Origin of the sequence: Pseudomonas sessilinigenes (assembly GCF_003850565.1) — a bacterium.
Classification (GTDB): Bacteria; Pseudomonadota; Gammaproteobacteria; order Pseudomonadales; family Pseudomonadaceae; genus Aquipseudomonas; species Aquipseudomonas sessilinigenes.
The window spans coordinates 6,642,292-6,754,198 of record NZ_CP027706.1 but is presented as its reverse complement, the minus strand read 5'-3'; the positions used below and the strand labels follow the sequence as shown (position 1 = coordinate 6,754,198).

105 protein-coding genes and 2 pseudogenes (2 of these 107 running past the window's edge) are annotated in these 111,907 nt (G+C 61.0%); 53 read left to right on the top strand and 54 right to left on the bottom strand.

The features are described from left to right. From C4K39_RS30755 to C4K39_RS30745, 3 genes are all read left to right on the top strand, one after another. Positions 1-989 carry the 3' portion of a ketoacyl-ACP synthase III gene (locus C4K39_RS30755; protein WP_124348247.1) on the top strand. It extends 25 nt beyond the left edge of the window, so 989 of the gene's 1,014 nt are visible here — the last part of the coding sequence; its start codon lies off the left edge, out of view; its stop codon occupies positions 987-989. Between the two features lie 47 nt (positions 990-1,036). After that, positions 1,037-2,212: a DegT/DnrJ/EryC1/StrS family aminotransferase gene (locus C4K39_RS30750; protein ID WP_124348246.1), complete on the top strand. Its 1,176-nt coding sequence runs from the start codon at positions 1,037-1,039 to the stop codon at positions 2,210-2,212. 93 nt (positions 2,213-2,305) lie between these two features. Beyond that, a complete protein-coding gene (locus C4K39_RS30745) occupies positions 2,306-4,300 on the top strand; it encodes a polysaccharide biosynthesis protein (RefSeq protein WP_124348245.1) in 1,995 nt (664 codons plus the stop codon). Between the two features lie 55 nt (positions 4,301-4,355). On the opposite strand, the pseudogene C4K39_RS30740 reads toward C4K39_RS30745, so the two are convergent. Together C4K39_RS30740 and tnpB are read right to left on the bottom strand one after the other, a co-directional pair. Continuing rightward, positions 4,356-5,115, bottom strand: a pseudogene (locus C4K39_RS30740) (IS66 family transposase); the annotation flags it as partial. Then, on the bottom strand, positions 5,102-5,212 hold the full coding sequence (gene tnpB / locus C4K39_RS31930) for an IS66 family insertion sequence element accessory protein TnpB (protein ID WP_244935463.1): 111 nt from the start codon (positions 5,210-5,212) through the stop codon (positions 5,102-5,104). The gene tnpB and the pseudogene C4K39_RS30740, both read right to left, overlap by 14 nt. Positions 5,213-6,074: 862 nt before the next feature. Between tnpB and C4K39_RS30730 the strand changes: the two genes are divergently transcribed. Further along, positions 6,075-6,404, top strand: coding sequence for a ComEA family DNA-binding protein (locus C4K39_RS30730; RefSeq protein ID WP_124348244.1), 330 nt, complete (start codon positions 6,075-6,077; stop codon positions 6,402-6,404). A 24-nt stretch (positions 6,405-6,428) separates the two neighbouring features. Here C4K39_RS30730 and C4K39_RS30725 read toward each other — a convergent pair whose 3' ends face one another. After that, complete coding sequence (locus C4K39_RS30725) at positions 6,429-7,007, bottom strand: TetR/AcrR family transcriptional regulator (RefSeq protein ID WP_124348243.1); 579 nt, start codon at positions 7,005-7,007, stop codon at positions 6,429-6,431. A gap of 189 nt (positions 7,008-7,196) precedes the next feature. On the opposite strand from C4K39_RS30725, the gene C4K39_RS30720 reads away from it, so the two are divergent. Both C4K39_RS30720 and C4K39_RS30715 read left to right on the top strand, forming a co-directional pair. Continuing rightward, positions 7,197-7,835: a GntR family transcriptional regulator gene (locus C4K39_RS30720; RefSeq protein ID WP_068581787.1), complete on the top strand. Its 639-nt coding sequence runs from the start codon at positions 7,197-7,199 to the stop codon at positions 7,833-7,835. 30 nt (positions 7,836-7,865) lie between these two features. Beyond that, the gene (locus C4K39_RS30715) at positions 7,866-8,717 is read left to right on the top strand and encodes an urea carboxylase-associated family protein (protein ID WP_068581784.1); all 852 of its coding nucleotides are present in this window, start codon (positions 7,866-7,868) and stop codon (positions 8,715-8,717) included. 43 nt (positions 8,718-8,760) lie between these two features. Here the strand turns inward: C4K39_RS30715 and C4K39_RS30710 are convergent, their stop codons facing one another. After that, positions 8,761-8,928, bottom strand: a complete 168-nt coding sequence (locus tag C4K39_RS30710; RefSeq protein WP_068581781.1) for a DUF2897 family protein — start codon at positions 8,926-8,928, stop codon at positions 8,761-8,763. Positions 8,929-9,409: 481 nt separating this feature from the next. Here C4K39_RS30710 and kdpF point away from each other — a divergent pair, with 481 nt between their 5' ends. From kdpF to C4K39_RS30680, 6 genes are all read left to right on the top strand, one after another. Then, positions 9,410-9,499: a K(+)-transporting ATPase subunit F gene (gene kdpF, locus C4K39_RS30705; protein ID WP_058435663.1), complete on the top strand. Its 90-nt coding sequence runs from the start codon at positions 9,410-9,412 to the stop codon at positions 9,497-9,499. Positions 9,500-9,510: 11 nt separating this feature from the next. Then, the gene (gene kdpA, locus C4K39_RS30700) at positions 9,511-11,205 is read left to right on the top strand and encodes a potassium-transporting ATPase subunit KdpA (RefSeq protein WP_124348242.1); all 1,695 of its coding nucleotides are present in this window, start codon (positions 9,511-9,513) and stop codon (positions 11,203-11,205) included. 10 nt (positions 11,206-11,215) lie between these two features. Further along, positions 11,216-13,300: a potassium-transporting ATPase subunit KdpB gene (gene kdpB, locus C4K39_RS30695; RefSeq protein ID WP_124348241.1), complete on the top strand. Its 2,085-nt coding sequence runs from the start codon at positions 11,216-11,218 to the stop codon at positions 13,298-13,300. A gap of 32 nt (positions 13,301-13,332) precedes the next feature. Continuing rightward, a complete protein-coding gene (gene kdpC / locus C4K39_RS30690; protein ID WP_124348240.1) occupies positions 13,333-13,878 on the top strand; it encodes a potassium-transporting ATPase subunit KdpC in 546 nt (181 codons plus the stop codon). A gap of 100 nt (positions 13,879-13,978) precedes the next feature. Continuing rightward, positions 13,979-16,630 (top strand): DUF4118 domain-containing protein, encoded by a 2,652-nt coding sequence (locus C4K39_RS30685; protein WP_124348239.1) that lies wholly within the window; start codon positions 13,979-13,981, stop codon positions 16,628-16,630. Between the two features lie 98 nt (positions 16,631-16,728). Then, a complete protein-coding gene (locus C4K39_RS30680) occupies positions 16,729-17,424 on the top strand; it encodes a response regulator (RefSeq protein WP_068581766.1) in 696 nt (231 codons plus the stop codon). 1 nt (position 17,425) lies between these two features. Here the strand turns inward: C4K39_RS30680 and C4K39_RS30675 are convergent, their stop codons facing one another. After that, positions 17,426-18,463: a patatin-like phospholipase family protein gene (locus C4K39_RS30675; protein WP_068581764.1), complete on the bottom strand. Its 1,038-nt coding sequence runs from the start codon at positions 18,461-18,463 to the stop codon at positions 17,426-17,428. Positions 18,464-18,682: 219 nt separating this feature from the next. Between C4K39_RS30675 and C4K39_RS30670 the strand changes: the two genes are divergently transcribed. The 3 genes from C4K39_RS30670 to C4K39_RS30660 all read left to right on the top strand — a co-directional run bounded on the left by C4K39_RS30670 (position 18,683) and on the right by C4K39_RS30660 (position 20,776). Beyond that, on the top strand, positions 18,683-18,961 hold the full coding sequence (locus tag C4K39_RS30670) for a hypothetical protein (RefSeq protein ID WP_068581760.1): 279 nt from the start codon (positions 18,683-18,685) through the stop codon (positions 18,959-18,961). Between the two features lie 142 nt (positions 18,962-19,103). Beyond that, on the top strand, positions 19,104-19,871 hold the full coding sequence (locus tag C4K39_RS30665; RefSeq protein ID WP_124348238.1) for a CHAD domain-containing protein: 768 nt from the start codon (positions 19,104-19,106) through the stop codon (positions 19,869-19,871). A gap of 107 nt (positions 19,872-19,978) precedes the next feature. Then, a complete protein-coding gene (locus tag C4K39_RS30660) occupies positions 19,979-20,776 on the top strand; it encodes an acyl-CoA thioesterase (protein WP_124348237.1) in 798 nt (265 codons plus the stop codon). Positions 20,777-20,778: 2 nt separating this feature from the next. Here the strand turns inward: C4K39_RS30660 and C4K39_RS30655 are convergent, their stop codons facing one another. The 3 genes from C4K39_RS30655 to C4K39_RS30645 all read right to left on the bottom strand — a co-directional run bounded on the left by C4K39_RS30655 (position 20,779) and on the right by C4K39_RS30645 (position 23,671). Then, positions 20,779-21,141, bottom strand: a complete 363-nt coding sequence (locus C4K39_RS30655) for a DUF962 domain-containing protein (protein WP_068581797.1) — start codon at positions 21,139-21,141, stop codon at positions 20,779-20,781. A gap of 156 nt (positions 21,142-21,297) precedes the next feature. Further along, positions 21,298-22,779, bottom strand: coding sequence for a methyl-accepting chemotaxis protein (locus C4K39_RS30650; RefSeq protein WP_124348236.1), 1,482 nt, complete (start codon positions 22,777-22,779; stop codon positions 21,298-21,300). A gap of 85 nt (positions 22,780-22,864) precedes the next feature. Beyond that, the gene (locus C4K39_RS30645) at positions 22,865-23,671 is read right to left on the bottom strand and encodes a TatD family hydrolase (RefSeq protein ID WP_068581748.1); all 807 of its coding nucleotides are present in this window, start codon (positions 23,669-23,671) and stop codon (positions 22,865-22,867) included. Positions 23,672-23,907: 236 nt separating this feature from the next. On the opposite strand from C4K39_RS30645, the gene C4K39_RS30640 reads away from it, so the two are divergent. From C4K39_RS30640 to C4K39_RS30630, 3 genes are all read left to right on the top strand, one after another. Next, positions 23,908-25,329 carry an MltF family protein gene (locus C4K39_RS30640; protein WP_068581746.1) on the top strand — a complete coding sequence of 474 codons (1,422 nt, stop codon included), beginning with the start codon at positions 23,908-23,910 and terminating at the stop codon, positions 25,327-25,329. A 102-nt stretch (positions 25,330-25,431) separates the two neighbouring features. Beyond that, the gene (locus tag C4K39_RS30635; protein ID WP_068581745.1) at positions 25,432-25,866 is read left to right on the top strand and encodes a DoxX family protein; all 435 of its coding nucleotides are present in this window, start codon (positions 25,432-25,434) and stop codon (positions 25,864-25,866) included. Between the two features lie 294 nt (positions 25,867-26,160). After that, positions 26,161-26,469 carry a hypothetical protein gene (locus C4K39_RS30630; RefSeq protein WP_083235922.1) on the top strand — a complete coding sequence of 103 codons (309 nt, stop codon included), beginning with the start codon at positions 26,161-26,163 and terminating at the stop codon, positions 26,467-26,469. A 13-nt stretch (positions 26,470-26,482) separates the two neighbouring features. On the opposite strand, the gene C4K39_RS30625 is transcribed toward C4K39_RS30630, so the two are convergent. Further along, positions 26,483-27,112, bottom strand: a complete 630-nt coding sequence (locus C4K39_RS30625) for a response regulator transcription factor (protein WP_068581739.1) — start codon at positions 27,110-27,112, stop codon at positions 26,483-26,485. Positions 27,113-27,355: 243 nt separating this feature from the next. On the opposite strand from C4K39_RS30625, the gene greB reads away from it, so the two are divergent. Next, entirely contained in the window at positions 27,356-27,829 is a 474-nt protein-coding gene (gene greB / locus C4K39_RS30620) for a transcription elongation factor GreB (RefSeq protein WP_068581794.1), read from the top strand. Positions 27,830-27,849: 20 nt separating this feature from the next. On the opposite strand, the gene C4K39_RS30615 is transcribed toward greB, so the two are convergent. After that, positions 27,850-30,354, bottom strand: coding sequence for an ABC transporter permease (locus C4K39_RS30615; RefSeq protein WP_124348235.1), 2,505 nt, complete (start codon positions 30,352-30,354; stop codon positions 27,850-27,852). After that, positions 30,354-31,036 (bottom strand): annotated as a pseudogene (locus C4K39_RS30610) (ABC transporter ATP-binding protein). The gene C4K39_RS30615 and the pseudogene C4K39_RS30610 overlap by 1 nt, the downstream one beginning before the upstream one ends. 10 nt (positions 31,037-31,046) lie before the next feature. Here C4K39_RS30610 and C4K39_RS30605 point away from each other — a divergent pair. The 3 genes from C4K39_RS30605 (at position 31,047) to C4K39_RS30595 (ending at position 33,109) form a co-directional block, all read left to right on the top strand. After that, positions 31,047-31,652, top strand: a complete 606-nt coding sequence (locus C4K39_RS30605) for an arylesterase (protein ID WP_124348234.1) — start codon at positions 31,047-31,049, stop codon at positions 31,650-31,652. Positions 31,653-31,708: 56 nt separating this feature from the next. Further along, positions 31,709-32,002, top strand: coding sequence for a hypothetical protein (locus C4K39_RS30600; protein WP_007931378.1), 294 nt, complete (start codon positions 31,709-31,711; stop codon positions 32,000-32,002). A gap of 132 nt (positions 32,003-32,134) precedes the next feature. Beyond that, positions 32,135-33,109, top strand: a complete 975-nt coding sequence (locus C4K39_RS30595) for a L,D-transpeptidase family protein (protein WP_068605704.1) — start codon at positions 32,135-32,137, stop codon at positions 33,107-33,109. A gap of 123 nt (positions 33,110-33,232) precedes the next feature. On the opposite strand, the gene oprI is transcribed toward C4K39_RS30595, so the two are convergent. After that, positions 33,233-33,484 carry an outer membrane lipoprotei OprI gene (gene oprI / locus C4K39_RS30590; protein ID WP_003448337.1) on the bottom strand — a complete coding sequence of 84 codons (252 nt, stop codon included), beginning with the start codon at positions 33,482-33,484 and terminating at the stop codon, positions 33,233-33,235. Positions 33,485-34,118: 634 nt separating this feature from the next. On the opposite strand from oprI, the gene C4K39_RS30585 reads away from it, so the two are divergent. Further along, positions 34,119-34,400, top strand: coding sequence for a GNAT family N-acetyltransferase (locus tag C4K39_RS30585; protein ID WP_068581723.1), 282 nt, complete (start codon positions 34,119-34,121; stop codon positions 34,398-34,400). A gap of 59 nt (positions 34,401-34,459) precedes the next feature. On the opposite strand, the gene C4K39_RS30580 is transcribed toward C4K39_RS30585, so the two are convergent. Together C4K39_RS30580 and C4K39_RS30575 are read right to left on the bottom strand one after the other, a co-directional pair. After that, positions 34,460-35,536 carry a 3-deoxy-7-phosphoheptulonate synthase gene (locus C4K39_RS30580; protein ID WP_068581720.1) on the bottom strand — a complete coding sequence of 359 codons (1,077 nt, stop codon included), beginning with the start codon at positions 35,534-35,536 and terminating at the stop codon, positions 34,460-34,462. 140 nt (positions 35,537-35,676) lie between these two features. Further along, entirely contained in the window at positions 35,677-36,111 is a 435-nt protein-coding gene (locus C4K39_RS30575; RefSeq protein ID WP_068581718.1) for a PilZ domain-containing protein, read from the bottom strand. On the opposite strand from C4K39_RS30575, the gene C4K39_RS30570 reads away from it, so the two are divergent. From C4K39_RS30570 to cysB, 5 genes are all read left to right on the top strand, one after another. Next, complete coding sequence (locus tag C4K39_RS30570; protein WP_124348233.1) at positions 36,110-36,496, top strand: YbbN family protein; 387 nt, start codon at positions 36,110-36,112, stop codon at positions 36,494-36,496. The genes C4K39_RS30575 and C4K39_RS30570 overlap by 2 nt on opposite strands. Then, positions 36,496-37,452 (top strand): putative 2-dehydropantoate 2-reductase, encoded by a 957-nt coding sequence (locus C4K39_RS30565; RefSeq protein WP_068581711.1) that lies wholly within the window; start codon positions 36,496-36,498, stop codon positions 37,450-37,452. Before C4K39_RS30570 ends, C4K39_RS30565 begins: the two co-directional genes overlap by 1 nt. A 31-nt stretch (positions 37,453-37,483) precedes the next feature. Beyond that, positions 37,484-38,389, top strand: a complete 906-nt coding sequence (locus C4K39_RS30560) for a 5'-nucleotidase (RefSeq protein ID WP_068581708.1) — start codon at positions 37,484-37,486, stop codon at positions 38,387-38,389. Positions 38,390-38,483: 94 nt separating this feature from the next. After that, positions 38,484-38,984 (top strand): universal stress protein, encoded by a 501-nt coding sequence (locus C4K39_RS30555; protein ID WP_068581706.1) that lies wholly within the window; start codon positions 38,484-38,486, stop codon positions 38,982-38,984. 111 nt (positions 38,985-39,095) lie between these two features. Beyond that, positions 39,096-40,070, top strand: coding sequence for an HTH-type transcriptional regulator CysB (cysB, locus tag C4K39_RS30550; RefSeq protein WP_007931387.1), 975 nt, complete (start codon positions 39,096-39,098; stop codon positions 40,068-40,070). 10 nt (positions 40,071-40,080) lie between these two features. On the opposite strand, the gene C4K39_RS30545 is transcribed toward cysB, so the two are convergent. Both C4K39_RS30545 and C4K39_RS30540 read right to left on the bottom strand, forming a co-directional pair. Next, positions 40,081-40,563, bottom strand: a complete 483-nt coding sequence (locus C4K39_RS30545) for a GreA/GreB family elongation factor (protein ID WP_124348232.1) — start codon at positions 40,561-40,563, stop codon at positions 40,081-40,083. A gap of 2 nt (positions 40,564-40,565) precedes the next feature. Continuing rightward, positions 40,566-40,961, bottom strand: coding sequence for a hypothetical protein (locus C4K39_RS30540; protein WP_124348231.1), 396 nt, complete (start codon positions 40,959-40,961; stop codon positions 40,566-40,568). A 127-nt stretch (positions 40,962-41,088) separates the two neighbouring features. Here C4K39_RS30540 and earP point away from each other — a divergent pair, with 127 nt between their 5' ends. Next, positions 41,089-42,222 (top strand): elongation factor P maturation arginine rhamnosyltransferase EarP, encoded by a 1,134-nt coding sequence (earP, locus tag C4K39_RS30535; RefSeq protein WP_124348230.1) that lies wholly within the window; start codon positions 41,089-41,091, stop codon positions 42,220-42,222. A 48-nt stretch (positions 42,223-42,270) separates the two neighbouring features. After that, entirely contained in the window at positions 42,271-42,843 is a 573-nt protein-coding gene (locus C4K39_RS30530; RefSeq protein WP_068581695.1) for an elongation factor P, read from the top strand. A 70-nt stretch (positions 42,844-42,913) separates the two neighbouring features. Here C4K39_RS30530 and C4K39_RS30525 read toward each other — a convergent pair whose 3' ends face one another. From C4K39_RS30525 to C4K39_RS30515, 3 genes are all read right to left on the bottom strand, one after another. Continuing rightward, on the bottom strand, positions 42,914-43,333 hold the full coding sequence (locus C4K39_RS30525; RefSeq protein WP_068581692.1) for an organic hydroperoxide resistance protein: 420 nt from the start codon (positions 43,331-43,333) through the stop codon (positions 42,914-42,916). A gap of 188 nt (positions 43,334-43,521) precedes the next feature. Then, positions 43,522-43,983: a MarR family winged helix-turn-helix transcriptional regulator gene (locus tag C4K39_RS30520; protein ID WP_124348229.1), complete on the bottom strand. Its 462-nt coding sequence runs from the start codon at positions 43,981-43,983 to the stop codon at positions 43,522-43,524. Positions 43,984-44,057: 74 nt separating this feature from the next. Further along, a complete protein-coding gene (locus C4K39_RS30515) occupies positions 44,058-45,008 on the bottom strand; it encodes a LysR family transcriptional regulator (protein WP_124348228.1) in 951 nt (316 codons plus the stop codon). A gap of 106 nt (positions 45,009-45,114) precedes the next feature. Between C4K39_RS30515 and C4K39_RS30510 the strand changes: the two genes are divergently transcribed. Continuing rightward, positions 45,115-45,864, top strand: coding sequence for a sulfite exporter TauE/SafE family protein (locus C4K39_RS30510; RefSeq protein WP_068581681.1), 750 nt, complete (start codon positions 45,115-45,117; stop codon positions 45,862-45,864). Here the strand turns inward: C4K39_RS30510 and C4K39_RS30505 are convergent. Then, positions 45,854-46,708 (bottom strand): LysR substrate-binding domain-containing protein, encoded by an 855-nt coding sequence (locus C4K39_RS30505; protein ID WP_124348227.1) that lies wholly within the window; start codon positions 46,706-46,708, stop codon positions 45,854-45,856. The two genes, C4K39_RS30510 and C4K39_RS30505, sit on opposite strands and share 11 nt — an antisense overlap. A 96-nt stretch (positions 46,709-46,804) precedes the next feature. Between C4K39_RS30505 and C4K39_RS30500 the strand changes: the two genes are divergently transcribed. Both C4K39_RS30500 and C4K39_RS30495 read left to right on the top strand, forming a co-directional pair. Further along, entirely contained in the window at positions 46,805-47,026 is a 222-nt protein-coding gene (locus C4K39_RS30500; protein WP_068581726.1) for a DUF1127 domain-containing protein, read from the top strand. A gap of 65 nt (positions 47,027-47,091) precedes the next feature. Then, complete coding sequence (locus tag C4K39_RS30495; protein ID WP_124348226.1) at positions 47,092-48,306, top strand: winged helix-turn-helix domain-containing protein; 1,215 nt, start codon at positions 47,092-47,094, stop codon at positions 48,304-48,306. A 49-nt stretch (positions 48,307-48,355) separates the two neighbouring features. On the opposite strand, the gene C4K39_RS30490 is transcribed toward C4K39_RS30495, so the two are convergent. Continuing rightward, positions 48,356-49,702, bottom strand: a complete 1,347-nt coding sequence (locus tag C4K39_RS30490) for a class II 3-deoxy-7-phosphoheptulonate synthase (RefSeq protein ID WP_068581671.1) — start codon at positions 49,700-49,702, stop codon at positions 48,356-48,358. Between the two features lie 158 nt (positions 49,703-49,860). Here C4K39_RS30490 and C4K39_RS30485 point away from each other — a divergent pair, with 158 nt between their 5' ends. Next, positions 49,861-50,616 carry a spermidine synthase gene (locus C4K39_RS30485; RefSeq protein ID WP_068581667.1) on the top strand — a complete coding sequence of 252 codons (756 nt, stop codon included), beginning with the start codon at positions 49,861-49,863 and terminating at the stop codon, positions 50,614-50,616. 19 nt (positions 50,617-50,635) lie between these two features. Here C4K39_RS30485 and C4K39_RS30480 read toward each other — a convergent pair whose 3' ends face one another. Continuing rightward, positions 50,636-51,427: a crotonase/enoyl-CoA hydratase family protein gene (locus C4K39_RS30480; protein ID WP_124348225.1), complete on the bottom strand. Its 792-nt coding sequence runs from the start codon at positions 51,425-51,427 to the stop codon at positions 50,636-50,638. A 421-nt stretch (positions 51,428-51,848) separates the two neighbouring features. Between C4K39_RS30480 and C4K39_RS30470 the strand changes: the two genes are divergently transcribed. Next, entirely contained in the window at positions 51,849-53,522 is a 1,674-nt protein-coding gene (locus tag C4K39_RS30470) for a DEAD/DEAH box helicase (protein WP_068581661.1), read from the top strand. A 78-nt stretch (positions 53,523-53,600) separates the two neighbouring features. On the opposite strand, the gene C4K39_RS30465 is transcribed toward C4K39_RS30470, so the two are convergent. Then, a complete protein-coding gene (locus tag C4K39_RS30465; RefSeq protein ID WP_068581658.1) occupies positions 53,601-54,368 on the bottom strand; it encodes a DODA-type extradiol aromatic ring-opening family dioxygenase in 768 nt (255 codons plus the stop codon). 102 nt (positions 54,369-54,470) lie between these two features. Here C4K39_RS30465 and C4K39_RS30460 point away from each other — a divergent pair, with 102 nt between their 5' ends. Further along, positions 54,471-55,136, top strand: coding sequence for a thiopurine S-methyltransferase (locus tag C4K39_RS30460; protein WP_124348224.1), 666 nt, complete (start codon positions 54,471-54,473; stop codon positions 55,134-55,136). A 64-nt stretch (positions 55,137-55,200) separates the two neighbouring features. Here C4K39_RS30460 and htpX read toward each other — a convergent pair whose 3' ends face one another. Beyond that, positions 55,201-56,088, bottom strand: coding sequence for a protease HtpX (gene htpX / locus C4K39_RS30455; protein ID WP_068581651.1), 888 nt, complete (start codon positions 56,086-56,088; stop codon positions 55,201-55,203). Between the two features lie 303 nt (positions 56,089-56,391). Continuing rightward, complete coding sequence (locus C4K39_RS30450; protein ID WP_068581647.1) at positions 56,392-57,603, bottom strand: pyridoxal phosphate-dependent aminotransferase; 1,212 nt, start codon at positions 57,601-57,603, stop codon at positions 56,392-56,394. Positions 57,604-57,826: 223 nt separating this feature from the next. Between C4K39_RS30450 and msrB the strand changes: the two genes are divergently transcribed. From msrB to C4K39_RS30435, 3 genes are all read left to right on the top strand, one after another. Next, a complete protein-coding gene (msrB, locus tag C4K39_RS30445; protein WP_068581644.1) occupies positions 57,827-58,219 on the top strand; it encodes a peptide-methionine (R)-S-oxide reductase MsrB in 393 nt (130 codons plus the stop codon). A gap of 272 nt (positions 58,220-58,491) precedes the next feature. Then, on the top strand, positions 58,492-58,977 hold the full coding sequence (locus tag C4K39_RS30440) for a glutathione peroxidase (RefSeq protein ID WP_124348223.1): 486 nt from the start codon (positions 58,492-58,494) through the stop codon (positions 58,975-58,977). Beyond that, complete coding sequence (locus tag C4K39_RS30435; protein ID WP_124348222.1) at positions 58,974-59,435, top strand: MarR family winged helix-turn-helix transcriptional regulator; 462 nt, start codon at positions 58,974-58,976, stop codon at positions 59,433-59,435. Before C4K39_RS30440 ends, C4K39_RS30435 begins: the two co-directional genes overlap by 4 nt. On the opposite strand, the gene C4K39_RS30430 is transcribed toward C4K39_RS30435, so the two are convergent. Then, the gene (locus tag C4K39_RS30430; RefSeq protein ID WP_068581633.1) at positions 59,419-61,740 is read right to left on the bottom strand and encodes a hybrid sensor histidine kinase/response regulator; all 2,322 of its coding nucleotides are present in this window, start codon (positions 61,738-61,740) and stop codon (positions 59,419-59,421) included. The two genes, C4K39_RS30435 and C4K39_RS30430, sit on opposite strands and share 17 nt — an antisense overlap. 165 nt (positions 61,741-61,905) lie before the next feature. Between C4K39_RS30430 and C4K39_RS30425 the strand changes: the two genes are divergently transcribed. Beyond that, positions 61,906-62,796: an ATP-binding protein gene (locus C4K39_RS30425; RefSeq protein WP_124348221.1), complete on the top strand. Its 891-nt coding sequence runs from the start codon at positions 61,906-61,908 to the stop codon at positions 62,794-62,796. Continuing rightward, positions 62,793-63,275, top strand: a complete 483-nt coding sequence (locus C4K39_RS30420) for a GAF domain-containing protein (protein WP_068581628.1) — start codon at positions 62,793-62,795, stop codon at positions 63,273-63,275. Before C4K39_RS30425 ends, C4K39_RS30420 begins: the two co-directional genes overlap by 4 nt. 4 nt (positions 63,276-63,279) lie before the next feature. Here the strand turns inward: C4K39_RS30420 and C4K39_RS30415 are convergent, their stop codons facing one another. From C4K39_RS30415 to C4K39_RS30370, 10 genes are all read right to left on the bottom strand, one after another. Then, a complete protein-coding gene (locus C4K39_RS30415) occupies positions 63,280-66,228 on the bottom strand; it encodes an HD domain-containing phosphohydrolase (RefSeq protein WP_124348220.1) in 2,949 nt (982 codons plus the stop codon). 227 nt (positions 66,229-66,455) lie between these two features. Continuing rightward, positions 66,456-68,135 carry a response regulator gene (locus C4K39_RS30410; protein WP_124348219.1) on the bottom strand — a complete coding sequence of 560 codons (1,680 nt, stop codon included), beginning with the start codon at positions 68,133-68,135 and terminating at the stop codon, positions 66,456-66,458. A gap of 43 nt (positions 68,136-68,178) precedes the next feature. Then, positions 68,179-68,805 carry a response regulator transcription factor gene (locus C4K39_RS30405; RefSeq protein WP_124348218.1) on the bottom strand — a complete coding sequence of 209 codons (627 nt, stop codon included), beginning with the start codon at positions 68,803-68,805 and terminating at the stop codon, positions 68,179-68,181. A 203-nt stretch (positions 68,806-69,008) separates the two neighbouring features. Beyond that, the gene (locus tag C4K39_RS30400; RefSeq protein WP_124348217.1) at positions 69,009-73,970 is read right to left on the bottom strand and encodes a hemagglutinin repeat-containing protein; all 4,962 of its coding nucleotides are present in this window, start codon (positions 73,968-73,970) and stop codon (positions 69,009-69,011) included. A 101-nt stretch (positions 73,971-74,071) separates the two neighbouring features. Then, positions 74,072-75,796, bottom strand: a complete 1,725-nt coding sequence (locus C4K39_RS30395; protein WP_124348216.1) for a ShlB/FhaC/HecB family hemolysin secretion/activation protein — start codon at positions 75,794-75,796, stop codon at positions 74,072-74,074. A gap of 764 nt (positions 75,797-76,560) precedes the next feature. Further along, positions 76,561-77,892, bottom strand: a complete 1,332-nt coding sequence (locus tag C4K39_RS30390; RefSeq protein WP_068581612.1) for a deoxyguanosinetriphosphate triphosphohydrolase — start codon at positions 77,890-77,892, stop codon at positions 76,561-76,563. 128 nt (positions 77,893-78,020) lie between these two features. Beyond that, a complete protein-coding gene (locus C4K39_RS30385) occupies positions 78,021-79,184 on the bottom strand; it encodes an EAL domain-containing protein (RefSeq protein ID WP_124348215.1) in 1,164 nt (387 codons plus the stop codon). 95 nt (positions 79,185-79,279) lie between these two features. Beyond that, positions 79,280-79,621, bottom strand: a complete 342-nt coding sequence (locus C4K39_RS30380; RefSeq protein WP_068581607.1) for a hypothetical protein — start codon at positions 79,619-79,621, stop codon at positions 79,280-79,282. Next, a complete protein-coding gene (locus tag C4K39_RS30375; protein ID WP_068581605.1) occupies positions 79,618-80,007 on the bottom strand; it encodes a phage holin family protein in 390 nt (129 codons plus the stop codon). The genes C4K39_RS30380 and C4K39_RS30375 overlap by 4 nt, the downstream gene beginning before the upstream one ends. 1 nt (position 80,008) lies before the next feature. Continuing rightward, a complete protein-coding gene (locus C4K39_RS30370) occupies positions 80,009-80,323 on the bottom strand; it encodes an ElaB/YgaM/YqjD family protein (protein WP_068581604.1) in 315 nt (104 codons plus the stop codon). 336 nt (positions 80,324-80,659) lie between these two features. Here C4K39_RS30370 and C4K39_RS30365 point away from each other — a divergent pair, with 336 nt between their 5' ends. Beyond that, positions 80,660-81,868 carry an ammonium transporter gene (locus C4K39_RS30365; RefSeq protein ID WP_068581600.1) on the top strand — a complete coding sequence of 403 codons (1,209 nt, stop codon included), beginning with the start codon at positions 80,660-80,662 and terminating at the stop codon, positions 81,866-81,868. A gap of 59 nt (positions 81,869-81,927) precedes the next feature. Here C4K39_RS30365 and C4K39_RS30360 read toward each other — a convergent pair whose 3' ends face one another. Then, a complete protein-coding gene (locus C4K39_RS30360) occupies positions 81,928-83,883 on the bottom strand; it encodes a monovalent cation:proton antiporter family protein (protein ID WP_124348214.1) in 1,956 nt (651 codons plus the stop codon). A 243-nt stretch (positions 83,884-84,126) separates the two neighbouring features. Between C4K39_RS30360 and C4K39_RS30355 the strand changes: the two genes are divergently transcribed. The 6 genes from C4K39_RS30355 (at position 84,127) to C4K39_RS30330 (ending at position 88,428) form a co-directional block, all read left to right on the top strand. Further along, entirely contained in the window at positions 84,127-85,221 is a 1,095-nt protein-coding gene (locus C4K39_RS30355) for an acyltransferase family protein (protein ID WP_068581595.1), read from the top strand. A gap of 36 nt (positions 85,222-85,257) precedes the next feature. Further along, a complete protein-coding gene (locus C4K39_RS30350) occupies positions 85,258-86,229 on the top strand; it encodes an acyltransferase family protein (protein ID WP_124348213.1) in 972 nt (323 codons plus the stop codon). Between the two features lie 75 nt (positions 86,230-86,304). Next, positions 86,305-86,541, top strand: a complete 237-nt coding sequence (locus tag C4K39_RS30345) for a glutaredoxin family protein (RefSeq protein WP_124348212.1) — start codon at positions 86,305-86,307, stop codon at positions 86,539-86,541. 111 nt (positions 86,542-86,652) lie between these two features. After that, complete coding sequence (locus C4K39_RS30340) at positions 86,653-87,099, top strand: S24 family peptidase (RefSeq protein WP_068581588.1); 447 nt, start codon at positions 86,653-86,655, stop codon at positions 87,097-87,099. A gap of 40 nt (positions 87,100-87,139) precedes the next feature. Then, positions 87,140-87,460 (top strand): transcriptional regulator, encoded by a 321-nt coding sequence (locus tag C4K39_RS30335; protein WP_068581585.1) that lies wholly within the window; start codon positions 87,140-87,142, stop codon positions 87,458-87,460. A gap of 77 nt (positions 87,461-87,537) precedes the next feature. Beyond that, entirely contained in the window at positions 87,538-88,428 is an 891-nt protein-coding gene (locus C4K39_RS30330) for a pseudouridine synthase (RefSeq protein ID WP_068581580.1), read from the top strand. Positions 88,429-88,503: 75 nt separating this feature from the next. Here C4K39_RS30330 and C4K39_RS30325 read toward each other — a convergent pair whose 3' ends face one another. Further along, positions 88,504-88,725 (bottom strand): YgdI/YgdR family lipoprotein, encoded by a 222-nt coding sequence (locus C4K39_RS30325; protein ID WP_068581576.1) that lies wholly within the window; start codon positions 88,723-88,725, stop codon positions 88,504-88,506. 245 nt (positions 88,726-88,970) lie between these two features. Between C4K39_RS30325 and moaB the strand changes: the two genes are divergently transcribed. Next, the gene (gene moaB, locus C4K39_RS30320; protein ID WP_068581573.1) at positions 88,971-89,510 is read left to right on the top strand and encodes a molybdenum cofactor biosynthesis protein B; all 540 of its coding nucleotides are present in this window, start codon (positions 88,971-88,973) and stop codon (positions 89,508-89,510) included. 22 nt (positions 89,511-89,532) lie between these two features. Further along, a complete protein-coding gene (locus C4K39_RS30315) occupies positions 89,533-90,720 on the top strand; it encodes a molybdopterin molybdotransferase MoeA (RefSeq protein ID WP_164487375.1) in 1,188 nt (395 codons plus the stop codon). 46 nt (positions 90,721-90,766) lie between these two features. On the opposite strand, the gene C4K39_RS31925 is transcribed toward C4K39_RS30315, so the two are convergent. The 13 genes from C4K39_RS31925 to C4K39_RS30250 form a co-directional block, all read right to left on the bottom strand. After that, positions 90,767-91,141 carry a hypothetical protein gene (locus C4K39_RS31925; protein WP_225926505.1) on the bottom strand — a complete coding sequence of 125 codons (375 nt, stop codon included), beginning with the start codon at positions 91,139-91,141 and terminating at the stop codon, positions 90,767-90,769. After that, the gene (locus C4K39_RS30305; RefSeq protein ID WP_068581566.1) at positions 91,110-92,060 is read right to left on the bottom strand and encodes a glycosyltransferase family 2 protein; all 951 of its coding nucleotides are present in this window, start codon (positions 92,058-92,060) and stop codon (positions 91,110-91,112) included. The genes C4K39_RS31925 and C4K39_RS30305 overlap by 32 nt, the downstream gene beginning before the upstream one ends. A gap of 16 nt (positions 92,061-92,076) precedes the next feature. Then, positions 92,077-93,492, bottom strand: coding sequence for a lipid II flippase MurJ (locus tag C4K39_RS30300; protein WP_124348211.1), 1,416 nt, complete (start codon positions 93,490-93,492; stop codon positions 92,077-92,079). 10 nt (positions 93,493-93,502) lie between these two features. Then, positions 93,503-94,324, bottom strand: a complete 822-nt coding sequence (locus C4K39_RS30295) for an acyltransferase (RefSeq protein ID WP_068581560.1) — start codon at positions 94,322-94,324, stop codon at positions 93,503-93,505. Next, a complete protein-coding gene (locus tag C4K39_RS30290) occupies positions 94,321-95,739 on the bottom strand; it encodes an O-antigen ligase family protein (RefSeq protein ID WP_124348210.1) in 1,419 nt (472 codons plus the stop codon). Before C4K39_RS30290 ends, C4K39_RS30295 begins: the two co-directional genes overlap by 4 nt. Next, positions 95,739-96,839: a glycosyltransferase family 4 protein gene (locus C4K39_RS30285; protein WP_124348209.1), complete on the bottom strand. Its 1,101-nt coding sequence runs from the start codon at positions 96,837-96,839 to the stop codon at positions 95,739-95,741. Before C4K39_RS30285 ends, C4K39_RS30290 begins: the two co-directional genes overlap by 1 nt. Then, on the bottom strand, positions 96,830-98,050 hold the full coding sequence (locus C4K39_RS30280; protein ID WP_124348208.1) for a glycosyltransferase family 4 protein: 1,221 nt from the start codon (positions 98,048-98,050) through the stop codon (positions 96,830-96,832). Before C4K39_RS30280 ends, C4K39_RS30285 begins: the two co-directional genes overlap by 10 nt. A 2-nt stretch (positions 98,051-98,052) precedes the next feature. Next, positions 98,053-99,354 (bottom strand): cellulase family glycosylhydrolase, encoded by a 1,302-nt coding sequence (locus tag C4K39_RS30275; protein ID WP_124348434.1) that lies wholly within the window; start codon positions 99,352-99,354, stop codon positions 98,053-98,055. Continuing rightward, positions 99,344-100,540 carry a glycosyltransferase gene (locus C4K39_RS30270; RefSeq protein WP_068581547.1) on the bottom strand — a complete coding sequence of 399 codons (1,197 nt, stop codon included), beginning with the start codon at positions 100,538-100,540 and terminating at the stop codon, positions 99,344-99,346. The genes C4K39_RS30275 and C4K39_RS30270 overlap by 11 nt, the downstream gene beginning before the upstream one ends. Next, on the bottom strand, positions 100,540-102,534 hold the full coding sequence (locus C4K39_RS30265) for a GumC family protein (RefSeq protein ID WP_124348207.1): 1,995 nt from the start codon (positions 102,532-102,534) through the stop codon (positions 100,540-100,542). Before C4K39_RS30265 ends, C4K39_RS30270 begins: the two co-directional genes overlap by 1 nt. 18 nt (positions 102,535-102,552) lie before the next feature. Further along, positions 102,553-103,329: a polysaccharide biosynthesis/export family protein gene (locus tag C4K39_RS30260; RefSeq protein WP_124348206.1), complete on the bottom strand. Its 777-nt coding sequence runs from the start codon at positions 103,327-103,329 to the stop codon at positions 102,553-102,555. A 67-nt stretch (positions 103,330-103,396) separates the two neighbouring features. Further along, positions 103,397-104,854 (bottom strand): mannose-1-phosphate guanylyltransferase/mannose-6-phosphate isomerase, encoded by a 1,458-nt coding sequence (locus tag C4K39_RS30255; protein WP_124348205.1) that lies wholly within the window; start codon positions 104,852-104,854, stop codon positions 103,397-103,399. Beyond that, the gene (locus C4K39_RS30250; RefSeq protein WP_068581536.1) at positions 104,855-106,288 is read right to left on the bottom strand and encodes an undecaprenyl-phosphate glucose phosphotransferase; all 1,434 of its coding nucleotides are present in this window, start codon (positions 106,286-106,288) and stop codon (positions 104,855-104,857) included. Positions 106,289-106,711: 423 nt separating this feature from the next. Between C4K39_RS30250 and yegS the strand changes: the two genes are divergently transcribed. Beyond that, complete coding sequence (yegS, locus tag C4K39_RS30245) at positions 106,712-107,611, top strand: lipid kinase YegS (RefSeq protein WP_068581533.1); 900 nt, start codon at positions 106,712-106,714, stop codon at positions 107,609-107,611. Position 107,612: 1 nt separating this feature from the next. Here the strand turns inward: yegS and C4K39_RS30240 are convergent, their stop codons facing one another. The 3 genes from C4K39_RS30240 to C4K39_RS30230 form a co-directional block, all read right to left on the bottom strand. Beyond that, positions 107,613-108,272 (bottom strand): response regulator, encoded by a 660-nt coding sequence (locus C4K39_RS30240; protein ID WP_068581530.1) that lies wholly within the window; start codon positions 108,270-108,272, stop codon positions 107,613-107,615. Next, positions 108,269-109,162 (bottom strand): sensor histidine kinase, encoded by an 894-nt coding sequence (locus C4K39_RS30235; RefSeq protein WP_068581527.1) that lies wholly within the window; start codon positions 109,160-109,162, stop codon positions 108,269-108,271. The genes C4K39_RS30240 and C4K39_RS30235 overlap by 4 nt, the downstream gene beginning before the upstream one ends. A 525-nt stretch (positions 109,163-109,687) precedes the next feature. Then, complete coding sequence (locus tag C4K39_RS30230; protein ID WP_124348204.1) at positions 109,688-110,125, bottom strand: hypothetical protein; 438 nt, start codon at positions 110,123-110,125, stop codon at positions 109,688-109,690. A 562-nt stretch (positions 110,126-110,687) separates the two neighbouring features. On the opposite strand from C4K39_RS30230, the gene C4K39_RS30225 reads away from it, so the two are divergent. Next, on the top strand, positions 110,688-111,623 hold the full coding sequence (locus tag C4K39_RS30225) for a chemotaxis protein CheV (protein ID WP_068585605.1): 936 nt from the start codon (positions 110,688-110,690) through the stop codon (positions 111,621-111,623). Positions 111,624-111,706: 83 nt separating this feature from the next. Continuing rightward, positions 111,707-111,907, top strand: partial view of an MOSC domain-containing protein gene (locus C4K39_RS30220; protein ID WP_068585607.1) — the start only. It continues 603 nt past the right edge of the window; the window shows 201 of its 804 coding nt (coding positions 1-201); its start codon is at positions 111,707-111,709; its stop codon lies beyond the right edge, outside the window.

Below are 111,907 nucleotides of genomic sequence, written 5' to 3'. Positions count from 1 at the left end.
TTGAATATGAATTGCCTAGCCAATCATTGAGTAATGAAGCCTTGGCTCAGCAATTCCCTGAGTGGGATGTCGCGAAGATATTCGGTAAAACGGGTATCAAGGATCGTCGGATTGTTGCAGAGAATGAATGCGCCTCGGATCTTGCTTTCAAAGCCTGTGAAAAGATATTTGCATCTGGCGTCGTCGAACGTTCTGAGATCGACTGCCTGATATTATGTACGCAAAGTCCGGATTATGTTCTGCCCGCGACGGCATGTATTCTTCAGCATCGTTTGGGAATTTCCACTGCATGTGCGGCATTTGATTATAATCAAGGCTGTTCGGGTTTTATTTATGGTATGGGCCTTGCAAAAGGTCTGATAGAGACAGGCCAAGTCAAGAATGTTTTGCTTGTCACTGCGGAAACTTACAGCAAGTATATCAACGAAGGTGATAAAAGCGTTCGCACCCTATTCGGTGATGCTGCTGCTGCCACGCTAATTCAAGCTGCTAGTGAGCAGGTAGCTCTAGATCGATTCCGTTATGGCACGGACGGTTCTGGTGCGGAGAGTCTTATAGTACCTATAGGTGGCTCAAGATTTCCAGCCTCGCTCAATCCAGAACCAGAAGTTCGTAAGGATGGGAGCGGTAACGTCAGAACAGACGCTAACCTTTATATGGATGGTGCGGCAGTTCTCGAGTTTACCCTGAAGCGAGTTCCACAGTTATTCGATTCTCTATTTGACGAGAATTTTACGCTACAGGATGTTGATCATTTTGTCTTCCATCAAGCCAATAAATTTATGCTTGATACGTTGAATAGAAGACTCAAGCTCCCTGAGGAAAAGTTTGTTAGGGAGTTTGAGCATTGTGGAAACACAGTGTCTTCTACTGTACCTATTGCGTTAAAAGAGTCCTTGCTTAAAGGTAGTCTGAAAGAAGGTGATATGGTTGTCTGCGTTGGTTTTGGTGTAGGTCTTTCTTGGGCTGCATGCACTGTCCAATTTTGATCTTTATATTCTAATTATTTTAGAAATTACATTTAAGGATATTTCTCGTGCTGAATTCTCCATTCGCTCCTTGGCCGTCATTTACAAATGAAGAGGCTGACGCTGTCCGATCCGTGATTCTTTCGAATAAGGTTAACTATTGGACGGGAACAGAATGTCGAGAGTTTGAGAAAGAGTTTGCTGCGTTTGCTAATACCGAGTATGCCATTGCGTTGGCTAACGGTACGGTGGCGTTGGACCTTGCGCTAAAAGCTCTGAAGATCGGTGCCGGCGATGAGGTTATTGTAACCTCTCGTACGTTCCTCGCATCCGTTTCGAGCATCGTAAATGCAGGGGCTATACCGGTTTTTGCTGATGTTGATTGTGACTCGCAAAACATTACCGCGGACACCATTCGCCAAGTCTTGAGCCCTCGTACGAAAGCAATTATATGCGTTCATCTAGCAGGTTGGCCTTGTGATATGGACCCTATCATGTCTCTGGCGGAAAGCCATGATTTGAAGGTCATTGAAGATTGCGCTCAAGCTCATGGTGCACTTTACAAGGGACGTCCAGTAGGCTCCATTGGACATGTAGGTGCTTGGTCGTTCTGCCAGGACAAGATCATGACCACCGGAGGGGAGGGTGGTATGGTGACCACGAATGATCGCAGTCTCTGGGCCGACATGTGGGCTTACAAGGATCATGGAAAGAGCTGGGAGGCCGTTTATCAGCGCGAGCATGCTCCAGGTTTCCGGTGGTTGCATGAGAGCTTTGGTACCAACTGGCGGATGCTGGAGGTTCAAGCCGTTATCGGGCGTATACAGCTTCGCAAGATGATCGAATGGCAGTCTGTCCGCGAAGCCAATGCGCGGCGTATTTGGGATTGTGCCAGGTCGTTACCCGCTTTACGTGTTCCGGCTTTGCCACCAGAGGACCGCCATGCGGCGTATAAGTGCTATGTTTTTGTCCGTCCAGAGCTTCTGAAGGCGCAATGGTCCCGCGATCGGATTCTTGCAGAAATTTCTTCGCGAGGCGTTCCTGCTTTCTCAGGGTCTTGCTCTGAGGTTTATCTTGAAAAAGCATTTGATGACACCGGGTGGCGTCCGGATTCGCGTTTGGTAAATGCACAAATTCTCGGCGAAACTAGCTTGATGTTCTTGGTTCACCCCACATTGACTGAGGAACAGATCGATTTAACCTGCCGGGTGCTTGTCGAAGTGCTAAGCGAGGCTACTGCTTAGGTTTAAGTCTGTTGGTGCGCTCGAAATAACCTGCTGAATATGTACAAGTGATAATTGATAGGGTTTTGGGAGCGACGGAGATTGAAAGGATTTATGGGTAACGTTCGAATACATTTGTTAAACCTTTCGCGTCGCCAGAAACGCGTTCTACAGGTGGCTGTGGACATCTCCCTGGTCTGGGTCGCGTTGTGGATGGCCTTTGTCGTTCGCCTTGGCATTGATGAAATGATCAATCCAGTCAAAATGCATTTTTGGTTGTTCATTTGTGCCCCTATTGTTGCGATACCGCTGTTTATACGATTTGGTATGTACCGAGCGGTAACGAGATATTTTGGTAATGATGCTTTGATTACCATTATTAAAGCCGTCAGTCTCTCGTCATTGATTTTGGCATTCGTAGTGTATTGGTACAGTAACCACGAAAATGTCGTTCCGCGCTCCATCATTTTCAACTATTGGTGGTTGAGCTTGATCATGATTGGTGGCATGCGAGTTGCCATGCGGCAGTACTTTCTCGGTGACTGGTTTGCAACGATTAAACACGTCCCGTTCACCAATCGTGATGACGGACTTTCCAAAGTTGCCATTTACGGTGCGGGGGCTGCCGGTAATCAGTTGGTAGCCGCATTGAGAATGGGGCGAGTAATGCGACCTGTTGCTTTTATCGATGATGATAGCAGTATTGCGGATCGTATTATCTCGGGGTTACAGGTTTACAAACCGAAGCATATTCAGCAGATGATTGAAATGACCGGTGCGCAAGAGGTGCTGCTGGCTATTCCTTCGTCATCTCGAGGTCGCCGTCGCGAGATTCTTGGCCTGCTCGAGGGCTTTCCACTTCACGTTCGTAGTGTGCCAGGCTTTATGGATTTGGCTAGCGGTCGTGTAAAAGTCGATGATATTCAAGAGGTTGACATAGGCGATTTGCTCGGTCGAGATGCAGTTCCTGCACACCATGAGTTACTCGAGCGCTGTATCAAGGGCCGAAGTGTATTGGTTACCGGGGCCGGAGGCTCTATCGGGTCTGAACTGTGCCGGCAGATTCTAGAGTTACGCCCGACGGTACTCTTACTGTTCGAACATAGCGAGTTTAATCTTTATAGTATTTTGTCCGAGTTGGAGCAACGCGTTGGTAGGGAATCATTGCCGGTGCGCTTACTTCCCATTTTGGGCTCCGTTCGCGATCAGGATAAATTACTTGATGTCATGAAGATGTGGCATGTCAATACTGTTTATCATGCGGCAGCTTATAAGCATGTGCCGATGGTTGAACATAACATTGCTGAAGGTGTTCTGAACAACGTCATCGGCACGCTTAATACTGCCCAGGCGGCACTGCGGGCTGGTGTGCAGAACTTTGTATTGATTTCTACTGATAAAGCCGTGCGCCCAACCAATGTAATGGGCAGTACCAAACGACTGGCGGAGCTTACTCTGCAAGCACTCAGCCGAGAACTGGCTCCCATTCTATTTGATGATGAATCCAATGTTTCTTGTTTGAATAAAACGCGCTTTACAATGGTTCGTTTCGGTAATGTGCTCGGCTCGTCAGGTTCGGTTATTCCACTCTTCCATAAGCAGATCAAGTCTGGGGGGCCGTTAACTGTAACGCATCCCAAGATAACTCGTTACTTCATGACTATCCCAGAAGCTGCTCAACTGGTTATTCAAGCGGGTTCGATGGGGCTTGGAGGGGACGTCTTTGTCCTGGACATGGGGGAGCCGGTTAGAATTGTCGAGCTGGCAGAAAAAATGATCCATTTGTCTGGACTGAGTGTGCGCTCAGAGAAAAATCCTCATGGGGATATTGCTATAGAGTTTACCGGGCTGCGTCCCGGTGAAAAACTTTATGAGGAGTTATTGATCGGCGATAACGTTGCAGCAACTCTTCATCCTATGATTATGAGCGCTAATGAGGATTATATTTCATGGGATATCCTCAAGTTGAAGCTGGAGGATCTTCTGTCTGCGGTTGCTGATGATGATTATGATCGTGTGCGTCAATTATTACGTGACACGGTGAGCGGTTACTCTCCTGATGGAGAGATTGTTGATTGGATTCATCAACAACGTCGCCTTGAGCCTTGAGCTTGCTTTAACGTATGTGATCCATGTGCCACCTATCCAGCAGTGGTTTAAGAGTTTACCGTGGCATCTCTGGCGAGCAGTTCCACGGTAGCAGTGTTTTGTAATCTACTACTGTCGAGGTATTCGGTGGCCACTCAAGTACGTGGCGCAGCCACGTATAGGGCTCTTGGCCGCTGACCTTGGCGGTCTCAACCAGGTTGTAGATCTTCGTGTTGGCACTGGCGCGGTTGACGGTATCGCTGAACAGCCATGCCTTGTGTTCGATGAAAAACGGCTTGATCGCTCTTTCGGCCGCCTTGTTGTCGATGGGCAGGTAAACCGCATCGGTATAGCGCTCCACTCGGCTCCAGTTGCGCGCCAGATAATGCACAGCTTTACCTAGTGCACTGGTGTTTGATCCAGCCAGCTACTCAGTTGGGCCAGGATCGGCAGGCTCTTTTCCTGGCAGCCAATAAACCGCTGTTCATCGCTGACGTCCTTGAGTTCGCGCCTGATCTCGTACAGCTTGTTGATCATCGTCAGCGCGATATCGGCCTGTCCGGTTTCGCCCTTGGGCTGCACTTTTTGCGCGTCCGTGAACTGACGTTGTACATGGAGCATGTATGCCAGTCACTCAACGTCCAGCGGCAATTCCAAGACGTTATAACTAGCGTAATCGTCGGTCATGAAATAGCCACGGTAACTTTCAGCAGGCACGGTGGCTCCTCCTGCGCATGACTGGATGTGTAATCAAACCGCACGACTTTTCGATCCAGTAGGCCGCTGGCTAGCAGCCATTTCCAAGACTGACTGGTCGGGTCTCTATCTGGCTCTTTCGTATTTCGGGTGCTTAAACCAAAGGCAGAAGCCGTTGCGCTCCCAGTACAAAATCTTGACCCGGTTGTGGGGCTTGTTGAGGAAGATGAAGAGCACTGGTTTGAATACCACCACCTAGATATCCAAATGGTTGGACTGGCTCCAGAAAGAGAGCGGGAGGACAACATCGGGTCCCAGCTTAGCGAGTGCATTCAAATCTCTTGAGGTCGCCCCCAATGGTTGGGAGGACTTAAAGGGTCCTTAGTGCTCTCGCAGGTATACCCGCTGCGATTGAGTAGCGGGACGCCTTTCGTTACAACAGCATCGGCCCTTATCACAGAAGAGCCCTTACCTATTTTGATGCCTTTTAGAATCACTACGTTCTCTCCAATCCTTATATCATCTTCAATTATAACGAGTGCGAAGAATAGTGGTCGTTCATCAGGGCATTTTTAAAAATCTTCTTTTGTTATTTCACCATGGTCATGGACGGTGATATAGGTTTGGCTAGTAATTAAGGCGTTATTGTCTGTCGTTATGGAGTCGAGAGTAGCAGAGCTGTAGAGTGTTTTTTGTTATCGTAAACAATCAAGATGATCTGAAAGAATAAAGTGTCGAGTGCTTTGCCCCCATGCTAGGTTCTATAGCGTACTTCGTGTATGGCTTTACTCATTGTATTGGTTTTTAGCGTGCTGGCGAGGTGATACAAGGAATGAAAATCTTTAAAAGAGGCTAGGTTCTTCGGTTTTTATGCCTGTTTGTTTTTTAGGTTTTGGTGTTTTCTAGAGTGTCAATCTAAAGAGAGTGGAGCCTCCTGGGGGTGGCTTGTACTGATATATGTCGCTGGTGTTTTCATATCTCAAACTTGCAAGTTTAATATTTTGCAATGATGGTTTTTTGACTAACTCATGATATCGCCTAAATTTTAGGTGCAGCTTAGGAAGCTGCTTTCCAACAGATACCATGGAGTTTGTCTAATATGTATAAAACTGTATTTTCTTCCTTGATCGTCGCGTTCCTGGTCAGTATTTCTCTTTCCGCTGCTGCTGCACCTGGCAAGTCTGTTGACTCAATGTCGAGTGGTGAAGAGCTGACTCAAGCACAGCAATCCGCGAAGGTTAACCTTAACGCTGCTGACGTTGAGACCCTGAGCCGCGATCTATCTGGGATCGGTGCTGCGAAAGCCAAGGCGATCGTGGCCTACCGTGAAAGTAATGGCCCCTTCACGGCGGTGGATGAGTTATTGGAGGTAAAAGGCATAGGCAAGGCCTTGCTGGAGAAGAATCGCGACAGGCTGGTCATTCAGTAGCGTAGTGCCAGAATAGAAGGCCGATCATTGATCGGCCCTTCTACTCTCCGAAACCTGCGTTTTCAAACCGACACGCACTACTTCCAGGATGCGCGTCGCTAACGTCGGATTTTCCACACTTCTGGCCAGCACCAACGCGCCCACCAATGTCGACATCAACACTAAAGCCTCTCCAGCAACATTCTTGTTTCCCAAGGCGGTTTCGATCTGGCTCAACCGAGCTTCCAGCACCATATCCGTAGTCGGACTATGTTGTCCCCTTAATCCCAGCTCTGAAGACATGGTTGGCAATGGGCATCCTTGATCCGGTGATGTTCGGTGCCACTCCGACAAATAGCTGTCAATAAAGGCTTCCAGCGGTTGCTCCTGACTGAACAACAGCTCGCAATGCGCATCCAGTTCGGCGGCGGCGGCTTTGAGTGCTTTTTCCACCAGCTCATTCTTGGATTTGAAGTGCGCATAGAAGCCGCCATGCGTCAGGTTCAGCGCTTTCATCAATGGCTGTAAACCCGTTGCGCCAATGCCATCACGGCGGAACCTTTCCGAAGCTTCTTTGATAATGCGTTTATGGGTCTGGGACTTATGATCTGCTGAATAACGCATATGAGAAACCTCCACAACTAGGTCGCCATTTTAACCAAGGTTTGGCAGATCACACTCTACTTATAAGTCGTCTTTAGCTCCCGGTTACAGTTTTTTCACAACTTTCAGAGAACTCCGGGTTGCCAACAGTTGGCACGATAAGTGATTGCTGGTTATTCAACTATTGTTGAACAATCACGAGAGCTTCCCATGAGCAATGGTTTGTCCCTGGCGGATTACATCACGCTGGAGTTGCGTGCAGATATCATTGGTGGGCGCTTTCCACCCGGCATGCCGCTGCTCGAGAGTGAACTGGTCAGGACTTACAATGCTTCGCGTAACACCATTCGTGAGGCGTTGCATCGTCTAGGACAGGATGGCCTGGCGCTCTACATTCGTCATAAGGGCATGACCGTGCGGCGCTTGAACAGCGACGACGTGCGCGACCTGTTTCGAGTTCGCCGGACTCTTGAGCTGCAGGCGATTGCCAACGCCAGGCCGCTGCGCGAATACCAGTCCGATTATATGCTTGAGGCCCTCGAAGCCGCCGAGTTGGCCCGGGAGCGAGAGGATTGGCGCTCCGTCGGCACCCATGGCCTGCGTTTCCATCAGCATGTAGTGGGATTGCTGGATTCGCGCCTGCTGGATGAGTTCTTCACCAAAGTCGTCGCGCAATTGCGGCTGCTGTTCTTCAGCGCACCGGATGAAGCGCTGTTCCAGGCACCCTGGCTGGCGCGTGACCACCAAATTCATGAATGGCTGGCAGAGGGCGACAAACACTCTGCCGGCGAGGCCATGGAGTCGTATCTACACGACTCCGAGCGTTTGCTATTGAGCATGTTCAGCTAATCCATCCATCAGCAGGCAAGGAGCATACCGATGTACAAGGACTACCCGGCGGCTTATCAGGTCAGTAAAGGTTCGGCGCTACAGGTGGATACGGCTTTTTACGAGCGTATCCGCGATAACCAGGCACAACGCACGTTGATCGAGCAGTTCGAAGTACCCATCCGCACCGGTCGGGCCTGGAAGGTCCCGGCTGGTCACGTGTTCCGGGTAACTACCCCCGTGGGACCGCAGGTGGGGGACTTCAATGTCTGGAACGCCGATGACCCGCGGGAGCGCTTGTGGGCTGCGCGGACCCGACAATTACAGGGGGCACATGTCAGTACTCATGATCGGCTCTGGTCCAACCTGCCGTTCCTGCGCCCCCTGGTCACCATTACCGATGACAGCCTGGCACATTATGGCGTTGATGAGCATGGTGGGCGCCTGCACGATTTGCTGGGGACCCGCTGCGACCCTTATGTGAATCGAATGCTCACTGGCGAGGATTTTCACCACCACTGCCACTCGAATCTGACTCGGGCTGTCTTGCCTTACGGCCTCACCGAGTTCGATGTGCATGACGTATTGAATATCTTCCAGTGCACGGGCCTGAATCACGACGATCTGTATTTCATGAAGGCCTGCCCGGCGCAGAAGGGGGACTATCTGGAGTTCTTCGCCGAGATAGACTTGCTCTGCGCATTGTCGACGTGTCCGGGGGGCGACCTGTCATTACCCATGTGGGGGCCCGAGGCCCAGGACCCACTGAGTGTCTGCCGTCCGTTGGGCGTGGAGATCTACCGCCTGGCTCCGTCATTGCTCGATGGCTGGAGTCCGCCTGAGCGAGCAGCCTACAAAGGTTTGCACGGCTTGCAGATGGCCCAGGCCGATTGGGAGCGATAAACCGCGAACGGCCCCTTCACCTTGGGTGCAGGGGCCGGCAGGTTCAACGGTCACGGGCTTCCTTGGCATCCATCTCTGCGTTGCGCTCGGCCACGCGTCTGCGCTGCTCTTCGGTCAGCTCTACCTTGCTGGCGGTGTCACGCAGCAGCATCAAGCCGCCGACGATGGAGCCGATGGCAACCACCAGAATCAACCAGGCATACCAGGGCATAGGATTCTCCTTGAGGGGGCGTGCTCCAGGCACGTGGATTCGTGCTGGAGTCAGTCTATGGTGCTTTGAGTCAAAGCACTTTGCGTGGGTTCCATTGTATGCCTGATCGTTCTGCCGGGTAGCGTTCCCATGTGCCGCAGAGCGTGGCGTCTGTCAGTACATGCTCGTCGACGCCCAGTGAGCCGGAGGCAGATACAGCCCAGTTCCGGCCAGCCCCGCAAAATACCTGTCCGGTCGCTGCCTTGGGCCAGGCCATGCTTATAAAGCAGGCATATAGGGTGGTTAGCCAGGGCGAGCTCAAGAGAGGCGCCAGCGCTGCCGCCGGCATCACCCAGGCCTTGTGATGGCTCTGGTAAACGTCCTTGGGGTGAGTCTTTACGCTTTCTTTATGGGCCACCCATCCCGTCGCTCTCGTTCCTTTACAGGCAGCCTGCGGACAATGTCTGCATTCGCGGCAATCGCCGTACCTCGGAGACATTCCATGAACATTCTGGACGCGGTGTCGTTACTGCTTGCAGTGGGCCTGTTCGTTTACCTGCTGATTGCACTGTTGTGCGCGGATCGGAACTAGGAGCGACGGTGATGCACAGTTATGACTATTGGCTGATCCTCGCCTTCTTCGCGCTGGTGCTGGTGCCTGCGCCCTGGCTGGGACGCTTCTACTACAAAGTGATGGAAGGCCAGCGTACCTGGCTGACCCCGGTCCTGGGGCCGGTGGAACGTGTGTGCTACCGCATCGCCGGGGTCGATCCGCAACTGGAGCAGAGCTGGCAGAAGTACAGCCTGGCCTTGCTGGCGTTCAACCTCGCCGGGTTCGCCCTGTTGTTCTTCATCCTGCTGTTCCAGGACCACTTGCCCCTCAACCCGCAACACCTGCCGGGGCAGGAGTGGACCCTGGCTTTCAATACCGCGGTCAGCTTCATGACCAACACCAACTGGCAGGCCTACAGCGGCGAGGCATCCTTGAGCTACCTCAGCCAGATGGCCGGCCTGACCGTGCAGAACTTTGTCAGCGCGGCCACCGGCCTGGCGGTGCTGGTGGCCCTGTGCCGGGGTATTGGCCGACGCTCGGTACGCACCCTGGGCAACTTCTGGGCGGACATGACCCGTGCCACCCTCTACGGCCTGTTGCCGCTGTGCCTGCTGCTGGCCTTGCTGCTGGTCTGGCAGGGCGTGCCGCAGACGTTCGCTCACTATGTGGACGCCCTGACCGTGCAAGGTAACGACCAGATGATTCCCCTGGGGCCAGCGGCCAGCCAGATTGCCATCAAGCAACTGGGCACCAACGGCGGTGGCTTCTTCGGGGTCAACTCGGCGCATCCGTTCGAGAACCCCACGGCCTGGAGCAACCTGTTCGAACTGGCTTCGATCATCCTGATCCCGGTGGCGCTGGTCTTCACCTTTGGCCATTACGTCAAGGACATGCGCCAGAGCCGGGCCATCATCGCCTGCATGCTGGCGCTGTTCCTGATCGGCGGTGCCACCTCGCTGTGGGCCGAATACCAACCCAACCCGGCATTGGCCAATCCGGCCGTGGAGCAGGCAGCGCCGCTGGAGGGCAAGGAGATGCGCTTCGGCACCACGGCCACGGTGCTGTGGTCGGTGACCACCACTGCCGCCTCCAACGGTTCGGTCAACGGCATGCACGACAGCCTCAACCCGCTGAGCGGCATGGTGGCGCTGATCAACATGATGGTGGGCGAGGTAATCTTCGGCGGTGTCGGCGCCGGGCTCTACGGCATGCTGCTCAATGTGCTGATCGCGGTATTCCTGGCCGGCCTGATGATCGGGCGCACTCCTGAGTACCTGGGCAAGAAGCTCCAGGCCAGGGAAGTGCAACTGCTGGTACTGACCCTGATGGTCATGCCCATCGGCGTGCTGGTGCTGGGGGCGCTGGCCGCCAGCTTGCCAGGACCGGCCGGAGCCATCAGCAACCCTGGGCCCCACGGCTTCAGCCAACTGCTGTACGCCTACACCTCGGCCAGCGCCAACAATGGCTCGGCATTCGGTGGCTTCAGCGCCAACACCTCGTTTCATAACCTGATGCTGGGCCTGGGCATGCTGATCGGTCGCTTCGGCTACATCCTGCCGGTACTGGCCCTGGCTGGCAGCCTGGCCCTGAAGAAACCCGCGCCTGTAGGCCAGAACAGCTTTCCCACCCATGGCCCACTGTTCGTGGCCTTGCTGACCATGACCATCTTGCTGGTAGGTGGCCTGACGTTCCTGCCGACCCTGGCGCTGGGCCCCATCGCCGAACAACTGAGCATGGGCTTCTGAGGATCTGATGATGAATATGCATGTTCCCGCCTCGAACAAGGTCGCCGATGCGGCGGCCAAGGCCAAGCACTCTTCTGCGCCGTCGTCGGCCACCAGCCTGTCCGCCCTGTGGCGCCCGGCGCTGGTCCAGGCTTTCGTCAAGCTCGACCCACGGCAACTGCAGCGCTCGCCAGTGATGCTGGTGGTGGAGCTGACCGCGATCCTCACCACTGTGCTGTGCTTGGTGCCCAACACTGCGGTGCCGACTTTCGTGGCCGCGCAGATCGCCCTGTGGCTGTGGTTCACCGTGCTGTTCGCCAACTTCGCCGAGGCCCTGGCCGAAGGGCGTGGCAAGGCTCGTGCCGACAGCCTCAAGGCCGGCAGCGAAGGCCTGAGCGCCCGGCGCAGGAGTGCTGATGGCAGCTTCCAGCTGGTGCCAGCGGCCAACCTGCGCAAAGGCGATGTGGTGCGGGTCGATGCCGGGGAAATGATCCCGGGTGACGGTGAAGTGATCGAAGGCATCGCCGCGGTCAACGAAGCGGCGATCACCGGGGAGTCGGCGCCGGTGATCCGCGAGTCCGGTGGCGATCGCTCGGCGGTGACCGGCAACACCCGGCTGGTGTCCGACTGGTTGCTGGTGCGTATCACCAGCAATCCCGGGGAGTCGACCCTGGACCGCATGATCGCCCTGGTGGAAGGCGCCAAGCGCCAGAAAACCCCCAATGAGGTGGCCCTGGACATCCTGCTGATCGGCCTGACCTTGATCTTCCTGCTGGTGGTGGTGACCCTGCAGCCGTTCGCCCATTTCGCCAATGGCAGCTTGCCGCTGGTGTTCCTGGTGGCACTGCTGGTGACGCTGATTCCGACCACCATCGGCGGCCTGCTGTCGGCCATTGGCATCGCCGGCATGGACCGCCTGGTACGCCTGAATGTCATCGCCAAGTCCGGGCGGGCGGTGGAAGCCGCCGGGGACGTGCATGTGTTGATGCTGGACAAGACCGGCACCATCACCTTCGGCAATCGCCGGTGCAGCGCCATCCACCCGGCCCCGGGCATCAACGCCGGGGACATGGCCGAGGCCGCCTTGCTGGCATCCCTGGCCGACGACACGGCCGAAGGCAAGTCCATCGTCGAATACCTGCGCGAACTTTATCCACAGCCCGAGCCGGGCAGCGAGTTGCTGGTGGCCGTGCCTTTCAGCGCAGAGACCCGCTTGTCCGGGGTCGACTATCGTGGCCAGGCCTACCGCAAGGGGGCAGTGGACTCGGTGCTGGATTTCGTTGGCCTCAAGCGCGATGACCTGGCTCCGGCACTGGCCCGGGAGGTCGACAAGATCGCCCAGAGCGGCGGCACTCCGCTGCTGGTCTGCGCCGCTGGCCGGTTGCTGGGCGCGATTCACCTCAAGGACGTGGTCAAGCCCGGTATCCGCGAGCGTTTCGCCGAGTTGCGCAAACTGGGGATCCGTACCGTGATGGTTACCGGCGACAACCCGCTGACGGCCGCCGCCATCGCCGCCGAAGCTGGGGTCGACGATGTGCTGGCCGAGGCCACGCCGGAGAAGAAGCTGGCGCGCATCCGCCACGAGCAGAACGACGGACGCCTGGTGGCCATGTGCGGTGACGGCGCCAACGATGCTCCGGCCCTGGCCCAGGCCGATGTCGGCATGGCGATGAACGACGGCACCCAGGCCGCTCGCGAGGCGGCCAACATGGTCGATCTGGACAGCGATCCGACCAAGCTGCTGGACGTGGTGCAGATCGGCAAGGAATTGTTGGTGACCCGTGGAGCCTTGACCACCTTTTCCATCGCCAACGACGTGGCCAAGTACTTCGCCATCCTGCCGGCCTTGTTCACGGCGATTTATCCACAGCTGGGCGTGCTCAACATCATGCGCCTGGCCAGCCCGCAGAGCGCGATTCTCTCGGCGATCGTGTTCAACGCGCTGATCATCGTGGTGCTGATTCCCCTGGCCTTGCGCGGTGTACGGGTGCAGGCCGCGAGTGCCGCCCATCTGTTGCGGCGCAACCTGCTGATCTACGGCCTGGGCGGCATCGTGGTGCCCTTTGCCGGGATCAAGCTGATCGACATGCTGCTGACCGCCGCGCACCTGGTGTAGGCGGCCGGGATTGACCCATCGAGGATTGAGAGATGTCTAGCGTATTGCGTCCGGCCTTGAGCCTGATCGCGTTGATGACCCTGATAACCGGCGTGGCCTATCCGCTGGTGGTCACTGGAGTGGCCCAGGTCGCGTTCGCGGACCAGGCCAATGGCAGCCTGGTCCGCGATGACAGCGGCAAGGTGCGGGGTTCGGCCCTGATCGCCCAGGACTTTGTCGGTGATGCCTGGTTCCACCCGCGCCCCTCCGCAGGTGCCTTTGCCACGGTGGCCAGCGGGGCCAGCAACCTGGCACCGAGCAATCCGGCGCTGGCGACCCGGGTGATCGAAGATGCCAACAAGCTCTTGGTGCCCGGGCAGGGCCCGGTGCCCCTGGCGTTGCTGACCACTTCCGGCAGCGGCCTGGATCCGCACTTGCCACCGCAGGCGATTGACTATCAACTGGCGCGAGTTGCAGTGGCACGCAACCTGCCAGCCGACCGGCTCCGAGCCTTGGTGGCAGAGCACACCGAGCGGCCGCTGATCGGCCCGCCGGTGGTCAATGTGCTGGCCCTGAACCTGGCCCTGGAGCGGCTGTAATCTGGCGAGCCTTAAAAAAGCCCCGAAAGGGGCTTTTGCGATGCTCGAGCCCCAAGGAGTGACGATTGAAACCCATTGTCTTGTCGCAGAGAGATGCCCCATGAGTAATTCCGGTCGCGCCGACGCGCTGCTTGCCGAGCTGCCCCGGGACGGGCGTGGCCGGCTCAAGGTCTTTCTCGGCGCCGCGCCCGGGGTCGGCAAGACCTACGCCATGCTCCAGGCCGCCCATACTCAGATGCGCCAGGGCGTCAAGGTCCTGGCCGGGGTGGTGGAGACCCACGGACGGGCCGAGACCGAGGCACTGCTGGGCGGCTTGCCGCAACAGCCCCTGCTGCGCTCGGAATACCGTGGGGTGCTGCTGGAGGAGATGGACCTGGATGGCTTGCTCAATGCCCGGCCCAAGCTGGCGCTGGTGGACGAGTTGGCCCACAGCAACGCCCCGGGCAGCCGCCATGCCAAGCGCTGGCAGGACATCCAGGAGCTGCTGGCGGCGGGCATCGACGTGTTCACCACGGTCAACGTCCAGCACCTGGAGAGCCTCAATGACCAGGTGCGCGGCATCACCGGGGTCCAGGTCCGCGAGACCTTGCCCGACTGGGTGCTGCAGGAGGCCTATGAATTGCAACTGGTGGACCTGCCGCCCCGGGAGCTGCTGGAGCGCCTGCGCGATGGCAAGGTCTATGTGCCTGAGCAGGCCCGGGCGGCCATCGATGCCTTCTTCAGCCAGACCAACCTCACGGCCCTGCGCGAGTTGGCGATGCAGACCGCGGCGGCCCAGGTGGACAACGACCTGGCCCAGGGTTATCGCCGCCTCGGGCAAGCGGCACCGGCGGTGCGCGGGCGGCTGTTGGTGGGCGTCGACGGTGATCTCCAGGCCGAACGCCTGGTGCGCCATGCCAGCCGGGTCGCACAGCGTCGGCATTTGCCCTGGAGCCTGGTGCATGTGGATAACGGCCGTCTTGGCGACGAACAGTCGCGCTTGCGTCTGCAGGCGGCCCAGCAACTGGCCGAGCGCCTGGGCGGGGAGGTGGTCCTGCTGCGGGCGGGCGAGGTGGCCAAGACCCTGATCCAGCACGCTAACGAGCGGCGGGCCAGCCTGTTGCTGGTGGGGCAGTCGAGCCGTCGCTGGCGCCGGCGCTGGTTCGGCGGCGGGCTGGCGGCACGTTTGCTGCGCAACGCCGATGGCCTGGAAATCAATGTCCTGGACAGCGAGCCATTGCCTAGCCAGCCGAGGTTGCGAGTCAAGCATCCGCTGGTGTGGTTCGACTATGCCCTGGCGCTGTTGGCGACTTTGTTGGCCAGTGCCCTGGCCTGGGGCGTGGCTGGAATCCTGGCGCTGCCGAACATCTCCCTGGTATTTCTCGCCGCAGTGCTGCTGGTGGCGGTGCGCAGCAGCCTGGGGCCGGCCCTGGCCTGCGCCGCGCTGTCGTTCCTGAGTTACGACTTCCTGTTCATCCCGCCGAACTTCTCCCTTTCCATCCAGCGCGAAGAAGACGTGCTGACCCTGCTGTTCTTCCTGCTGATGGCTGCGCTCACCGGTAACCTTGCGGCCCGCCAGCGCCGGCAATTGCAGGCACTGCGCGATACCCAGGAGGAAACCGGCGAGCTGCTGGACCTGTCGCGCAAACTCACGGCTGCCACCGATCGGCAGGCGGTGATCAGCGCTGCGATCCAGCACCTGAACGGGCGCGAGGAGTTGCGTATCTGTTTGTTCAACCGCGATGAGCAAGGTGCGTGGAAGGTCGAGAGTGGTGGCACCCAGCAACTCTCCGAAGCCGAGCGAGCCGCGGCCGATTGGGCCTGGCAGCACGATCAACCTGCGGGGTTGGGCACTGGGACCTTGCCTTTTGGCCGTTGGTGGTGGTGGCCGCTGTCAGTGGATGACGGCCCCTTGGGCCTATTGGGTGTGTGTCCCAGGGAGGGCGCGGTCTTCAGTGATCAACGCCGGCGCTTGCTTACCGCGCTCAGCCAGCCGTTGGCCCAGGCCCTGGCCCGGGCGCGCCTGGCCGAGGACCTGGAGGCGGCGCGCTTGCACGGCGAAACCGAGCAACTGCGCAGCGCCTTGCTGGCCTCTGTGTCCCACGACTTGCGCACTCCGCTGACGTCGATGCGCGGCAGCATCGATAGCCTGTTGGCCTTGGGCGAGGCGATTCCCCTCGAGGATCGCAGGGAACTGCTGGAGGGCACCCGGGATGAAGCCGAGCGCCTGGATCGATATATCCAGAACCTGCTGGACATGACCCGGCTTGGCCATGGCGCCTTGAAGCTGGCCCGCGACTGGGTCACCCCGGCGGATATCGTCGGCAGCGCGCTCAATCGCCTGCGGGTGGTGCTGGCGCCGTTGCAGGTCAGCACGCAGTTGCCCCAGGATCTTCCGCTGCTGTATGTACACGCGGCGCTGATCGAACAGGCCCTGGTCAATGTGCTGGAGAATGCGGCGCGTTTTTCCCCGGTCCATGGCCGCCTGCACCTGGCGGTTCGCGCCGACGAGCAGGCGCTGAGTTTCGCTGTGAGCGACGAGGGGCCGGGTATTCCGGAGGAGGAGCGGGCGAAGATCTTCGACATGTTCTACACCGCCGCCAGGGGCGATCGGGGCGGCCAGGGTACGGGCCTGGGGCTGGCGATCTGCAAGGGCATGGTGGGTGCCCATGGCGGGCACATCAGTGTCGCCGATGGCATCGATGGGAAGGGTACCTGTATCACCCTGTACCTGCCCTTGCAGGCCCAGCCGGAACTCGAGGGTGAGCTGTGACGCGATCGGTGGCAGGGGCGAGGGCTCCTGCAAAAGCCCTCTGGAGGAGATTGGCGTTGCGCTACTCTCTTGTCTCTTATTTGTCTTGAACTGAACCCATGAGCCAGACCGCGACCATCCTGGTCATCGACGACGAGCCGCAGATCCGCAAATTCCTGCGCATCAGCCTGGCGTCCCAAGGATACAAAGTGATTGAAGCCGGCACCGGTACCGAGGGCCTGGCCCAGGCGGCGTTGAACAAGCCGGACCTGCTGGTGCTCGACCTGGGGTTGCCGGACATGGATGGCCAGCAGGTGCTGCGCGAATTTCGCGAGTGGTCGGCGGTACCAGTGCTGGTGCTCTCGGTGCGGGCCAGCGAGTTGCAGAAGGTCGAAGCCCTGGACGGCGGGGCCAACGACTATGTCACCAAGCCGTTCGGTATCCAGGAGTTCCTGGCTCGCATACGCGCCCTGTTGCGCCAGGCACCGTCGGGAGAAGTCCAGGAAGCGGCGTTGCAGGTGGGGCCCTTGACGGTCGACCTGGCGTACCGCCGGGTCTTGCTCGAGGACGTGGAAGTGGCCCTGACACGCAAGGAATATGCGGTATTGGCCCAGCTGGCCCGCCACCCGGGGCGGGTGATCACCCAGCAGCAACTGCTCAAGGACATCTGGGGGCCGACCCATACCGAGGACAGTCATTACCTGCGGATCGTGGTCGGGCACCTGCGCCAGAAGCTGGCAGACGATCCGACCCGGCCGCGTTTTATCGTCACCGAGGCCGGGGTCGGTTATCGCTTGTTGACGGGCGAAGCTTGAGCTAGAGCTGCTCCTGTTCGTAGCGGTCGAGGGTGTCGCTGGCGATTTCCCGACCCAGGGCGATCAGCTCCGGCGCCTTGTAGAATTCGAAGAAACGACACACCCGCTTGGGTACGTTGATCAGGATATCCGGCGGGTAGCCGGCGATCTTGTACTGGGCCAGGGACGTCTGCATGACTTCGAAGCTCTGGTTGACCAGGTCCAGCAGCGAGGCGGGGCCGACGTTATCGACGATGAACGAGCCGCTGGCCGACCTGGGGGCACCGTCGGTTTCCGGGGCCGCGGCGGGCTGTTGGGACTCAGGTTCGGCGCCTTCGACCCAGGGATTGATCTGCGCCGCATCGCTTCTAAATGCCTCTTGCTCCAGCAACAACAGTTGCTCGGCCTGCTTGCGTCGGAATGGCAGGCGCGAGCCCAACGAGTTGATCAGGCTGTCGAAGCGGCTCTTGAAGGCTGGGGGGCGCTGGATCACCGGCAACTGATAGTGCCGCTGGTTGGTGGAGTTGAGATTGACCGCGATGATCAGGTCGCAGTGGCTGGACACCACCGGAACGATCGGCAGCGGGTTGAGCAGGCCGCCGTCCACCAGCATGCGATTGCCCTGCATCACCGGGGTGAACAGGCTGGGAATGGCCGCCGAGGCGCGCATGGCTTGATGCAGGCAGCCTTCCTGGAACCAGATTTCCTGCTGGTTGGTCAGGTCGGTGGCAACCGCGGTGTAGGGAATGCGCAAGTCTTCGATGTTCACGTCACCGACGATCTTGCGAATCTGCCCGAAGACTTTTTCGCCGCGAATGGCTCCCAGGCGAAAGCTCACATCCACCAGGCGCAGTACGTCGAGGTAATCCAGGCTTTCGATCCACTCGCGGTACTGCGCGAGCTTGCCGGCCGAGTAGATACCGCCTACCACGGCGCCCATGGAGCAGCCAGCGATACAGGCAATTTCATAACCGCGCTTCTCGATTTCCTCGATCACCCCGATATGGGCGTACCCGCGGGCACCTCCCGAGCCGAGGACCAGTGCGACACGTTTGTTCATGATCTGTCCTTTCGCCAAGCAGGTTGCAACAATGCACCCATAGCGGCCCGGGGTTCAATCGTCGATGTGCCTGCAGGGGCGCTCGGTGTTTTTCCTGTGCCTGGCTGGCCGCACGGATAGACTGGCGCGGCTATATTTTCCAGAAGATGGGCCTGGCACTTTTTCCTGCGGTCGCCGTCTTACCCTGTACGACTGTTTTCCATTCCTGAGGTGTCATTGATGAAAGCCTGGATCTGCTTGCCCCTGATAGCACTGGCGTTGACCGGTTGCGCAGGCAAGACTGCCTACCGTGATAGCTGCGGCACGCAGCTGGATGCCGCCTGGCATGAGCTGGACCTGGCCAAGGCCGAGGGTTTCGCCGGCACCGTGAGTTACTCCAAGGCACTGTCGTTGCTGACGGGGGCCAAGACCCAGCAGCAATTCGAAGCCTTCGAAGGGTGCACCAACAAGGCCGAGAAGGCGCGCTTCTACATTCGTGAGTCTCGCGCCGGGCGTTAAATCGCCATACGCGTTACGCTGAAACGGTAATACGGGGATCGCGGGTCGATGAACTGGCATTGGGCTGGTCATCGGCCCGCGATGCCGTTCAGGGGAACGGCAGTGCGCTGCCGGATGTGTGTCGTGCTTGGGGGAATCCTTGATGTCTGCCTTGATCGATCGATTGGTGGCTCAGATCCTGAGCCTGGATGTGAACTTGCTGGCGTGCCAGGCTCGCTTGGCCGCCGCCACGGATGGCGAGGCCCTGCATGACCTGCGTGTCGGCGTACGGCGCTTGCGCAGCCTGTTGCGACCTTTGCGTGGTTTGCCGGGTGTCGAGCAGTTGGAGGACGCGGCCAGTGAAGTCGGACGCGTGACCACGCCGATCCGTGATCGCGAGGTGCTGGCGGCTTATCTGCATCAGCATGGCCAGCATGCGCCTGCCGATCGGCGCACCGCGCAATTGCAAGGCGAGTATGCCGCGGTGGCCAGTGGGCCGGAGCTGGCGCAGCTGTTGATGGTACTGGATGCGTTTCCGCGCTTTCTCAGGGCCGCCCAGCACCAAGGACTGTTGGGTGGCTTGCGCCAGTGCATCGAAAAGCGCCTGGCCAGGCAGTGGCGGATCTTGGGCGACGCGCTGCAGGACCCGGCCCATGATCGCCATCGCTTGCGGCTGCTGATCAAGCGCGTGCGTTATGGCGCAGATGCCTATCCCGACTTGGCGCGCTTGCCTGCCAAGGCCGTCAAGCGGCTGAAGGAGGCCCAGGCAGTGCTGGGGGACTGGCACGATTGCTGGCAATGGCTAGCTCAGGCCGAGCATGAGTTGGATCTCTTGCCCTGCATGGCCGTATGGCGGCGCACCATGCTCAAGGCCGAGGCCCGCTCCGATCAGGTACTGGACAAGCTATGCGCTGATTGCTTCCAGGGGTGAGCCGCCAGGTCGCGGCTTTTCTGTCCGCTGCTTTGGCCGGAATAGGCGCTGTGTGCATCCGTGACGCTGGTTAACATCCCCTGTCTTCTTTCTCCATTGAGGTTTTCATGCGTTTCCACGATTTGCTCGAAGCTGTCCGCAACCAGCCACAGGCGCTGGTCATTCCGGCGCAATGGGCCCAAGGGCGTGCCAGCTTCGGTGGCCTGGTGGTCGCCTTGCAGTATGAAGCGATGCGGGCCAAGGTCCCGGCGGATCGCCCCGTGCGCTCCCTGGCGGTGACGTTCGTCGGTCCGGTGGCTCCCGAAGTGCCGGTGAGTTTCGAAGTGGATGTGCTGCGTGAGGGCAAGGCGGTCAGCCAGGTCCTGGGGCGGGTGATGCAGGAAGGCCAGGTCGTGACCCTGGTGCAAGGCAGCTTCGGCGCATCACGTGAGTCGGTGGTGAGTGTCGGGGCCTTGCCGGCGCCCGAAATGAAGCACTGGGACGATTGCCAGGAACTGCCCTATATCCCGGGCGTGACCCCGGAGTTCATGCGTCATCTGGCGATGCGCTGGAGTATCGGCGGCATGCCTTTCACCGGCAATCGCTCCCGGGACATGGGAGGGTGGGTGCGCCTGCGCGGTGACCTGAAGGAGGAGCCGGTGACCGAGGCGCACATCCTGGCGTTGGTGGATGCCTGGCCACCCGCCCTGTTGCCGCACCTGAGCAAACCCGCGGCCGGCAGCACCCTGACCTGGACGATCGAGTTCGTCCAGCCGTTGCTGGAGCTCAGTACGCTGGACTGGTGCAAGTATCGGGTAGACATCGAGCATGCTCGCGATGGCTATGGTCACGCTGCTGCGGCGTTGTGGAGCGCCCAGGGCCAGTTGATCGCCTTGAGCCGGCAGACGGTGACCATTTTCGCCTGAGGTCAGTGTCGGTGGCGCTGCAGCCAGGCACGCCACCAGGCACCGGTGAGGACAAAGCGTGGAAAAGTCACGAATTGTTCTGTCAGCAGGCGTTGTATTGCATCTTGGCGATCACTGAAGGGCTCGGAGGCCTGTGCCTCCAGGCTGTGGCCGTGGCGTTGCAGGCCCAGGGCCGCCAGGATGCCCACCACTCCGATGGCCAGGCTCGCCAGGCTCAGGGAAAACACCCCTGAGACAATGAGCAGGAAACCGACGATGAACAGCGGTACGGCAATCAGGTGCAATACCAGGTTGGTCGGATGCTGGTGGCTGTGTGGGTAGACTCGCCATTGCCAGGCGGGAAGGTTGGGGTGGCGTTGGCCCATGATGATCATCCTTAGTGTCTGGAAACTCATGGACCAAGGATAGGGCGCGGGCCGCCCGGCGACGAATCAAGGCTGGCTATCGGCTCGATAGCACAACCGCGGGGCTCTGGGAGAGAGGGGGTGAGCAGGCCTCACCCCTTGGCAGATGGCGTCGATTCAGAGCTTGAGCTGGCCGATGGCCTTGCTCAGTTCGCCGGCGAGGGTGGCCAGTTCGCTGCTGGTCGTCGCAGAGGCGACAGTCTGTTGCACCGTGTTCTCGGTCACGTCGCGGATGCTGACCACTGCCCGGTTCATTTCCTCCGCCACCTGGCTCTGCTGTTCCGCAGCGACGGCAATCTGGGTGTTGCTCTCGCGCATCTGGGCAACAGCACCAGTGATTTCCTCCAGGGCAGCGCCAGCCTCCTGGGCCTGCTGTACGCAGTCATCGGCCTTGAATGAGCTTTCCTGCATGAAGTCCACGGCATCGCGGGTGCCGGCCTGGAGGGCGGAGACCATGCTGGTGATTTCGTCGGTAGAGGTCTGCACGCGCTTGGCCAGGTTTCGTACTTCGTCGGCCACCACGGCGAAGCCCCGGCCCATCTCGCCGGCCCGGGCGGCTTCGATGGCGGCGTTGAGGGCCAGTAGGTTGGTTTGCTCGGCGATGCTGTGGATAACGTTGACCACGCCGTTGATCTTCTGGCTGTCCTCGGCCAGCTTCTGGATCATCTCGGCGGTCTGCTGCACGCCGTTGGACAGCCCGGCGATGGACTTCTGTACCCGGCCCACCACTTCATGCCCAGTGCCGGCCAGGGTGTCCGCAGTTTGCGAGAGGTCCCGAGTTGCGCCCGCATGCTGGGCGATATGGTAGACAGTGGCGGACATTTCATTGATGGCCGTCGCGGCCTGGTCGGTTTCGCTTTGCTGGCCGAGCATGCCGTGGCGCACATCATTCATGCTCGAAGCCAGGCGTGCGGCTCCCTGGTCGAGTTGGCGGGCAGTGTTGGCCACGGTATTCACCACTCGCTGGTAGCCGGCCTGCATGGCGTTGAAGGCACTGGCCATCTGGCCCACTTCGTCCTTGCAGGACAGCGGTACCCGGGCCGCCAGATCGCCGGTCTTTTCTACATGCAGCATCACGTCCTTCAGGGTATTGAGCTGGCTGAGAAGGAAGCGGATCAGCAACTGCGAAGCGCAGAGCATGGCGAACATCAGGATGAATACGGCGACCGCATAGTTGGTGAAGCGATCGCTGAAAACCTGGGCGAGGCTGGGCGTATGGGCCACCACCGCGATTTGCTGGCCATCGGCACGACTGATGACTTCGGCGCCCAGCAACGGATTTTCGCCAAACAATGGCAGGTGGTTGAGCTGGACCCAACCATTGGCGCCGTTCAGCTGCGGCAGGGGCTGGTCGTTCAGGGTTGGTGTCTGTCCACGGGAGAAATACACCAGGTTCTCGGCGCTGGGCAGCGCTGTGCCAGCAGGCCAGGCATCGAGCAGGCGAGCTTGAGCCTGAGCCGCCACCTGGGCGTTCTGGCCGCGGGCCTGCTGTTCCAGTTGTACTGCATACAGCACCAGCAACAAGGTGGTGACGAAGGCGACCGCATTGACCGCCCAGAATTTGTATTTCAGCGAGATATTGCTAAGCCAGGCACCCATAGAAGGTCTTCTCTGATTGAGCGGAATAGTATTGGCAAGGTGCCATTATTGTGCCCCTATGGGGTCAGAAAAATCTTGATATGCATCAACCAATTTCTGACAAGCCAAAAAAGGCCCTGGCACAAGCGGTGCTATGGCTGGCCAGGTCTTCGGGTGTTTCCTGCCGGTGCAAGGCCACTTCGCGGAGTACCTCTGGCAGATAGGCTGGTTCATTGCGCCCGTTCTTCGGTTTTGGCCGCAGGCTGCGAGGCAGCAAATAGGGGGCGTCGCTTTCCAGCATCAGGCGCCCACGAGGGATCTCGCGTACCAGCGGATGCAAGTGAGTGCCTCGGCGCTCGTCGCAGATCCAGCCGGTGATGCCGATGTGCAGATCCAGGTCCAGGTAGCTGAATAACGCTTGTCGCTCGCCGGTGAAACAGTGCACTACGGCTGCCGGCAAACGGTCACGAAAGTCCTTGAGGATATCCAGCAGGCGCTGGCTGGCGTCGCGTTCGTGGAGAAATACCGGCAGTTGCAGCTCGACGGCCAAGGCCAGGTGTTCTTCCAGCACCTTTTCCTGCTGCGGGCGAGGGGAGAAGTCACGGTTGAAGTCCAGGCCGCATTCACCAATCGCTCGTACCTGTGGTTCGCCCAGCAGGGCCCGCAAGCGCCGTGTGCTGTCGGTGTTCCAGTCGCTGGCGCTATGGGGATGCAGACCGGCCGTGGCGAACAGTCTCTGGCCGCTGGTGTCCAGTTGCTGGCATAGCTCCAGGGCTTGTTCGCTGCCCTCGATACTGGTCCCGGTCACGACCAACTGACAGACTCCGGCTGCATAAGCTCGATCGAGAACGGCTTGGTGTTTTTCGGAAAAACACGGATTGGTCAGGTTGACGCCAATATCGATGAGTTGCATGGTGCTATCTCCGCCTGCGGCCGGAAAGCATATCAGAGCTGTAGATTTAATAAGAAAAACCAAGAACTACAACGAGTTGAAGCTGTCTTTTGCTGCCGGAGGCAGATCGTGGCCACAACGTCCTGAGGCCATTTCACCTGTCTTTCGCACCTTGTCAGCGCTCAAGGCGCTCGGTTTCTGTCGACCAATCCTTAAAAAGCGACGAAGGGTTGAACAGTATTCTTTGCGGAGAACGGATGATCCGATCCTCGATGTTGTTTGCGTTGTGCCTGACATTGCTATTGCCGTTGCCGGCAATGGCGCGCTTGGCAGGCCCGCCGGAAGTGCTGGCTTCGGGCAAGGTGCGCGACCTGGCGGAAATCCGTAGCAGCCGCGTACTGCGAGTGCTGGTCAACCAGAGCCGTAATAGTTCCGGTGAGGTCAAGGGCCAGCCTATCGGTGTCGAGTACCATCGTTTGCGGGCGTTCGAGCAATACCTTAACGGTCACGCCCGCGATGGCCAGGAAATCAGCCTCAAGATCATTCCCAAGGCCAAGGACCAGCTACTGGGCGCCTTGCAGCGTGGAGAAGGGGACCTGGTGGCGCCAGGAGAATTGCTCGAGGCCCAGCCAGGGCATGCCGTCAGCTCCAGTGATCCAATTGCCAGCAATGTTCCCCTTCTACTGGTAGGCATCAAGGGCGAGCGCCGCTATACGCGACCCGAGCAACTCTCCGGAAAGACCCTGACCCTGACTACCGGCAGTGCTGCCGGGGATGCGGTGAGCCAGATCAACCAGCGATTGGCGCTGCGCAAGCTGGCACCGATCAAGATCGAGTGGGTCGACCCCAGCCTGGCAGTGGAGGATGTGCTGGAAATGGTCCAAGGGGGCATCTTCCACCTGACTATCGTGGAGCAGCCGATTGCAGAGCGGTGGAGCAAGATCCTGCCGAAGTTGCGTTTTGATCGCCAATTGAAGATCAGCGATCCGGGGGAGGAGCACTGGTTCGTCCGTCGCGACGCTTCGATGCTGCGGGCGAGCATCGATCGTTTCCTCAAGACCTACAAAACCCCGGCGGATCAGGATGTAGCATTCTTGCGTACCTATCGACGCCAGTATCAGGTGCACTATCCCTTGGCCCGGGCTGATCGTCAGCGATTGGAGAAGCTGCGTCCGGTGCTGCAGAAGCATGCCGGGGAGCAGGGCATGGATTGGCTGAACCTTGCAGCCCTGGCGTTCAAGGAATCGGCCTTGCAACCCAATGCGAAGAGCGGCAGTGGGCCTACTGGCCTGATGCAGATCACCCCTTCTGCGGCGCAGCGAGTAGGTGTCAGTAACATTCAATCGGTAGACAGCAATGTGCAGGCCGGAGCCAAGTACCTGGCGATGATCCGGCGCAAGTTCTTCTCCAGCCCCAAGCTCAATGAGCGCGAACGCATGGCCTTTGTCCTGGCGGCCTACAACATGGGGCCTGAGCGGGTCCAGGGAATGCGCAACGAAGCCAGGCGCCGGGGGTTGAACCCCAACCAGTGGTTCTTCCAGGTGGAGCGTATCGCCATGGAGCAGGTCGGAGTGGGGGCTGTCAGCTATGTTAATAGTGTCAACAAATACTATCTGGCCTTTGATCGTGAGCGAGATTCCCTGGAGCCTCGGGAGCGGAAAGTTGTGTCTCGCAAATAATCGAAAAAACTGATTGTTATTACGGGTTATTTCCGCTTTTAACATGATGAAAACTGATTAGTATGGCGACCAACTTCCTCACCTTACACAGGACTACATAGCATGAGCACTCTGATCAAAAACGTACTGGGCACCCGTGCAGGCTACGGCCTGACTATCCTGCGCATTCTTGTTGGCATCATTTTCGCCGCCCATGGCTCGCAAAAAATCTTCGGCTGGTTCGGCGGCGGCGGCCTGGCCGGTACGGCCCAGTGGATGGAAAGCATCGGCCTGGCCCCTGGCTACCTGATGGCGCTGCTGGCCGGTGGCACCGAATTCTTTGCCGGCTTGGCTCTGATCATCGGCTTGCTCGCACGTCCTGCCGCATTGGGGCTGACATTCACCCTGCTGGTGGCGATCTTCTCGGTGCATATCAGCAATGGCTTGTTCATGGCCAATAATGGTTACGAGTTCGCCCTGGCGTTGCTGGGGGGCACCTTGGCGGTGTTGCTCGAGGGAGCTGGCAAGTTGTCGCTGGACGCCGCCATCACCAAATGAGCCACGCAGCTTTAGGAGGTCGCAGACTTATCGACTGTCCTGGAGCGAGCGTTGTGAAGTTATCCAAGGCCTGCCAATGCAGGCCTTTTTCGTTTTGGCCGAATCTTGACACTGGCCTGCCAGCTTCTCTAGGATGTTTCTCATGCGCCGATTTAAACAGCTACTTGCGGGGCGCCAGGTGAGCCAGCTTGCTCACTATCAGAAGCCATTCCAGGTTTCGAAGTACCGCTAAAGCGCTGGTTCGGTGGTGCCTCTCACCTGCCCGGCAGAAACTTGAGGCAGAGACACGATACGATGAATGCACCACGCCCTCTTCTACGTCTTGCGCCAATCACGGCGAACCTTTCCCAGCGCAATCCGAAAATCCTCCTCTGCGGCAAGCATCAACCGACCTTGTTGCGCTATCTCGATGGTTGGCCTAAACGCTCCGTAGGGCCGGCGGCGTTTCTGATCCAGTTTGTCGAAGAAGGCGAATCCTTGGCGCGTTTTGCCAGTGATAGTTTCGATCTGGCTGTCATTCCAGCCCCAGGGGCACAAGAAGCGATCGAGGTCATCAAGCAACTGACGCGCATCGCTCGACAAGGGCTGATCGTTCGCCGCTAGTTCGAGCCGTCATTCAAATGATCGAGTTGCGTTTTGCCAGCTCTGCCAGTGCCACCAGGCTGGAAACACTGAAACGCTTGAGCAAGCGGACTTTATAGGTGCTCACAGTCTTGTGGCTGATCAAGAGTGTCTGGGCGATCTGCTGGTTGCTCAGGCCGCTGGCCAGCAGTTTCAGGACCGTGATCTCACGGTCTGTCAGTCGGGAAACCAACACGCTTTCCTGGTCGGCGGCCTTGTTGTTCTGCTGCAAGGCACTGAGGGTATCTTCTGGAAAGTAGCTGTATCCAGAAAGGACGGCTTTGACGGCATTATTCAGTTCGTGCAGATTTTCGCCCTTGGACAAAAAACCAGCGGCTCCGGTCAGCAGGCAGCGAAAGGCAAAATTCTTGGCGTCGCTTGCCGTCACCACCAGGATCTTGATGTCTAGCTGTGCACTCCGGACATGGGATATGACCGAAAAACCGTCAAGGTTGGGGATTCCCAGGTCAAGGATCAACAAGTCCGGAACATGTCGGCGTGCTAGTTGGACGGCGTCCGCTCCGTTGTCGGTTTCGGCGACTACGGTATGCTGCTGAGTTTCCAAGGCCATCTTGATAGCCATACGAATCAGTGGGTGGTCGTCGACGACGATGATATTGGCCATTGATAGAGTTCCTTCGGTATCTGGTGGCGCATACGGGGCCGTGGCTGAAAATGCGCCTGGCTCGTAAACCTTGTTGGCTTGGTTCTATGATTGGCTGACCTATCTGAAACCTAAATCGGACAGATCTGATAGGGGAGGGCGAAAAGGGAAGAACGAGTCGCTGCCATTTCTAATGACGGGTCGCGTTTGTAGTTCATTCACGTAACGGAGCAGCCTTTACCTGGCTGGGAGATGGAACACCAATTGAGTACCAAGCTCATCACGCAGGATGGTTACGATGCTCTCAAGCAGGAGCTGGACTACCTGTGGCGGGAAAAGCGTCCCGATATCACTCAAAAGGTCACCTGGGCCGCCTCTCTGGGCGACCGCAGTGAAAATGCGGACTATCAGTACAACAAGAAGCTTCTGCGAGAGATCGACCGCAGGGTGCGCTATATCCGTAAGCGCCTCGAAGACATGAAGGTCGTCGGATATGCACCCGAACAAGAAGGGCGAGTGTTCTTCGGGGCTTGGGTCGAGGTCGAAAACGACGAGGCGCAGGTCAAGCGCTTTCGTATCGTCGGTTATGACGAGATCTATCAGCGCAAGGACTACATCTCCATCGACTCGCCCATGGCCAGGGCGCTGTTGAAGAAGGAGGTGGGGGACGAGGCCGTTGTCGTGACCCCCGCGGGCGAAACCTGTTGGTGGATCAATCAGATCGAATACGTGAAGTAGGCTCGCCGCAGGGCGAGCCTTCAGCTTTCGCGCAGGACATTCAGTGGGCTGACGTTAAGGGCTCGGCGGGTACCAAAGACCCCGGCCCCACCCACCAATAGTGCCCCGGCCAGAGGCAGCAGCAGAAGCCAGGGGTGCGGATGCCAGGGCAGGTCGAAGGCAAAGCGGTAGAGCGCCAGGCTGACCAGCTCGCAACCTAGGGCTGCCAGTAGCCCGCTGGCGGCACCAAGCAGGCCGAACTCGATGCGCCGTGCCTTGACCAGTAAACTGCGTTCAGCCCCAAGGGCTCGCAGCAGTGCTCCTTGGCGAATACGCTCGTCCAGGGTGGCCTGCAGTCCGGAAAACAGCACCGTCATTCCTGCTGCTAGGACGAACAACAGCACATATTCCACTGCCAGGGTGACTTGACCCAGGATACTGCGCAGCTGCTCCAGCAGAGCCTCGACCTGCAGGATGGTCACCGCTGGAAATGCCCTGGACAGTTCGACGATCTGTTGGTCATGACCTGGGCTCAGGTAGAAGCTGGTGAGATAGGTGGCCGGCAGATCCTTCAAGGTACCGGGTTGGAAAATCATGAAGAAGTTGGGCTGGAAGTTGTCCCAATTGATAGTACGCAGGCTGGTGACTTGCGCCTCACGGTTGACGCCCGCGACAGTGAAGGTCAGTCGGTCACCCAGCTTCAGCTTGAGGCTCTGGGCCACCTTGGCTTCCACCGATACGCCAGGCAAGGCTTCGTCAGGCCGGGCAGACCACCAGCTTCCTTGCGTGATGCTGTTGCCAGAAGGCAAGTCGGCGGACCAGGTCAGGCTCAGGTCTCGCTGGACAGCACGGTCCCCGCTGGAGTCCTTGGTGACAAGCTCCGTCACGGGCTCTCCATTGATACTGACCAGGCGCCCGGGTACCACCGGATAGAGCGGCGCCGAAGGAGCCGAGAGTTGCACCAGGCGCTCGGTGAAGGCTTGTTTGTCAGCCGGCAGGATGTTCAGTGCGAAATAGTTGGGGGCATTCTGCGGCAGTTGGTTTTGCCAGGTATCCAGTAATTCTCCCCGCAGCAGGGCGATCAGTGCCATGGACAGCAGGATCAGGCCGAAGGCCATGGATTGCCCTGCTGCCGCGAGAGGGTGGCGCAGCAGTTGTCCCAACCCCAGGCGCCAGGGCAAGGTGGCGCCTGCCAAGAGGCGGCGCAGGCTCTGCAAGAGCAGTAGCAACAGGCCGCCGAGCGCCAATGCCGCGACCAGGCCACCCCCCATCAGCGCGAAGGTCAACACCAGGTCCAGGCTCAAGCGCCACATGATCAAGCCCAGGGCAAGTAGAGCGACGCCGTAGATCATCCAGGTACTGGGCGGAATCGGCAGCAGGTCGCGACGCAACACTCGAAGCGGCGGCACTCGTCCCAATGCGGCCAGTGGAGGCAAGGCGAAACCGGCCAGGGCCACCAGCCCCGTGCCGATACCTGCCATGGCGGGCAGCAGTCCTCCGGGCGGCACATCACTTGGTAGCAACCCCTGTAGCAGGTAAAACAGCACCAACTGCGCCAGCCAGCCAAGCAATGCACCGCTGAGGCTGGCCAGCAGTCCGAGAAGCCCCAGTTGGGCGCTGAACAGCAACATGGTTTCCCGGCGAGACAGGCCCAGGCAGCGGAGCAGGGCGCTGGCATCGAAGCGGCGGGCGGCGAAACGGTTGGCCGATAGCGCCACGGCGACACCCGAAAGCAGCACGGCCACCAGGCTGGCCATATTCAGATAGCGTTCGGCCTTGCCCAGCGCCCCACCGATTTGCTGGTTGCCATCCCGTGCGTCCTGCAGGCGCTGATTGGCCTCCAGGCCTGGCTTGATCAACTTGCGGTAAGCCTCGAGAGCTTGGGACGGGCCGCGCCAGAGTTCCTTGTAGCTGACCCGGCTGCCAGGCTGGACGACACCCGTGGCTTGCAAGTCATCCAGGTTGATCAGGACTCGAGGTGTCAAACTGTAGAAGTTGCCTGCGCGATCCGGCTCGTAAGTCAGGACCCGGGCCAGGCGCAGGGTCTTGCTACCGACGTCGATGCTGTCGCCGACCTTCAACTCCAATGCCGTCAGCAGGCGCGACTCGACCCAGGCTTCGCCAATCTTGGGCCCGCCACCGGGCTCTTCGGAGGCATAGGGACCTGCTGCGCTCTTGAGTTGACCGCGTAGCGGGTAGGCGTTGTCCACGGCCTTGATGCTGGACAGCTGAATTGCGTTGTCGGTGGCAATGACACTGGAGAATTCGACGGTGCGGGCGTGCACGAGCCCTAGTTCTAATCCGCTCTCTATCTGTTGGGCCCGCGCAGGAGAGCTGCCCTCGAGTAACAGATCGGCGCCGAGGAATTCGGTCGCCCGCAGTTGCATGGCGGCGTTCAGTCGGGCACCGAAGTAGCCAATGGCGGTACTTGCCGCGACCGCCACCAACAAGGCGAAGAACAATACCCTCAACTCGCCGGCACGTGCATCACGCAACAATTGGCGTAGGGCAAGGCTGAATAGGCGCAACAGGGACAGGCGTGCCATCAAGGCTCCTGGGGGGCGACCAGCATGCCCGCTTCAAGACGGATCAGGCGCCGGCAACGATGGGCCAGGCGCTCATCATGGGTCACCAGGACCAGGGTCGTGCCGTTTTCCTGGTTGAGTTCGAACAACAGGTCGCTGATGCGTTCGCCGGTATGGCTGTCAAGGTTGCCGGTGGGTTCGTCGGCGAACAATACTTGCGGTTCTGCGGCAAAAGCCCGGGCAATGGCTACGCGTTGTTGCTCTCCGCCGGAAAGCTGGCGGGGGAATGGTTCAGGCGTTGACCCAGGCCGACCCGTTGCAGCAGTTCGGTCGCGTGTTTGCGGGCATCGCGGCGGCCGTCCAGCTCCATGGGCAGCATGACGTTTTCCAGGGCATTGAGGCTGTCGAGCAGTTGGAAGGATTGGAAGACGAATCCTACGTACTCGGCCCGCAGGCGTGCTCGTTGGTCTTCATCGAGCTGGCTCAGGCTTTGCCCGGCAAGGATGACTTCACCACTGCTGGGCAAGTCGAGCCCGGCCAGCAAACCGAGCAGGGTAGATTTGCCGGAGCCGGAGGCGCCAACGATAGCCAGGCTGTCACCCTTATCAAGCTGCAGGTTGAGTTCATGAAGGATAGTCAGCTCGCCTTCCGCGCTGGGAACCACTTTGCTAAGGTTCCGCGCAGTGAGAATGCTTGCGCCCATGGAGAGTCCGATGCGTGTATGGTTTTTGAGTGCTGGCCTGGCCTTGATGTGCATGGCCCAGAATGCAGCTGCCGGTACGGTCCTGATCGTGGGCGATAGTATCAGTGCGGCTTTCGGCCTGGATACCCGGCAGGGGTGGGTGGCACTGCTGGAAAAGCGCCTGGTGGACCAGGGCTTCACGGACAAAGTGATCAATGCCTCGATCAGTGGTGATACCAGCGCTGGGGGGCAAGCGCGCCTGCCGACGCTGCTTTCGCAGCACAAGCCTCAGGTGGTGATCCTCGAATTGGGAGGCAATGATGGCTTGCGCGGCCAGCCGCCCCAGCAATTGCAACAAAATCTTGCCTCGATGATCGACAGTGCCCAGGCCTCGGGGGCTAGGGTGCTGCTGCTGGGCATGCAGCTACCGCCCAATTACGGTGTGCGCTATACCCAGGCATTCGCCAAGGTCTACCAGCAGTTGGCCATCGACAAGAAGGTGGCACTGGTGCCGTTTTTTCTTGATGGGGTCGGAGGGCATCCCGATTTGATGCAGGCAGACGGTCTGCACCCAGCGGCAGCAGCCCAGGGCAAGTTGTTGGAAAATGTCTGGCCGACGCTAAAACCGCTGCTTTGACGCTTTTCTAGTGGCAGTGTTTCGGCTAATGTGGCGCCCCCGATTTGGAGCCCCCGATGCCGCGTCCCGCCTGGTCCTTGTTTGCCTATCAACTGATCGAGCCTGATGAACAGCTTGACCTGTTCGCTTGTCAGGAAGTTCGGGTGCATCTGGTGACGCGTCAATTGGAGCTGGGCGGCTCCGCCGACCGGACCTTGTGTGGGACCTTGCTGCCTGCGCAGCCACGTTGGTCCAGCGTAGATCGGACGATTTTCCAGGATCAGCGGCTCTGTCCGCTGTGCAGGGCAATCCTGGAGTCGCAGAAGCGAGGTACGCCTCCGATCTGGCCAGAGTTGCGTTTCGAGCTGTAGGCGCCCGTTATTGGGTGTTTCGACAGGGATTTCATGTATCTGCGCTTGTCTCCCCGGCTTGGCTGCCGTAGCCATGGGAGGGGTGTACAATCGTGTCTCTTTCATTGGTTGTACGAGCGAAGGATTATCCGGATGTTGCCGCGCCTCCCTGTCGTCACCCGCTGTCTGACACTTGCCGCATTATGTGTGGCTGGTCCCGTTGCAGCGTTGGAATTTCCTCTTCCTCCCCCTGGCGAAGATGTCGTAGGCCAGGTTCAGGTGATCAAGGCCAAGTACGAAGATACCTTCGCCGACTTGGGCACCGCCAATGACCTGGGTTATCTGGAGATGGTGGCTGCCAATCCGGGAGTCGACCCCTGGTTGCCGGGAGCCGGTACCGAAGTGGTTCTTCCCACCCGTTTCATCCTGCCGCCAGGGCCTCGCGAAGGTATCGTGATCAACCTGGCAGAGTACCGTCTGTACTATTTCCCCAAGGGCCAGAGCGTGGTTTACACCTTCCCATTGGGTATTGGTCGCGAGGGGTGGGGGTCGCCGATCGCCCATACCAGTATCACCGCGAAGACTCCCAACCCGACCTGGACGCCACCGGCCTCAATCAGGGCCGAACATGCAGCTGATGGTGATCCCCTGCCAGGCATAGTGCCGGCGGGGCCAGACAATCCTTTGGGCCCATTCAAGTTCACCCTGGGTACGCCGGGCTACCTGATCCATGGCTCCAACAAGAAGTTCGGTATTGGCATGCGCACCAGCCACGGTTGTTTCCGAATGCTCAATAACAACGTGCTGCAAATGGCCGGTATGGTTCCAGTTGGAACTTCCGTACGTATCATCAACGAGCCTTACAAGTTTGGTATCAGCGCTGGCAAAGTCTATCTGGAAGCACATACGCCGTTAGATGATAAAGGCAATCCTTCAGTGGTCGACAAACACACTGCGGTGATCAACGCCTTGCTTAAGCGTGAAGACCTGGCTAACAACCTGCGTATGAACTGGGATGTAGTCCGTGACGTAGTCGCGGCGGAAGATGGCCTGCCGGTGGAGATTGCGGTGCCAACCGCTGCGCCGGCGACCTCTCTGTCTGCTACGCCTTTCGATATGCAGCAGTAAGGGCGGCAGCCCAACCCGCCGATACCTGAGGGTAGCGGCGGGTTTTTTATTGCCGATGACAAAATCGGGCAACAAAAAAGCCGACCCAAGATGGGTCGGCTTGATAACAATCCCGAGGGACTATTACTTGCGGCTAGCTTTTTCCAGCATACGCAGAGCGCGCTCGTTAGCTTCGTCAGCAGTCTGTTGTGCTTTTTGAGCAGCAGCCAGAGCTTCATCAGCTTTACGATAGGCTTCGTCTGCACGAGCCTGAGCACGAGCTGCTGCGTCTTCAGTAGCAGTCAGACGAGCTTCGGTTTCTTTGGATACGCTGCTGCAACCGGTAGCCAGAACTGCGGCCAGAGCCAGAGCAGAGAATTTCAGAACGTTGTTCATCGTGTTCCCCTTCAAGGACTTTCTATTAGTAGCTACCACCCCAGAGTGAGGAAATAGCCGGCGTACATACTACCCATTACTTGTAGTAAGTAAACTGACGTAACGCAAGAAGCAAAAAAAATTCTAGGTGGTGAATCTTTTTCAGGCAACTCTCTTGAGGAGTTGTTTAAAAAACATTCAATTCGATTCCCGCCCGGAGGATGCTGCTTGTTTGCCAGCATCGCTTGCGGATTTTTCCAAGTACTGTTTCAGGGGCTAGACTAAAGTCGGTCTATATCGTGTCTGTGACACTTTGACCTTGGCTCTATGTCGGTTTTTTTATCCTTGTTGCTGGTGACTTTAAGAGGTGAGTCCCGTCTTAAGTTTCAGCGTCCGGCGATGTGCAGCCAAAAGATGTCTTGCGTATGGGGCCAGGCCAGGCTCTGGGCGGTGTACGAGGATTTTTGTGCTGATCTGTGACGAGTGTGGCTTGAGCATTCATGCCAAAGGCGCCTAATATTTTGTAACGTGTTCGTGGTGCAAAAGCGAAAGCTTCTACTTGCGCCCAGCAGGTACGAGGTGGCGTAAGTTGTTCCTTCGCCGGAAAAACATCGGTAAGGTACGTGTCAGTATTCCAGACCCGCAAGGAGTTGTGATGAGCGAGGCGTTGTCCATCCACCATGACCAGGTTGGTCATCAGTTCGAGACCAATGTGGACGGTCATCGTGCCTACCTGACCTATATGGACCTGGGTAAGCAAACCCTGGATATCTATCGCACCTTCGTCCCCAACGCGCTGCGTGGGCGCGGTATCGCTGCGGCGTTGACCGAGCATGCGCTGGAGTATGCCGATCGCATGGGATACACCGTGATCCCTTCCTGCTCATACGTTGAGCGGTACATGGAGCGTCACCAGCGCCACGGCGCGAAACTCTGATCGAGCGACCATGAAAAACGCCGGGCTTGCCCCGGCGTTTTTGCGCGTGTTAATCGCGATCAGACGCGATTGCGTTTTGGCAGGACGTCCTTGAGCTTGGCGTGCATGCTGCGCAACGTCTTCTCAGTGCTTTCCCAATCGATGCAGGCATCGGTGATCGAAACGCCGTATTGCAGTTCCGAGAGATCTTTGGGAATTGCTTGGCAACCCCAATTCAGGTGGCTCTCCACCATCAGACCGATGATCGACTGGTTGCCTTCGAGTATCTGGTTGGCAACGTTTTCCATTACCAGTGGCTGAAGTGCCGGATCCTTGTTGGAGTTGGCATGGCTGCAATCGATCATGATGTTCGGCTTGACCTTGGCCTTGGCCAGGGCCTGTTCGCAAACGGCGACACTGACCGAGTCATAGTTCGGCTTACCGTTGCCACCGCGCAGCACCACATGGCCATAGGCATTGCCCTTGGTGGTGACGATAGACACACCGCCTTGTGGATTGATGCCCAGGAAGCGATGAGGGCTGGAAACCGATTGCAAGGCATTGATCGCGACGGTCAGGCCGCCATCGGTGCCGTTCTTGAAACCTACCGCCGACGACAGCCCGGAAGCCATTTCGCGGTGGGTCTGGGATTCGGTGGTGCGCGCGCCGATGGCCGACCAACTAATCAGGTCCTGCAGGTATTGCGGGGAGATTGGGTCCAGGGCTTCCGTGGCGGTAGGCAGGCCCATTTCCGCCAGGTCCAGCAGCAACTGGCGACCGATGTGCAGGCCATCCTGGATCTTGAACGAGTCATCCAGGTAAGGGTCGTTGATCAGGCCTTTCCAGCCAACAGTGGTGCGGGGCTTTTCGAAGTACACCCGCATCACCAGGTAGAGCGTATCGGAAACTTCGGCTGCCAGGGCCTTGAGGCGCTCGGCGTATTCGTGGGCTGCCTTGATGTCGTGGATCGAGCAGGGCCCAATGACGATGAACAAACGATGATCAGTGCCGTCGAGGATATTGCGGATCACTTCGCGGCCCCGAGTCACGGTGTGCAAGGCGGTGTCGCTCAGGGGGATGTCTCGCTTGAGTTGATCTGGGGTGATCAGGGTCTCGTTGGAGGCGACGTTAAGGTCGTTGATCGGTAAATCAGCCATCGTGTTACTCGTCAGGTCACGGATGCCGGCCGCCAGCGATCCCCGCGCGGCGGAGCACAGCGGATTTGGGCGCGTCGGGGAGCGGAACCTTAGCGCGTTAGGCGGTGGCTCGACAATGGGCTGGCTGCGGTTTTATTGGGCTATGGCTGCATAAAAGCCTGATGCACCCGATCTTCTGAATAGTCTTGCGCATGCCGTTCGACCCAATCCAGGGCCAAGGCCTCGATGCATCGCTGTTCACTCTGTGCGTCATGCTGGCGGCAGTAGCGGGCAATTTGGCAGACCTGTTCGCTCATGCGCGCGCTGAACAGGGTTTGCTCGTCGACGAAGGCGATGCCCACCAGATAGCCGCGCTTGCGTTTCAGGCACCAGGCGACGTAGCCGTTATAGCGGGCATTCTCCCCCAGTGTCGGCATGTGGACTTCGAGGGCGGTGCCCCGGCGCCAGGCCCGGTGGTAATTGCACGCCATGCCGCCGAGGCTGATAGTGTGCAGCCGCTGGCGCGAGATACAGGCATGCTTGCGTAATGTCAGCTCAACCGGAACATCATCAGGATGAGGCAGAAAACGTCCCATGACCGCAGACTCCGAGTGTCGTCCATTTGACATTGTTTCCCCCAGTATAGTGTTCGAATCGGAACTGACCGATCTCGACATCGACCAGACCTTGCTGGGACTGAAAGGGGTGTCCCTGGTGGTTTTCACCAGCCCCGGCTGTGCTGGCTGTCGCTGGGCCCGGGTGCAATTGCCAGCGCTGGGACTGCCGATCGACCGCTTGTGCTGGGTCGATGCCGGTGACAATGGTGGAGCGGTGGAGCGTTATCAGGTCTTTCACCTGCCGGCCTTGTTCGTGGTGCGCGATGCCGAGTTTTATGGGGGCCTAGAGTCGCGGTTGACGTACAGGGAACTCACCGAGAGCCTGCGTCAAGCGTTGCAACGATTACCAGAGGAGTTGCCTTGATGGATGCACGTCGTAAACCGCGGGTTGGCATTATCGGTACTGGAGCGATTGGAGGCTTTTACGGGGTGATGCTGGCACGGGCCGGTTTTGACGTGCACTTTTTAATGCGCAGCGAGTTCCCGGCGGTCTTGGAGCAGGGGCTGCGTCTCAACCATGCCCAGCATGGCATCTTGAGCCTGAATCCGGTGCAGGCTTATGTCCGCGCCGAAGACATGCCTCCTTGCGACTGGTTGCTCGTAGGGACCAAGACGACCAGTAACCTGCAGTTGGCGCCGGCGATCGTCCAGGCTGCGGCTCCCGGGGCCAAGGTCCTGTTGCTGCAGAATGGCCTGGATGTCGAGGATGCCTTGCGTAGTGCACTACCCGATTCGCTGCATCTGTTGGGCGGCTTGTGCTTTATCTGTGTCCATCGTGCAGGGCCCGGCCAGATAGAGCACCAGGCGCTGGGGGCGGTGAACCTGGGTTATCACAGCGGTCCGGCTGCTGTCGATCCGGCCTTGACCCGGGCGATTGTCGAGGAAGGCGCAGGGCTGTTCCGGGAGGCCGGGCTCGACTCCCAGGCCATGGACAACCTGCACCAGGCGCGCTGGCAGAAGCTGGTATGGAATGTGCCCTACAACGGCCTATCGGTATTGCTCAGGGCCAGCACCACTGCGCTGATGGCGGATCCGGACATTCGCCAACTGATCCAGGACCTGATGCAAGAGGTGCTGCAGGGGGCTGCGGCTTGTGGCCATGTCATTCCGGCGGCCTATGCCCAGCAGTTGTTCAGGTCTACCGAGCACATGCCCGATTACTGGCCGAGCATGTACCATGATTTTCTGCACCGGCGCCCCCTGGAACTGCAGGCAATCTATGCTGCACCACTGGCTGCGGCACGGGCCGCTGGTTGCGAGTTGCCCAAGATCCGGGCGCTGTACCAGGCCCTGGGTTTCATCGACCGGTATCGTTCCTGAGCCCGGTTCATCACCCTCAAGAGGACGGAGCATGGCCAAGGGCCTGGATGGCAAGCTGGTGGTAGCGATTTCGTCACGGGCGTTGTTCGACCTCGGTGACAGTCACAAGGTGTACCTGGCCCAAGGCGTTGAGGCTTATCGGCAGTACCAGATCGAGCACGAAGAAGAGGTTCTCGAGCCAGGTGATGCCTTCCCTCTGGTGAAAAAACTCTTGAACCTCAATGCCAGCCTGGGCCGGGAGAGGGTCGAGGTGGTGCTGGTTTCTCGCAACAGTGCCGATACCGGCTTGCGGGTCTTCAATTCTATCCAGCACTACGGCCTGGCCATCTCCCGGGCTGCGTTCGTCGGCGGGCGCAGTCCCTATCCCTACCTGGCCGCTTTTGCCAGCGACCTGTTTCTTTCGACCCATGCCGAAGATGTGCGCAATGCGCTGGATGCCGGTTTCGCTGCGGCCACTATCCTGTCGGGTGGTGCGCGACGCGCTGAAAACGGTGAGTTGCGTATCGCTTTCGACGGTGATGCGGTGCTGTTCTCCGATGTCTCGGAACGCATCTACCAGTCCGGAGGCCTCGAGGCGTTCCAGGCCAGTGAGCGGCAATCAGCCCGAGAGCCCCTGCCAGGTGGGCCATTCAAGGGTTTCCTGGCGGCGCTGAATCTGCTCCAGGGCGAGTTTCCCGTTGATGCCTGTCCGATCCGCACCGCCTTGGTCACTGCACGTTCGGCTCCGGCCCATGAGCGGGTGATTCGCACCCTGCGCGAGTGGAACATCCGCCTGGACGAGTCGCTGTTCCTCGGAGGGCTGGAGAAGGCCGCCTTCCTCGAGGCTTTTGCTGCCGATGTCTTCTTCGATGACCAGGCAGGGCACTGCGAACTGGCACGCGAAGTAGTGGCCACCGGTCATGTGCCCCATGGCATCAGTAATGAAGCCAGTACCTGAGTCTATCCAAACCCGTAGAGGCCGCGGCCTCCCATGCATCCAGGCACTGCTAAGCTGAATCAATCTCCGCCATCTTGGCAGTTGAGGAGGTCATATGATTCGTTCGATGCTGTATGCCACTGACCTCGGGGTGTACGCCCCTTTTGTGATGCAGCATGCCCTGGAGCTGGCTCGAACGTTCAATGCCGACTTACATGTAGTCCACGCTGTGGAGCCCATGGGACTGTTCGCTGAATCGGTGCTCCAGAGCTACCTGGACGAGCAGTCGCTGAATGAGTTTCATCGCCAGGGCCTGAATACGGTCATGGCCAATATCGAGCAGCGGGTGCTTGATAGCTTTCGCGAAGAGCTGGGGGAAGGGATGCAGGACCTGTCTTTGATCCAGTCGGTGCGTGTCCTGCAGGGCGATCCCTCCCAGGTGATTCTTGAGCAGACGGCGAAACTCTCGGTGGATTTGCTGATCGTAGGAAGTCACAGCCATGGCGTCGGGGCACAAACCCCTTTGGGGCGCACGGCGGCGCGGGTCCTGCAGTTAGCGAAAGTGCCGGTTTACCTGGTGCCTCTGGTGCAGCGAAGACGTCAGGGAGATGCTTGAAGTCGGAATGGAAAATTCTGAATAAAAGTTCTAGATTTATTCTCCTGACCATTAATATAGTTATATACCGTCGCTGATACCCGTGGCGTCTTTCTGCTTTGAGGGATTGATATGAAGCTCCAACAATTGCGCTACATCTGGGAAGTGGCGCACCACGACCTCAACGTTTCCGCTACTGCCCAAAGCCTCTACACCTCGCAACCAGGTATCAGCAAACAGATCCGCCTGCTGGAGGACGAACTGGGCGTCGAGGTCTTCGCTCGTAGCGGCAAGCACCTGACCCGGGTGACTCCGGCTGGCGAAAGGATCATCACCACTGCTGGCGAGATCCTGCGCAAGGTCGAGAGCATCAAGCAGATCGCCCAGGAATTCTCCAACGAGAAAAAAGGCACCCTGTCCATCGCGACCACCCATACCCAGGCGCGTTATGCCTTGCCGCCGGTGATCAGCAGCTTCATCAAACAGTATCCGGATGTTGCGCTACACATGCATCAGGGCTCGCCCATGCAGATCGCGGAGATGGCCGCCGATGGCACCGTGGATTTCGCGATCGCCACCGAAGCCTTGGAGCTGTTCGGCGACTTGGTGATGATGCCGTGCTATCGCTGGAACCGCTGCGTGGTCGTCCCTCAAGGCCATCCGCTGACCAAACTGCCGAAGCTGACTCTGGAAACCCTGGCCGAGTATCCGATCGTGACCTATGTCTTCGGTTTTACTGGTCGTTCCAAGCTCGACGAGGCCTTCAGCCATCGCGGCCTGACCCCCAAGGTCGTATTCACCGCCGCCGACGCCGACGTGATCAAGACCTATGTCCGTCTGGGACTGGGAGTGGGCATCGTCGCCAAGATGGCGGTGGATACCAAGCTCGATAGCGATCTGGTGGTGCTGGATGCCAGCGAGCTGTTCGAGTCGAGCATCACCAAGATCGGGTTCCGTCGTGGCACCTTCCTGCGTGGATTCATGTGCGACTTCATCGAGAAGTTCGCCCCGCACCTGACGCGTGAAGTGATGGCCAAGGCCATCCAGTGCCACAACAAGCAGGAGCTGGAAGAACTGTTCGACGGTGTCGAGCTGCCTGTCCACTGATCCTGCCCGCCTAGCGGACCTCGGTGACAGTGAATTGTTGCCGAGAGCCCGCCACCACGATCTCCACCTCGTCGTCTTCGGATTTGCCCAGCAAGCTCGCGCCCAGGGGAGAGCGCGGGGTGATCACGGTGACCAACTGACCGACGACCTGGACTTTCAGGCCGGCGCCGTCCGGGCCTAGAAACAACCACTGCTCGTGGCCCTTTTCATCTTCCAGGCCCAAAAGGGCTCCGACCTGGATGCCGGCTTGCGGCTCGTAGGGGCGCAGTACCAGGCTCTGCCAGAGGCTCAGCGCCTGGCGGATCTCTTCGACCCGCCGAGATTGGCCAGCAGCCAGGTAAGCGGCTTCCAGCCCTAGGGTGTCGTACTTGTTCTCCGCGATATTCTCTTCGTGGGTGGCGGTTTCGTAGGCGGTTTGTGCCGCCCGCAGGATGATCTGCAGGTCGTCCTGGAGCTGTTGCAGAATCAGTTGATAGACCGACTGTTTATTCATGATCAATTACAGAATTGCAGGACATTGGCCCGGCTTTTTTCGCTTGGTGCCGTCTGGTCCTGCTGCAACCAGAACTGGCACTTGGGGTTGGACAGATTGCGCGGATTGCTACGGGCGTTGTCCATCGACTGCAACTCCTCGTTCTTGCGCAGGTTTTCCTGATACTGCTCGAACATGCGGTTCTGCGGTTCTGGGGCAACGGCTGCCGGTTGGGTCAATCGTTGCACTGCCTGGGCTACCGGAGCGATTTGCGGGCCGAGGAGAAAGTGCGACGCCAGCCAGCAGGTCAGGGCGATCGCCAGGAATCCCAGCCACAGGCCCAGGGCGATGCTGCCGCTGAGCGCCAACGCATTGAAGCTGATGCGCAAGGAACGGCGGGCGGGTGGGCGGTGGGACATGGTAGTTGCCTCCTGGCGGGCAGTATTGAACGAGGGCTGATTGTCGCATGAAGATTAATCGAGGTTGGCTCTTCTGCGCAGGGGCATTTATGCGGACAATCGGCGCCTTTGCCAATCGGGGACCGAAATGAAAGCCTCCTGGGACATTTTCTGCAGCGTCGTCGATAACTACGGTGATATCGGCGTGACCTGGCGCCTGGCGCGGCAACTGGTTGCCGAGCACGAGTGCGAGGTGCGCCTGTGGGTCGATGACTTGCGTGCCTTTGAAAAGATCTGTCCGCAGATCGACATCCGGCGCGAGTGCCAGCAGCAAGCGGGAGTGGAGGTACGACAATGGCCCGAACACTGGTTGCCAGTGGCTGCAGCCGATGTGGTCATCGCTGCCTTCGCCTGCCAATTGCCCCATGCCTATATGGAGGCCATGGCCGAACGTGAACGGCCGCCCTTGTGGCTGAACCTGGATTACCTGAGCGCCGAGGACTGGATCGGTGGTTGCCATGGTTTGCCTTCCGTGAAGTTTCACGGGGTACAGAAGTACTTCTTCTTTCCAGGGTTCGTACCAGGGACTGGTGGATTGCTGCGTGAGAGCGATCTCTTGCGGCGACGCCAGGCTTTCCAGGGAGATCGCCAGGCCCAACTGGAGTTCCTGCAAGGGCTGGGGGGGGCACCGGTAGCCGATGCCAGGTTGATGTCGTTGTTTGCCTACGAGAATGCCGGTCTCGACGGTTGGCTGGATGCCCTGGCCGATGATGTTCGCCCCACCCATCTCCTGGTTCCCGAGGGGCGCATCCTGGGAGATGTCCAGCGCTGGCTGGATGTCGCCCCCCTGGGGGCGGGCGACCTGGCGGTTCGCCGTTCGCTGACGATTCAAGTCCTGCCTTTTGTCCCTCAGGAAGACTACGATCGCTTGTTGTGGTGCTGCGACTTCAACGCCGTGCGTGGTGAAGACTCCTTCGTACGAGCGCAATGGGCGGGGCGGCCCATGCTTTGGCATATCTATCGCCAGGACGAGGATATCCACCTGGACAAGCTCGAGGCCTTCCTTGCGCTTTACACCCGGTCCCTGTCCCCTGAAGCCCGGGCCGCAGTACTGGCGCTGTGGCAGGCCTGGAATACCGAGTCCGGGATGGCCCAAGCCTGGAAAAACGCCCTGCAACACTGGCCGCAAATCACCGCGCATGCCGAACAGTGGTGTCTGGAACAAGGCTCGCAGACCGATCTTGCTGCGGCGCTGGTGCAGTTTTACCTAAATTGGATATGATACGCGGCCTAGATTTTTGTAAATCCCATCCAAATTCGGATATTCGCAATGAAAACTGGTAAAGAACTCAAACCCGGTACCGTGATCCGTATCGACAACGATCCTTGGCTGGTTCAGAAGGCTGAATTCACCAAGTCGGGTCGTAACAGTGCGATCATGAAGACCAAGCTGAAGAACCTGCTGACCGGTTACAAGACCGAAACCGTCTACGGTGCGGACGACAAGCTGGACGACGTGATCCTGGATCGCAAAGAAGCGACCCTGTCGTTCATCAGCGGCGACACCTACACGTTCATGGACACCACTGACTACACCATGTACGAGCTGAACTCCGAAGACATCGAGGCCGTTCTGCCATTCATCGAAGAAGGCATGACTGACGTCTGTGAAGCTGTGTTCTTCGAAGGCCGCCTGGTTTCCGTTGACCTGCCGACCACCATCGTGCGCCAGGTCGACTACACCGAAGGTTCCGCTCGCGGCGACACTTCGGGCAAGGTGATGAAGCCTGCCAAACTGAAGAACGGCACCGAGCTGAGCGTTGCCGACTTCATCGAGATCGGCGACTGGATCGAGATCGATACCCGCGAAGGCGGTTCTTACAAGGGCCGCGCCAAGGTTTAATCCTGGTTCGATCCTGTAAATGAAAAGCCCGACCTTGAGTCGGGCTTTTTTATGCCTGGGATTTGTCGTGTCAGACCGTTACGTGCAGGCGCACATCGACATTGCCACGGGTGGCGTTGGAGTAGGGGCAAACCTGGTGCGCCGCATCCACCAGGCCCTGGGCGTCCTCCTGGGACAGCCCGGGCAGGCTGACATGCAGGTCGATGTCCAGGCCGAAACCGCCGGGGATCTGGCCGATACCGACCTTGGCGGTAATCGAGGCGTTATCTGGAATCTTGCGCTTGCTCTGCAAGGCGACGAACTTCAGGGCGCCGATGAAGCAAGCCGAGTAACCGGCGGCGAACAGCTGTTCCGGGTTGGTGGCCTGGCCACCTGCGCCACCCAGCTCCTTGGGAGTGGCCAGCTTGACGTCAAGAATGTTGTCGCTGGAAACGGCGCGGCCATCACGGCCACCGGTAGCGGTTGCAACAGCGGTATAGAGAGTTTGCATGGGTTCAGCCTCTTCGGTTGCTCGCAAATTATTTGCGCGTTAAGTAATTTCGAAATTAATTTATCGCTCAAATATTTTGTGCGCAAGATAAATTTTCCAACGCAAACGCAAAAAGACCTCTATAGAGGTCTAATCTATTGATTTTTAATGAGATATTTTTTGAGGCAGCTCGGGTGGCTGCCCGTGCCTTACAGGCTGTCTTGCAGGTGGCTGCGTAGAATCTGCAGTTCTGCCTGCAGGTGGCGCAGTTGTTCCACTGTCCTGCCACTGGCACCCAGGATGCACTGGGGAATATCCCGGGCCTTGGCCTGCAGCTCGCGGCCTTGCTCGGTCAGTTCGACGATCACCACCCGTTCGTCTTCACGGCTGCGGGTACGGCTGAGCAATCCCTCGGTCTCCAGGCGCTTGAGCAAAGGGGTCAGGGACCCGGGGTCAGTCAGCAGGCGCTGGCTGATTTCGCCGACGGTCAGCCCATCCCGCTCCCACAGCACCAACATCGCCAGGTATTGCGGATAGGTCAGGCCCAATTGCTGCAGCAAAGGTTTATAGACCTTGGTCATCAGCAGCGAAGTGGAGTGCAGGGCAAAGCACAACTGGTTATCCAGCAACAGTTGCTCGCAGGGCGGCAGGGCGGTGTGTTCAGTGGTCATGTTGGAGCCTTGATCGTTAATGATCTTGAATCTAGCGGGCAAGCCTTTAATGCGCCAGGTAATTATGCCGAAGCTCAGCCCATGCTGCTCTGCAATGCCAGGTCCCAGGGCGGTACCGGGCTGAATCGGCTCTTGAGGTACTCCAGCAATAGCCGGCTGCGAGCATTGGGGTGCTGCTCCATGCGCAAGGCGTAGATACCAGCGGTTTCTGGCTTTGGCAGGCCACCTTCGCAGAACAACGGTACCAACTCCCCGCGCAACAGGTATTCGCTCGCCAGCCAGGTGGGCAAGTGGGCGATACCTAGCCCGGCCAAGGCCCCGGACAGCAAGGCTTCGGCATTGTTGGCACTAAAGCGGATGCGCTGGGGACGATGGCTCTGCAACTGGCCGTCGAGTTCGAAGCGCCAGGCAAACAGTGGGGCAAGGCCATCCCAGTCGAGCCCGTCGTGCTGATCGAGCTCGGATGGATGCCGGGGAGTGCCACGGTTCTTCAGGTAGGCCGGGCTGGCGCAGGCAATGCGCACGATGCTGGCCAAGGTCGTGGCGACCATGCGTGTATCCACCTGTTGTCCCGCCCGCAGGACCAGGTCCACCTTGCCCAGGTGTGCGCCCTGCATGTCGATGAAGCTGTCGATCAGGTGCAATTGCACGTCCAGGCCTGGGTAGAGCATCAGGAAGTCGGCAATGGCGGGAGCCAAGTGGCGTCGTCCGAAGGCGGCCGGGGCGTCGATGCGGATCAGGCCTTCCGGGGCATGGCTCAAGGAAACGGCTTCGGCCCGTGCCAGTTGCAGTTCGGCGACGATCCGTCGAGCCCGTTCGGCGAATGCCAGGCCGGCCGCGGTGGCGACTACCGCATGGGTGGTGCGCATGAACAGGGTGGTACCCACGGCCTTCTCCAGGCTGTCGATACGTCGGGCCACGGCCGAAGGTGTCAGGGGGTGGCGGCGTGAGGCGGCAGAAAAGCTGCCTGCCTCCAGCACATCGATAAACAGCCCCAGTTGTTCAGTCAGGGTATTGGGATTCATGGTCGACTCGCTTATGCGAAAACAGCAAAGCCATTGTGCGTTGCTATGCGTTTCCGTACCAGGGCCAGCTACGTAGCATGCAAGGCCTCAGGTGAGGAGTGCGGCATTGATCGAGTTAGCGATGTATCTGTTGTTGGGCGCAGTGCTGGGGACAGTGGGCGGTCTGTTCGGTATCGGTGGGGGGCTGATCGCCATCCCTGTGCTGGGAGTGCTGTTCGGCCTGGACCAGCAGATTGCCCAGGGGACTGCCCTGGTGATGGTCGTGCCGAACGTGATGCTGGCGCTGTGGCGGTATCACCAGCACAACCGTATCGCCGCGCGCCATGCCGCGCCCCTGGCGCTGATGGGGTTCAGTTTCGCCTGGCTCGGGTCGATCTGGGCCGTGGGGATCGATCCCCAATCGATGCGTACCATCTTCGTCGTCTTTCTACTGGCCCTGTCAGCCTACAACTTGTTGCGCATGTTCAGTTCCAGTGCCCCGGCTCAATCGCAGATGCGCTACTCCTGGCCTTGGCTGGGTGCCCTGGGCGCAGCTTCCGGAGCGCTGGGGGGGGTGTTCGGCGTTGGCAGTGCGGTGGTCGCCACGCCTGTGCTGACCAGTATTTTCGGCACCACCCAGGTGGTGGCCCAGGGCCTGTCCCTGGCCTTGGCCCTGCCCAGCACGGCGGTGACCCTGGTGACCTACGGTATCCACCATGAGGTGGATTGGCAGGTGGGCTTGCCGCTGGCGGCAGGTGGCCTGTTGAGTATCAGTTGGGGGGTAAGGGTCGCCCATGCCTTGCCGGAGCGCCTGTTGCGTGCCCTGTTCTGTGGCTTCCTGGTGGTGTGCGCAGTGATGCTGGGCCTCAAGCTTTGAAGCCTTCGACGATATGCTCGGCCAGGCATTCGGTAATGGGCGAGGGTTTGTTGAGGTTGCGCAAGAGCATGATGCTCGCCTCTGGCAGCAGGGGCAGCCCTTCGGCCTCACCGAGGATGCGCATGTCCGGCGTGATCAGGCTTTCCAGTTGCGCGGTGACGGCGAGCCCTGCGCTGACCACCGCCATGATCGCCGACAGGCTGGAGCTGTTGTAGGCGATCCGATAGTCCAGGCCGGCAGCGTCCAGGGCATTGCAGGCCCACACCCGGCAAAAGCAATCGCTGTTGAACATCGCCAAGGGCATGGGCGACTGTTCATGTGCGCTGAAGCACTGGGCCGCGGCCCAGACGAAACGCTCCTTGCGCAACAGTTGGCCGATCTCGTTGCCAGGTTCCCGGGTGACGATGGACAGGTCCAGGTCCTGGCGTTGCAACAGCTGCCTGGAGGACTCGCAATGCACCTCGATCTGGATCAATGGGTAGCTTTGGGCGAAGCGCGAGAGAATTCCCGGTAAAAAGCGCATCACATAGTCGTCCGGGGTGCCGATGCGCACCAGTCCCACCATGTGCGGCTCACGCAAGGTGTTGAACACCTCGCTATGCAGTTTCAGGATGCGCCGGGCATAGCCCAGCAGCACCTGCCCCTCGGCGGTCAGCTTGACCTGGCGGCCATCGCGCTGGAACAGCTGGCGTTGCAGCACATCCTCCTCCAGGCGCTTCATCTGCATGCTGACCGCAGACTGGGTGCGATTGACCCGTTCGCCAGCCCGGGTAAAACCGCCTTCATCGGCAATGGCGACGAAGGTACGCAGCACTTCGGTATCGATACTGGGGAACTGAGACATTCATCAAATCCTGAGATGTTCGGCATAAGAAACATTCGTTGGATTGATCTTATTCCTGGGCAGACACTGGCGTCATCCCCACTGGAGGGCAAGATGATGAAAGGTCAAAAGGGTTTTGTACTCGTCCATAAAACACCCTTCCAAGGGTTGTCGCTCAGTGTCTTGTGGCACAAGGTGGCCCGCTGGTACACCCTGGGTCACGAGCGCCGGATGCTTGCCAGTCTCAGTGACGAGGCGCTCAAGGACCTGGGGCTCACCCGAGTGGATGTCGAGCATGAGAGGGTTCGCCCATTCTGGGACGACCCGATGCATAAATGAGCGTAGGAGTGGCTACCCAAATCGGTTGTCGGTGCGTTAGCGTGCGCTCAGACAAGGAGGAATCCATGCCCGTAGCCCATTCTTTTTCGCTCAAGCAGGCTCGACGACTGGCCTTGGCCGCCCAGGGATTTGGCGGGCGGCGGCCGCCAGCATCGATCAAGGCGGCACGCCTCAACCAGCAGATAGAGCGCCTGGGGCTACTGCAGATCGATTCGGTCAATGCGTTGGTTCGCGCCCATTACCTGCCGTTGTTCTCCCGTCTTGGCAGTTATCCACAGCAGTTGCTGGATCAGGCTGCCTGGAGCCAGGGGCGGCAGCGGACCTTGTTCGAGTACTGGGGGCATGAAGCGTCGCTGTTGCCGATGTCCATGTATCCACTGATGCGCTGGCGCATGCAGCGAGCCCGTCAGGGCCAGGGTATCTATTCCCAGCTGGCGCGGTTCGGCCGGGAGCAGCAGGCCACGATCAGCCGGGTGCTGGCGGCAGTGCAGACGCAGGGCGCCCTGGGCGCTGGCAGCCTGTCCAGTCGCGAGGAGCGGGCAGGGCCCTGGTGGGACTGGAGCGATGAAAAGCATGCGCTGGAATGGCTGTTCGCCGCTGGTGAGGTGACGGTGGCCGGGCGACGGGGGTTCGAGCGACTGTACGATTTGCCGGAGCGGGTCATTCCCCGGGCCATCCTCCAGCAGCCGCTAATGGATGAGGCCCAGGCCCAGCGCCAATTGCTGGTGCAAGGGGCAACGGCCCTGGGGGTGGCGACGGAAAAGGACCTGCGTGATTATTTTCGCCTCGATCCTGCCGATAGCCGCGCTCGCCTGGCCGAGTTGTTGGAGTCTGGCGAGCTGCTGGCCTGTGAGGTTCAGGGGTGGCGGCAGCCGGCTTACTGCCTGCCCCAGTTCAAGGTGCCGCGCAAGGTTGGCGCCAGTGCCTTGCTATCGCCGTTCGATTCGCTGATCTGGGAGCGCAGCCGCACCGAGCGCCTGTTCGATTTCCGCTATCGGCTGGAGATCTACACACCGCTGCACAAGCGAGTCTATGGCTACTACGTACTGCCATTTCTGCACGATGAGCGCATCGTTGCCCGGGTCGACCTGCGGGCTGAGCGTGCCCAGGGGCGACTGGCGGTGCATGCGGTGCATGAAGAGGCGGTGGGGCTGGACGAACCTGGAATGCAGGCGCTGGCCGGGCAGCTACGGCAGATGGCTGACTGGTTGGGCCTGGCGGACATTCAATTGAACTGCCCGCGAGAGGGGGCACAGCGTTTGCGCAAGCTCTTGGCCTGAAGCCTTCGCGAGGGCGTCCCGCGAAGGCCGTAGCAGGTCCTGGCCGGACTCAGCGCTTGACCTGTTTCAGGGTCTCGGCAATCAGGAATGCCAGCTCCAGGGACTGGTCGGCGTTCATCCGCGGATCGCAATGGGTGTGGTAGCGGTCCGACAGGCCATCTTCGGTAATGGGGCGCGCACCGCCAATGCACTCGGTGACATTCTGACCGGTCATTTCTATATGAATGCCGCCGGCGTAGCTGCCCTCGGCCTGGTGCACCTGGAAGAACTGCTTGACCTCGCTGAGGATCTGGGCGAAGTCCCGGGTCTTGTAGCCGCTGCTGGCCTTGATGGTGTTGCCGTGCATCGGGTCCGAGCTCCACAGCACTTGCTTGCCTTCGCTTTCCACCGCACGGATCAGTCGTGGCAGATGCTCGCCCACCTTGTTCGCCCCCATGCGAACGATCAGGTTGAGGCGGCCTGGGTCGTTGCTGGGATTGAGGATGTCGATCAGGCGGATCAGCTCCTCGGTATCCATGCTTGGGCCAACCTTGACCCCGATCGGGTTGTTCACCCCGCGCAGGAACTCGACGTGCGCACCATCGAGTTGCCGGGTGCGATCACCGATCCACAGCATGTGCGCCGAGCAGTCGTAATAGTCGTTGGTCAGGCTGTCGCGGCGGACGAAGGCTTCCTCGTAGTTGAGCAGCAGTGCTTCGTGGGCCGTGAAGAAGCTGGTTTCGCGCAATTGTGGCGAGCTGTCCAGGCCGCAGGCCCGCATGAACGCCAGGGTTTCATCGATGCGGTCCGCCAATTGGCTGTATTTCTCGGCCAGTGCCGAGTTGGCGATGAAGTCCAGGTTCCACTTGTGCACCTGGTGCAGGTCGGCGAAACCGCCCTGGGCGAAGGCCCGCAACAGGTTGAGGGTGGCGGTGGCCTGGTGGTAGGACTGCAGCAGGCGATCGGGATCCGGTACCCGGCTTTTTTCATCGAAGCCGATGCCATTGACGATATCGCCACGGTAAGCCGGGAGGGTCACGCCATTGATGGTCTCGTCGTTGGCCGAGCGTGGCTTGGCGAACTGGCCGGCCATGCGCCCGACCTTGACCACCGGGCTGCCGGCAGCGAAGGTCATGACGATCGCCATCTGCAACAGCACCTTGAAGGTATCGCGAATCTTCGCCGCGGAAAATTCTGCAAAGCTCTCGGCGCAATCACCGCCTTGCAGCAGGAAGGCACGACCCTGGGTGACTTCGGCGAACTGGCGGCGCAACTCCCGGGCTTCCCCGGCGAAGACCAGCGGTGGATAGCTGGCAAGGGTCTGCTCCACCTGGAGCAGGTGTGCAGCATCGGGGTAATGGGGCTGTTGCTGGATCGGCAAGGCGCGCCAGCTGTCGGGGGTCCAGGGTTGGCTCATCGCGTACTCGATTGCGTTACGGTGGGGTAGGCATGTTAGCAGCAAATTAATGCGTGACCTGCTTATCGGGCTTGGTCGACAATCGCGCCTTTGCGCTCGCCATCGAGCGGCTGGTTCATGGCACCGGCAAGGTTCGCACCGGTGCATTAGGAGATGAAATGACTGAGGAGCGCGTCGAGCGAGTGCTCGCCGAAGTTCACGACGAGTTCGGCATGATCCGGGTCCTGGAAGTGGCCGATTATCGCTTTCTCGAATTTGGCGAGGCCATCGAGCAAAGCTGCGTGTTCACCGCAGACCCCAGTTGGCTGGAGTATGACTACACCCGCGCCATGCTGATTGGTGCGTTGTGCCATGCCGCACCTGAAAGTGCGCTGTTTCTCGGGCTGGGCGCCGGTACCCTGACCCAGGCGTGCCTGAAGTTCCTGCCCCTGGAGGACGTCGAGGCTATCGAACTGCGTCCGGATGTCCCGCGCCTGGCCATCGAGTACATGGGACTGGATGATGATCCACGGCTTTATATAAGGATTGGCGATGCCCTGGAATTGCTGGACAGCGCCGAGCCTGCCGACCTGATTTTCGTCGACCTGTACACCGATGTCGGTCCAGGTGTCGGTCATCTGGCCTGGGGGTTTCTGGAAAACTGCCAGAAGCGTCTCAACCCCGGCGGTTGGCTGGTGATCAACCAGTGGGCCACCGATGACGGCAAGCCCCTGGGGGCGGCGTTGTTGCGTGGCCTGTATCACCGGCATTACTGGGAGCTGCCGGTGAAGGAGGGCAATGTGATCCTGATCGTACCAGCCGACCTGGAGCAGGATCTGGACATGCCGGGCCTGGTGGCCAGGGCCGAGGCCCTGGCGCCGCGCCTGGGCTATTCGTTGCAATCGCTGATCAAGGACATCCGCCCGGCTACCTGAGATCGTTTTGCAGGTGCTGTTAGCAGCCCTTGAACGATCCCGGGCGTTTTTCCTGCATGGCCCTTATGCCCTCCTTGGCATCGTCGCTGTTCATCAGCTTCTGCACCAAGGGGGGCAAGCCCCGGGCGGCTGCGGCCTCTCCCTCGAGGCACGCCTGGCGCGCCGACAACAGTGTGGCTTGGACCCCCAGTGGCGCCTGTTGGGCGATGCGCTGTGCCAGTTCGATAGCTCGTGGCAACAGGTCTTCGCTGGCCATGACTTCCTGCACCAGCCCCATCCGCAGGGCCTCGTGGGCATCGAATTCATCCCCGGTCAACAACCAGCGCATGGCGTTGCCCCATCCGGCCAGTTGCGGCAAGCGCAAGGTGGCACCACCGAATGGGAGGATGCCCCTTTGCACCTCCATCTGGGCGAAGCGGGTGTTGCTGGCGCACAGGTTGATGTCGGCGGCCAGCATCAGTTCGATGCCGATGGTCAGGCAATAGCCTTGCACCGCCGTGATCACCGGCTTGCTTACCCGCGGCCCGGCGAACACGCCCCAAGGGTCGCAACCGCCAGGAGGCGCCTGCCAGCCCTGGGCCAGGGCGGCGGCTACATTGGCCAGGTCCAGCCCGGCGGTGAAGTGCTCGCCATGGGCGAAGACCACCGCGACACGTGCCTGGCTGTCGGCCTGGAATTCGCCGTAGGCCAGGCTCAATTGATTGAGTAGTTCCAGATCGAAAGCGTTGCGCTTGGCAATCCGGTCCAGGCCAATGAGGAACAGATGGCCACGTTGTTCACGGCTGACGCGACTGGCGCTGGGCTGATTCATAGGGGGTTGTCCTTGGAAGACAAAAGGGCGGCTGTGGGATGATTTGGCGAATAAAGGTGAACCGATTAAGCGAGGCGCCCATTTACCCGGGGCTTGAGCAAAAGTAGCGTGCCGCCCGAGTCTGCGCAAAGCCTGTGGTAATCGGGGGTTGAGCGGATTTTTCCGACAAAAAAAACTCCCTTTTTTAAGTAATTCCGGTATAGTGCGCGCCGGCCTTTAACCGGGCCCCGTTTAGGTAACGCATTTCCCCGAAGTCAGCTTCGGCTGCTTGTCCGCTTCGCGGGCTATCCTTGACGTTCATTTCTTTCAATCGTTTTCGCAAATCCCCGCCGACAAAGCTGCCAGGGTGACTCTCCGAGTCTTACACGGCATGCGCAGCTTTGGAGCATGGGTCTTTGCGGATGCACTTAGAGGCAGACCCATGACCCAGGAAATCGGCGGCTTCGCCGCTCTTGAACTTCATCCCAATATTGTCGCTGCAGTAGTCGCTACCGGCTATGAAGAGCCTTCGGCCATTCAGCAGCAGTCGATTCCGATCATCCTTGCCGGTCACGATATGATTGGCCAGGCGCAAACCGGTACCGGTAAGACCGCTGCCTTTGCCCTGCCTATCCTGAACCGCATCGATCCGTCCAAGCGCGAGCCGCAAGCTCTGATCCTGGCCCCAACCCGTGAGTTGGCGCTGCAAGTAGCAACTGCTTTCGAAACCTACGCCAAGCAAATGCCTGGCGTGACCGTTGTGGCCGTCTATGGCGGTGCGCCGATGGGCCCACAATTGAAAGCAATCCGTAATGGCGCGCAAATCGTTGTCGCCACCCCTGGCCGTCTGTGCGACCACCTGCGTCGTGACGAGAAGGTCCTGGCTACCGTGAACCACCTGGTTCTCGACGAAGCCGACGAAATGCTCAAGCTGGGCTTCATGGATGACCTGGAAGTGATCTTCAAGGCCATGCCGGAGTCCCGCCAGACCGTACTGTTCTCGGCCACTCTGCCGCAGTCGATCCGTGCGATCGCCGAGCGTCACCTGAAGGATCCGAAACACGTCAAGATCCAGAGCAAGACCCAGACCGTTACCGCGATCGAGCAGGCCCACCTGCTGGTTCACGCTGACCAGAAGACTGGTGCGGTCCTGAGCCTGCTGGAAGTCGAAGATTTCGACGCCCTGATCATGTTCGTGCGTACCAAGCAAGCCACCCTGGACCTGGCCAGTGCCCTGGAAGCCAAAGGCTACAAAGCCGCTGCGCTGAACGGCGACATCGCCCAGAACCAGCGCGAGCGCGTGATCGATTCCCTCAAGGATGGCCGCCTGGACATCGTTGTGGCTACCGACGTTGCCGCCCGTGGCCTGGACGTACCGCGCATCACCCACGTATTCAACGTGGACATGCCCTACGATCCGGAATCCTACGTGCACCGCATCGGCCGTACCGGTCGTGCCGGTCGTGAAGGCCGTGCCCTGTTGCTGGTGACCCCGCGTGAGCGTCGCATGCTGCAAGTGATCGAGCGCGTGACTGGCCAGAAGGTTGCCGAAGTTCGACTGCCCGATGCCCAAGCCGTTCTCGATGCGCGCATCAAGAAGCTGACCAACAGCCTGTCGCCGCTGGTTGCCGATGCTGAAGCGACCCATGGCGACCTGCTGGACCGCCTGACTGCCGATATCGGTTGCAGCCCGCGTGCCCTGGCTGCGGCTCTGCTGCGCAAGGCTACCAATGGTCAGGCGCTGAACCTGGCAGCGATCGAGAAAGAGCGTCCGCTGGTGCCGAACAGCGCTCCGCGTGGCGAGCGTTCCGAGCGCTATGGTGATCGTCCTGAGCGTGGCGAGCGTGAGCGTCGCGCACCGATGCCGCTGGCTGAGGGCCGTGCCCGTTGCCGTACTGCGCTGGGTGCGCGCGATGGTATTGCCGCCAAGAACCTGCTGGGGGCGATCCTCAATGAGGGTGGCCTGGCTCGTGAAGCCATCGGCCGGATCCAGGTGCGTGACAGCTTCAGCCTGGTAGAACTGCCGGAAGAAGGCCTGGATCGTTTGCTGACCAAGCTCAAGGACACCCGCGTAGCTGGCAAGCAGCTCAAGCTGCGTCGCTACCGCGAAGATTGATCGGCTCGCGAGCTGATTGATCAGGCAAAGAAATCCCCGACTGGTTCGGGGATTTTTTTTGCCTGCTGCGCCAGCTGTTCAATCGAAGCGATAGATATCCATGCCCAGCGCACCCAGGGTGAAGCCTTGATGGACCAGGCCGAACGTGTCGCCGGCGCCTCGGGCGAAGTACAGCGGTAGCAGGTGTTCATCGCTTGGGTGGCTGCGTACGGCATGGGGGGCCTGTTGTCGATAGGCGTGCAGGGCACTCTCGTCATTGGCAGCCAGGTGCTGGATCATCCAGTCGCGAAAGGCCTTGGCCCAGGGTTCGACGCTTTCCGGGCCGGCATGCCAGTCCAGTTCCCGCAGGTTGTGGGTGATGCTGCCGGAGCCGATCAACAGTACGCCCTGGGCCCTCAGGCTGGCCAAGGCGTGGCCGATGCGAGTCTGCAGGGCCGGTCCTTGCTGGCTGGGGAGCGACAGTTGCACGACCGGGATATCTGCTTGTGGATACATCAGCGATAGCGGTACCCAAGTGCCGTGATCAAAAGGGCGGTGCTCGTCCAGTTGTGCCACGAGGCCGTTGGCCCCCAGCAGCTGCACGACTTGCGCGGCCAGTTCGGGGCTTCCGGGGGCGGGATACTGCACGGCGAACAAGGCCGCCGGGAAACCGCCGAAGTCGTGCCAGGTTTCTGGATGCGGGTGGGCACTGACTCGCAAGTCGCTGCTTTCCCAGTGGGCCGATACCACCAGGATCGCCCGGGGGCGTGGTAGCTGTGCGGCCAGGCGGGCCAATGCCGGACCGCTTTCGCCGGGTTCCAGGGCCAGCATGGGGGAGCCGTGGGAAATGAACAGGCTGGGGAGCATGAAGAAGGTCCTGAGGGTTAAGATGCGCCATCTTCAATCAGGTCATCGATCTAAATCTAATATAAGTTTTAGGGCTTTTTGATCGAATTCCAAGGGTGTTTCATGCAAGCAGATTTTTGGCACAAACGCTGGGAGCAGGGGCAGATCGGTTTTCATTCGACAGAGGTCAACCCCTATCTGCAGCAGTACTGGCCAGGCCTTGGCCTGGCAGCGCAGAGCCGGGTGCTGGTGCCGCTGTGCGGCAAGAGCCTGGATTTGCTCTGGCTCGCCGATCGTGGGCATCAGGTGTTGGGTATCGAGCTGTCGCAGAAGGCCGTGGAGGATTTTTTCCATGAGCATCAACTGCAACCAGAGACCCGTCAGCAAGGAGCGTTCACGGTCTATGCCCAGGGGCCGATCCAGATCTGGTGTGGCGATTTTTTCGCCCTGACCGCCCAGGACATCGCCGATTGCACGGCCTTGTACGATCGTGCGGCGATGATTGCCTTGCCCCAGGAAATGCGCCAGCGCTATAGCGCACACCTCAACGGCCTTTTGCCAGCTGGTACTCGTGGCCTGCTGATTACCATGGACTACGATCAGGCCCAGCTGGACGGGCCGCCATTCGCGGTACTGGATGATGAGGTCCGACAGCGTCTGGAGGGCAGTTGGCAACTGCAGGTGGAGACCGAACGGGACATCCTGGGTGAGAGCTGGAAGTTTCTCCAGGGCGGCGTCACCCGCCTGGTGGAGCGGGTCTATCGCCTGGAGAAGCAGCGTGAACGCTGAGCGTTCCTGAGTCCATGCAAAAGGGCGACTTGCGTCGCCCTTTTGCTGGTTGCCGTACTGCGGATCAACCGCGGCGACGCAGGGCGTCGATGCGATCTTCCAGTGGCGGGTGGCTCAGGAACATGCGAGCCAAGCCTTGCTTGATGCCACCGTTGATGCCAAAGGCATTCAGGGTGTCGGGCATGTGCACTGGCAGGCCTTGCTCCGAACGAAGGCGCTGCAGGGCGCCGATCATCGCATTGGTGCCGGCCAGGCGGGCACCAGCTTCATCGGCACGGTACTCGCGCTGGCGCGAGAACCACATCACGATGGCACTGGCCAGGATGCCCAGGACCAGTTCGGCGACGATGGTCGCCACGTAGTAGGCAATTCCCTGGCCTTCTTCGTTCTTGAAGATCACCTTGTCGACGAAGTTGCCGATGATCCGCGCGAAGAACATCACGAAGGTGTTCACCACGCCCTGGATCAATGCCAGGGTGACCATGTCGCCATTGGCGACGTGGCCGATCTCATGGGCCAGCACGGCCTTCACTTCGTCTGGCGAGAAGCGCTCCAGCAAGCCTTGGCTCACGGCTACCAGGGCGTCGTTCTTGTTCCAGCCGGTGGCGAAGGCATTCGCTTCGTAGGCCGGAAAGATCCCGACCTCCGGCATCTTGATGCCAGCCTCGCGGGACAGTTGTTCAACGGTCTGCAGCAGCCATTGTTCATGGCGGGTGCGCGGTTGGGTGATGATCTGCGTGCTGGTGCTCATCTTCGCCATCCACTTGGAGATGAACAGCGAGAACAGCGAACCGGCGAACCCGAAGACCGCACAGAAAATCAGCAGCTGATTGAGGTTCAGATCAACCCCGTTGGCCGCCATGAACCCGTTGAAGCCGAAAAGGCTCAGGGTGATGCTGGCAATCAGCACGACCGCAAGGTTAGTGGCCAAAAACAGCAGGATTCGCATCATGGTTGTAGAAATCTCCTCAAGCTAAAGATGTTGCGTACCGCGGGGTATATAAGGCGCGACAACGCCCTATTCAATACAGCTTCTATTTCAAACTATGTCGCATGGAAAAGGAGATGACGCTGGCGTGACAGCTTCATGACCAGCCGTCGCACGCAGTCATCACCTGGTTGCAATGCAGACCCTGTGACAGTGGATGCGATGGAAAGTGCAAGCTTAGTAGAGGGGGGCGGAGAAGGTCAGCGAAGATGTGTTGCTGAATTAATCGCAGTGCGATCAGGGAAGGATCGCACTGCGTTATCAGAATTATTGACGGTAGGACTTGAGGAAGTTGCCGATCCGGCCAATGGCCTGCTCCAGGTCGTCGACCCGAGGCAGGGTGACTACGCGGAAGTGGTCCGGCCACGGCCAGTTGAAGGCTGTGCCCTGGACGACCAGGAGCTTTTCCGAAAGCAGCAGGTCGAGGACGAACTTCTCGTCATTGTGGATCGGGCAGACTTTCGGGTCGATCCGTGGGAAGGCATACAGCGCGCCCATGGGCTTGACGCAGCTGACCCCGGGAATGTCGTTGAGCAGTTCCCAGGTGCGGTTGCGCTGTTCCAGCAGGCGGCCAGGCGGCAGGACCAGGTCGTTGATGCTCTGGTAGCCGCCCAGGGCGGTCTGGATCGCATGCTGGCTGGGCACGTTGGCGCACAGGCGCATGTTGGCCAGCATGTCGATGCCTTCGATGTAGCTCTGGGCGTGGTGCTTGGGACCGGAGATGGCCACCCAGCCGGAGCGGAAGCCCGCCACGCGGTAGGACTTGGACAAGCCGTTGAAGGTCAGGCACAGCAGGTCCGGGGCCAGGGAGGCGGTGCAGATATGCACGGCGTCATCGTAGAGGATCTTGTCGTAGATCTCGTCGGAGAACACCACCAGGTTGTGCTGGCGCGCCAGCTCCAGCATGCCCAGCAGCACTTCCTTGGGGTACACGGCGCCGGTGGGGTTGTTCGGGTTGATGATCACTAGGGCCTTGGTGTTCGGGGTGATCTTGGCCTTGATGTCGGCGAGGTCGGGCCACCAGTTGGCCTGCTCGTCGCACAGGTAGTGCACCGGATTGCCACCGGCCAGGCTCACCGCGGCGGTCCACAGTGGATAGTCGGGGGCCGGGACCAGCACTTCGTCGCCATTGTTGAGCAGGGCCTGCATGGCCATTACGATCAGCTCGGATACGCCGTTGCCCAGGTAGATATCCTCGATGCCGATGCCTTCCACCTGCTTCTGCTGGTAGTACTGCATCACAGCCTTGCGCGCGCTGAACAGGCCCTTGGAGTCGCTGTAGCCCTGGGCGGTCGGCAGATTGCGGATCACATCCTGGAGAATCTCGTCCGGTGCCTCGAAACCAAAGGGCGCCGGGTTGCCGATGTTCAGCTTGAGGATGCGATGGCCTTCCTCTTCCAGGCGTTTGGCGTGCTTGAGCACTGGGCCGCGAATGTCATAACAGACGTTGGCGAGCTTGTTCGATTTGCTGACCTGCATGGCGATGTGTTCCCGAAAATGAACGATCCAGGCGGAGGATGAACTACCGTACTGGGAATCCTGCCGTGTGACACCGGCTGTAGCTCGCGCCGGCTGCGGCAGAATCCGTTTGAATGGGTGTAGCGCGGCTGCCAGACTGGCGTCTGACGAGGCGCAATCATACGTGCCGCCCGATCCGTGGAAAAGATACAGATCGGGCTTTTTCCGTTGCAGAGGAAGGACCATGGAAAAGCTGGAAAAAACCCTGGAAGAATGGCGGGCCATGCTCGATCCCGAGCAGTACAACGTCTGCCGGCTCAAGGGCACCGAACGTCCGTTCTCGGGCAAGTACAACGCCACCAAGACCGATGGGGTGTACCACTGCATCTGTTGCAATGAGCCGCTGTTCGACTCCAGGGCCAAATTCGATTCCGGTTGTGGTTGGCCGAGCTTCTACGAGCCCATCGCCGATAGCGCGATGATCGAGATCCGCGACCTGAGCCACGGCATGATCCGCACCGAAGTGGTCTGTGCCAAGTGCGATGCCCACCTGGGCCACGTGTTCCCGGATGGCCCGCCGCCCACCGGCCTGCGCTACTGCATCAACTCCGTCTGCCTGGACCTGGTAGCGCGCTAGGCGAAAGGACGGCTCCATGGAGTAATGCCGATCAACTAAGGAAAGGGTGGGAGCGTGGCTTGCCCGCGATGGTCGTTAACGCTAGCGCTTATTGACTGGATAAACGCAGCGCTCTGAAGTCCATCGCGAGCAAGCTTCGCTCCTGCAGGGTTCGCCTCGCTTGACTGGCTGGTATTGGGCTCCATGGGGCCTATTTTTTCGTTATTTAAATTGTTCACAATCTAATTGAGCGCTATTTTTATCCGTTCCCAACCTTCAATGGAGTTGCTGCCATGACCGATGCGTTGCTGACCATTCCCTGCACCACCATCAAGGGTGAGCAGAAAACCCTGGCGGATTTCGCTGGCAAGGCCGTGCTGGTGGTCAATACCGCCAGCAAGTGCGGATTCACGCCCCAGTACAAGGGGCTGGAGGAATTGTGGCAGACCTACCGGGACCAGGGCCTGGTGGTTCTGGGTTTTCCGTGCAATCAGTTCGGCAAGCAGGAGCCGGGCGACGAGGGCGCGATCTCCGAGTTCTGTGAGTTGAACTATGGCGTGAGCTTCCCGCTGTTCAAGAAGATCGAGGTCAATGGCGAGGGTACCCATCCATTGTTCGTCCAGTTGAAGAAGCGGGCTCCCGGGCTCCTGGGGTCCCAGGGGATCAAGTGGAATTTCACCAAGTTCCTGATCGATCGTGAGGGACGGCTGGTCAAGCGTTTCGCTCCGACCACCAAGCCCCAGGACCTGACTCGAGAGATCGAAGCCCTGCTCAAATGAACGACTCGCCCGTGGACTCACTCAAGCTCGATAGCCAACTGTGCTTCAAGTTGTATGCCGCATCCCGGGCCGTGGTGCGCGGCTACAAGCCGATGCTCGATCGCCTCGGCCTGACTTACCCGCAATACCTGGTGATGCTGGTGTTGTGGGAGTGGCATGCACAGCCTCCGCCCCTGCCGACGGTCAAGGCCCTGGGCGAGCGGCTGGCGCTGGACTCCGGCACCCTGACCCCCTTGCTCAAGCGCCTGGAACAACTGCAACTGGTGCAACGCCGGCGTTCCGGTCGTGATGAGCGCGAGGTGCACCTGAGCCTGAGCGAGGCGGGACTGGCCCTGCGCGAGCAAGTCCCGCCGCTCAAGGCGGCGCTGCTGTGCGACAGCGGAGTCGATCTGGACAACCTGGGCCAGCTGCGTGATGGCCTCGATCGCTTGCTGCAACAGATCAGAGCTTTGTCGTAGTCGGTACCCAGAGGTCCAGCAGGGCGATCAGCTCTTCACGCCGGAAGGGCTTGGCCAGGTAGTCGCTCATCCCGGCAGCACGGCAGCGCTCGCGCTCCTCGGGCATGGCGTTGGCGGTCAGGGCGATGATCGGCAGGTCCGGCCAGCGCCCGCTGCGGCGGATCTGCCGGCTGGCCTCGTAGCCGTTCATGACCGGCATGTTGCAATCCATCAGGATCAGGTCGAAGGCGCTGTGTTCCAGCTGGTTGAGCGCATCCAGGCCATGGGCGGCCACGGTGACCGAGCACCCCAGCTTGCTCAGCATGCCCTTGGCCACCAGTTGGTTCACCGGGTTGTCTTCTACCAGCAGGATGTTCGCCCGGCGGATCTGCGCCGGCATTTCCAGCTGTGCATCGTTGAGCGTGACGGGCTCGGCCTGCAGTGAGCGCCGCAAGGTCTGATACAGCGCATTGCGCGCCAGCGGCCGCGCCTGTTGTTGCAGCGGTGCCAGGGCACTGGCCTGCTCGCTGGGCAGGAAGCTGCCGTAGGCGGTCACCAGCAGGATCGGCGCATTGATGGCCGGGCGCAGGCCGAACAGGCATTCCGGGCAGTCGGTAATCAGCAGGTCGGGATGCCGCCCGGCCAGGGAGTCCTCGATATTGCACCGCTGGTAGCTCAGGCCCCAGGCCGGCAGCAGGCTGTCCAGCAGTTCCGCCAGGCCGCTGCCGGCATCGGTGATGGCAATGATCTTGCCGGACAGCATCGGCAGCGGTGTCGCCGGGGTGTGGCATGGCAGTGGCAGGTCCGCGCAGAACTGGCTGCCGAAGCCGACTTCCGAGCTGATGCTCAGGCGGCCGTTCATGGCCTCGCAGAGATTATAGGTCAGTGCCAGGCCCAGCCCGGTGCCGCCAAATTGCCGGGTAATGCCGGCACCTGCCTGGGTGTAGGGCTGGAAGATCTTGGCCTGGGCTTCCTGGGCGATACCGATGCCGGTATCGCAGATTTCGATACGTACTCCATCGCCCAGGGTACTCAGGCGCACATCGACCCGGCCGAAACGCGTGAACTTGAGGGCATTGGACAGTAAGTTGCTGACAATCTGCCGCACTCGCGTTGGGTCCCCCAGGACCAGCGCGGGGAAGTCCGGGGCAATCAGGCAAGCCAACTCGACGCTGGCCGCCGCGTTCTGCGACAGCAGGTTGGCGGTGTCCTCCACCAGGACCCCGAGATCGAAGGGAATGTGCTCGAGCTCCAGTTGCCCGGCGTCGAACTTGGACATATCGAGGATATCGTTGAGCAACTCCACCAGGACCTTGCCGGAGTCGTGGGCAATGGACAGTTGCTGGCGTTGCTCCGGGTTCAGCGGGCTGTCCAGGGACAAGGCGATCATGCCCAGCAGGCCGTTGAGTGGGGTGCGGATCTCGTGGCTCATGGTGGCCAGGAACGCAGCACGTGCCTGGGCCATGTCCAGTGCTGTGCGTCGCGCCGCTTCCAGTTCTTCGTTGGACTGGCTGAGGCGAGCATTGCTGGCCTTGAGTTCGGTGGTACGGGCCGAAACGATGTTCTCCAGCTGCCCGAGGTACTCGGTCAGGCGATTTTCGGCATTGCGCCGCTGCTGGATTTCGGTGGTCATGATCTCGAACTGCTGGTTGGCGACCTTGACCAGCACCCCGACCTCGTCGTTTTCATGGCCAGGAGGAAACTCCAGCTTGGCCTGCTGGGCACTGCGCGGGTCGCGGCTGCTGAGCTCGCGGATCACACCGACCAAGGGCTTGGTCAGCATCACGTAGAACAACCCCAGGAGAATCCCGGTGAGGATCAGGCTGCGGGCAAACCCGTTGATCAGGGTGACTTCGGCGCGGCGCAGGAAGCGGCTGCCGAAAGCGTAGGTGTCGACATCCAGGTGCAGGGAGCCCAGGGACTCCTCCGGCAGGTGGCTGAGGTACAGGCGATCCTCGAACTGGCGGTCGGCGCCGAACAGGAAGTCGCTGATGGCCCGGTAGCGGCTTTGCAGCGGTGGGCGCTCGACATTGGCCAGCAAGGTATTGTTGTTGTCGATCAACTGCGCACGGATGATTGCCGGGGAGCGCAGCAGGCCCAGGGTCAATTCCTGGGCCAGTTCGGAATCGATGTTGTAGGCGATCCGTGAGGCCGGATTGTGACTGATTTCCAGTAACGCATGGATTTCACGATTGATGGAGGCGTCTTCGCTGGCATAATCGATGCCGATTTGCAGCAGACTGAGCGCGGTCCCCAGAATGAAACCCACCACCACGGTGAGCCGAGCCTGTTTATAGGACAGGCGGTTGGTGAAATTGATATCCATGGGGAGTTGAACCACTTTCGTTTCCCTTCGCTGCGCAAGCATAGCTGATCATCTTGGGTTGCCGGCTTGGCCTGGCAGCAGCTGATAAGGCGATAGACCCCTCGATCAGGACTGCGTTTCGTCTGTGTGCCGCATCATTACCTTGAACGTGCCTGAGGAAAAGTCGTGGATGCTCGATTGATTGCATTTCTTGAACGCGCCGATGCGGTTCTGGCCCGGATCGAACCCCTGTTGCCAACCCCGCGCCAGTCTATCGACTGGAGCCAGTGCCTGGCTGCTCGCTGGCAACGCGAAGGCCGCAGCGGTTTCCTGCTGCCACTGGAGGTCAGCCTGGACATGCGCCTGAGCGACCTGATCGGGGTCGACAAGCAGCGTGAACAGCTGGCGCGCAATACCCAGCAGTTCCTCGACGGCCTGCCGGCCAACCATGCCCTGCTCTGGGGCTCGCGTGGCACTGGCAAGTCCTCCCTGGTGCGGGCGCTGCTGGCCGAGCACGCCAGGAGCGGCCTGCGCCTGATCGAGATCGAGCGCGACCACCTGGCGGACCTGCCGCGAGTGGTGGAGCAACTGGTCAAGCTGCCCCAGCGTTTCGTGCTGTTTTGCGACGACCTGTCCTTCGAGTCGGGCGAGGGCGACTATCGGGTGCTCAAGAGCGTGCTCGACGGCTCCCTGGAGCAGGCCCCGGAGAACGTCCTGCTCTACGCCACCTCGAACCGCCGGCACCTTGTACCGGAAAAGGAGAGCGATAACGAGAACTGGAAGCGCGTCGATGGCGAACTGCACCCCAGCGAAGCGGTGGAAGACAAGATCGCCCTGTCGGACCGCTTCGGCCTGTGGTTGTCGTTCTACCCCTTTACCCAGGAGCACTTCCTCAATGTGGTCGAGCACTGGATCGGCGAGCTGGCAGGCAAGGCCGGCCTGAAGTGGCAGCGCGACGAGGCGCTGGACATTCTCGCGGTGCGCTGGGCCACCGGCCGTGGTAACCGCAATGGCCGCTGTGCCTATCAATTTGCCCGCTACTGGGTGGGCTTGCAGTTGTTGGAGCAAAACGCATGATCGATTTACAAGGGACCGGACAGGGCCTGGACGGCTATGGGTTGCTGTGTGCCCAGTTGCAAGCGCTGCTGGCCGATGAGCGCGACTTTATCGCCAACGCGGCGCAATTCTCGGCATTCCTGTTCAGCCAGCTCGAGGACTTGAACTGGGCCGGGTTCTACCTCAATCGCAACCAGGAGCTGGTACTGGGCCCGTTCCAGGGCCAGATCGCCTGTGTGCGCATTCCTTTCGGGCGCGGTGTGTGTGGTACCGCGGCGGCCACCTTGCAAACCCAGCGAGTGGAAGATGTGCACGCGTTTGCCGGGCATATCGCTTGTGACAGCGCGTCCAACAGTGAACTGGTGGTACCGCTGGTCAAGGAGGGCCGACTGATCGGTGTGCTCGACCTGGACAGCCCGAAGCTGGCGCGCTTTGGGGCAGAAGACCAGGCAGGCATCGAGCGCCTGGCGCAGATCTTCCTGGACGCCAGCGACTGCTGAGCCTTCAGTGGCCTAGTCCGGCCTTGCTCAGCAAGGCCGCCTGGTCCACCGGGTCGATCTGCTGCGGCGTCAGGAAGCGCTCGGCGTACTGCTGGTAGATCCGCTGCTGGATGAACAGCTGGAACAGTTGCGGATCGATATGGGCATCGCGGCACATCATGGCCATGATGCCCAGCGCTTCGCTCAGGGTCTTGCCCTTCTTGTAGGGTCGGTCTGCGGCGGTCAGGGCTTCGAAGATGTCGGCGATGGCCATCATGCGGGCCGGCAGGCTCATCTGCTCGCGCTTGAGCTGTCGCGGATAACCGCTGCCGTCCATTTTCTCGTGATGGCCACCGGCGATTTCCGCCACGTTCTGCAGGTGGCTCGGGAAGGGCAGGTGCTCGAGCATGATGATGGTTTGCACGATGTGGTGATTGATCACATAGCGCTCCTCGGCGGTGAGGGTGCCCCGGGGAATGCTCAGGTTGTACAGCTCGCCACGGTTGTACTTGTGGAGCGGCATCTGCAGCTTGAAGCCCCAGGGATTGTCCGCCGCGAGGATCTCCGTGCTGTCACGTTCCAGCAGGTGGTCGGGGCGGTCGGCCAGCAGCGGTTCATCCACTGGCAGTTCGGGGGCGGGCGTGCGCTCCAGGCGCTGGCTTTCTGCCCAGGACACGCCCAGGCGGTTGTCCAGGGTCCGGCTCCAGGTCCGTTGGGCGATGCGTTGCAGTCGCTGCTGGTCGGCCTCGGCCATGAACTCGGCACCGAGGTTGCAGCGGGCGACGAAGGCGAATTCCTCGTCCAGTTGTTGCAGGCGTGCATCGCGTTCGCTGGCCTGGGGCACCTCATCGGCACCCTGGGCCAGTGCCTTCCAGTAGTCGATCCAGACATCGCGCTTGAGCACCTCGAAGCGGGTGCGAATCTCATGGATACGATCGTTCAGGGTTTCCAGCTTGGTGGCTTTGTCCACCACGTACTCGGGGGTGGTTACCTTGCCGCAGTCGTGTAGCCAGGACGCGACATGCAAGGCCTCCCAGTCGTCCTCGCTGGGCTGGTAGGCGGCGAATCCGGGCTCCTGGCTGGCAGCGGCAGCTTCGGCCAGCATCAGCATCAGCGCCGGCACCCGCTGGCAATGGCCGCCGGTATAGGGGCTCTTGGCGTCGATGGCACCGGCCAGCAACTGGATGAAGGCGTCCAGCAGTTGCTTCTGTTTGTTCTGCAGGCGCTGGCTTTCGATACACAGTGCGGCGGTGGCTGATACCGCCTGGATGAAGGCGATGCGGTCCGGGCCGAGCTTGTCCATGTCGGCCTCGCTGCCGCTGTCTACCAGGAACAGCAGTAGCATGCCCACCGTCTCGTTGTGCCGGTTGCGCAAGCGCACGCCCACCAGGTGGGCGCTGGGGCTGTCCAGGGCCAGCAGGATACGTTGCAGGTTGCCGGCCTGCTCGAAGCCCAGGGTGGTGACCACGTTGTCGTTGTTCGCCAGTTGTTGCAGCCAGGCTGGGTTATGCGGGTCGGCCAGGTCCTGGGTGGCGATATCGAAGGGCGAGAGGTCCTGGGGTTGCCCGTCGATGATCAGGCCATGGGGTTCCAGGCGCGTGCCCTTGCTTTCACAGAGATAGATCAGCCCGGCCTGGGCCTGGGCGATCTTCACCGTCTCGAACAGCACTCGTTGCAGCAGGGGATCGAAACGGGTTTGCGAGGACAGGCTGGCGTTGATCTCGAAGAAGCTGGCCAGGGTGCTCTTCATTCGGGTCATGGACACGCTCAGTTGATCCACTTCCAGGACCGGAGAGCGGCGTGATGCCGGGTAGTGGAAGTCGAAGCTGCGGATAGCATCGGCTTCCTGCACCAGGTTACGCAACGGACGGACCAGGATGCGTGATATCAGCCAGCCCAGGGGCAGGCACAGCAACAGGGTCGTCAGGGTGATCAGCGCACCTTGCCAGCGCAAGCGGTAGGCATCGGCCAGCAACTCGTCCTCGGGTACCAGCAGGTTCAGTTGCAGGCCGCCGGGTCCGCCTTCGGCGATATGGCTGCTGGCAACTATCCAGTTGCGACCCTGGACTTGCAGATGGCCGTCCACGGTCTGGCCTTGAAACAGGGCGTTGAGCACCGGGTTCAGGTCACTGGCCTTGATCAGGCGGGCGGAGCGCTGTTCCACCAGCAATCTGTGGCTCTCGGGATAGGCCACGACGTTGCCCAGGTCGTCCAGCAAGGCCACTTCGGTGGTGGCGGTGACGCGGTGCTTGGCCAGGGTCGAAGACAGTTGCTCCAGGGTCAGGTCGGCGGCGATCACTGCCATCTTGCCGCTGCTGCGGGCCAGGGTGGTGCCGACATTCAGCGTGGAATAGAAGACATACGGCCGGGTGGTGATCTGGTCGGCATTGCCTCGGGCATTAGCGAACCAGTCCCGGGTCCGGGGATCGTAGCGCTCGTCGGGGTGATCCAGGCGCCCGAGCAGCACCAGGTTTGCGTCATAGAACAACGATTGCGACTTGACCTGGCCAGTACTGGCGTTGCGCTCGATGCTCCATACCTCATAGGCACTGTTGGCGGGAGCCTGGCGCTTGTCCTTGATCTCGCTGTTGCGCAACGGCCGCACCATGAAGAAGTCACCGTTGGCGTACCCCAGGTACAGCGATGCCAGGTCGGAATTGTCCAACAGGGACTGGCTGAATGGCTGGAGCAACTCCAGCCGCTGCTCCAGGTTCGGTGCCTGGGTCGCCGACCTGGTCGCCAACAGGCTCAGCACATGGCGGATGGGTTCGTAGGTGGATTTCAGGTCGCTGCGTACGTCCTGTTCTATGCGTTGGAACAGTTTTTCGCTGCTGCCGAGAATGATGCTTGTGGTGGCCTGATAGTTGTAGATGCCCAGCACCACTCCAGTCAGGAGCAGCAACAGGGTGAACATCGCACTGATATGAATATGGAGGGGGAGACGGCGTTGTGCGGGCAATGGCGTGCTCGGCATTCCAGTTCTCTCCAAAGGCACATCAGGCATGACTCAGGAACCAAGCATAGTTAAGGCAGGCATTCCTGCTGCGATCTTGCTTGGAAGTTGATGGCGTTCACTCATTCGCAGATGAGGGCGCGGGGGAGAGGATAGTGGCTTTTTGATATTTGTCTGGCAAGAGACGTTTTTTAGTCGCGCTTGCCAGGCTCTCGGGTGGGAGCGGCGGGTGTGGTGAGGCCCATGGCTTAGGGCGATTCGGCAGTCGCTTGTCGATGACGCTCAAGATGTCGATGCAGGGATTGGGTGAACCGCACCAGCTCCAGGTCCAGCTCATCCACAGCGTTGCCGATCAGTTCGGCTCCAGCGCCTCCCAGGCACGCCAGCTCGAGGGCTTCGCAACATTCATGTAACGCGTCGGCTCCGGCCATCAGTGCCGAGCCCTTGATCTTGTGGGCCAGTGGGCGCAGTTCCTGGAGATTGTCGGGGCTGATCCGGACCAGCAGGCGGCGGTCGTCATGACAGCACTGCAGCAACTCCTTGAGCAGGCGCAGGGCAAATTGCGGTTCGCCACGGGTCAGGGTGCGCAAGGCCGCCATCTTGAAACAGTCTGCCCGGGGCTGTGGATCGAGCATGGCCAGCTTATGGCTCAGCACGCCGATGCTGAGGGGCTTGAACAGGCAGTCGTGCATGCCGGCATCCAGGCAACGCTGGACTGTCTGCGGGTCGTTGCTGGCGCTATAGCCGATCAGGGTGATCGCAGGTCTCCGCTCCAGGGCTTCATCCTGGCGTATGGCCTCGGCCAGTTCATAGCCGTTCATCACGGGCATGTTGCAGTCGACGATCAGCAAGTCGAAGTCCCCGGATTTCCACTGCTGGTAGGCCTGCAACCCGTCCGCGGCACTGGTGACCCGGTGCCCGAGGTATTCCAACTGCCCACGCAGCAGCACCAGGCTCGCGGGGTGATCGTCCGCCAGCAGGATATCCAGTGGCTGGCTGATGGAGGGCAGTACGGCTTCCTCCTTGGCCGGGACAGGCAGCGTGCGACCGGTCAGCGGTAGCCTGACACGCGCTTCGCTACCGGGGCCGTTGCGCCCGTGCAGGGTCAGGCTGCCCCCCATCTTCTGGCACAGGTGATGGCTGATGGGCAGGCCGAGCCCGGTGCTGTCCCGGGCCGACTGACCGTCAGGCTTGGATTGGGCGAAAGGCTGCAACAGCACACGCTGGCGCTGTGATTCGGCAATGCCGATGCCTGTGTCCAGCACCTGCAGGCGCAGCCTGAAGTGTTCCGGGTGCTTGTCGGGCACCAGCTGCAACCTGACCCGGACCTCGCCCCGATGGGTGAACTTGATGGCGTTGCTCAACAGGTTCGATAGCACCTGCTTGAAGCGCAGGGCGTCGATCAGGACCAGGGGCTCGGGGTCCGGGACCTGGTACTCAAGGTTCAGCTCCAGGTGCTTCTGGCGAGCCAGGATCAGGAAGATGCTCATCACCGAATCGACGCAATCGCGCAGGCGAGTCCAATCCGGGGCCAGTGACATTTGCCCGGATTCGATCCGGGTTACATCCAGCAGGTCGGCCAGCAACTCCCGCAGGTCCCCGGCCGCCCCAAGCGCCAGCTCGATGGAGGAGCGGTTCGGGTCCTGGGCCTGGGTGCGCTGCAGCATCAGCTCCAGCAAGCCGATGAGGGCATTGAGCGGCGTGCGTATTTCATGACCGATGTTGCCCAGGAAGCGGCTTTTTATCCGGCTGGCCTCTTCGGCCTGTTGCTTGTCGGCTTGCAGGGCCTGGCTCGTGCGCAACGTTGCCTGCAGCAATCGGGTGCCTTGGCGCAGTTGCCGATACAACCAGGCCTGGCCCAGCAAGGCCGCCAGTAGCAACGTGGTCATTGCAATCAGTGCGGGGTGTTGCAGCAGGAAGTCGATCATTGCCGTGGTTCATCAACAGGGCAGGGTGGCAGGCAGGGAGATTTCATATCAGTTCGTGGCGCTTGGCCATATTCACCAGGGTGTTCATGGAGGCAGCGGCCAGTTTCTGCATGATGCGCTTCTTGTAGGTGCTGACGGTCTTGTTGCTCAAGAACATCCCCGTGGCTATCTGTTGGTTGGTTTGTCCCATGGCGAAAAGCTGCATGACCATCAATTCCCGGTCGCTCAGGGAGTTGAACTGTGCCATCTCCAGGGGAGCGCCAAGGGCAGTGCGGCTGGCCTGCATGGCCTGGCTGGGAAAGTAGTTATAGCCGCTGTGGATCGCCTTGATGGCGCTCAGCAGCTCGCTCAGGTCTTGCTGCTTGCAGACGAAGCCGCTGGCGCCGGCACGCATGCAGCGATTGGCGAACAAGGCGGCGGACTGAGCGGTCAGGACCAGGGTTCGCACAGGCCGGGGCATGCTGCCAAAACGTTCGAGCAACTCTAGGCCATCGAGCTTGGGAATGCAGATGTCGAGGATGATCAGGTCCGGTTCGTGCTCGCGGACCATTTGCAGGGCATCGACGCCGTTGTCGGTTTCACCGATGACCGCATACCCCTCGTGTTCCAGGAGAAAGCGGATGGCCAGGCGTATGACAGGGTGGTCGTCAATGATGAGTACAGAGCGCATACGGACCTCCTGTCGATGAGTGGAAAGTTCGAACAGTAGCCCAGCTGTCTTGGGGAAGGCGTGGCGAAAAAGACCGTGGAGCGAATTCGAGAACGGTCCTACAGCGAATAAGGGGAGGTATTACAGTCAGGTGGCACGCAGAGGAAGCCCCTGTCGGGGAGGCGAGGGGCAAAGGCCGCCCCCGGGAGGAGGCGGCCGATGCTTCAAGGTGCTTTCTGGTCGATACCGGCCTGCAGCAGTTGGCTGTCACTGTGGCCGCCGACACGCAGCGGGCCCAGGTTGAACACCTGGTCCTTCTGGGTGGCGTCGTCCTGCTTGCGGGTCAGTTCGTTGCCACTGCCCAGGGCCAGGTTGACTGGCGACTTGGACAGGTTGACCCCGACGTCGACGCGGTAGTCCGAGCCGGCCAGGGCGGTGCTGGTGACTCGCGAGCCGCCGAGGTCGACACGTCCGTCGCTGGCGCCGATGCGTGCTCCGGTCAGCTTGGTTTCACCGCTCACCGACAGATTGACGCCCTGCCGGCCACTGATGCCCGAGGCCTGCTGCACGCTGTCCTTGGCCTGGTGACTGAGGTTCAGGTTCAAGGTCGGGGTGTAGGAGGTGTTGCCGCTCTTGTCGCCGAACAGCACGTTTTCCGTGGTGTTGGCCACGCTGGCGCCAGTGGTGGTCTTCTCGTTGACCGAGTAGCTGTCGCTGGTCTTGGGCCAGAAGCGGTCCTTCAGGCTGGAGAAGCGATTGCCCAGCGCGTCGGCCTTGTCGGCGAGATAGCCCTTGGCCTTGTCCACGCTGTTGCCGATGGCGCCACGAGGCTCGGGGTTGACGTCGTAGCTGGCGCTGCGGCTGAGCTTCTCGCCCAGCCGTTCCTTGGCGTTGTCGGCCTGGCTGACCAGGCTGTCTTTGGCCGAGCCGAGCTTGTCCACGCCCTTGTCGACGGCGTTCTCGAGTTTTTCCCGGTGCTTGCCGAAGCTCTTCTCGGCCTTGGCCTGCAGATCGTCCTTGAGCGGACCGGCGGGTTTGGCCAGCTTGCTCACCAGGCCAGGCTGGTTCTTCTCCGCGTCCAGCTTGGCGTCGATGTTGACCTGGGTGGAACGCACCTGGTCCTGGCGGCTTTCGATGCTCAAGTCACCGCCAATCGCTCCGTCGACCCGCTGTGCGTCGATGTGCGCACCGGCCAGTTGCACGTTGCCGGCACTGGCGAGCACAACCTGGTCGGCCTTGATCAGGCTGTCGTGCTGGGTACTGTTCTGGCGCCGGTCGACGTCGATCTTGGCCCGGGCGTTGATCCCGTGGGCGTTCTTCGCCGAGCCCTGCTCGGCGTCGGTCGGGGTGGTCTGGCTCAGGTTGGCCCCGGCGCCCAGGGTCAGGCCCCAGTTGTTATGGACCTGGGTTGCCTGCGCCGACTCCTGGTAGATACCGCCCTGGGCGGCATCGAGCACCACCTTGCCGGCATCGACCCGGGTGCCTTGCAGGTGGATCGCAGCATCACCGCTGGCGCCGCTGGCGAGCGTGACCTGGCCCTGGCTGTAGAGCTGGCCGCCACGCTGGTCCTGGTCCTGCTCGGAGACCCGGCCGATGTTGAAGTTGGCGCTCAGATTGGCGTTCTTGCCGCTGCTCTGCTCGCTGCTGGACTTGCCACCACCGGCGGTGAGGCCACCGCCCAGGTTGCTGCCCTGGCTGGCGTGGGTATTGGTCGCGGCTTGCAGGTCGAGCTTGCCACCGGCATTGAGGCTGATATCCCCGGTGGGGCGCGCGGCGTTGCCGATCTGGGTACCTTGCAGGGTCAGGTTGCCGCCACTTTCGAGCTGCACCTTGCCCTGGCCCTGGATGCTGGCGACCTGCGCCTGGCTGTCCTGTTGGTCCAGGCGCTTGTGGTCCAGCTGGAGCCCGGCGCCGACGTTGAGGTTGGTGCCGCTGCTGCCGGGCAGGGTGCCCAGGCTCAGCGAGGCATCGCCCCGCAGGCTGGAGTTGCTGCTGTCCTGCTTGTCAGTGGCCTGGTTCAACGCCAGTTCGCCGCCGGCCTTGATCTTCACGTCGCCCTGGCCGCCATTGAACTGGCTGCCCTCGAAGCTGGCGTCGCCGGTGAGCTTGATTTCCACGCCCTGGCTGCCGGCATAGCTGCCCACCTGGGCTTTCTCGGTGCTGCTGGTGACGGTGCTGCTGCCACCGGCGCCGCTGCCGCGGATGTTCAGGTCTTCACCGGTGTTGGTGTAGACCCGTACGCCGACCTTGGCGTCCACCGCCTGCTCGCTGCTGCTGTGAGTGTCCTTGGCGGCGCTGGCCACCAGGCTGCCGGCATCGATCTTCACCGCGCCGTCGGTGGCGCGGTACTGGGTGCCCTGGTCCTGCAGTTGGCCGTCGGCCTTGACCTGGACCTGGCCACCGCTCAGTTGGCTGACCACTGCGGTGCTGGCGCTGGTGTCGAGTTGGCGGTTCTGGTGGCTGACATCCACGTCCAGCCCGATGTTGGGCTGTTCCAGGGCGTCGAGCACCCCAGGCTGGTGGAACTTGCGCTGGGCCACGCCCTGGACGGCCTTCTCGATGGGCCGGGCCACGCCCTTGTACTCGACGTTGGCGCCGACATCCACCGCCCAGTTGTTCTCCTGGTGGTGGCTGCTTTCGCTGTTGTGTGCGGCGCGGTTGTCGATTTGCCCGGCGCTGACTTGCAGCTTGTCGCCGGCCTTGACCTGGGCGCCCTCGGTGCTCAGGCGATTGCCGGCGCTGATGGTCAGGTTGCCGCTGGCGGCGATGTTGCTGGTTTGTGCGGTGCTCTTGCTGCTGCTGTCCTGGCTGCTGTTATGGGCTACCTCCACGCCGTTGCCGGCCCGATCCAGGCCGCCGGTGTAGTAGAAGCCGCCACCAGTGGTGGTGCTGTCGCTGTGCTTGTCCTGTTTGTCGTGCGCTGCCAGCAGCTCGACGTTCTTGCCGCTCAGGCTGGCATCGCCCGCGGTGGCCGCCACTTTGCTGCCCTGGATGCTCACGTCCTCGCCGGCACTGACCGCCAGGCTGGTGCCGCTAAGGCTGGACGCCTGTTGCCGGGTGCTGTCGCTGCTGTCGTTGCGCTGCTGGTCCTGGTAGCGCACGCCGGCCCGGTACTGGCCGCTGCCGGGTGCGGTCTGCTTGGCGTAGGCGTCGAAACCGCGCTGTTGCGAGCTGCTGCTGGTGTGCTGGGTATCCTCGGCCGCTGTCACCTTGACCGAGCCCTTCGCGCTGGCGTCCAGCTGACCCTTGGCGCTGACCTGGGAACCACTGACGATCAGGTCCTTGGCGCTTTGCAGCTTGAGGTTGCTGTCCGAGCGTACTTGGCTGCCGACGGTGGTGCTGGCCTTGTTCTGCTGGCTGCTCTCGTCCTTGGCGATGCCGAAGAACTTGCTGTCCTTGTTGTGGCTATTGCTGTGGCTGGTGTCCTGCACGCCGTCGATGGTCAGCGAACCGTCGTCGCTGATAACGCTGGCCTGGGTGCCGCCCCGGGCCTGGCTGCCGCTGATGCGCACGTTGTCGGCCTGCACGATCAGCTTGCCCTCGGCATTGACCTTGCTGCCCTGGTTCTGGGTCTTGCCCTGGTCGCCATCGGCGTTCTTGCCGAAGAAGCCCCCGCCCACCAGGTCGCCGGAGTAGCGTTGCTCGCTACTGCTGCTATGGCGGCTGGCGCTGGTGATATCCACGTCTTTGGCCGCCAGTTGGATATCGCCCTTGCTGTGCAGTTCAGCGCCTTCCAGGCGTAGCTTCTGCTTGCTGTCGAGTTGCAACTGGTTGCCGCTCTTGAGCTGGCTGGTGATGCTGCGCTGGTCGCTGCTGGCGGTATCCCAGGTTTCCTTCCACAGGTGCTTGCGGTGCTGGCCCTGGTCGCGCTGGGTGTGGGTCTCGGTGGCGGCGGTCAGTTGCAGGTCGCCACCACTGTTGGCGGACAGGCTATTGCCGGCCTCGATGCTGCTGGCCTGCAGCCGAGTGTCGGCCCCCGAGTTCAATTGCGCGTTGTGTTGCGCCACCACCTTGTTGCCGTGCTGGCGGCTGTCGCTGCTGGTCTCGGTGCGGTCGTAGGTTTCCCAGGTAATGCCGATGGTGCTGTTGTCCCACTGCTGGCGTTTTTCCTGGAGCTTGCGGCTTTCGATGCTGCTCAGGGTCAGGTTGCGCCCGGCGTCGAGCTTGACGTTGCGTCCGCTGACGTCGGTGGCGGCCAGGTCCAGGTCGCGGCCGCCATGCAGGTCGATATCGCCCTGGCTGCGCAGGTCGGCCCGGTTGGCGTCGAGGCTGTTGGCCACGGCCTGGCCACGGATGTCCAGGTCGCCAGCGGAGCTCAGCTTGATGCCATCGTGACCGTCGATCTGTACCGCGCCAACGCGTACCCCGGCGCCTTCGGCGGTGCTGACGATATTGATCCGCCCGGCGCGCATGGCTCCGAACAGGCTGGCGTCGATGCGCTGCTCCTGGGTGTGGCCGGCCGGGTCGACCTGGCGTACCTGGCCTTTGGCATCGAGTTGGTTACGCCCTACGGTCAGGTTCAACTGATCCTGGGCCTTGAGCTCACCGCGGCTGTCGATACGGGGGGCGATCAGGTTGATCGAGCCTTTGTCGTTGCGCAGGCCACCGCCCTGGATGTCCAGTTGGCCCCGTGCGTCGCGGGTGTTGAGCCCTTGCAGCTTGCCGTCCTCGAGTTCCGGACGGCCCACCACCAGGCTGGCGTTGGGGGTGTTGAGGAAGCTGCCACCGTTGACCGAAATGCCGTTGGGGTTGGCCAACACGAAATCGGCGGCGGTACCGGCGATTTCCTGGATACCGTTGAGCTGCGAGGCATTGCGGCTGATCACTTCGTTGAGGATCACGCTGGCCGCCTGGCCCTGGAACTGCGGGTTGGCCGCCACCTGGCCAGCCAGTTGCGAAGCTGCCTGGTGCAACACATCGCTGTTGTTGTTGAGCACTACGCCTTGCTGGCCGACGTTGTAGTCCAGGAACTGGTTATGGGACAGGCCGCCGGAATTGGGGGCGACGATGTTGACGATGGGCACGCCACCCTGGTCTTGCAGGATCGGCACGCCACCCGGGCCCTCGACCACGGTGATGCCGCCGGCCAGGGCCAAAGGCAGGTGGGAGACCAGCAGCAGGCTGGCGATGGTCCAGCGCAAGGTGCCCTGGGGCGAAAGGTGGAACCTGTGAGTGTTGTCAGGCATGAGAACCTCGTTCTAAGTAGGTGAGCCGGGCGTTGCTTTCTGTGGTCAACGGCCCATGGGGCTCAGGTTCATCGATTGATTCAGGCTAAATCGGCGGTTGGTCAGATCTGCAGGCTGATCCTGGCCAGCCAGGTTTCCGGCTCCGTTCGCAGGCCCTGCGGCGTTTGCAGGCTGCGTTGGTAGTCGAGGTCCAGCTGCAGTTTTTTCCAGGCCAGGTTCAAGCCCACGCTGGCACCGGCGAGGTGTCGGCTCTGGGCGCCGTGGTCGGCCTTGATCCAGCCGTTGTCCAGGGCCAGGCGTGGGGTGAGTTTCACCGGCAGGTCGCTGTCCAGGGGCAGGCGCAGGGTGTTGCGCCACACCGCGCCGATGGCCCCGGAGACACTGTTGACTCGGTAACCGCGCACCGCCGAATCGTCGGTGGCCAGGAGTTGCTCGATCGCTGGCAGCGGGTCCGGGCTGTACTGCGCCGAGAGTTGGCTCTGCCATTGCCAGCGTTGGCCGCCCAGTTGCCCGTTGCGCCATTGGCTGAGGCTGGCGCGGTACTTGTGGAACTGTGCCTTGGGCAGGTTGCGTTGTACTTGTTGCGAGTCGCGGTCGGCACCGAACCAGGTCAAGCCCTGGGCATAGTTGACGTCCAGGTTCCATACCGCGCTGTTGAGCCAGAACAGGTTGAGCCCGGTCTCGGCCACGGTCAGGGTCGGGCTCTGGATCTGCAGATGGGCTTTTTGCAGGTAGCTGTCGACGTCCTTGTAGGCCAGTTGCAGGTTGGCGCTGAGCTGGTGGCCCTGGCCGCGCCACAGCACCCGGTCGGCACGGGCGCTGACCATGTCGGTACGGCCGCTGTTGTAGAGGGTGGTGCGGGCCAGCTTGAGCGGCGAGCGGTATTCGGCATGGCTGGCGAACAGGCTGTAGGTCCAGTAGCCATAGGGCACGGAGTAGAACAGGCTGCTGCTGCGGCTGTAGCGTGGCCCCTGGTTGAGGGTGTCGCTGTAGTTCAGGTTCAGCGCATCGTTGAGCTGCAAGGGGCTGTCGAGGTTGAAGTTCAATGACTGGCGGTCGCGCCCGGTGCCGGCGCTGCCGAGGTTGTCCAGGCCAAGTCCCAGGCCCCAGCGCGCAGCGCTGCTGCGTGAGCGCAGGATGATCCGCGAAGCGCCAGGTTGGCTGCCCGGGGCGATATCGGCAGTCAGGTCCAGCGAACGCAGGCGATTCAACTGGTCCAGCCCCTGTTCCAGGTCCCGCAGGTTCAGGGGCTTGCCGAGCACTCCCGGGAACGCCCCGCGCAACGACACTGGCAGGCTCTGGTCGGCCAGTTCGATGGCCTCGACGTAGCCTTCCTCGATCAGGATATCCAGGCTGTGCCCGGCGGCCGGAGCGCTGGCCAGGTAGGGGCGGCTGGCGATGTAGCCGGCCTCCACATAGAGGCGGGTGAGGGCGGCCAGCAACTGGTTGATCTGGTTGACCCCCATGCACGGCGCCACGTACGGCTTGATGAAGGCATTGACGCGGCTCTTGTCGAACAGGCTGACGCCACCGATGCGTGTACCGCTCAACGGCCAGCAACGGCTGTCGCTGGCGGTTTGTTCGGGCACGCCGGCCTCGGTCTTGGTACCGCTGAAGCTGCCCCGTTGCATCTGTCGCTGGCGCTGTTCCAATTGCAGCTGTTGCAGGTTCTGTTGTTGCTGCTGTTGCAGGCGCAGGGCTTCCTGGCCGGGTTGCAAGTCGTCGCCCTGGGCCGGGCCCAGGTACGCCAGGCCCAGCAAACAAACCAGGCCCCAACCGCCGGTGCGAATAGGAAGAGAGCGTTCAGTACGTGATGAATGGGGCACTTGGTGTCCTTACTGTAAAAAGGCCAAGTGACGAACAACAGAGAAGCCGGTTAGCGGGCTCAACTAGTGACGTCGCTTTTAGTTCTGCCCTATGAACATCAAATCCCAACGACAGCTATATCGAGGAGCAATGTTCAAGTGCTCGAGAGTGACAGTTCCTGAGTGAGTACCGGGTGATTCAGTGCAGTTTCAGGTATGACAAAAGGGTTGAGTGAGTAGCCGTGGAAACGTTACAGCGCAGCGCGGATTTATTTTTATGGAGGGCGTTCAGCGGGGAAATTTCCTGTTGAAATCGAGACTATCCGAAACCAAAAGTACTATTTGTACGTAAATTGTAAACGCATAGAAGGCTAACTAAATTTTACTCCTGGCCTTTGCTGGCAAGGCTTTCGCCAGAAATGACAGATGCTGGAAGGTGGGACGCCTGATGGATTTAGGGTGGAGATGTTTAATTTTGTGAGTCTTTTGGAATATTCAGTAGTGAACTAACTAGTTTCATCTTGCGGTTTGTCTTGTTAGTTGAGTTGTTGCTCTATTTTTTATTTAGGGTGATTTCGTTTTTAAACTAAGGGTTTTCCTTAGAATCATTCGGTTGTATTGCTTGCGGCGATCTATGGGTGTTTTCGGGAGCCTGGCGGGAATGTCTTGCCAGTATTCAGGCGCAGCCTTCGTTAGATGGACTAGGGGAATCCCTTAGTCGCGGGGCAGGTGTCGTGGTTGATATCAGGCACCTGCCGCGAGGGCGAGGTGCCGGGTAGCGGAGATTACTGCGGGCTGGAGCGGCCGGTCATTTCCCGGGCCATTTCACTGGCGTAGCTGTCGGTCATGCCAGCGATGAAATCGATCATCCGCAGGAAAGACTTGTGCAAAGGCCAGCTCGGGTCCGGTGCGTTGTTACCCAGCAGGTCGAGGATCCGCCGGTTCTTGAATGAAGGCGTTCTGCCGCCATGTTGTTCCAGCGCAGCGCCACAGAAGGAGTTCAGGAGAATCTCCAGGGTGGTATAGGCGCCGATCTCGTGCAGGGTCTTGCGCTTGTCCTGGAAGATTTTCTTGCGGGCCATGTCCTTGGCGTTGAGTACGCAACGCTTGGCGGGGCCGTGCATGTGTTCCACCAGGTCACCGTGCAGGGTGCCGGCCAGCAGCGCGTCCTGCTGTTCGACGAAGGCACGGGCCGCCGCGTTGGTCAGGTGCTCGATGGCCTTGCCCCGCAGGATCGCCAGGCGCCGCCGGCGCGAATCCTCGGGGCCGAGCTGGCGGTAGGTTTCCGGCAGGTCGTCGCCTACCAGGCCGAGCAACAGGGATTCGACCTCGGCGTACTCCAGCAGGTCCATCTCCAGGCCGTCCTCGAGGTCGATCAAGGCGTAGCAGATGTCGTCTGCAGCTTCCATCAGGTACACCAGGGGATGCCTGGCCCAGCGTTGCTCCTCCAGCTGCGGCAGGCCCAGCTTGTGGGCGATCTGTTCGAGCAGGGGCAGTTCACTCTGGTAGCAGCCGAACTTGTGTTTCTTGTAGCCCAGGGCGTCGGCATGGTGCGCGGTCCAGGGGTATTTCAAGTAGGTGCCCAGGGTGGCGTAGGTCAGTCGGGTACCGCCATCGAACTGGTGATATTCCAGTTGGGTCAAGACCCGGAAACCCTGGGCATTGCCCTCGAAATTGAGAAAGTCCAGGCGCTCGGCCTCGCTCATCGCATCGAGCCAGCCACGCCCGGCCGCCTGCTGGAACCAATGGCGGATGGCATCCTCGCCGGAGTGGCCGAAGGGTGGGTTGCCGATGTCGTGGGCCAGGCAAGCGGATTGCACCACCATGCCCAGGTCACTGGGTTCGCACCACTCGGGCAGGGCGTTGCGCAGGGTCTCACCGACGCGCATGCCCAGGGAGCGGCCGACGCAACTGACCTCCAGGGAGTGGGTCAGGCGCGTATGGATATGATCGTTGCTGGATACCGGGTGCACCTGGGTCTTGCGGCCCAGGCGGCGGAAGGCGCCGGAAAAGATGATGCGGTCATGGTCTTTGTGGAAAGGGCTACGGCCAAGTTCTTCCGGGCTGTGCACTGGCTTTCCGAGGCGTTCGCGGTTGAGCAGGGTCTGCCAATCCAAGGCGGGTCTCTCCGAAGAAAACACAAAGTGCCCAGCTTCCGGGTTCCCGCGCTTGGCTGCAAGAGGGCGTAGGGGCTGCTGTGCAAGTAAATGCCGCGGATCGGCGCGGCGCAGCGATCGGCGGGTCGCTAGAGCCCGGCGGCATCGATATCGATCAGTAGCAGGCGCTGGCCGTTGGCGAAGAACTGGCCGGCGGTCAGGCAATACTGGTTGCTGGTGGCATCGCGATAGGTGCTGGAAAGAATCAGCCGGCGTTCCTCCCAACCTTCGGCCAGCAGGTGGTAGAAGTACGGGCGCCAGGACCAGTTGTGGCCGACATAGCTGGTGTCGACGTGCCAGGCGCCGTGGCGCCGTTCCAGGTTCGGAGTCAGCTGGGTGCCGTGGCGGTCGCACTGATAGAAGCGCAGTAGCCAGGGAAAGGCCTCGAGCCTGGGCAGTTGGCTGACGGGGGCCTGGGCCAGGGCCCATGGCTGCAGCAGGTTCATCAGTTGCGCCAATTGCTGGCGCAGGCGCATCAGGCGATGGCGCTCCTCGAGCTTGTCGCGCACATAGCGTTCGCGCAGGCGTGCGAAGGGCTGGACGAAGGTGTCGCTGGCAAAGAACCCTTCCTGGGCCTGGGCGAACAGGAAGCCCTGCACATAACGTGATCCGCATTCCAGGGCGAAGTCCAGCTCGGCTTCGGTCTCCACGCCTTCAGCGATGATCCAGCAGCCGGTTTTCTCGGCCATCTGCGCCAGGGCCTTGACCACATCGCTGCTGGGGCCGCCACGGGCCGCGGCCTGGAACAGCCGCATGTCGAGCTTGAGGATGTCCGGTTGCAGGGCCAGTACCCGGTCGAGTTGCGAGTAGCCGGCGCCGAAGTCGTCGATGGCGATCCTCGCCCCGGCCTGGCGATAACGCTCCACGACCTGGGCCAGGCGCTGGCTGTTCCCGCCCAGCTCGGTGATCTCGAAGACGATGCGTCGCGGATCGATGTGGTGGTGTTGCAGTTGCTTGAGGCTTGGCAGTGGCTGACCGGGCCGCAACAGGCTGATCCAGCGTGGCGAGATGTTCAGGCTTAGGAACCAGTCCTCCGGGGCCTGGTGCAGGCGCCGCAGGGCATCCTCGCGGATCTGGCGGTCGAGTCGGCGCAAGGCACTGGCCGGGGTGCGTGGTTCGCTGAACAACGGACCTACCGATACCAGTTGGTCGTTGCCCAGGCGCAGGCGCCCCAGGGCCTCGACCCCGGCGATGCGCCCGGTGGCGGTGTCGATGAATGGCTGGAAACAGGCGAGCGGTTGCCCGTCGATCACAAGGCCTCCTCATAGGGCGTCAAAACGGCATGGACCAGCACCTGGTTCAGGGCCGGTCCGGGTTGCTTAGCAAGAATGCAGCCAGATGAGGCTGATCAGGTTTTGCGCGAAGAGCCCTGCAACACCAGCTTGATCAGCGGCATCAGGCTGGTACCCAGGCGCACCAGGCGGGCAAGGCTGCTGGTGCCACCGTTCTTGACGCCCTTGCCGGTGATGAAGCCCAGCAAGGTCACCACTGCCACGCCCCAGAGAGGGGCGTGCTTGATGCCCAGGCCGTCCTGCCAGCTTTGTCCCAGGTTGCGCATGCGTTGCAGCGGTTGCAGCAGTTGCTGGGATTCGTGGCGGATCTCCTGGCGATGCATTTCCATGCGCAGGCGGATCAGGGCCTTGCGCATTTCCCGGCGGGAGCTGTTCTGTGGAATTTCAGGCAGGTTCATGGCAACAGGCGCTCCCGGTCATTGGCCAGCTCCTGAAGGGTGGCATGGAAGGGCGATGATTCGTCGAACACCGCCGATTTCAGGCGCAAGCCGCAGAAGATCGCTGCCAGGGCATAGAACACGCACAGGCCGATGATCCCGGCCAGGCGATAGCTGTCCCACAGCAGGATCAACACCAGCGCCGAGAGCCCTACCAGCAACAGCAAGGCGAATACCAGGGCCAGGCCGGCGAACAGCAGCAGGCTCACTGTCCGGGCTTTTTGCTCCTGCAACTCGATGCCGAACAGCTCGACGTGACTGTGCAGCAGGCCCAGGACCGCCGCTCCCAGGCGTCGTGAGGATGCACTCGGGCCATGGCCGGAGGCGTTGGATTCATCGATCGCCATATCAGCGCCGTGTCGCCAGCAGGCCAATCAGGAAGCCCACCCCGGCGGCGATGCCCACCGACTGCCAGGGATTGGCCTGCACGTAGTCTTGCGCGGCGGTGACCGCGGCCTGGCCACGCTGGCGCAGGGAGTCTTCGGTCAGTTGCAGGGTTTCCCGGGCCTTGAGCAGGCTTTCGTGGATCTGCTCGCGTAACTCGTCGGCCTGGTCGCCGGCCAGGGTTGCGGTGTGCTCCAGCAGACGTTCGGTGTCACTGACCAGTGCCTGAAAATCCGCCATCAGTACTTCTTGAGCCGTCTTTGCCGTTTTGCTGGCCATGCTGCTGCCTCCTTAAGTGGCTTGTGTGAGCTATGAGTATGAGCCCTGAATGAAGGTTCACTGTAATTGCCTGGTACAGCTTTTGCTTTGTCCTGGTGCGCAGGTTCTCGAGCCTGCGCTGAAAACGAGCGGGGAAAGCGCTGTGGACCGCGCAAACCCTGGCCGAGTGAATCACAACCCCAGGTCATTTTCTTGCGTGCGGCGCTGCTTACGGCCCCTTGCGCGCCAAAACGGTTCACCGGATACAGCTGTTGGGTGTCCGCGAGCCAACTTGGTGCAGGGGCGGCGTTGCAAGGCTTGCGCGAGCCGACGGCCATTACCGGATCTGCCTACTCCATGGAAAACCTGCAAAGCGCTGTGGACACCCTGGTCCACGGTTCCAACACCCTGTTCATCCTGATCGGGGCGGTCATGGTCCTGGCCATGCACGCCGGTTTCGCCTTCCTCGAAGTGGGCACGGTCAGGCAGAAGAACCAAGTCAATGCCCTGTCGAAGATCCTCAGCGATTTTGCTGTCTCGACCCTGGCCTATTTCTTTATAGGCTACTGGATCTCCTACGGTGTGAGCTTCCTGCAACCGGCCGCGGTACTTAGCAGCGATCACGGCTACGGCCTGGTGAAGTTCTTTTTCCTGTTGACCTTCGCGGCAGCGATCCCGGCGATCATCTCTGGAGGCATCGCCGAGCGCGCGCGGTTTGTCCCGCAATTGTGCGCCACGGTGCTGATCGTCGCATTCGTCTATCCGTTTTTCGAGGGCCTGGTCTGGAACGGCAATTTCGGCGTGCAAGCCTGGTTGCAGGTGCACTTGGGTGCCGGTTTCCACGACTTCGCAGGTTCCGTGGTGGTGCATGCCATGGGCGGCTGGCTGGCACTGGCGGCGGTACTGTTGCTGGGGCCGCGCCATGGCCGTTATCGCGATGGCAAGCTGGTTGCGTTCGCGCCGTCGAGCATCCCTTTCCTCGCCCTGGGCTCGTGGATCCTGATCGTTGGCTGGTTCGGTTTCAACGTGATGAGTGCCCAGACCCTGCAAGGCCTGAGCGGTTTGGTGGCGGTCAACTCGTTGATGGCCATGGTCGGCGGTACGGTCGCAGCGTTGATCGTCGGGCGCAACGACCCCGGGTTCCTGCATAACGGTCCACTGGCGGGGTTGGTCGCGGTCTGCGCCGGCTCGGACCTGATGCATCCGGTGGGAGCCCTGGTCACTGGGGCGATTGCCGGGGCCCTGTTCGTCTGGTGTTTCATCGCAGCCCAGGGCAAATGGAAGATCGACGATGTGCTTGGGGTCTGGCCTCTGCATGGGTTGTGTGGGGTCTGGGGCGGTATCGCCTGCGGGATCTTCGGCCAGAGTGCGCTGGGCGGGTTGGGAGGTGTGAGCCTGGCCAGCCAGTTGCTGGGCACCGCGCTTGGGGTGTTGGTGGCGCTGCTGGGAGGCTTTGCCGTGTACGGCCTGGTCAAGGCCGTTTGCGGGCTGCGCTTGACCCAGGAGCAGGAGTACTACGGCGCCGACCTGTCGCTGCACAAGATCGGCGCGGTCAATCAGGAGTAGGGCTGCAGGGTCGCCCGCCGGCCTGGCTCGTTGCCGTCCAGGACGCGCCCGCTGCGCCCTTAACCGCCCAGCAAGCGTGCTTCGCATGCTTCGATGGCACTCTGTGGCCCGGACACCAGGATGCGATCGCCAGCCTGCAGCTGCAGGCCGGGAGACAGGGGCAGGTCATGGCCGTGACGCTGCACGGCGCGTATGTCCACCCCCAGTTGCTCCAGGGCCAGGGACTGCAGCGGCTGGCTGCAGGCGTGGGCATCGGCGTCCAGGTTGACGGCGTGCATCTGCACCGTGGGTGGCTCGCGGTTGTCTTGGGTGTCGCTCTGGCCGCCGTGGTAGAAGCCGTGGAGCAGGTGGTAGCGGCTGTGGCGCACTTCATCCACCGTGCGTTGTACGCGTTGCTCGGGCAGGCCGAGCATGATCAGGGCGTGGGAGGCGAGCATCAGGCTCGACTCCAGCAGCTCGGGAACCACGGCATTGGCTCCGGCGGCCTTGAGCTCGGCCAGTTGGCTGTCGTCCCGGGTGCGCACCAGGATCGGCACGGCGCTGTCCAGGCGCCGGGCGGCCTTGAGTACGGTCAGGGCGATGTCGCTCTTGTCCACCGCGATCACCAGCAGGCGCGCCCGTTCCAGGCCGACCGCCGCGAGCAGATCGCCACGCCGGCAATCGCCGTAGTGCACGCAGCTTTCCGCCGCCGAGGCCTCCTGGACCCGCACGGGATCGTCGTCCAGGGCGATGTAGCGCAATTGCTCGTGGCGCAGGAAGCGCCCGATGGATTGGCCGACCCGGCCATAACCACAGATCAGGACATGGCCCTGCAGCTGGGCATTCTGTGCGCTGATCTCTTCCAGTTGCGCGGCCTGGTTGGGCTTGCGATGCAAGCGCGTGGTGAGCAGCGGAGCGGCCCGCAACAGCAGCGGCGTCAGCAGCATCGAGCAGAAAGTGGCGGCCAGCAGCAGGCTGCTGATTTCTGCCGGGATCATCTGGCCCAGTTGCATCTGGGCCATCAGGGCAAAGCAGAATTCACCGCCCTGGGCCAGGGCCAGGCCGCTGCGCCAGGCGGTTTCACCGTCGCTGCCGCGCAGTTTGAGCAGGGCGGCCACCACCGTACCCTTGATCAGCAGCAGGGCCAGGGTCAGGCCGATGATCAGCAGGCTGTGGTCGATGAACAGTTGCAGGTCGATGAGCATGCCGATGCTGACGAAGAACAGCCCCAGGAGGATGTCGCGAAAGGGTCGGATATCGGCCTCGATCTGATGCCGGTAGTGACTTTCCCCCAGTAGCATGCCGGCCAGGAAGGCTCCCAGGGCGGGCGACAGGCCCAGCAGGTGGGTCAGCCAGGCGGTCAGCAGGACGATCACCAGGGCCAGCAGTACGAACAGCTCGGCGGAGTGGGAGGCGGCGACTTCATGAAATAGCCGTGGCAGTAGCCAGCGGCTGGCCAGCAGCAGGCCGACGAACAAGATGACCGTCTTGCCCAGGGTCGCCGGCAGGGCCCAGTACCAGGCCTGCTCGGCATTGCCGGCGAACACCGGAACCAGCGTCAGCAGCAGTACTGCGACCACATCCTGGAACAGCAACACGCCGATGGCATTCTGGCCATGGCTGCTGAAAATCTCGCCGAGGCTGGTCAGCTCCTTGCTGACGATGGCCGTGGAAGACAGCGCCAGCCCCGTACCGAGCATCAAGGCCGAGCTCAACGGCATGCCGAACAGTGCCAGGAGCGCGCCCAGGACCAGGCCGGTACAGGCCACTTGCAGGCTGCCGAGGCCGAACACCACGCGGCGCAGAGCGAGCATTTTCGACAGGGAGAACTCCAGGCCCAGGGAGAACAACAGGAACACCACGCCCAGTTCCGCCAGGTCCGGCAGGTCTTCGCTGTCGTTGACCCAATCCAGGGCCGTAGGGCCGACCATCAGCCCCACCGACAGGTAACCCAGTACCGGTGGCAGGCTCAGGCGCCGGAACAGCGCAATGACTACCAGTGAGGAGGCGAGAATGATCAACAGATTGGCAAACAACGGCGATCTCCGGACGAGGGGCGAGCAGGGCAAAGCCTAGAGGCAAAAAAGCCAGGAGGATCGCTCGAGCGACGCAGGGTCGCGCTGACACAAGTCATTCTTTATCGAGAATGTCTCATCTTCACGAGCCTTCGCTATGCTCAGACACTGTCGATGCACGCTGTGCACGCAACATGGGGCCACGCATGGCCGTGTCTTTGCCAAGGTCTGACGGGCCCTGCCAGTGAGGAGCCGGAGAGGTATATGGAGCGTCTGTATTCACTGCAAGGGTTGCGTGGTGCCGCGGTCCTGGGCGTGGTGCTGTTCCACATGATGTCGGTGGAGACCAAGTATTCCGGTGGCGATACCTTGCTGCCGGTCTTTCTGGATTTCTTCCAGCTCGGGGTCGACCTGTTCTTCGTCATCAGCGGGTTCGTGATGGTGATCGTCAGTCGCGGACGTTTCCAGAAAAGCGTCGAGACCCAGCGCTTCCTGTTCAACCGGCTATCGCGGATCTATCCCACCTACTGGTTGTATTTCTTCATCACCCTGGGGGTGTACCTGTGGCAGCCGGCGTTGGTGAACAGCTCCCACGGCGGTTCGAACCTGTGGATGTCCTTCCTGCTGTTGCCCAATGACCGGGTGCTGCTGGTGATGGTGGCCTGGTCGCTGTTGTTCGAGTTGTGGTTCTACCTGATGTTCACCCTGTTCCTGTTCTTCAAGGAGCGGCTGCTGCCGTTGATCCTGTTGTCATGGGCGGCGGTACTGGTGCTCTTCAACCTGTTGCAGGACTGGCAGGATTACTCCCCGGCCTTGAAGATCATGCTGCATCCCTATGCATTGGAGTTCATCGTCGGCAGTGCCCTGGCCCTGTTCTTTTATGGCCCGCATAGCGCCAGGGTGCCTGCGGCGCTGGTCTGGGGAGCGCTGGCGGCGGCCTTGCTGGTGGGGTTCCCGTTGATCTACGCCAATCGGCTGTTCCTGACCGAGGGGCTGCCGAGAATGCTGGCAGTAGGACTGACCTTCGGCACCCTGGTGCTGTCCCTGGCGTTGCTGGAGCGGCGGCAACTGATCCGGATGCCGGGATTTTTGACCGCCACTGGCGACATGTCCTACACCATCTATTTGTCCCATCTGTTGGTACTGGGCGTGGTGGGTCGGGCCTGGCAGGTGGTGGGTGCGTGGCCGGCCAGCTATGTGGATAACCTGGTGTTCCTGGTGCTGATGATGGCGGCGGTGGTCTGTTATGGCTGGGTGGGCTACCAGTTCTATGAGAAGCCTATCCTTGATAGGGCTACGGCCTACTGCAAGCGTCGTTTCAGCTCGAGCACCAAGCGCAAACACTACGATCCGGTGTAGACCGGGATTCCTCCTGCCTGTTCGGGTAGCCATTTCATGTCGAAAGTCCTCAACGGAAATCTCGATGCCCTCAAGGTCTTGCTGGCCGTCATGGTCGTGCTGCTGCACTGCAAGCTGTTGGGGGGGAACTACACCTGGGCCGGCTATCTGCTGTGCAACGGCCTGTTCCGAGTGGCGGTGCCGACCTTCTTCATCATCAACGGCTACTACCTGTACCAGACCCTGGAGGGCGGGCATTCCTTCGGCCAGTGGTTCAAGCGGGGCTTGCTGATCTACCTGTTCTGGATGCTGGTCTACAGCCCGCAGTACGTCGATCCGGCGACCATCGCCAGTATCGGCGGGATATTGGGAGTGCTGAAGAAGCTGCTGATTGGTTATTTCCACCTGTGGTATCTGCTGGGCATGCTCGGTGGTGGCCTGATATTGCTGATGTTGCGCAAATGGCGTTCGGGGGCCTTGATCGGCCTGGCGCTGGTGGCGTTCCTGATTGGCCTGTGCCTGCAATACGCGCGGGTCTACTTCGAGTTGCCCAATGCTTTTGTCCAGCACTTCAACCAGAACGACTACACCGCGCGCAACTTCCTGTTCATGGGGTTTCCGTTCATGGCCATCGGTTTTCTGTCTGCCCGCCACCAGCTGGCGCAGCGTGTTGGCCGGCCAGTCCTGTGGGGCTGGCTGATCCTGGGACTGGTGTTGATCCTGGGCGAGGCGGCGCTGAATTTTGCACTTCGGGCCGATGTCGAGCAGAACTTCGATTTTCTCGTATCGCTGCTGGTGATCGCCCCGGCGCTGTTTTTGCTGCCCCAGGCCTACTTCAGGGCCAGCCACAGCAGTTACCCCGCGAAGTTGTCGTCGGCGGTGTATTACGTGCATCCCTGGTTCGTCTATGGCGCACTGTCGGCAGGGCTGGCCTACGGCAACCAGATGGCACTGCTGGTGCTGGTGTTGGCGTTCGCCGTGGCACCGCTGCTGATCCTGGCCAGCCGTCGAGTGCGATTCATTCTTTGACCCTGGCGGGTCGACGGCTTTTTCCTTCAGGTTCTACAATGGGCGCCTGTTCCCCAATTCAACGGTTGTCCCGCGATGCCCCCTGAATGCCAATTGTTCGGCACCCTTGGATGCCACCTGTGCGAACTGGCCGAGGCCGAGCTGATGCCGCTGGTGGAGCACGGCCTGCTGGTCGAACTGGTGGACATCGCCGAGAGCCAGGAGCTGTTCGAAACCTATGGCTTGCGCATCCCGGTGTTGCGCCGGGTGGACAGCGGCGCGGAGCTGGGTTGGCCGTTCGACGCTGAACAAGTGGTAGCCTTCCTGCGCTGAGCCTGGCCTTGGCACCCGGATGCTTCCGTTGGTCGCCCCTGGTTGGAATTCATTGGCGAGATTCGATGATTCGTTTACTGTATGTCCATACAGTTATCGAGGAGCCTCGTCATGTCTCTCACCTTCCTGACCGCTATCGAACGCTCGCAACCCTTGCCAGCCCCCATCCTGGAGCTGGGCGCCAATGATCATGCCCCGATTGCCCATGAGCCCACGGGCAGCGGATTTTCCCTGGACCGGACCCTGGGGCTCGGAGCCCCGCAAATTCATGGCTTGCTGGTGGACGATGACAACCTGCTGGGGTTCGGGATCTATCCCGGGGACCGGCTGATCGTCGATCGTTCGGCCGCACCGGTGGTGGATCAGTACCTGGTGGTGCGGCCCGAAGGTGATGTCGAGTATTCATTGCGCCTATTGGCTCCCGACCCTCGCGGTGGCCTGTTGCTCAAGGCGGCGCGGCCTTCAATCCCTTCCATTGTCCTGGACGATCTGGACTCCATAGAGATCTGGGGCGTTGTGCTGTGGGTGGTCAGTTATGTCGGGCACAAGCAGCCCTGAAGGATGGGGCGCAGTCCCGGAATCGTTAAAGGAATAAATGATGGTCAATGTCGAACAACTTAAAAATAGCGTGAACAGCATGTCCACCGATGTGGTCCGTGAGGCGGTGCTTGAGCTACGCCTGGATGGGCTGGTGACTGAAGGCAAGACACCCTTCAACAAACTGCATTTCAATACCTGCTTCGCCGAGATCGAAGCCCTGTTCCAGCGCGCTGGCTATCATCGGCAACTGGATGTGGTCGGGTATCAGGGACTGCTGTATGCCCTTTACGATCCGGGGCGGTGGGAGGCGGTAGATGTACTGCGCTGGCTCAAGGAGTTTACTGAGGCGGCTGCACAGGCCAGGCAGTCTTGTGCCTGAACGGGACAAACTGTTCCTAGGCTGTGGGGGATCGCTGTTGGATAATGCCGTTTTGGATCGATCCCTCGAGTTTTTGTATGTCTTGCGCGAGTTTTTCTGCGGCACAGCATCAGGCCAGCACCTTGTACCTACCCCCAGGTTCTTGGGCGACGGTGCTGGACTGCCTGTGCGATCACTTCAAGGCCATCAGCCGTGAACAATGGCTGGACCGTATCGCTCGTGGCCGGGTACTGGATAGCCAGGGCCAGCCCATCGCCCTGGAGTTGGGTTATCGCGAAGGCCTGCGTATCCACTATTTCCGGGAAGTTCCGGACGAGAAGGTGATCCCGGTCCAGGAGACGATCCTGCATGTCGACGAACACCTGGTGGTAGCGGATAAACCGCATTTCCTGCCGGTGACCCCGGCGGGGGAATATGTCGAGCAGACCTTGCTTCGGCGTCTGATCCGGCGCCTGGACAATCCTCATTTGGTGCCTTTGCATCGCATCGACCGGCACACGGCGGGGTTGGTGCTGTTCTCTGCCAACCCCGATAGCCGTTCGGCCTATCAGGCGCTGTTTCCGACCCGGCAAATAGAGAAACGTTACGAAGCCATTGCCCGGGCCTTGCCGGAGCTGGCTTTTCCGCTGCTGCATAAAAGCCGGTTGGTGGATGGGGAACCGTTCTTTCGCATGCAGGAGGTTGAAGGTGTAAGTAACACCGAGACGCTTATCGATGTCCGGGAAAAGCATGGCGACTTGTGGCGCTATGCCCTGTACCCGGTAACGGGCAAGAAGCACCAGTTGCGGGTGCATATGAGCGCCCTTGGCGCAGCGATCGCCAATGATCCGTTCTACCCCGAGGTGCTCAAGGACGTCGAGGATGACCTGGGCCAGCCGTTGAAACTCCTGGCCCAGGGCCTGCGCTTCACTGATCCGCTGACTGGGCAGGCGCGTGAATTCGAGAGTCGCATCAGCCTCGACTGGTGAGCTTGCCCTGGGCCCAGAAACGACAAAACCCGCTATAGGCGGGTTTTGTCGCTTTCAGATCGACAGTCGTCAGTCTTACAGTTCTTTGACGGTACGGACCTGATCCTTGTTGATACGAGTCCGCTTGCCATCCAGCTGTTCGAATTCGTAGAAGCCGGAATCCTTGTCGAACTTGGGAGTATCTACGGCCTGGATTTCGCGACCGTCATTCAGGGTGAGCACTGTCGGCGAGGCGCAGCCGGCGAGAGTGGCCAGGCCCAGTGCGAGCATGAGAGTGGCGAGGGTCCGTTGAGTCATTGTGTGTCTCCGAAATAAGTACTTTGAGTGCTGGTCTTCAGACGTATACAACGCCTGCAAGTTCCTTGGCCAGGGACATTCTGCCACGTTGCCGGGCAGATCGCAGGCGTTCGCTGATTGCAAGCGGCGCATTGTGCCTGATTGGCCGTGGCTGGGAATCATCGGCCGATTACTGGAGAGGCGCCGACGCTCCAAAGTGCTGTGATATAACACCGGCCTGTTTCCCCCATCACTGGACCGAGCCTATGAAAGCCAAGGCTGATGTACCTTTTGCTCCGCTGAACATTGCGGTATTGACCGTCAGCGATACCCGAACCCTGGAGACCGACACCTCCGGACAACTGTTCGTCGATCGCCTGAGTGCCGCAGGCCATCGCCTGGCGGAACGGGTCCTGCTCAAGGATGACCTGTACAAGATCCGCGCCCAGGTCGCTACCTGGATCGCCGATGACCTGGTACAGGTGGTACTGATCACCGGTGGCACCGGCTTCACCGGTCGTGACAGTACCCCGGAGGCCGTGACTTGCCTGTTGGATAAGCAGGTCGATGGTTTTGGCGAGCTGTTCCGCCAGATTTCCGTGGCAGATATCGGCACCTCCACCGTGCAGTCGCGGGCCTTGGCCGGTTTGGCCAATGGAACCCTGGTGTGTTGCCTGCCAGGCTCCACGAATGCAGTGCGTACCGGTTGGGACGGCATTCTGGCCGAACAACTGGATTCACGGCATCGACCCTGCAACTTCGTACCTCACCTGAAGCAGGCGGCCCCCTGTGAATCCCGTGGGTAAGCCAGGCAAGCTCGGTGCGTTGATGCCCGTGGAAGAGGCACTCGAGCGTCTGCTGGCAATGGCCGAGGCCTCGGCGATCACCGAGCGTGAGCGCCTGCCTTTGGCGGCCACCCATGGGCGGGTACTGGCCGAGCCGCTGGTTTCCAGCCTGGACCTGCCGCCCTGGCCTAACAGTGCCATGGATGGTTATGCGCTGCGTCTTGAAGACTGGAAGGGGCTTCCCCTACCGGTCAGCCAGCGGATTTTCGCCGGGCAGGCGCCAGAGCCGCTGCAGCCTGGAACCTGCGCGCGGATCTTTACCGGTGCTCCGGTACCGGCCGGCGCGGATTGCGTCGAGATGCAGGAAAATGCCCAGGTCCAGGACGACCAGCGCGTGCTGTTCACCGAGCCTCTGAAGCGCGGGCAAAATATCCGTCCCCAAGGCCAGGAAACCACGGTGGGGGAGGAGGTCCTCGCTGCCGGTACCCGCCTGGGGCCGATCGAGCAGGGCCTGGCGGCATCCCTGGGATGTGCCGAGTTGGAAGTGGTTCGACGGGTTCGTGTGGCGGTGTTGTCCACCGGCGATGAACTGGTGGAACCGGGCCAGTCCCTAGGCCCGGGACAGATCTACAACAGCAATCGGGTACTGCTATGCAGTTGGTTGCAGCGCCTGGGGTGTGAAGTGCTGGATGGCGGAATCCTGCCCGACGATCTGGAAGCGACCCGCCAGCGCCTGGCGGATCTCAAGGACGTTGACCTGATCCTTTCTACCGGTGGCGTATCGGTGGGCGAGGCGGACTTTCTTGGCTTGGCCCTGCGCGAGGCCGGTGAATTGGCGCTGTGGAAGCTGGCGATCAAGCCAGGTAAGCCGCTGACTTTCGGGCATTTTCGTGGAGTGCCGGTGATCGGCCTGCCTGGCAATCCTGCATCGACCCTGGTGACTTTCGCCTTGCTCGCGCGGCCTTACCTGCTTCGGCGCCAAGGTGTACAGCAGGTCCAGCCCCTTCGTTTCGAGGTCGCAGCCGGATTCGCCTGGCCCCAGCCGGGTAATCGTCGCGAATATCTACGAGGGCGCATGGAACAAGGGCGGGCGATCATCTATCGCAACCAGAGTTCGGGTGTCTTGCGCAGTGCAGCATGGGCGGAAGGCCTGGTGGAGGTGCTCGAAGGCCGGACCCTGGTCGAAGGTGATCAGGTCAGTTTCATTCCCTTGAGCGAGTTGCTGGACTGAAGCCTGGAGCAATGGGCCCGCTCGAAGCGAGCCCATTGCAGCCAGCTCAACGTAACAGTAGCAAGAGCAGCAGGCCGAAACGGCTATGAAACCCCCAGGTCACCAGGCCGGCCACTAGCGACGCGGCCAGGGCCAGCCAGGCCACGCGCTTGAGTGTCGATTGCAGCCTGGAATGTGGGGGATGCGATTCGTAGCGTTCCTTGGCTGGGCTGCCTGTGAGCCAGGCGTTTCCTTTAATGGGGTTGAGTGGTGTGTGCGATCCTGGATAAAGCCCCTTGTCGTTCATGACGTTGTACTTCCCTGTTGGAGGCGTCAGCGCCTGTCGGTCACAGTCACTGATCGGCACCAGCGGATCAATCAGGGCATTTCGCTTTTTTGAGTCAGAAAAGTTACGGCAGCGTCCTGGCCTGCGCAGAAGCATAGGGCCCGTTCCAATAGCCCTTGTACATTCCCAGTCTTTTCTTCAGGCCTAGGGGGAGATAGCGTTCCTGCTGGCTGAGTTTATAGGCGAACAATTTCAAGGCATTGCGTAGCAGCGACCCTGGCCATTGCAGCAATCGATCGCCGCCAAGGAACTCAAGCTCGGATCTGACATAACGCAAGCCTTCGCCGCCGGCGCCGCCGAAGGCCTGGCGGATCCATGGCTCGCGGGCGTGGAAGACGCCGATGTCGAAGTAGCGACGGAACTCTTCCTTGAGGCTGTAGTTGTGTGAATGGCGGCAGCAGGCATGGCCTTCATAGGCCACCTTCCAACCCGCCAGGAGCATCTTGGCGCCTACGTACATGTCCTCGGAAAGAATCACATGGTTGGGAAAACCGCCCACCTGCATCAGTGCCTCGCGACGATAGGCCGAGAACGAGTTGGACATGAAGGCGGTCTTGATACCCAGCGTCGGTACATCGGCCAGGCTCTTTACCTGGGAGGTCGGCGGGTAGTTGAACAATCGCGCATGGGTGGCCAGGGGGCTGGCATCCAGATGCGGCAACTGGCGCCCGCATACCGCACCGACTTGCGGGTCGGCGAAGGGCGCGACGATGTTGGCGATGCCCTCGGCATCGGCCAGATACGCATCCTGGGTCATGAAGACATAGACGTCGTAGTCGGCATTGCGCTCCACCATCAATTGCCGGGTGCCGCCGTGATTGAAATCGCGACTGTCGATGCGCAGTACGTTGGCACAACGGGACATGGCCAGCTCGTAGGTGCCATCGCTGGAGCTGGAATCCACGATCAGGGTGTCGAAGACGGCACTCTGGATGGCCAGGGAATCCAGGAGCCGGGACAAGTCCCGGCAACCGTTGTAGGTGGGGATCACACAGGCCACGCGCAGTGTGGACATGATCGTTGCCTCCGGTTCAGGTCGGGTTCTGGCGCCAGGGGCGCAACCAGGCGGCCAGGCCCAGCAATAGCAACAGGCCGCAGGCGCTGCTCAAGCCCAATTGCCAGGCGATCGAGGTCAATGGATGCAGGAGCAGCGCTGCCAGCAACATGCCGCACAGGCCAATCAGCCAATGGCTGCGCCACGGCAGCAGGCCCAGCAGTTGCTGGCGCCGCATCAGCAACAAGCCGGTGAGCAGCACGCCACAGATGGCCGCCAGGGCGATGCCGATCAAGCCCAGGAAATACGGTAGTGCGGCCAGCAGCAGGGCGTTGAGCAGGCTGCCGGCCAGCTCGCAGTTGAGGGGCATGCGGGTATCTCCCGCCGCATAGGCATAGCGTGCCAGCAGCGCATTCCAGGCGCCGAACATCAAGGGCACCGAGAACCACGCCAGTAGATGCGGCAGGGGGCTGTCGGCGGCCTGGGATGGCAGCAACAGGTGCACCAGCGATGCCGCCGCACCGATCAAGCCCACCACTGCTGGAATGGTCAGCAAGGTGGCACTGCTCAGGCCTTTGCGCAACAGATCCAGGCGCTGCTCCCCGGAACTGCCGCTCATGAGGCCCAGCAGTACCTGGTTGAGGCTCATCAGGGCGATCAGAGGCAGGTTGATCAGCTTGCGTGCAAGGTTGATCCAGGTGACAGCCCCTTCACCCAGCAGCGAGGCCGCCATGCGTTCCAGCAAGGCCAGGCCCTGGCTGGCGAGGTTGCTGCTTAGCAACGGACCTATGCGTTGCAGCAGCTCGCGACCGGCCCCTGGCGCTCCCTGAAGACGCCAGGGACGCCAACCATCGCGCAGCACGGAGGGCAGCAGCACGCTGGGCATCAGCAGGCTGCCCAGCACACAGGCGGCCGCCAGCCCGCTGGGGCTGGCGGCATGCTGCATGCTGGCCAGGTAGAGCACGGGTGGCAGGTTGAACAGCAACGAGCCCAGCCCTGCCAGGACAAAGCGCGAGCGCGCCTGCAACGGGACGCAGAACAGGCTGTGCAGGATGAACCCCGGGGCGCACCAGGCCAGCCAGTGCAGGCCACCGCTGGCCAGGGCATAACCGTCGCTGCCAAGGCCCGGGCCGATCAGGCGTACCCAGAGGGGGGCGCCAAGGCTGAGCAGGCCAGCCAGCAGCAGGCCGCAGAGCAGCAGGCGCGGTGCCAGGGCGCTGAGCCAGGCCTGTTGTTCCGAGGGCGAGCGCTGTTGATACAGCGGCAAGGCGGCAGCGCTGAGCAGGCCGGCAGCCAGGGCCATGCGCAGGGCCTCGGGCAGGAACATCGCCACCAGGAAGCCGTCGCTCTGGCCACCGGCGCCCCAAGCGGCCACCAACAGCCATTCCCGGGCAAATCCCGCGGCAAGTCCGGTCAGGGTGGCCAGGGTCAGCCACAAGGTTGCGCCGAACATGGAAAGCGTTTCAGTGGAACAAAGTGAACAGGCCTTTGCCGCCCACTTTGTAGTTGAGGTCGCGGCAACGTTCGCCCTTGATCGCGGCATCCGGGCCGCTGACGATGGCATAGGGCGGGATTGGCTTGGACACCACCGACTGGCCACCGACCACTGCGCCCTCGCCGATCTCGGCGCCGTAGGACAGCAGGGCGCGACTGGCGATCCAGGCGTAGTCATGGATATAGATCGGCCCGCCCACCGCCCAGAACTCCGGCTCCTTGAGGTCATGGCCACCGGCGATGATCAGCACGTGGGACGCAATGGTCACGTGATTGCCGATGATCAACCCGCCGCGGGCATCCAACTGGCAATGCCAGGCCACGGTACTGTCCTGGCCGATGCGCAGGCTGTCGATACCCAGCACTTCGGTGTTGCGCCATACCGTGGAGCCCTTGCCGATCTTCGCCCCGCCCATGCGCAGCCAGAGCAGGCGCAGGGTGTGGCTGGGGATCTTGCAGATGAGGATGTTGTACATCTGCTCCCAGGTGCGCAGCATGCGGTCGCGCAGGGTCGGCCAATTGATCCCGTACATGGGAATCAGCGCCCCTTTGACTTCGCGGCCCAGCAGGGCATAGAAGCGCCGGGGCAGGGGTGGTTCGATCTTCGACTCGATGTTCAGGTAGCTGACATACGTGAGGATGTTGCCCTTGAGGGGTTGCTCGAAGATCACGTCGTTTTCCAGCATCCACTGATAGGCCGCTTCCAGGTCCTCGAGGCTTACGCCCATTTTCTGCGCATATTCGGGCAGCGCCTGTTTCAGGTTCTGCGAGTGAAAGAGGCGATGTTTCATGAATGGATTCCTGAGCTGGGGGATTCTGGAGTGGTGCCGGCTGCCGCGGCATTGGCCTTGAGTCGCAAGCGCCTGGCCTCATGCAGGTTGAGGCCCAGCAACAACCAGAACAGGGCCACCAGTACCTGGGTGAAGCTGAAATAGTGGTCGAACAGGCCGCTGATCAAGGCGGCACTCAGGCCTGCGCCACTGCCGAGCCAGAGGGCGTTGTCGCGGGTCAGGCGTACCTGCCGCCCGGGGGCGCGGGTTTCCCGCCACCAGCTCCAGATCACCGCGACGAACAGCAGCATGCCGGGCACGCCGATCTTGTAGATGTAGTTCAACCACAGGTTGGAAATCCCCCACAGGCCGGTACCGGGAACGGGTGGGTCGACCTTGAACCCGATACCGAAGGGGAACATCGCCATGGCTGCCGGGAAGTGCGAGTACTCGTCGACCCGGACGCTGGTACTGGCGTCGTTGGAGGTGAACAGGGTCAGCAGGCGATCCTGCAGCGGCGGATAGGACATCAACAGCAAGGCGCCCAGCACGAAGCCGCCCATGAGCATGCGCCCGGTATAGGGCACCCGCTGGCGAGCCATCCAGATCAGGACCACCAGCAAGCTCAGCAGGGCCCCGCGTGAACCCGACAGCAGCAATCCGGCGGCCCCCAGCAGCGCTACGCCCAGGCCCAGACGACGCTCCCAGCCGGTACGGGTCAGGCCGAAGCAGAAGGCCAGGGGCAGGGTCAGCGCCATGGCGCCGCCAGTCACGTTGGGGTGCATCCACGGCGATCCCATGCGATTGGACAGGGCGCTGAGGCTGTCGCCAAGCACGGCGATACCCCCGTAGCCGAGTTTTTCCAGGATCGGCGTCATGGCGGTCGCGGTGCCGTTTTTCAGGAATACCGGAATCGACAGCAACAGGAGCAGCAAGGTGCCCAGCAACAGTCCGCAGACCAATTGCTCCCGGGCCTTGTTGTCCTGCAACAGCCGCGGCACCAGGAACAGCGCCGACAGGTTGAGCAGCCAGCGCACCCAGTTCACCGGCCCGTTGCCTTCGGCGTTCACCGTCAATTGGCCAATGATGAAGGGCAGGGCACTGAAGGCCATCAGCGCCAGCAACAGCTTCTCGGTGCGCAACAGCCGCGGCGGACGCGGCAGGTTGGAAAACAGGTTCTGGGCCAGGACGCTGGCCCAGACCAACAACAGCAGGGCCTCGGAAATCGTGGTGCGCAGGCCGATCTGCACCGTGGAGTAGGGCAGGAAGGTCGCCAGTGCGGCGAACAACAGCAGGCCGCGCAAGGGGTTGCGGATCACGGTCACCACGGCAGCGATGCCGACCATCAGTACCAGCACCTTGAGGGCAGGCAGCAGCCAGGCCAGCACGCCGAATACCAGGCTGAAGACCAGCGCCAGCGGCAAGGCAATGGGCATTACTTGAGCTCCTCGAGCAGTTCGTCCAGGCGTTGGCGATAAGCGCCTTGGGCATAGCCTGCGGCCCAGGACTCCAGCGCCTGGGGATCGCCCTTGGCGCTGTTGGCCAACTGCACCATCAGTTGGCTCAGGGCATCACTGTCGGTTGGCGAGAAGCGCGGGCTGTCCGCCGGGGTGATCTCATCCAGTGCCGAGCCTGTGGCCACTGCCACCGGGGTACCGACACTCAGGGCCTCGATCACCGGCAGGCCGAAGCCCTCGGCATAGGAGGGTTGCCATAGGCGTTGGGCCTGGCGGTAGACGGCATGCAACTGGTCGTCGCTGATGTCACTGAGAAAATGCAGGCCGGGCACGCTCTGCAGTTCGCTGGGCAAATGCTGCGCCGCACCGATCAGCACCAGCTCAGGAACGTCGGCCGATTGCTGGCGCGCGGCCTGCCAGGCGGCGACGAACCAGGGTATGTTCTTGCGTGGCTCCCGGGTACCCACGGCCAGCCAGTAGCGTTCGGGCAGTTGCAGGTCCTTGATGTCGACCGGCTCACCGGTGAAGCCGGGTACCAGGTTCGGTAGCACCCGCACCTTGTCCCGGGCGCTGGGGAACAGTTTCACCAGCTCGTCGGCGGTGTATTGCGAAGGTGTCCAGACACGGTCCGCCTGTTTCACCGAGTAGCCGATGGAAAGCTGGTCGCTCAGGCGATAGAGGCGCTCCTTGAGCTTGGAGCCATGGCTGTTGCTCAGGGTCAGTTGGAACAGGTCATGCAGTTGCAACACATAACGCAGGCCCTGGGGTTTCTTGCCCAATGGCAGGCCCATGTTGAAATTGCAGATATAGACCTCGACACCCGCTTCGCGCAGGGCACCGGGCAGGAATCCACCCTCGAAGCGCAAGCGCCCGGGCAGGCGGTGGACTCCTTGCAGTGGCGCCCCCCAGCGCGGGCAATGCACCCGGCGGCGCAGGGGATGGTCTTCCGGGGCCAGGCCGAACAGTTGCAGGCTGACCTGCGGGTTGGCTCGCAAGGCGTCTTCCAGCGCCAGGTTCTGCCGGCCGATACCGGTGTTGCTGTAGCCCGCGGCGGGGCGGTAATCCAGACCTATGCGCATACGGACACTTCTTCTTTTTTGACAGAGGGGAGTTGGTCATAGACCGCTTCGAGCTGGGCAGCGGCGGCGCTCCAGTCATGCTTGGCCACCACATAGTCGCGCCCGGCGGCGCCAATGCGTTGCAGGCGCTGTGGTTCGGCCAGGGCCTGGACCAGGAGCTGGGCCAGGGCGCCGGGGTCCTCGCCGCCCAGGTAGTGCTGGCCATTCTCGACTTGCAGCCCCGAGACACCCTGGGCGGTGGTCACCACTGGCAGGCCGGCAGCCATGGCCTCCAGGACCTTGAGCTTGGACCCGCCACCCTGGCGCAGTGGCGCGAAGAACAGCGTTGAACGCCGTTGCAGCTCCCGCAGGTCGGGGACGAAGCCCTGCCACTCGATACGGGCGTCGCTCCAGCGTTGGCGGAAACTGTCCGGCAGGGCATAGCCGCAGATGGCAAAGCGCACTTGCGGATTGATCGCCCACAGGCGCGGCATGATCTCGTCCAGGGCCCACTCCACCGCGTCCAGGTTGGGGCTGTATTCATAGTTGCCGATAAACAACAGGCGCTGGCTGGCCAGGTCCGGCTGGACCGAGGCGTAGTGCCCGCAATCCACGCCATTGACCACTACCGCAGACGGCTTGCCACTCAAGTGGGTCAGGGTTACGGCATCCTGCTCGGTCACGGCGACGACCCTGGCCGCTTGCTGGAATACGCGTTTTTCCCAGCGCCGATAGCGCCACTGATCATAGAGAGTGAAGGGCTTGGACCACGCGGGAAGGCGGTCGTAGCTGGCGGCGCCCAGGGCCGACTCGACATTGTGCTCGGTGAGAATGAAGTCTTGCCCATGCTGGCGCAGCGGTTGTTCAAAAGGTTGGAAGCTGTAGCTGTGTTCGATCTGGATCACATCCCAGTGCTCGCGCAGCAGTTCATCAAAGCGCTGTTGCAGCGGCTCGGCCAGGCCATTGATCGTGGCGAGCATCGGATAAGGAGCGAACAGCACCGCCAGCAGGGTCTTGAGGCTGCGCAGGGGGCGACGCGGCAGCACGATCAAGCGTTCCAGCCAGGGTTCCAGGGCGGCGCGCGAGGCTTCGTCCAAGGGAGTCTTGGATTGCACCAGCAAGGTGATGCGATGCCCGCGGGCAGCCAGGGCCCTCAGCAGGTGATATTGCCGGGTCTTGCCACCGCTGGTGGCTGGCCAGGGCAAGTAGGGTAGGGTCCAGAGGATCTTCATGCTCACCACACCAGAAGTTGCAGGCTGGTTTTCAGCGGTACGTTGAGGCCCTGTTGCCCACTCAGGTCGGTCCGGGTACCGGCCAGTGGATCGTGCAGCGTGGCGGCATTGAGGCCGGGCACTTGCAGGCTGCTGCCACTGGCGCTCCAGAACATCCAGACGTGGGAGCCATCGGGGCGGGTCCAGGCCATGCTGTACAGGTCGTCGGGGGCGTTGCTCAGGGTCGGTGGGTCGTCCGGGGCCAGGCTCGGCCCGGTGGTATCGAGGAAATACTTGAGGGCGTTGTACACAGGCTTGGGCTCGCCACTCAGGTCCACCAGGCCGTAGGACTGGTCACGATTGGTGGCCCTGGCATCGAGATCGCTCAGGTTGAACAGGAAGATGCGCTGATAGTCCATGGTCGCCATCAGCGCCAGCCGGCGCAGGGTGTAGTCGGCCTGGCCGCTGGTCCCGATCATCGCCTGCATCTCGGGGACGCCGGTGGTATAGCTCGACCAACCCCATTCGGTGGCCCAGACCTGCTTCACGCCCTTGCCGTGCAGGGCACTGTTGAGGAAGTTGCCGCGGCTCAGGAAGTCCTTGGCGGCGGGATCGTCCCCTTCGGGGTACTCGGAATAAGGGTGATAGGCCGCGATCAGGTTGTCGCCGGCCAGGCCCTGTTGCAGCAGGTTCTCGAGCATCAGCCCCGGGGTACTGCGCATCTGGCTGTAGTAGGCCATGCCGGCGGTGGCCACGGGCTTGTCGGGGACTGCGGCGCGGATCGCGGTGCTGGTGGTACTGAGCAACTGGTCGTAGGCGCTGGGATCTTCCTTGGGCAGCCAGACGATGTTCGGCTCGTTCCAGACCTGCCAGGTGTTCACCTGGGGATAACGCTGGGCGAGCATCTGCATGCGCTGGGCGAAGACGTTGAAGTCCTTGGGCGGATATTGGTCGGACGGTGCCGCTCCGGCCGGTACGTTGGCAGCGAAGGGCGCCGAGCCGACCATGTAGGCCAGGATGTTGTAGTGGCGGCTCTGCATGGCGCTCATCACGGCATCCAGGCTATCGAGCTGCAGGCTGTTTTCCACCGGCTCGATCATTGCCCAGTGAATGGACAAGCGGACCCAGTTCAGGCCCAGGGCATCGAGCCGGTCCATCTGTTCCTGATAGACGCTCGGGGCGAAGTACTGGAACTGCGCATTGACCCCGAGGAAGTCCTTCCACACCACCGGGCGCGGGCCACGCAAGGTGTTGTCCGCAAGAGCCGGCCAGGCGAGGACGGCCAGGGTGGCCAGCAGCACCGGTAGGCCCGATCTACGTGACATAGGCATGGGCATTGCCTCCACAGGCGTCGGCGAACACGCGGGCAAAGCGCTCGGCGGTGTGGCTCCAGATCCGCCGCTGGCCGATGATCGTGGCGTGCTCGGCCCAGCGTTCCACCAGCTCCGGGCTGGCGCACAGGTGGCTGAGCTCGGCGGCCAGGGCCGCGACGTTGCCCTGGGGAAAGATCACTCCGTTGTTCTGGGCCACTTCCTCGGCGAATGAACGCGCATCGGAAGTGATGGCTCCGCGTCCACAAGCGACCGCCCAGGACAAGGCCCCGCTGGTACCGCGCAATGTACCCAGCAACTTGAGTTTGCTCGACTCGCGGTACGGCAAGACCATGACGTGATGGGCCTGGATGACCTTGGGGATGTCGGTGGCCGGCAGGTCGAGCTGCCAGTCGATACTGTCCTGCAGGTTCAGGCGGCGGATATGTTCGCGCAACTGCTCCAGGTAGCTGCCGGCGTTGCCGAAGGCCATTTCCGGCTCGCTGCCGCCGGCCAGGGTCAGGCGCATGCGCTGGCGTATGTCGGGTTGCTGGGCGAAGGCCATGGCCAGGGCATCCAGCAAGTCCTCGATGCCCTTGCCACGGTAGATGAAGCCGAAATACAGGAGTTTCAGCGGGGATGCCGGCGGTAGGGGCTGGGGGGCGATTGCCAGGTTGCCGTGGGGGATCACCACCATCTGCTCGGCGCGCAGGCCCATGCGTTGGCGCAGGCATTCACCACCGGCGTGGGTCAGGGTGATCAGCCGGTTCAGGCTGCGGGCCAGCTTTCTTTCCTCGTACAGGCAGATCGGATCGGCCAGCACCGTGGCAATCTGGGGCAATGGCGAAGGCAGGTTGCTCGCCAGCGACAACGGCCAGGGCAGCTTGGCCCGACGCCAGACCAGGCGCTCGGGATCGTGCACCGTGGCGCTCAGGGGCAGGCTGGGAAAACGCTGGCGCAAAGCCTGGAGGGCATGAAATTCCGCCAGCCGGCCTCCGCCGAGTTCGGCATGGACCAGGTCGATGCCTTGCCAGTCGACCTGGTCCACGCGCTCGATGGCACGTTGTGGATCGTTGCCTACTCCCTGCAGTGGCGTGCTGACCTGCAACCCCTGGTCCTGCAACGCCGCGCGCAGGTGTGCGGCATAGTCGGCAATACCGTTCTGCTCGGGGGGCATGGGGGCCAGCACGGCGATATGCATCAGTGGGGGCTCCTGATTCGCGCCATGAAGTTGAGCACGTTTTCCGGGATACCGAAGCGGCGACGGTTGAGAATGATGCCGTCGACCCGCTTGAATGCAGTGTTGAGGATCGACAAGGCGTTTTGCAGTATCGGCACCGTGGTGGTTTCGGCTTCGATGATCAGGGCGATGAGGTCGGCCTCGCGCAGGCTGACGAAGGCTTCCTGGTTGGAGAAGAAGCCGGAGGCCTCCAGCAGTACGATTTCACCCGGGGCTGCGTTTGGCGAACCATCGACCCGTACGGTGTGGCCGCGCTCTTGCAGCAGGTCGCGCAGGTGCCCGGTGACAAAGCTCACGCCTTCGCCATGGCGAGCCGAGGTCAGGCCGATCACCAGGCCGCGCTCGGCCACCTGTTTCAACGGCAGTACGCCATACAACCGGTAGAGGCTGGCGGTGAAGGCACTGTTGCGCTGTGGCAAGTGGCTGTGCAGGTCTTGCAGGCTGCTCCAGACCTTGACGCCGAAACGCTCCTCCAACTGGTCGCCATCGTGGATGCGCTGGTCCAGCAGGTAGAAGAAATACAGGGCCAGAAGGCCTACCGCCAGGCTCAGGGGAATGGCCACCAGCAACATGGTCAGGCTCTTGGGGAAGATCCGGCTGGGCTGGAAGGTAGCTTCTTCGATCACGGCGATGTTGCTGATCTGGCTCTGGTCCAGTTCGCGGTCGATCCGTGCCTTCTCGGTGCTGTCGCTATAGAGGGCGAAGCTCTTCTCGGCGGCACTGAGTTCGCGTTGCAGGCGTGCCAGCTCAGGTTCCAGGGCGAGCGCCTGGCGCCGGTCCTGTTCCAGCTTGAGCAGCTGGCTTTCCTGTTGGGCGGCTTGGGTCTGCAGGCGGCTGAGGCTGGCCTGTTGGTCGGCGAAGCTGTTCTGCAGGCGGGTGTAGACCGGGTTCGGTGCCAGGTTCTCGCTGCGTTGAACGGTTGCGTTCTCGGCCCGCAACAGGGACTGCAGGTTGGCGATCGCAGCATCCATGGCACGCACCGGCGGCGCCCCTTCCTTGAAGGTGCGAAGCATTTCCTGGCGCTCGATCTGCTTGGCGTTGATCCGTTGCTGCAGGTCCTGGCGATCAGGGTTGAGGCTCATCTGGCGGCCAATGCTGATCTCTTTCTTCATGCTGTTGAGCTGGTTCTGGATGGTGTCCAGGCCACTCTTGGTGGACGCCACCGCCCGGGTGGTATTGAGGTGCTCACCCTTGAGGTTATTGAGGTTGCGCGAGATATCGTTCAAGCGCTCCTCGATGCTGACGGCGCCCAACTGGTTCAGGTAGTCGGTGATTTGTTTCTTGTAGCCGAGGATGCGCTGGTTGGTGCTGGTGCTTTCACCTTCATAGAACGCGTAGAGGCTCTTGCGCCCCAGGGTTTGCGCGCGTTCTTGCTGGTACTGCTCGATCCAGCTCTTGACCACGGTCTGGGCCACTTGCGGGTCGTTCCAGGTGAAGCTCACCTCCATCACTGAAGAGCCGGCGACATGGGTCACGCTGAAGTTCTTGAGCATGCGTTCGGTCAGGCGTTCGACCGGGGTTTGCTTCTCCACCAGGCCCACCAGTTGCAGCAGCCCGCGAAACAGATCGGCGATGCCTTCCACGGCACTCTTGAGCGCGTTCTTGATGGTACCCAGCACGCCACCGGGCTGGGGTTGGCGGGACAGGTCGTCGAGATACTGCTGCGCGACCTTGCGGGCAATGGGGGCACCGGTGAGGATGCGCTCCTCGTCGAGGATCGGGTCACGCTGGGCACTGGGGATCACCACCGCCTGGCGATCGGAGATCTCGATCGGCAGGGTGCTGGTATCGCGCCCTGGCTTGACCAGCAGCAACGCGGTGGATTCGAAGCGGTTGGGCAGCAGGAAAGCACCCAGCACGATGATGATGAAGGTCACCAGGACGGTGATCTTCACCTCACGCTTGAAGATGAAGAACAGTCGCAGCAAATCGCGAAAGGAACGGATATTGATCATATGGGCAGTCCTTGGCGATCAATTGCTGGATTGGCGGTTGATTTCGTAGCTCGCCCCGATACCGATCGACTTGGTGAACGGAATCAGCTGGTTGAGGTACACATCCACCCATTCAATGCCGTTGCCGACGCTGGACTTGGGCACGAACACCACGTCCCCACGTTGCAGCAGCACCGGTGGCGTCCCGGCGTTGCCGGCGATCATGAACTTGCGATAGTCGAAGAAGTAGGTCTTGTAGCGACCGTCCTCGCCTTCGCGCAGCAGGGCGATATTGCGGCTGTCGCCTACCGACAGCAGGCCCCCGGCACCGACGATGGCCTGCTCCAGGGTGGTGGTCACCGTGACCGGCAGGGATACCGGGTTGCGTACCGAGCCACCGACGAACACGGTGTTGCCCGGCGCCTGGTTGATGTTCACCGTCAGCGCCGAGTCCTGGTAGACGTTCTTCAGCTTGTTTTCCAGGACCTGGGTCAACTGCTGCGGGGTCAGCCCCGCGGCCTTGATCTGGCCGGCGTAGGGGTAGGAGAAGGTGCCGTCGTTAAGCACGGTGAACAGCGTCAGCTCGTAGATCGAGTTGGCGGTGAAGGCCGAGATCGACGGAGCCTCACCGGTGTTGCGGACGATGCGCAGGGTATCGCCCGGGCGAATCCGCTGCGGTGGCAGCGGCTTGCCGGCCAGGGCTTCACCGGCTCGGTGGCCCGCCTGCAGGTCCTGGCTGGGAGGTAACTCCACTTTCGCCGGTATGGAACAGGCGCACAGTATGAGGACACTGGAAATCAGCAGCAGTCTTTTCATCGAGCGGTCTTCCTGGCGTGCATAGTTACAGCTCCCTGTCGGGCCAGATTCAAGCGCAGGTGCGCCTTCAGGTCTTTGCGGTTTCGGCGGGTGCCCGCCCATAGATGTCGTTGAAACGCACGATGTCGTCCTCTCCGAGATACTCCCCGCTCTGTACTTCGATCATCACCAGGTCGATCACCCCGGGATTGACCAGCCGGTGGGTGCGCCCCGGCTTGATGAAGGTCGATTCGTTGGTATTGAGCAGGAATTCGTCCTCGCCATTGGTCACCCGGGCCATGCCGCTGACGACGATCCAGTGCTCGCTGCGGTGATGGTGCATTTGCAGCGACAGCGAGGCATCGGGCTTGACCATGATGCGCTTGATCTTGAAGCGCGGTCCTTCCTCCAGCACGGTGTAGGTGCCCCAGGGCCGGGTCACGGTGCGGTGCAGCTTGTAGGCGTCGTGGCCCAGGCGCTTGAGCTCCTGGGCGATCAGCTTGACGTCCTGGCTACGCTTGCCGTCGGCCACCAGCAGGGCGTCGGGGGTGTCGATGATGATCAGGTTATCCAGGCCAACCCCGCCCACCAGGCGCTTGCGTGAATCGATGTAGCAGTTGCGGACATCATGCAGCACGGTCTCGCCGTTGCACTGGTTGCCGTGCTCGTCCGCCGGGGTCAGTTCCCGCACGGCCTGCCACGAGCCGATATCGCTCCAGCCCAGTTGGCAGGGCACCACGGCGACCTTCTTCGAACGCTCCATCACCGCGTAGTCGATGGAAATGTCCGGGGCCAGGGCGAAACTCTCGCCGTCCAGCTCCACTTGCAACTCATGCTTGCCCTCCTTGCGATGGCTCAGCTCCAGGCAACGCTCCACGGCGCTGACCACTTCGGGCACGAATTCCCGGAGCTCCTGGAGAATCGCGTCGGCGCGCATGCAGAACATGCCACCGTTCCACAGGTGCAGGCCGCCGTCGACATAGCGCTGGGCCGTGACGGCATCGGGTTTTTCGACGAAGCGGCTGACCTGGAAGCCGGCGTCGTTCAGGCCCTGGCCTTTCTGGATGTAGCCAAAACCGGTTTCGGCGTGGGTCGGCACAAGGCCGAAAGTCACCAGCCAGCCTTGTTCGGCCAGTTGCCGGGCATGCTCCACCGCCGTCGAGAAGGCTGCCAGGTCCTTGATCAGGTGGTCGGCCGGTAGCACCAGCAATTGTGCGTCCTCGCCATACAGGCGGCTGACATGCAGGGCCGCTGCAGCGATGGCCGGTGCGGTATTGCGTCCGAAGGGTTCGAGGATGAAGTCCAGGTCGACCCGCTTCTTGTTCAGCAGGCGATAGTCATCGAGGGTACGGAAGAACACTTCGCGGTTGGTCACCGTCAACAGCCGACCGACATCGTTCAGGTTCGCGGCGCGCACGAAGGTCTTCTGTAGCAGGCTTTCGCCGTCGGGCAGGCGCATGAAGGGTTTTGGCATTGCCTCGCGGGACACCGGCCACAGACGGGTGCCGGCGCCGCCAGCGATGATGCAGGGAATGAGTGTGCTCATTCAAAAGGCCTCGCGGGTCATGATCACGGAGGGAACGGTGCGGAACAGGATGTACAGATCGAACCAGACCGACCAGTTTTCGATGTATTCCAAGTCGAATTCGACACGTTTCTCGATTTTTTCCAGGGTGTCGGTTTCGCCCCGGTAACCGTTGATCTGTGCCAGGCCGGTGATGCCCGGCTTGACCCTGTGCCGTGAGGTGTACTCCTTGACCGCCTCTTCGAACAGGATGCCCGCGGCCTTGGTTGCCGTGGCATGGGGGCGCGGGCCGACCATCGACATGCTGCCGCCGAACACGTTGAACAGCTGTGGCAACTCATCGAGGCTGGTCTTGCGGATGAAACGCCCGACCCGGGTGATGCGTGGATCGCCGCGGGTAGTCTGCTTCTCGGCGTTGGCATCACTCATGTGCTGGTGCATGGAACGGAACTTGTAGACCTGGATCAGCCGGTTGTTGTAGCCATAGCGCTTTTGCTTGAACAGCACCGGGCCCCTGGAATCCAGCTTGATCGCCAGGGCCACCAGCAGCATCACCGGGGACAGCAGGACCAGGGCAATAGTGGACAGGATCATGTCCTCCAGGCGCTTGAAGAACGGCGACCAGCCTCGCAGGGGGACCTCGGAGGCGTTGAACATCGGCAGGTTGGCGACTTCGGTGATGCGGTTGTGGGCATGCCGGAAGGCCACCATGTCGGGAACCAGCAACACGTTCACCGGGAGCCGGCGCAGTTCACGAATGACGTAGGCCATGCGGCTTTCCGCCGACCAGGGCAGGGCGACCAGGACTTGGGTGACCTTCTCCTCGCGGATCAGCCGTTCCAGGTCGCTGGAGTTGCCCAGCAGCGGCAGGTTGCACAGCACCTTGGGCAGGCGGCCGATTCGGTCGTCGATGAAACCGATGACGCCGGAACGGATGTCCTGGTGCTGGGCCAGGTATTCGGCCAGGCGCTGGCCATTTTCCGTGGCGCCGAGAATGACCGCGTTCTGCAGGAACACGCCCCGCTGCATCAGTTGCTGGAACAGGGTCAGCAGGATCAGGCGCTCGATTCCGAACAGCACGAAACTGCCAAAGAACCAGGCCAGCAGCCCGCGATTGTCGATGGCGTTGAACATCAGCATCGAGTGGTGCATGAACAACAGCACGCAAAAGGAGGCCGACCAGGCGAACAGGGTCAGTTGGAAGCGCAGCAAGTTGCTGAAGATGGATTCGGCGTAGACCCCCAGGGCCTGGAAGATCAGCACGCTGATGACGCCGAAGAACGCGAGGATGGTTAGGTCGCTCTTCAGGGTATTGGGCAGGTCGTTCGCCAGCAGCAGTAGCAGGAGCCCTGGAAGGATCGCGGTCATGCCGTGGGCTACGCGGATACCGAACAGGAAATACTCGACCATGCTGGGTCGAGTCAGTAACAGGCTGTCTACAGGTTGCAACCGCATAAGATCAATTCCCTCGACCCAAGGCACACCGGTTGACTGGAAGAACCGGCCACAACTTCGAGCATTCACTTCGCACCCGGAAGCCCTGCTCTAGGCGCGCCACGCCATTGCCGGCCTGGTCGCTTTTCACCGGGGTGCAGGCGCTGTCCATGGCGGGGTGGGGCTCCCGATGCCGATCGACCCGCTGTCGAGCCTGCTCATCCAAGTGACTTGGCTGAGTAAAGCTCATGAAACAGAAGCTTGCGAATTGAAAACCGCTTGGTGATGAAAGATCTTTTTTTGCGTGCCCTTTATCTCCCTTGCAGGCTGATAAAGGGCGTGCGAATCGGGTTGCCGGTAAAAAATAATGCTTGGCGGCAGATCTTTTTCTCGCCGGCCAGGGTCCACATTTTTCGCAGCCATTGAACACGGGAGACATGACCAATGAGTGAACACAAGGCGTTGTTGATCCTGCACGGCAAGCAGGCACTCAACGAAGAGCTGCGGGCTGCGGTCCAGGCCAGGCGTGAGGCGGGCTGGGACCTGGCGGTACGCCTGACGTGGGAGGCCGGGGATGCCCAGCGCCTGGTCGGGGAGGCGCTGGACGCAGGTTACCGGCAACTGATCGCCGGTGGTGGCGACGGTACGTTGCGCGATGTCGCCCAGGCCTTGGCCGAAGCCTCGCAGCCGGCCAGCCTGGTGCCGCTGCCTCTGGGAACGGCCAATGATTTCGCGCGGGCGGCCGGCGTGCCATTGGAGCCATCGGCGGCCCTGGACTTGCTGGATGTCCCGGCCCGCCCGGTGGATCTGGGGGAGGTCGGCGGGCAGGTTTTCCTGAACATGGCCACCGGTGGTTTCGGCAGCCAGGTGACCGCCAATACATCGCCCGACCTGAAGAAAGTCCTGGGGGGAGCCGCGTATCTGTTTACCGGATTATCGCGCTTTGCGCAGCTGAGCGCGGCCTATGGCGAGTTGCAGGGGCCGGGTTTTCACTGGCATGGCCAGTTGCTGGCGCTGGGTATTGGCAATGGTCGACAGGCTGGCGGCGGTCATGAGCTGTGCCCGGGAGCCCTGATCGACGATGGGTTGCTCGATGTCAGCATCCTGCCGGCGCCCCAGGAGTTGGTGGGCGCTCTGAAGAGCCTGCTGGCAGGGGACATGGGCATCGACGACTTGTTCATCCGGGCCCGCCTGCCGTGGGTCGAGATCAAGGCCTCGCGTGGCCTGGATATCAACCTCGACGGCGAGCCGCGGCAAGGTGAGCTGCTGCGTTTCACGGCCCGGCCCGCGGCCCTGCAAATGCACTTGCCGCAGGGATCGCCGTTGCTGGGCACCGATGGCTGAGTCAGTCGTCGAGGCTGATGATGCGTTCGCGCACGGCGAACAGGACCAGCCCGGCGACATCGAAGATCTGCAGGCGCTTCATGATCTGCGAGCGATGGGTTTCCACGGTCTTGATGCTCAACCCCAGTCCCTGGGCGATTTCCCGGGTCGACTTGCCGCGCACTATCAGTCGCAGGATTTCCAGCTGGCGGGCTGTCAGGTTATGGGTGTCGGCAGGTGGCGGCTGGGTCTTCTGGGAGCGGGTCAGGGCCTGGTTGATCACGGTATGGGCAATCGCCGGGCTCAAGTAGCGTTCGCCGTTGCGCAGGGCTTCCAGGGCATGCCCCAGCTCGGTAGCCGTGGTGTCCTTGAGCAGATAGCCGTGGGCCCCGGACTCCAGGGCCTGCATGATCAGGGCCGGATCGGTATGCATCGACAGGATCAGGACCTTGCTCTGCGGGCGGGCCGCCTTGAGTCGGCGCAACGCTTCCAGGCCGCCGGTATGCTTCATCGACAGGTCCAGCAGGATGATGTCCGGATGGAGCTTCTCGACCATTTCCAGCAGGTGCGAGCCATCGTCGGCTTCACCGATCACGGCGTATCCGGGAATATCCATGACCAGCGCACGCACGCCAGCCCTGATGAGCGAGTGGTCATCCACCAAGAGTAAATTACAGGTCAATGTAAAACCTTATTCGTGCTGGCCCGCTCCAGGGTGCGAGGGGCCCAGGGAAAGAGAGCTTCGATCTGGGTGCCCTGGTTGATCTCGCTGGTGACCTTGAGGAAACCGCCCAGTTGGCTGATTCGTTCCTGCATGCCGGCCATGCCGCACTGGCCCTGCTCTCCAGGGTTCGCGGCGGGGGCAAAGCCTTGGCCATCATCGCTGATGAACAGTGAAAGCCCTTCCGGCAGGCGTTGCAGGCGTACCAGCAGGTTCTTGGCGTGGGCGTGGCGCAGCATGTTGGTCACCGCTTCCTGGGTGATGCGAAACGCTGCCACGGCCATTTCCTCGGGGATGCCGGCCAGGCGCTGGTGGCACTCCAGGCTCCAGTGCACCGTGCTGCTTTCCAGGGTCTTGATCAGATGGGCGCGCAGGCTGGCCTCGAGCCCCAGGCTGGCTAGCTGGCGGGGATTGAGAATGGCCGATACGTCGCGGACCTTGGCCAGGGTTTCTTCCAGGGTGGTGCCAAGCAGTGCGAAATGCTCTTGCAGGTCGTCCGGCAGGCGCCGCTTGAGCCAGTCGGCCTGCAGTTTTGCCGCCGTCAGCAACTGGCCGATGTCATCGTGTAGTTCGCGGCTGAGGCGGTGGCGTTCGCTTTCCTTGACTTGCAGCAAGCGCTCGGCCAGCTCCTGGGGCTGAAAACGGATGGATTTACGCGAATAGCCGTACTGCGCCCAGATACATGCCAGTGCCACCACGTTGAGAACCAGCAACGCCAGGGGCAGAGGGCGGCTCAGGCAATAAACCAGCACATTGCCCACGGCCGAGCCTGAGCACAGCAGTAGGCTGAGCCAGCGTAGGCGATCTTGGGAGATGGGCCAGGAGAACAGTGACTTGAGGCTGGCGTACATAGCGGATGGAGCCAATGAATGTTCGCTGCGAAGAGCCCGGTCAGGAGCAGGTGACGGGGCCTGTTTGAGAAGCGGTGCCATTTGAATAGGTGATTTCAATCAGTTCTGTCTGTATCTCTTGTGCAGGCCTGATAGTGATTATCGACATTGGAGTCAATGTGCCATTAATACGGTTCATTAGTGCGCCGCATAATACCACCGAAGATACCGTTGGTCGCGCTCAGGTACTTGATATACATGTCCGGAAAGTCAATAAAGTTGCGACTCAGCGTATCTGCCGTGCGGCGTTCGGCAGCGGTATCGCTCAATAAGCGCTCAGAGTGAAGTCAGCTTCCATTGGGGCACGCAAGTCTCGGAAGATTAAATCCCGGATCGCAAGAAGTTGGATTGTTTAGTGGGGAGTGTCGTTCTTGGGTATGTGATGTTCAATAACGACAGTGGCGTAGATACTTAGCCGGCTACTTATTCTTGTGTTGCCTGGCTATCTTTGCCTGATGTTATTCGCCACCTTGGGCGGTATAAAAACTAGTGCCTGCAAGTAGGGAGTGTGCAGGTGCAGTTCTGCGAGACTTGGTCGGCCAATTCCTCGATCAGCATGACCTGTTCGCTGTCATCCATATTCAACTGGCCATCGTTCGGGTCGATCAGTTCCAGTTGCCAGGCCATCAGGGTCAGGCAGCTCTTGAGGGATTCCAGCACCTGGTCGTTGAGGTCCAACGGGTGCTGGGGACGCTTGAGCAGGCCGTGGATGTGCACTGAGAACTCATGCAGCGGGCTGATGGCATGGCGGGCTGCGCATTGGGCCAGGCGCTGCAGGCTGACGAGCAGGCAACTGATGGCCTCCTCGTCATTCCTGATCAAGTGCAGGTGGCTCAGGCAATCTTCCGATTTGGCCAGCAGGGTCTGGGCTTCAAGCAGGAATTCGGGCAGAGGGGTAGCGCACTCATGGCCGTCCTTTAGCATGCTTATATCCATGACTTCGTTTCCGATGGTGGGATAGGGCGTTGGCTGAACGGTTTCAAGTTGGAAGGTGTTTTGAGAAATTGAATATTAGACAAGTCTGGAGTTTTTTCCGCGCGTGCAGCCATTGACGATGCTCGATGCTTATCGTCCAGCGTTGGCAGCCAGATGCCGCTCACAGCCAGGCAACGCATCAGCGCCGGGGCTTCAGGAGCAGGGGAACTTAGGCTTGAAAGGGTGCCGAGCCACCTTTCTGCGATCAAAAACAAAAGCCTGACTCCATTCATGCAATGAGAATGGCGTCACATTAATGGCTATTGGATATTGCGAATATCAGGCTGGTCCTGATTGTTGATAGGGGAATCCCTTAGGCGCGGGAACCTTCCGCCGGAATAGAGGTCTCGGCGGCGCTGCAGCCATGCTGCTAAATTGCCCACCGAAGTAAAGCATGATGTTAATGTGACATCAATGGCTTTGTGTGGCAATTTGCATACGGGTCAAGATACGGCGTCCCTGGCCGATATCAGTCTTTAGTGAATTCATCAGCACAGCCCAGGAGTCATCAATGGCCGGCATTCTCGACACGGTAGATCAACGCACGCAATTGGTGGGTGAGAATCGCCTGGAAATCCTCATGTTCCGCCTGGCCGGTCGGCAATTGTTCGCGATCAACGTCTTCAAGGTCCAGGAAGTCCTGCAACTGCCGAAGTTGACCCTGATGCCCCAGCGCCATCCATTCGTCTGTGGTGTGGTCAACCTGCGTGGCCAGACCCTGCCGGTGATCGACCTGTCCCAGGCCATCGGCATGCGTCCGCTGGTCCCGGGGCCCAACAGCACCATCATCGTCACCGAGTACAACCGCTCGGTGCAGGCGTTCCTGGTGGGGGGCGTGGACCGTATCGTCAACATGAACTGGGAAGCCATCATGCCGCCGCCCTCCAGCGCCGGCCGCCAGCACTACCTGACCGCCATCAGCAAGGTCGATGACCAACTGGTGGAAGTCATCGACGTCGAGAAGGTGCTGGCCGAGATCGTGCCGTACAACGCCAAGGTTTCCCGCGACAAGCTCGACGACCCGCTGTTGGCCCGTGCCCGTGGCCGCGAAGTGCTGCTGGTGGACGATTCCAACGTGGCGTTGTCGCAACTGCGCGACACCCTGGGCCAGTTGGGGGTGAAGATGCACATCGCCAGCGATGGCCTCAAGGCCTTGAAGATGCTCAAGGCCTGGGCCGATACCGGGGTCGACATGACCGAGAAGCTGCTGATGGTGTTCACCGACGCCGAGATGCCGGAGATGGATGGCTACCGCCTGACCACCGAGATCCGCAACGACCCGCGCCTGCGCGGGCTCTACGTGGTACTGCACACCTCGTTGTCGGGCAGCTTCAACGAATCCATGGTCAAGAAGGTCGGCTGCGACAACTTCCTCTCCAAGTTCCAGCCCGACAAGCTGGTGGATGTGGTGCGCCAGCGCCTGCTGCTGGATGAAGTCGACGCCTGAGGCCGGCGAGCCAGTGTCACGGATCTTTGTTTCACCGGGGCGCTGGTATAGGGTGGGCGTTTTTCCCCCGTAGGGAGCAGGACATGCGTCTTAGCGCGCTTTATCGGTATCCGTTGAAATCCGCCAGGGGCGAGACCCTGCAACAGATCGGCCTGGACAAGCTCGGCCTTGAGGGCGATCGCCGCTGGATGCTGGTGGATGAGGCCAGCGGACGCTTCCTGACCCAGCGTGCCGTGGGACGGATGAGCCAGCTCTCGGCATTGTGGAATGCCCAGGGTGGCCTG

Excerpts from the sequence above, each read along its gene's own strand:
- C4K39_RS31925 (WP_225926505.1), bottom strand. The coding sequence starts at position 91,141 with ATGCTTCTGCGCAGGCCAGGACGCTGCCGTAACTTTTCTGACTCAAAA.
- C4K39_RS30335 (WP_068581585.1), top strand. The coding sequence starts at position 87,140 with ATGGTCAATGTCGAACAACTTAAAAATAGCGTGAACAGCATGTCCACC.
- C4K39_RS30225 (WP_068585605.1), top strand. The coding sequence starts at position 110,688 with ATGGCCGGCATTCTCGACACGGTAGATCAACGCACGCAATTGGTGGGT.
- C4K39_RS30645 (WP_068581748.1), bottom strand. The coding sequence starts at position 23,671 with ATGCAACTCATCGATATTGGCGTCAACCTGACCAATCCGTGTTTTTCC.
- C4K39_RS30585 (WP_068581723.1), top strand. The coding sequence starts at position 34,119 with ATGAGCGAGGCGTTGTCCATCCACCATGACCAGGTTGGTCATCAGTTC.
- kdpF (WP_058435663.1), top strand. The coding sequence starts at position 9,410 with ATGAACATTCTGGACGCGGTGTCGTTACTGCTTGCAGTGGGCCTGTTC.
- C4K39_RS30285 (WP_124348209.1), bottom strand. The coding sequence starts at position 96,839 with ATGCGCATAGGTCTGGATTACCGCCCCGCCGCGGGCTACAGCAACACC.
- C4K39_RS30495 (WP_124348226.1), top strand. The coding sequence starts at position 47,092 with ATGCCCGTAGCCCATTCTTTTTCGCTCAAGCAGGCTCGACGACTGGCC.
- C4K39_RS30530 (WP_068581695.1), top strand. The coding sequence starts at position 42,271 with ATGAAAACTGGTAAAGAACTCAAACCCGGTACCGTGATCCGTATCGAC.
- oprI (WP_003448337.1), bottom strand. The coding sequence starts at position 33,484 with ATGAACAACGTTCTGAAATTCTCTGCTCTGGCTCTGGCCGCAGTTCTG.
- C4K39_RS30470 (WP_068581661.1), top strand. The coding sequence starts at position 51,849 with ATGACCCAGGAAATCGGCGGCTTCGCCGCTCTTGAACTTCATCCCAAT.
- C4K39_RS30275 (WP_124348434.1), bottom strand. The coding sequence starts at position 99,354 with ATGTCACGTAGATCGGGCCTACCGGTGCTGCTGGCCACCCTGGCCGTC.
- C4K39_RS30575 (WP_068581718.1), bottom strand. The coding sequence starts at position 36,111 with ATGGGACGTTTTCTGCCTCATCCTGATGATGTTCCGGTTGAGCTGACA.
- C4K39_RS30430 (WP_068581633.1), bottom strand. The coding sequence starts at position 61,740 with ATGGATATCAATTTCACCAACCGCCTGTCCTATAAACAGGCTCGGCTC.
- C4K39_RS30555 (WP_068581706.1), top strand. The coding sequence starts at position 38,484 with ATGATTCGTTCGATGCTGTATGCCACTGACCTCGGGGTGTACGCCCCT.
- C4K39_RS30290 (WP_124348210.1), bottom strand. The coding sequence starts at position 95,739 with ATGCCCATTGCCTTGCCGCTGGCGCTGGTCTTCAGCCTGGTATTCGGC.
- C4K39_RS30685 (WP_124348239.1), top strand. The coding sequence starts at position 13,979 with ATGAGTAATTCCGGTCGCGCCGACGCGCTGCTTGCCGAGCTGCCCCGG.
- C4K39_RS30330 (WP_068581580.1), top strand. The coding sequence starts at position 87,538 with ATGTCTTGCGCGAGTTTTTCTGCGGCACAGCATCAGGCCAGCACCTTG.
- C4K39_RS30600 (WP_007931378.1), top strand. The coding sequence starts at position 31,709 with ATGCCGCGTCCCGCCTGGTCCTTGTTTGCCTATCAACTGATCGAGCCT.
- C4K39_RS30415 (WP_124348220.1), bottom strand. The coding sequence starts at position 66,228 with ATGCCGAGCACGCCATTGCCCGCACAACGCCGTCTCCCCCTCCATATT.
- C4K39_RS30515 (WP_124348228.1), bottom strand. The coding sequence starts at position 45,008 with ATGAATCCCAATACCCTGACTGAACAACTGGGGCTGTTTATCGATGTG.
- C4K39_RS30435 (WP_124348222.1), top strand. The coding sequence starts at position 58,974 with ATGAACGACTCGCCCGTGGACTCACTCAAGCTCGATAGCCAACTGTGC.
- C4K39_RS30675 (WP_068581764.1), bottom strand. The coding sequence starts at position 18,463 with ATGAACAAACGTGTCGCACTGGTCCTCGGCTCGGGAGGTGCCCGCGGG.
- C4K39_RS30250 (WP_068581536.1), bottom strand. The coding sequence starts at position 106,288 with ATGCGGTTGCAACCTGTAGACAGCCTGTTACTGACTCGACCCAGCATG.
- C4K39_RS30340 (WP_068581588.1), top strand. The coding sequence starts at position 86,653 with ATGTCTCTCACCTTCCTGACCGCTATCGAACGCTCGCAACCCTTGCCA.
- kdpB (WP_124348241.1), top strand. The coding sequence starts at position 11,216 with ATGAATATGCATGTTCCCGCCTCGAACAAGGTCGCCGATGCGGCGGCC.
- C4K39_RS30545 (WP_124348232.1), bottom strand. The coding sequence starts at position 40,563 with ATGAATAAACAGTCGGTCTATCAACTGATTCTGCAACAGCTCCAGGAC.
- C4K39_RS30630 (WP_083235922.1), top strand. The coding sequence starts at position 26,161 with ATGAATGCACCACGCCCTCTTCTACGTCTTGCGCCAATCACGGCGAAC.
- C4K39_RS30460 (WP_124348224.1), top strand. The coding sequence starts at position 54,471 with ATGCAAGCAGATTTTTGGCACAAACGCTGGGAGCAGGGGCAGATCGGT.
- C4K39_RS30365 (WP_068581600.1), top strand. The coding sequence starts at position 80,660 with ATGGAAAACCTGCAAAGCGCTGTGGACACCCTGGTCCACGGTTCCAAC.
- C4K39_RS30265 (WP_124348207.1), bottom strand. The coding sequence starts at position 102,534 with ATGATCAATATCCGTTCCTTTCGCGATTTGCTGCGACTGTTCTTCATC.
- C4K39_RS30715 (WP_068581784.1), top strand. The coding sequence starts at position 7,866 with ATGTACAAGGACTACCCGGCGGCTTATCAGGTCAGTAAAGGTTCGGCG.
- C4K39_RS30440 (WP_124348223.1), top strand. The coding sequence starts at position 58,492 with ATGACCGATGCGTTGCTGACCATTCCCTGCACCACCATCAAGGGTGAG.
- moaB (WP_068581573.1), top strand. The coding sequence starts at position 88,971 with ATGAAAGCCAAGGCTGATGTACCTTTTGCTCCGCTGAACATTGCGGTA.
- C4K39_RS30745 (WP_124348245.1), top strand. The coding sequence starts at position 2,306 with ATGGGTAACGTTCGAATACATTTGTTAAACCTTTCGCGTCGCCAGAAA.
- C4K39_RS30490 (WP_068581671.1), bottom strand. The coding sequence starts at position 49,702 with ATGAGCCAACCCTGGACCCCCGACAGCTGGCGCGCCTTGCCGATCCAG.
- C4K39_RS30380 (WP_068581607.1), bottom strand. The coding sequence starts at position 79,621 with ATGAACCTGCCTGAAATTCCACAGAACAGCTCCCGCCGGGAAATGCGC.
- C4K39_RS30295 (WP_068581560.1), bottom strand. The coding sequence starts at position 94,324 with ATGAAACATCGCCTCTTTCACTCGCAGAACCTGAAACAGGCGCTGCCC.
- C4K39_RS30405 (WP_124348218.1), bottom strand. The coding sequence starts at position 68,805 with ATGCGCTCTGTACTCATCATTGACGACCACCCTGTCATACGCCTGGCC.
- C4K39_RS30345 (WP_124348212.1), top strand. The coding sequence starts at position 86,305 with ATGCCCCCTGAATGCCAATTGTTCGGCACCCTTGGATGCCACCTGTGC.
- C4K39_RS30625 (WP_068581739.1), bottom strand. The coding sequence starts at position 27,112 with ATGGCCAATATCATCGTCGTCGACGACCACCCACTGATTCGTATGGCT.
- C4K39_RS30355 (WP_068581595.1), top strand. The coding sequence starts at position 84,127 with ATGGAGCGTCTGTATTCACTGCAAGGGTTGCGTGGTGCCGCGGTCCTG.
- C4K39_RS30465 (WP_068581658.1), bottom strand. The coding sequence starts at position 54,368 with ATGCTCCCCAGCCTGTTCATTTCCCACGGCTCCCCCATGCTGGCCCTG.
- C4K39_RS30505 (WP_124348227.1), bottom strand. The coding sequence starts at position 46,708 with ATGTCTCAGTTCCCCAGTATCGATACCGAAGTGCTGCGTACCTTCGTC.
- C4K39_RS30450 (WP_068581647.1), bottom strand. The coding sequence starts at position 57,603 with ATGCAGGTCAGCAAATCGAACAAGCTCGCCAACGTCTGTTATGACATT.
- C4K39_RS30270 (WP_068581547.1), bottom strand. The coding sequence starts at position 100,540 with ATGCATATCGCCGTGCTGGCCCCCATGCCCCCCGAGCAGAACGGTATT.
- C4K39_RS30410 (WP_124348219.1), bottom strand. The coding sequence starts at position 68,135 with ATGATCGACTTCCTGCTGCAACACCCCGCACTGATTGCAATGACCACG.
- earP (WP_124348230.1), top strand. The coding sequence starts at position 41,089 with ATGAAAGCCTCCTGGGACATTTTCTGCAGCGTCGTCGATAACTACGGT.
- C4K39_RS30670 (WP_068581760.1), top strand. The coding sequence starts at position 18,683 with ATGAAAGCCTGGATCTGCTTGCCCCTGATAGCACTGGCGTTGACCGGT.
- C4K39_RS30660 (WP_124348237.1), top strand. The coding sequence starts at position 19,979 with ATGCGTTTCCACGATTTGCTCGAAGCTGTCCGCAACCAGCCACAGGCG.
- cysB (WP_007931387.1), top strand. The coding sequence starts at position 39,096 with ATGAAGCTCCAACAATTGCGCTACATCTGGGAAGTGGCGCACCACGAC.
- msrB (WP_068581644.1), top strand. The coding sequence starts at position 57,827 with ATGGAAAAGCTGGAAAAAACCCTGGAAGAATGGCGGGCCATGCTCGAT.
- C4K39_RS30235 (WP_068581527.1), bottom strand. The coding sequence starts at position 109,162 with ATGTACGCCAGCCTCAAGTCACTGTTCTCCTGGCCCATCTCCCAAGAT.
- C4K39_RS30640 (WP_068581746.1), top strand. The coding sequence starts at position 23,908 with ATGATCCGATCCTCGATGTTGTTTGCGTTGTGCCTGACATTGCTATTG.
- C4K39_RS30540 (WP_124348231.1), bottom strand. The coding sequence starts at position 40,961 with ATGTCCCACCGCCCACCCGCCCGCCGTTCCTTGCGCATCAGCTTCAAT.
- C4K39_RS30350 (WP_124348213.1), top strand. The coding sequence starts at position 85,258 with ATGTCGAAAGTCCTCAACGGAAATCTCGATGCCCTCAAGGTCTTGCTG.
- C4K39_RS30485 (WP_068581667.1), top strand. The coding sequence starts at position 49,861 with ATGACTGAGGAGCGCGTCGAGCGAGTGCTCGCCGAAGTTCACGACGAG.
- C4K39_RS30420 (WP_068581628.1), top strand. The coding sequence starts at position 62,793 with ATGATCGATTTACAAGGGACCGGACAGGGCCTGGACGGCTATGGGTTG.
- C4K39_RS30605 (WP_124348234.1), top strand. The coding sequence starts at position 31,047 with ATGCGTGTATGGTTTTTGAGTGCTGGCCTGGCCTTGATGTGCATGGCC.
- C4K39_RS30480 (WP_124348225.1), bottom strand. The coding sequence starts at position 51,427 with ATGAATCAGCCCAGCGCCAGTCGCGTCAGCCGTGAACAACGTGGCCAT.
- yegS (WP_068581533.1), top strand. The coding sequence starts at position 106,712 with ATGAGTGAACACAAGGCGTTGTTGATCCTGCACGGCAAGCAGGCACTC.
- C4K39_RS30560 (WP_068581708.1), top strand. The coding sequence starts at position 37,484 with ATGGCCAAGGGCCTGGATGGCAAGCTGGTGGTAGCGATTTCGTCACGG.
- C4K39_RS30305 (WP_068581566.1), bottom strand. The coding sequence starts at position 92,060 with ATGTCCACACTGCGCGTGGCCTGTGTGATCCCCACCTACAACGGTTGC.
- htpX (WP_068581651.1), bottom strand. The coding sequence starts at position 56,088 with ATGATGCGAATCCTGCTGTTTTTGGCCACTAACCTTGCGGTCGTGCTG.
- C4K39_RS30370 (WP_068581604.1), bottom strand. The coding sequence starts at position 80,323 with ATGGCCAGCAAAACGGCAAAGACGGCTCAAGAAGTACTGATGGCGGAT.
- C4K39_RS30680 (WP_068581766.1), top strand. The coding sequence starts at position 16,729 with ATGAGCCAGACCGCGACCATCCTGGTCATCGACGACGAGCCGCAGATC.
- C4K39_RS30635 (WP_068581745.1), top strand. The coding sequence starts at position 25,432 with ATGAGCACTCTGATCAAAAACGTACTGGGCACCCGTGCAGGCTACGGC.
- C4K39_RS30595 (WP_068605704.1), top strand. The coding sequence starts at position 32,135 with ATGTTGCCGCGCCTCCCTGTCGTCACCCGCTGTCTGACACTTGCCGCA.
- C4K39_RS30650 (WP_124348236.1), bottom strand. The coding sequence starts at position 22,779 with ATGGGTGCCTGGCTTAGCAATATCTCGCTGAAATACAAATTCTGGGCG.
- C4K39_RS30400 (WP_124348217.1), bottom strand. The coding sequence starts at position 73,970 with ATGCCTGACAACACTCACAGGTTCCACCTTTCGCCCCAGGGCACCTTG.
- C4K39_RS30615 (WP_124348235.1), bottom strand. The coding sequence starts at position 30,354 with ATGGCACGCCTGTCCCTGTTGCGCCTATTCAGCCTTGCCCTACGCCAA.
- C4K39_RS30230 (WP_124348204.1), bottom strand. The coding sequence starts at position 110,125 with ATGCTAAAGGACGGCCATGAGTGCGCTACCCCTCTGCCCGAATTCCTG.
- C4K39_RS30725 (WP_124348243.1), bottom strand. The coding sequence starts at position 7,007 with ATGCGTTATTCAGCAGATCATAAGTCCCAGACCCATAAACGCATTATC.
- C4K39_RS30300 (WP_124348211.1), bottom strand. The coding sequence starts at position 93,492 with ATGTTCGGCGCAACCTTGTGGCTGACCCTGGCCACCCTGACCGGACTT.
- C4K39_RS30655 (WP_068581797.1), bottom strand. The coding sequence starts at position 21,141 with ATGGGCCAACGCCACCCCAACCTTCCCGCCTGGCAATGGCGAGTCTAC.
- C4K39_RS30520 (WP_124348229.1), bottom strand. The coding sequence starts at position 43,983 with ATGACCACTGAACACACCGCCCTGCCGCCCTGCGAGCAACTGTTGCTG.
- C4K39_RS30570 (WP_124348233.1), top strand. The coding sequence starts at position 36,110 with ATGACCGCAGACTCCGAGTGTCGTCCATTTGACATTGTTTCCCCCAGT.
- kdpA (WP_124348242.1), top strand. The coding sequence starts at position 9,511 with ATGCACAGTTATGACTATTGGCTGATCCTCGCCTTCTTCGCGCTGGTG.
- C4K39_RS30325 (WP_068581576.1), bottom strand. The coding sequence starts at position 88,725 with ATGACTCAACGGACCCTCGCCACTCTCATGCTCGCACTGGGCCTGGCC.
- C4K39_RS30500 (WP_068581726.1), top strand. The coding sequence starts at position 46,805 with ATGAAAGGTCAAAAGGGTTTTGTACTCGTCCATAAAACACCCTTCCAA.
- kdpC (WP_124348240.1), top strand. The coding sequence starts at position 13,333 with ATGTCTAGCGTATTGCGTCCGGCCTTGAGCCTGATCGCGTTGATGACC.
- C4K39_RS30525 (WP_068581692.1), bottom strand. The coding sequence starts at position 43,333 with ATGCAAACTCTCTATACCGCTGTTGCAACCGCTACCGGTGGCCGTGAT.
- C4K39_RS30260 (WP_124348206.1), bottom strand. The coding sequence starts at position 103,329 with ATGAAAAGACTGCTGCTGATTTCCAGTGTCCTCATACTGTGCGCCTGT.
- C4K39_RS30315 (WP_164487375.1), top strand. The coding sequence starts at position 89,533 with ATGCCCGTGGAAGAGGCACTCGAGCGTCTGCTGGCAATGGCCGAGGCC.
- C4K39_RS30580 (WP_068581720.1), bottom strand. The coding sequence starts at position 35,536 with ATGGCTGATTTACCGATCAACGACCTTAACGTCGCCTCCAACGAGACC.
- C4K39_RS30565 (WP_068581711.1), top strand. The coding sequence starts at position 36,496 with ATGGATGCACGTCGTAAACCGCGGGTTGGCATTATCGGTACTGGAGCG.
- C4K39_RS30710 (WP_068581781.1), bottom strand. The coding sequence starts at position 8,928 with ATGCCCTGGTATGCCTGGTTGATTCTGGTGGTTGCCATCGGCTCCATC.
- C4K39_RS30375 (WP_068581605.1), bottom strand. The coding sequence starts at position 80,007 with ATGGCGATCGATGAATCCAACGCCTCCGGCCATGGCCCGAGTGCATCC.
- C4K39_RS30730 (WP_124348244.1), top strand. The coding sequence starts at position 6,075 with ATGTATAAAACTGTATTTTCTTCCTTGATCGTCGCGTTCCTGGTCAGT.
- C4K39_RS30280 (WP_124348208.1), bottom strand. The coding sequence starts at position 98,050 with ATGAAGATCCTCTGGACCCTACCCTACTTGCCCTGGCCAGCCACCAGC.
- C4K39_RS30255 (WP_124348205.1), bottom strand. The coding sequence starts at position 104,854 with ATGAGCACACTCATTCCCTGCATCATCGCTGGCGGCGCCGGCACCCGT.
- C4K39_RS30665 (WP_124348238.1), top strand. The coding sequence starts at position 19,104 with ATGTCTGCCTTGATCGATCGATTGGTGGCTCAGATCCTGAGCCTGGAT.
- C4K39_RS30720 (WP_068581787.1), top strand. The coding sequence starts at position 7,197 with ATGAGCAATGGTTTGTCCCTGGCGGATTACATCACGCTGGAGTTGCGT.